Origin of the sequence: Bradyrhizobium sp. 1(2017), from assembly GCF_011602485.2 — a bacterium.
Taxonomy (GTDB): Bacteria; Pseudomonadota; Alphaproteobacteria; order Rhizobiales; family Xanthobacteraceae; genus Bradyrhizobium.
Window position 1 is genome coordinate 2,783,993 of sequence record NZ_CP050022.2, and the last position, 115,343, is coordinate 2,899,335.

The window sequence follows — 115,343 nt, forward strand, 5'->3', positions numbered from 1 at the left end:
GGCAGCCTGTTCGACGACGACAACCGCATCACCATCCCCGGCTTCTATGACGGCGTGAAGGACCTGCCGCCCGACATCCTGGAGCAATGGAAGAAGCTCAATCTCACGCCCGAGATGTTCCTGAAGCCGATCGGGTTGTCGATCCCTGCGGGCGAGAAGGGGCGGCTCTTGATCGAGCAGGCCTCCTCGCGCCCGACCTGCGATGTCAACGGCATCTGGGGCGGCTATATCGGCGAAGGCTCCAAGACGGTGATCCCGTCCCACGCTTCAGCCAAGGTCTCGTTCCGCCTGGTCGAGGGGCAGGACCCCGCGAGGATCCGCAAGGCCTTCCGCGACTATGTGACGGCGCGCATTCCCGCCGATTGCAAGGTCGAGTTCGGCGACCATTCCGCCGCGCCCGCGGTCGCGCTCGACTGGAACATGAAGCCGCTGGCCGCCGCCAGCAAGGCCCTGGCGGAGGAATGGGGCAAGGAGACCGTGCTGATGGGCTCGGGCGCCTCGATCCCGATCGTCGCCGACTTCAAGCGCACGCTTGGCCTCGATTCCCTGTTGGTCGGTTTCGGATTGGACGACGACAACATCCATTCGCCGAACGAGAAGTACGACCTGCGAAGCTTCCAGAAAGGCATCCGCTCCTGGGCCCGCATCCTCGCGGCACTGGCGGAGGTGAAATAGGCACCGCTGTGGGCAAAGCGCAGCGTGCCCACCACCTCCCAGGCGAGGTCTAGGATGGTGGGCACGGCGCTATGCGCCTTTGCCCACCCTACGAAATCTCTCAAATAAAAACGCCGCCCGGAATTGGGCGGCGTTTCATTCCAGAACGTGCAGAGGTAGTTCGACAATTACCCTACACGAAATCTCGAAAATCTCAAGACCGGTAACCCGGAAGCTCTCGGTCGAGCTTGCGCAGCAGCGGCGGCCACACGAGGTTGGTGGCGCGCAGCTCGGCACGGTCGCGGTTGGCAAGCAGCTCGGTGTTCTTGTCGATCGCAACGTCGTCGACCGGATAGACCGGCGTGCCCAGCGCGCGCGTGCGCACCTGCATCGAGCAGGCGCGCTCCAGGTGATACATGCGCTCGAAGGCGGAGGCGACCGAGCGGCCGACGGTCAGCGTCCCGTGGTTGCGCAGGAGCATGTGGTTGTGGTCGCCGAGGTCCTTCTGCAGGCGCGGGCGCTCGTCGTGGTCCAGCGCGATGCCCTCATAGTCGTGATAGGCGAGATCGTGGGTGACGAGCTGGGCGGTCTGGTTGAGCGGCAGCAGCCCTTCCGCGCTGCTCGACACCGCGGTGCCGTCGAGGGTGTGGAGATGCAGCACGCAGATCGCGTCCTCACGCACCTCGTGGATCGCCGAATGGATGGTGAAGCCGGCGGGGTTGATGCTGTATTCGCTCTCGGTGAGCTGGTTGCCGTGCAGATCGACCTTGACGAGGCTGGACGCCGTGATCTCGTCGAACATCAGCCCGTAGGGATTGATGAGGAAATGATGGTCGGGGCCGGGCACGCGCGCGGAGATGTGGGTGTCGACCAGATCGTCCCAGCCGTACAGGGCGACGAGGCGATAGCAGGCGGCGAGATTGACCCGTTGCTGCCACTCGGCCTCCGTCATGTTCGACGGCACTTCCTTCAGGCGCGCTTCCGCTGGCGACATGGCTGATCTCCGAACATCGTTGTTGCGGGGAGGGAGCGTAGTCTTGGTTGAAGTCTGCGGCAAGGCACGGGGAGCGTGGCTGTCGCGCGTAGCCTGTATGCTTGTCCGCCGTAGCTCGGAGCGCGAGGGCGGAAGCGAAAATAGCCCGGATGTCGCGGAGCCTGTCATCGAGCGGTGCTCTGCGCCGACCCGTTGGCTCATCCGGGCTACGGGAGAAGAATATTACGGCGCCGGGATCGACAGCAGGCTGGAAATGCCGCGGCCGCGGATGTCGTAGACGCGGGCGAACACCACGTCGTCGCGCTTGATCTCGACCATGACCGGTGCGGTGAGGCCCTTGCAGTAGAACTCGCCGAGTGTCATCGCGAAATCGGCCGCGTTGGAATCCCAGCCGATGGTGAAGTCGGGGCCGAGCGCGACCTGGGCGGGGCGCTGCGGACCGCACACCGCGACCTTCCATTTGCGATTGACGGGCGGCACTTCCTGGCGCTCGACGAGCTGCTCGCGCAATTCGTCCGAGGCCTGCTTCAGCGCCAGGCCCCAATAGTCCAGCATGAAGCGGTCATCGGCGCCGCGCACGGTGCCGGCGATGTGGTTGAAATGGGTGTACTGATAAGGATGCAGCCGGATCATCTCGGCGAGCGAGAGCGCGAGGCCGAAGCAAAAGGTCGCGAGCACGACCGGCTGCCAGGTGCGGTGATTGGTGCGCAGGCGCTCCATGGCCCAGGCGAAGGCGACGCCGCCGAGCGCCGCCATCGGCGGGATCACGAAGACGAAATGGCGGATGCCGTTGTACAGCGCCGGCCGCTTCACCATCGCGATCACGAGCGGGAGGGTCGCGGCGAGCGTCAGCATCAGGAGGATGGTCTTGCGGCGCGCCGGAACCTCGCGGCGCGGCAGCATGGCGAAAGTGCCGACCACGGCGCCCGCCATCAGCACCAGCATCACTTCGGGCAGCTGCAGCGCGAACAGCGTCGGCAGATAGGACCAGGGCATGTCGGGCACGGACACGATCGCACCGTCGAACATTTCCTTCCAGGGCTTCTCGAAGAAGTGCGAGAAGTAGGTCAGCGCCTCGAAGGGATTGCCGGGCTCCATGATCGACCACGGCCAGATCAATCCCATCACGAGATAGCCGAACACGAGGCCCGGCAGCAGCACATAGACGACATGGGCGAAGCGGCGGATCGCCTCGCGCCGCCCCTCGTTGCGCAGCTCCTCCAGGAACAGCGGGACGAAGCCGAGCATGGCATAAACCAGCGCGAGGCCACCGAGAACGCGGCAGCCGAGCGACAGGCCGGCTCCCAGGCCGACGATCAGGATCGTGCGCGGCGACGGCTGCGGATATTCCTCGGCGAGCCGGACGAGGCCGAGCATCAGGATGATCATGGCCACCGCGAAAGGCGCATCCTTCGGGTTCATGAACATGTGGCCGTAGAAGATCGGGCACAGCGCGAGCAGCAGAAGCGCGGCAAGGCCGGCGAGGGGGCCGCCGATGCGGCGGCCGAGCCGCCACGTCACCGCAAGCCCGATCACGCCGACGATGGCGCCGACCAGACGTCGCGTCTCGAACAGCTCGAGCGGGATGATCTTGTGCAGGAGAGCGGCGACCATGTCGAAGCCGCCGCCATACATGTAGAGATTGGCAAACGAGAGCGCCGCGGTGTCCTTGAAGCCGGAACCGAACATGCGCAGCAACAGATCGGCATATTCGGCGTGCGTGTAATCGTCCCAGCCGAGCCCGTAGTCGCGGAAGGTCAAGCCTGCAACGACCGCGACCGCGGCGAGCACCACCATGGCGAGATCGTCGCAAGTCCGTTCGATCGAGCGCCGCAGAGGCGTGTCGATCGCCGAAGTCGTGATGGATGTCATGACTATTGGCGCCCCGGAATCCCCTCTAGGCCCAGCTGGTGCGCGCGGGCCTGCTCCCGGAATCCCTATAGCGCAGTTCCATTACCAAGTAATTGGGCATTATGGCTAAATTCCTGATGCGACGCAGCAAATCCAGAAACTTGGAGCATCGTAGCTGTAGCGATCCGTAGCTGAAGGGAATGTGAATAAGTCCCTGATTTCCTTCCCTTTAGGAACGACGCCCACAATTGGCCGTTGGCGTGGAACATCGTAAGGCGGTATCGTGGCGTGACGAGTGTCGCGTGTGGATGCGCGGCCGGGGGTGAGTTCGATGACCTTGGCATTGTTGATCGTGGGGATTTTCGCCGTTCTGGCGGGCCTCCTGGCGATCCTGTTCGGCTATTCAGTCAGGGAATTCAGTGTCGGCAGCACCCTCATAATCTCCGGAACCGTCGGCGTCTGCACCGGACTGTTACTGGTCGGCCTGTATGCCCTGCTGCTCGAGCTGAGGGGCATTGCCCGCCGGCTGGCCGCAGGATCGGTTGCATCGTCCGAAGTTCGGGTCAGGCCGGTGCTGCCGGGCCTGGCGATGCAAGGCGCGCCTGCATCCGAGCCCGCGGTTGCCGCGCCTGCGAAGATCGAACCGGCGGCGCCGCCGCCGCCACCGGCTGCAGGTCCTCTGCCGTGGCAGGGCGAAGCCGCCGCGCGCGAGCGTCCGCGCATTGAGGCGCCGGAAGCCCCAACGCCGCCTGCGGCGCCGGAAGCGCCGCGTCGTCGCAACCTGATGTTCGCCTCGACCTCGCGCAAGGAGCGCGAACGGGCGGAGGCAAAGGGCACCGAGGGCCCGACGCCGCCTCCTGAAGAACCCGCAGCTTCCGCCGCGCAGGATGCCCCGTCCGCCAGCTTCGACGACGCCTGGCCGAAGCCGGAGCGCCTGCGCCAGCCGGAGCCGCCCGCGGCCGCGCGCCGCCCGCCGCCGCCTCAGCAGCGCTCGCCCTCGACCTTTGCGGAAGCCGCGCCTCCGGCGCCGCCTGCAGCTGAGCCCGTGGCTGCGCCCGAGGAGCCGCGCGTCACCGTGCTCAAGTCCGGCGTCGTCGACGGCATGGCCTATTCGCTCTATTCCGACGGCTCGATCGAAGCGCAGATGCCGGAGGGCATGATGCGCTTTGCCTCGATCGATGAGCTCCGCTCCCATCTCGACCAGCGCGGTTGAGTACCCAAGTAAAGAGCTACCGTTCGGCAGTAATCGTCAGTCGTCGTGTTCGGCCGAACGCGTTCTTGACAGGGAATACTTTGACGTCGTCAATCCCGTGGGACGCAAGGTGGAGAAAGGCGGGCGAATGTCGGATGTGGGAGGCAAGAATTTCATCGAGCTGACGGCGGGCATCGTGTCGGCCTATCTCAGCAACAATCCGACGCCCGCGGCCGAGATCCCGAACCTGATCAGCCAGGTGCATGGCGCCTTGGTGCGGGTCTCGTCGGGCCGGACCGAGGCTGCGCCGCTCGAGCCGGCAAAGCCCGCGGTCTCGCTGAAGAAGTCGATCGCGCCGGACTATCTGGTGTGTCTGGAAGACGGCAAGCGCTTCAAGTCGCTGAAGCGCCATCTGCGCACCCAGTACAACATGACGCCCGAGCAATATCGCGAGAAATGGGGCCTGCCGGCCGACTATCCCATGGTTGCGCCGAACTACGCGGTGGCGCGCTCGCAACTGGCCAAGCAGATGGGCCTCGGGCAGCAGCAGCGGAAGCGGAAGTAGTCCGGCCTAAGATCTCGTAGGATCGGCAGAGCGAAGCGTGCCCACCACCTCGAGCGCGAACTGAAGGAAGATGCGTGGGCAAGGCGCAACGGCGCCTTTGCCCAGCCTACGAGGCTGCGAAGCTTCTCACGACGCTTCCGCGAGCGCCTCTTTCGCGTCGGTCTTGATGCGCTCGACCATGGAGCGCAGCCCATTGGACCGCTGCGGCGTCAGATGATCGCGAAAGCCGAACTCGTTGAACACCGCGATCGCGTCGGTATCGAGAATTTCCTGCGGCGTGCGGCCCGAATAGAGCGAGAGCACGATCGCGACCAGCCCGCGCACGATATGCGCGTCGCTGTCGCCGCGATATTTCAGGATCGGCGCGCCATGGCTGCGGTCGACCAGCTTTTGGAGCCAGACCTGGCTGACGCAGCCATTCACCTTGTTCTCGGCGGAGTGCTCGGCCTCCGGCAGCGGTTCCAGGGTACGGCCGAGCTCGATGACGTACCGATAGCGGTCGTCCCACTCGTCCAGAAGCTCGAAATTGTCCCTGATTTCGTCGATTGTCGTCATGCTGGCCTACGGTTTCCGCTTCCCGCCAATATAGGGACGCGAAGCTGCGAAATCGATAGGGTTTGGGCTCGAATCGACGATCAGAATGCTGACAACCGGCCTTCTGGTCGCTCTCCCTGCGTGGGTGGAGCCATCGCCATCGCCAGCTACTTGGCGTAGAATGGAGCGGCCCAATCGAGCATGGAGTGCAATGATGCGTTCCGTCAAATTGCTGGCCGCCCTTGTCGTCCTCGTGATTCCGCTCGGATCTCCGCGAACGCTACAGGCGCAGGATCAGCCGGCATACGTCCGCATCACGCCAACCGATCTGAAGTGGAGTCCACTCGTTTCAATGCCGAAAGGCGCACAGATTGCTGTGCTGCACGGCAGTCTTGCCAAACCCGGCTTGTTTACGATCCGCGTGAAGCTGCCCGCGAACTTCAAATTGCCTGTCCATTCTCATCCCGACGAGCGGGTCCGCACGATCATTTCCGGAACCTACTATTCCGGCATCGGCGACAAGGCCGAGAGCTCGAAACTGATGGCTCTTCCCCCGGGCACGTTCTCGCATGTCCCACCCAAGGTGTGGCAGTTCGCGGAAACACGAGACGAAGAGGTCATCTTCCAGATCACCGGCGTCGGCCCCTCCGGTATCGATTACCTGAATGCAACCGACGATCCGCGGAAGGCTCAATAGGCGTCCGCCACTGCGGAGAGCGGCGAGCCACGCGCACATCGCCGAAGCTTGCGCGGACGCGCCCTAATTCGCCGCTTGAGGTCCGCGCCATTCCAGCGCGAGGTCGTCCTGGGTCAGGGTGTCGCGCACCGACTCGTTCGCGGCAATGTCGCCTTCGCCGGCCAGCGCGATCGAGCCGGTATGGTCGGGCGCCTTCTTGTCAGTCTTGTCGGTCTTCTCGTTCTTCTCGTTGGTGATCTGCTCTTTCTTGTCGTTGATGATCTGGTAGAGCTTGCGCGCGCCGTCCTGGGCCCGTTGGCCGATGATGGCCGCGGCCTGGCCGCCGACCTCGCAGGCTGCCGGCTGGCGCTTGCAGAACTGGCTCGCGTCGGAGACGGCCGCAGTCGCAGCCTGCACCGCGTCGGCAGCGCCGATTTGCGGCAGCTTCTCCGCCTCCGGAGTCTTGTCCCGCGGCAGGAGCACCAGCACCAGCCCGAGCCAGAATGTGATGCGGAGCAGAAAGCGCATCCTTGCGACCTGTATCCTAGATCCCGCCCGCGGCGATCTCCGCGGGATGTCGGACCTAGCAACCCTCGATAAATCGCAAGTGATTGCCTTGAGCTTAATTCGCGGAAAACTTACGCAAGATTCTTCGAGATCGACGCTCCGGTAAATTTTCGATTGACGCCCGCGCGCGTGATTCTGCCGACCGCCCCGCATCCACCAATTCGAAACCATGCGGAGCGAGGTGAAACCCTGTGTTCACCATTCGCAGCGAAGACGTCGCCAAATCGTCTAAAAAGCCCCGCGATGACGCGGTGGCCGGCCGCACCCGGCGCCGCCTTAGCACTCGTTTAAGGTCGCTCTGACACGGTGGCTCAACGACAAGGAGGCGTTCCGGCGCGCCTTCTCAAGACGATTGAGCCGAAGCGCGAGACCCGTGACAGTTTTGAGTATCATCCGCGATTGTCTCGATGCGCTGCTGCATCCCTCCGCGCGTTACGATGCGCTGACGCGAGCGCGCCATCGTGCCTTCATGGCGCCGCGGCTGCTCGGCAGCCTGGCCGCCTTTGCCGCATTCCCGATCTATCTCGTCCTGCGCGGCGCACCGAGCGCGATCGAGGTCGCCGCCTTCGCCTGGCTGATCGCGCCGATCCTGCTGTCCTGGTTCCTGTCGCGCACCGGCCGTTATGAAGGCGCGCATGTGCTGTCGTCGCTGTCGCTCGCCGGCCTGATCATGGCGGTCGCGGCCACCACCGGCGGCATCGAATCCTTTGCCGCGATCTGGCTGGTCGTGGTTCCGCTCGAAGCTGCGCTGTCGGCCTCGCGCCGCGTCACGGCCTTTGCTTCGCTGCTCGCGCTGTCCTGTGCCGGCATCCTGATCCTCATCAGCCAGCTCGGCTGGTTACCGGCCGGTGAGCCGACCGCCGCAGAACGCAGCGTTCTGATGGCGCTCGGCGTCGCGTCGGCGACGCTCTATGCGGCGGGCCTCGCCTTCGGCGCGGAATCGCTGGCGCGCACCAGCGTTGCGCTGCTCTCGCGCGAGGAAGAGCGCTATCGCCTGCTCGCGCGCAACATGAGCGACGTCATCTCGCGCCACCAGCGCAATGGCGCGGTGCAGTTCATTTCTCCGGCCGCGGAGGCCATGCTCGGCATTCCCGTCGCGCAACTGCTCGGCCACGGCCTGTTCGACCGTGTCCACGTCGCCGACCGGCCGGCCTATCTCACGGCTCTGTCGGATGCGGCGCGCGGCAATGTGCGCAGCGTCGAGTTCCGGCTGCGGCGCGAGCCTGGCGGCTCCGAGCGCGGCCATATCGACTTCATCTGGGTGGAGATGCGCTGTCGCCCGCTCGAACAGGAAAAAGCTCGCGACATCACGCAGGAGGCCGAAGTCGTCGCCGTGATGCGCGACGTCACCGACCGCAAGCTGTCCGAGCAGGCGCTGGATCAGGCGCGCAGCGCCGCCGAGGCGGCCGATGCCGCCAAGACGCGCTTCCTCGCCACGATGAGCCACGAGCTGCGCACGCCGCTCAATGCGATCATCGGCTTCTCCGAGATGATCGCGCAGGAGCAGACCTTGATGCTCGGCGTCGCCCAGCGCAAGGAATACGCCCAGCTCATCAACGATTCCGGCCAGCATCTGCTGTCGGTCGTCAACGGCATCCTGGACATGTCCAAGATGGAATCCGGCAATTTCGAGATCGCCTCGGAGCCGTTCGCGCCGCGCGCCTCGCTGATGCATTGCTGCAATCTGCTGGCGCTGAAGGCGCGGGAGAACGGCATCGACCTCGTCACCGATGCGCCGCAGGACCTGCCGGTCATGACCGGCGATCCCAGGGCCTTCAAGCAGATCGTGCTCAACCTCGTCGCCAACGCCATCAAGTTCACCGAGCGCGGCGGTCAGGTCAGCGTGACGGCGGCGGTGTCGGGTTCCCAACTGGCGTTGCGCATCAGCGACACGGGCGTCGGCATCGCACCCGACGATCTCAAGCGCATCGGCGCGCCATTCTTCCAGGCGGGCAAGACCTATCAGCGCCGCCACGAAGGCACCGGCCTCGGACTCTCGATCGTGAAGAGTCTCGTGGCGTTGCATCTCGGCGAATTGACGGTACAAAGCAGGTTGGGCGAGGGGACGGCCGTCACCGTCAAGCTGCCGCTCGTCTACACGCCGCCGCTGGCCAGAACGTCCGACAAAAAGACGTCTGACGAGAAGGCGAGCGAGAGCAAGATTGCGACCCTGACGCCGGTGCTGCGCCAGGAAACTCAGAACCAACCCGCTCTGGTGAAGAAAAGTGCCTAAGAAGTCTGCAAAGGACGAAGCCGCGCCGCGCCGTCGTGGCGCCAAGGCCGCGGTCATCGATGTCGAGACCGAGCGCAACCTCGTGATGCGCGTGCTGCTGCACAGCCCCAAGGATACGCTGGCCGGCCTCGTCGCGGTCGCCGCGGTCGGTGCGATCGTTGCCAATGCGCTGTTCCTCCAGACCGGCCGGCATCCCGCGCCGATGTTCGGCACGGTGATCAATTTTCCCGCGCCGTCGTCCGCGTCGCTGTCGAATCCCTTGCCGCGTCCGCGTCCCGTCGGCGCCGACACTTCGCCCCTCGAGCCGCGCGCGACGGAGTTTCGTGCCGAGTCCAAACCCGTCGAGCGCGCCGCCGAGAAGCCGCCCGAAAAGCCCGTCGAGGCGACCGCCTCTACGCGCTCGAGCGATCCGATGACCAACCTGGTCAAGGCCACGACCTCGGCGCCGCCCTCGGCCCTGCGTCCGCCGGCGCCGATCCCGACGCAAAGCCCGGCGGCGCGACGCATCGCCGGTGTGCAGCGCGCGCTGTCCGAATATGGCTACGGGAATCTGAAGATCTCGGGCACGATGAGCGGCGAGACCCAGGCCGCGATTCAGAAGTTCGAGCGCGAGCACAAGATGCAGGTCACCGGCCAGGTGTCCGACCGTCTGCTGCGCGAACTCGGTGCGGCGATAGGCCATCCCGTCGAATAATTTCCACGCGCGTGCGACGGCTGGCGCTGACTGCGCCACTGGCCTATCGTTCGATTCATGCGTTTGAAATCCAACATTTGGGTGGCGGCTTATCTGCGCCGCTGCCAGACCGAGGGTGTGTTCGGCGCCGTGCGCCGCCGCGGAGCCGAGGAGGCGGGTGCAGTGTTCGTCAAGGTGTCGCTGCTCGACGGCAATGCGATGCTGTATGCGCCTGCGCCGCAGACCGTCTATGACGACGGCCGCCCCGTCGATCGACTGTTCGTGCCGGTCGCGCCGCAGCCCTTGCCGGACCACACCATTGAGGAAAGGCTGACACGGGAAATCCGCTTCGATCCGGACGCCTGGATCGTCGAGACCGAGGATCGCTCGGGCCGGCATTTTCTGGATTTGGCGAAGACATAACTGCTTCTACCGCCATTGCGAGCGCGTTGTGCTCAACGTTAGCGCCGACGCGAGAAATCAGCGATCCGACGAGCCGGTGACGGTGCGCACGGCCGGGCTCGAGCCGGGCTGCACGCCCGGTCGCGTCTGGCTTGCGCCGGTACGTGCGCGCTGGCGTTCGCCGTCATGCAGCGAGGACTGATACTTCGCGCGGGTGACGGCGAGCGTCGAGCCGCGCCAGGCTGCCAGCATCACCAGTGCGGAACGATCGTCGAGGCGGTCATAGAGCCGTGACAGCCGGTACACGTCGTTCACGGAGGTGCCGATCTCCGGCTTGAAGAACAAGAGGATGCGCTGGAACACCGGACTCGGCATATCGAGCGTGCGCGCGGCGACCGCGAGTGCCTCGCCGCCGGCATCGTCGACGATCTGGGCCGCGACGCGCGAGGGGAGGATCAGGCTGTCGCCGAGCTCGAAGGTGAAGTTCTCGACATCGCGCGCGAGCGCCGCCATCTCCAGGATCTGGATCGCGCGCTTGGCGCGCACGGTCGGAATCTGCGGCGCGGCCTTCAGGGGTGTCTGCGCCAGATTGTGCAGGATCAGCGCGCGCTCGGAGGCACCGGCGCGGAAGAACATGTCGTGGATCTCGGCGGCGTCCTTCGGCTGCATCGCCATGTTCGCGGCCATGCGCTGCTCGGCCTCGGTGGGCGCGCGGGCCGGGGCGGGCGCGGGCGGCGGCGTTGGAATCTCGCGCGCCAGCGGCACCCTGCGGCCTTCCTGGGTCGCGACCAGCCCGAGCTTCTGGAGGATCGGGATGGGCGTCGACGGATAGGTCGCAAGCCGCGCCTTGACGGCGGCGCGCGTCGCGTCGTCGACCTGGTCGATCAATCGGGTGGCAAGCTCGACGAATTGCCGCTGTTCGTCGTCGTTGTGGACGCGGGTCTGGACGTAGAGGTCGGTCAGCACACGCAGCAGCGTGGGGCGAACATCGACGCCTTCGCGACGGGACAGGGTCATCAACCCGTCGAATCCGGGAAACAGCGACTTGGTCATGGAGAGATACGCGACCTGGAAGAGATACTCCCCGGCAACCTATCGCAGGGTCCTTTAAAGCCTCGTTAAGGAAAACGAGGCGTGAAGTTGATCCCTAAAATTAAGGTGTTGTCGTGCCGCAACGGGACACCGCGCCCGCGCCCGTGCGGCTACGGTCCGGAAGGGGCGTTTACATCCCGTTAACCATGAACTGATCTTAATGCATGCATGTTGCATGAATGCGTTCGGTCGCGCGGCAATTGATAGAGAGCTGATATGGGGACCATCATCGAATTTCCGGCCGGTCGCCGGGCAGGCTCGTCGGGGGATGCCACGCCGCGCACGGAAACGGGAACGATCGTGATTCTCCCGGTGATCCGTATCGAGCGCGAGGCGGATGAAACCAGCGGCGATCGGGGGCCGGAGCAGGGCACAGCGCCGGGGCGCCGTCGTCGCCGTCGTTAGCAACCGGCTTTTGCGATGCCGGAAAACCTCCGCCAGATCCGGCCTTTTATATCGGCCGTCCTGCTCGCGCTGATGGGTGCGACGCTCGGCGCCTGCAGCGGCGGCGATTTCGGCCGCACCCGCGCCGACATGCGCAGCGACGACATGCATCGCTGGCTGGGCGCGGAGGTCACCGCCAGCGTCGGCCTGAGGCCCTCGCAATTCCAGCTCACCGACGAAGAACGTCAGCTCCGCGACCTCGCCTATCCCATGATCGAGCCGCCGCTGTCGCGCCCCGCCTGGAAGAGCGTGTTCGGCGACTACAAGGCAATGCCATCGCCCTGGCGGCAGAAGATCGTGTTCGACCGCACCATGTACGGACGCACGCTGATCGACGAGCCACACCGCTCGCATTCCTCGCGCTATGCGCAGCTGATCGAGGACGTGCGCAACGACATCACCCGCTTCGAGCCGTTCTTCGCCTCTGCGATCCGCGTCATCGATCTCGACAGGAAGCGCGATGCCAGCATGACGCGCGTCTCTTCCCTCTCGCCGCGGGAGAGGGATGACGCGGTCGCGCGCATGCAGGAGAACTCGCTGATCGTGCAGTGGGTGCAGCAGTGCCTGGAGCAGCGCGTCTCGTCCTATCGCTGGGCGCTGGAGCGCCTGGTGATCCAGGCCCCCGACGGCATGGCCGCCGACGCCGATCGCCTGATCGGCGAGCTCGCCGCCCAGACCGCCAACCCGCCGGTCGCGGGGCAGCCGCCTTACGGCCGGGCGGTCATTTCGAAGGGCTGACCTGCGGCAACTGCTTCGGCATCGCGCGTTCGAGAAACGCGAACAGCCTGCGCTCGGAGTCCTCGGTGACGTCCTTGCGGAAATGATATTCGACGCGTCGGCCGCGAAAATCGATCTTGCTCAAGCCATCGAGCTGCTGGCAATCCCAGCAATGCGTCGCACCGGGATAGAGGTGCCACTCGACGGGCCGAGCGTCCCGTTTGAGAGCGTCGAGCTTGTCGATGCAGTCCGGCGCGGGCGTCTCGGTGTCCGCATCGCCCATCAGCACGAGAAGAGGTTGTGCGACATCCGAGTTGACGATGTCGAAGGGCGGTCGTCCGTTCGGCGGCGTCACACGGAAGCAGCCCGGATAGAAGCTGGCGACCGCGGCGAATCCCTTGTCGAACTTCAACGCGCTGACCGTGTGGGAGCTGGCCGCCATCAATCCGACCATCGCGCCCCAGGAAAAGCCGACCAGCGCGACGCGGTTCTTGTCGACATAGGCTTGCCGGCGCAGATGCACTGCGGCCTGCATTGCATCTTTTGCGCCGCGAAAAAAGTTCACGCCGTTCTTCGGACCGAAGCAGACGCTCTTGACGTCCCGTGGCCCAAGGCTGTCGAGGAGCAGGACGACGTAGCCGCGCGTGACGGCTCTGCGCGCCCAGGCCGCGACGGCGGGATTCAGTCCCGCGCACTGGTGCAGGAGCGCGATGGCCGGGAACGGGCCGGCGCCATCAGGCTTGAGCAGCGCCATGCGGGCTGCGGTAAATTGGTCGATGCTCTCGGCTACATCGGGAAGAACAAGGTCGGACGCAATTGTTGCTCCGCGGTAGATCGCCTCGGCCTCCCAGACCAGAGGAGTCCATTGCGGCCCGCCCTGCGCGGCGGCCCCGCCGGTACTCCAGTCTGCGAGCGATCCCGCAACGAGCGCCGCGAGCGCGCCAAAGCGCCATCGCTCCAGGGGCTTCAGGAAGCGGTGCTTGGCGCAGCGGCTAATCCTATTGGGCATATCCCCGACCCTGATTGGCGCTTGTTCTTCGCCGCTATATCGATAGGATCATCTGGTTGCACCAAGTCATTTTTTTTTAAGGAATTTTGGGATGAGCTCAGATTCCGGGACTCCATTTGAATCCGCTCCGATTTTTTCACCACCGCGAATGCTGCTGGCATTTGCCTTCCTGCTGGGATCGGCTAGCTCCGCTGCCGCGCTGACCAAGGAAGCGGCGATTGAAAATTGCCGAATGTCCGTCGGCAAGCCGATCGTACAGGCCTGCATGCGCGCTGGTGGAGGGCACGCCGGCGGCGCCAATCTGGAAGCTTGCCGCGCTCAAGCCTCTCCCAAGGTCAGGGCCTGCGTGATCGCGGCGCTCAATGCCGCCAACGGCCGCGCCAATGTCGCCGTCGAAATACCGAAGGAGGCGGCGCCAAAGCTCGATCCGGGCACCGCGCTGCCGAAGGATTTCGTCGCGCCGCCGCGCAACATCTCCGACATCACGGCCATTCTCGACGGCGAGAAGCCCGATGAGAAGCTGATTGCCGAGCTCAAGGCGGATGCCGATGCCGCACCGACGGGCAAGGAGTCGCGCCAGGATCTCGCTCGATTCTACTTCGATCGCGCCAATGCGCGCTCGCAGCTCGGCCGGCTCGCCGATTCGATCGCCGACGCCGACAAGGCGGTGGAGGTCGGCCGCGGAGCCGTCAGCCCGAACATGCTGGGGCGCCTGATGCAGCTGCAGTCGGTGCAGTATTCGCTGGCCGGCGATCCCAAGCGCGCGCTGGAGATCGTGCAAAGACTGTTGCGCGACGCGGCCAATACGCCGGGCGCGAAGGGCTACGTGTTCAATGCCAACCGTGCGATTGCGTCCATCCTGCTGCAGATGGGCGATGTCGCACAGGCCGAAGCCTATCTCCGTCGCAGCCTGACCGCGATCCAGGAGGCGCGCACCAGCGGGTTTCCGGGATGGCGCACCACCTATCCGAAGGTGGGCCAGAGCTGGGAAGGCGAGATCGAGATGTCCCGCGCTCAGATCTTCGAGGCGCGGGGCCAGTTCGCCGAAGCCGAGGCCGCCTATCGCGCCGCCGAGATGCGCAAGCGCGCCGGCAACAAGGGGGTTCTGGAGCTGCCTAATCCGCCTGCCGAGACGCTGCTGCTCCAGGTTGTCGACGGCAACATCCTGAGCCAGGCGCGCATGAAGGCGCGGCAGGGACGGCTCGCCGAAGCCGAGGTCGACGCGCGCCGGGCGCTGCTGGCGCGGCTGAGGGACACCGGCAAGTACAATCCGGTGACGCCGCGTTACGTGATGGGGCTGGCCGGTATTCTCGTCGATCAGGGTCGCTACGCGGAGGCCGAGCAGCTCGGTCGCGTCGCCCTCGACATCAGCAAGACCGTCGGCGTGCCCGACGACTCGCAGCCGACCGTGCAGTTGCTGTCGCAGCTCGCCGGAATTCTCAGCCTTCAGCGCAAGAATGCCGAAGCCAACGCCATGTTCGCGCGGATCGACCAGGCGATCGCGAAGTGGGAGCCGCAGCGCCGCCAGGTCTTCGAGCTCAATCCGTCGCGCATTCTTGCGCTCTACAACTCCGGACAGCTGGACGCCGGCATTGCGGCGGCCGAGCAGCTCGTCAAGAAGCAGGTCGGGCGCGTCGGCGAAAACCATTTCGATGCGGCCTCCGCGCGCGGCACGTTGGCCGTCGGTCTGATGCGGGCACGGCGCGATGCCGATGCGATCCGCGAGTTCAAGGCTGCCATCCCGGTCATGATGGCGAGCGCGAACGAGAACGCGGACGATGAGAACACCAGCGTGGTGGCCGCGCGCAGCCAGCGGCTGCAGACCATTGTCGAGAGCTATCTCGCGCTGCTGGCGCGGGCTGAGGGAACCGGCAGCGGCGTTGGCGAGGAGACCTTCGGCCTCGCCGATGCCGTCCGCGGCCGTTCGGTGCAGCAGGCGTTGGCCGCTTCGAGCGCGCGCGCGGCGGCAAAGGATCCGGCGCTCGCCGAGCTCGTGCGCAAGGCGCAGGATCTGACCAAGCAGGTCAACGCCCAGCTCGGCACGCTCAACAATGTGCTCGCGCTTCCGGCGGCGGAACGCGACGAGAAAGCCGTTGCACAAATCCAGGCCTCGATTGCCGCCTTGCGCGGCCAGAGCGACAAGGCGCGCCAGGAGATCAAGCAGAAATTCCCGATCTACGCCGATCTAGTCTCGCCCAAGCCGCCGAGCGTGGCCGAGATTCGCGCGACGCTGGCCGACGGCGAGGCCATGTTGTCGTTCTATTTCGGTCAGAACGGCAGCTTCGTCTGGGCCGTGCCGAAGTCGGGACCGGTGGCGTTCGCCGCCGTCCCGGCGAAGATCGGCGACCTCGAGACCAAGATCCGCAAGCTTCGCGAGGCGCTCGAGCCGCAGGCCGCGATGATTTCGGACATCCCGCCCTTCGACCTCAAGCTTGGCTACGAGCTCTATGAGCTGCTGCTCAAGCCGGTCGAGAGCGGCTGGAAGCCGGCCAAGAACCTGATCGTCGTGACCAACGGCGCGCTGGGACTGTTGCCGCTGTCGCTGTTGCCGACGGCGCCGGCAGAGGTGGCCGCGGACGAGGATCCGCTCTTCATCGGCTATCGCAACGTGCCGTGGCTGGCACGCACGCATGCCGTGTCGACGGTGCCGTCGGCGGCGGCGTTGCGGACGCTGCGGCAGTTGCCGCCGGGCAAGCCCGGCCGCGGCGACCTCGTCGCCTTCGGCGATCCCTATTTCAATACGGATCAGCAGGCGGAGGCTGAAACGGGCGACGCCAAGGTTGAGGTGGCCGATGCCGGTGGCGGCAACGTCACGCGCGGCATGCCGCTGAAGCGGCGCAACAGCCCGAAGCTGGAAGGCGTCGACAGCGCCGAGCTCGGCCTCTTGCCCCGCCTGCCCGATACCGCGGACGAGCTCAAATCGATCGCGCTGGCACTGCAGGCCGATCCCTCGAAAGTGTTGTTCCTCGGCAAGAGCGCGACGGAGAGCGCGGTGAAAACCATGAATCTCTCCGGCTTCAGGATTTTGGCCTTTGCCACCCATGGTCTTGTCCCCGGCGAGCTCAACGGGCTGACGCAGCCGGCGCTGGCGCTGTCGTCGCCGGCGGTGACGGGCGAGGGCGGTGACGGCCTCCTGACGATGGAAGAGATCCTGGGCCTCAAGCTGGACGCGGACTGGGTCATCCTGTCGGCCTGCAACACCGGTGCGGGTGCCGGCGCGGGGGCCGAGGCGGCATCCGGGCTCGGCCGCGCGTTCTTCTACGCCGGAACGCGCGCGCTGCTGGTGACGAACTGGTCGGTGCATTCGCAGTCGGCACGGCAGCTGGTGACCGACCTGTTCAAGCGGCAGGCCGACGATCCGAAGCTGTCGCGCGCCGAAGCGCTGCGCCAGGCGTCGATGGCCCTGGTTGATGGCCCCGGCTATCTCAACAGCGAAGGCAAGACCGAGTTCGCCTATGCGCATCCGCTGTTCTGGGCGCCATACACGATCATCGGCGATGGCGGCTTGCGCTGACGGACAGTCGAGGGGAAGGGGGGACGGAAAATGAAGCGGAATGTCTTGGTGGGTCTCGTGGCCGCAAGTTTGTGGTTCGCGGGACCATCGCGCGCCGTGCCATTGATCACGGAAGAGGAGGCCAGGCTGCCGCCTCCGAAGGGCGCGGTCGCCGTCGACCAGCGCGGCATCATGCGCGGCCCCAAGGTCGAGTTCGTCTCGCCGGGCGCCTCGGCGAGTTCGCCTCTGCCGCTGGTCCTGAAATTCCAGTCCTATGGCGGGGCGAAGATCGATCTGGACTCGGTCAGGATGATCTTCCTCCGGACGCCGAATGTCGACCTGACATCGCGCGTCAAACCCTTCGTGAAGGCCGATGGCATCAACATGCAGGACGCGGAGCTGCCGCCCGGCGAATACACGGTGCGCGTCGACATCAAGGACAGTGATGGCCGGTCGGGCACGGCCATCTTTACGCTGAAGGTCGCGCCCAAGTGACGTGCCCTTACTGCCGGTCCGGGACTGCTGAGGGTGCGCTGGTTTGTGCGTCTTGCGGGCGTGACATCGCCGTTCCCGCAACGCTGATTGCGGAGCGCGACGATCTCCTGCGCAAGCGTGAGGCGCTGCGGGATGAACTGCGGCGGGCCAGAGACGAGGTCGAAGCCATCATGATGCGAAGGAAGTCGCGCTAGCGATGGAATGTCCGTTCTGTGCCGAGACGATCAAGGACGAGGCCATCGCTTGCAAGCATTGCTCGCGGGATTTGCGCGTCGTGCGGCCGACACTTCTCGAGATTGACGAGATCGTCGCCGATCTGGACAAGCTCAGGCGCGATCTCGATCGCGTCAATGTCCGCCTCGAGCGCTACAACAATCCGCTGCGCTATTACGCAACGCATGCGGTGCTCTACGTTGCCATCCCATCCTTGTTGCTGGTGATCGCGCATGTGCTCGTGACCATCACCTTCAACGTGTCCTCGATTCCGCTTCGAATTGCATCGATCCTCATCCCGCTGCTGTTCGGGTTCTTGGCCTATCCGCTGCATCGGGTCTCCGCCCTGACGGCATTGGTGCTGGCGTTCCTGACGGCCAGCGTCAGCATCCTGGCGATGCTGACGGTGACCGGGATCCACGATCACGTGCCGATCCTGCCGACGGTCTGGATCGAATGGCGTGAGGTGCTCGAATTCGGCGCGAGCATCCTGCTCGCCTTCGTCTCCGGAAACATTTTCAGCGTCGTGATCTTCCAGATCCTGCCGCGGGTGCTGAGCCAGGGCGGCAAGCCAAATGCGTTCGCCTTCCGCGTGGCGCGCTTGCTGGGGCAGCATGTCGGCGACGAACAGCTGCGCCGCCGCGCCCGCTTGATCCAGGACTTGATGCAGACCGTCGGGCCGCTCGCAGGCGTCGCCGCAACCGCCGTCGGCTCGATCTACGCGGGATTGAAGGGGATGCTCGGGTAACGATGTCTGGCGCGGCCCCCGAGCGGGCAGGCACGCGCGCGTTTGCTATGGCTGCGGGGGATAGCGCTCGAACGTCGGCAGTTCATGCGCATGCTCCATCCAGCGCAGGCGCTCGGCGACCTGGATGTGCATCGTCGCAGGGACCGCCTCTGGATCGTCATAGGTCGCGCTCTGGATGTCGATGACTCCCGGCAGCAGGCTGTCATTGACGTAGAACAGGCCGGTTCCGCAATTGCTGCAAAACTGCCGCCTGCCGTGTTCGGAGGAGTTGTAGACCTTGGGTTCGCCCTTCGTCACCTTGAGGGCATCGCCGGGATACATCGTCCAGCCGACCACCGGTGCGCCGGCGTGAAGCCGGCAATCGCGGCAATGGCACAGCGCGTGCACGATCGCATCGCCCTCGACCTCGTAACGGATTGCGCCGCAGTGACAGCCGCCGGCGATGGTGCTCATGCGCTCCTCCCGATTGAAGGTCATCCTCGGCCGATCGATAGCGCCCGCGGCTTGCAGCATCAATGGCGCAATCGACTTGCGATTGCGTCCTACTGTCGCGTGACAGCTGCTGCCATCGCGGCCACGTCTACCGCGCTTCCACCACCTCGCCGTCCTCCTTGACGAAGCGGCCGACGGGACGATCGAGGAGATCGAGCACCGCTTCCGAGGGGCGGCACAAGCGTGTGCCCTTTGCTGTCACCACGATTGGGCGATTGATCAGGATGGGGTGCGCGAGCATCTGGTCGATCAGCTCGTCGTCGGACCATTTGGGGTCATCGAGGCCGAGGTCGCGAAACGGCGTGCCCTTCTCCCGCAGCAGGGCGCGAACGGAAATCCCCATGGCCGCGATGAGCTCGACCAGCTTTTCGCGGGACGGCGGCGTCTTCAGATATTCGATGACGTCAGGCTCGACGCCGCTCTGCCGGATCATCGCGAGCGTGTTGCGCGAGGTGCCGCAGGCTGGGTTGTGATAGATCGTGACGCTCATCGATGTGTCTCCGCGATTGGAACCGGGACGCGCGTCTCGGCGCGTCCCAACAGCCAGTTCATCAGCAACATGCCGGCAAACGCGCCAAGAAGCTCGGCAAGGATGAAGCCAGGCAGGTCAGTGGGGCGAATGCCGGCAAAGGTGTTCGTCAGCGACCTCGCAATCGCCACGGCCGGATTGGCGAACGAGGTCGATGCCGTAAACCAATAGGCCGCCGTGATGTAAAGGCCCACCAGCCAGGGCACCGCCGTTCGTTGGAAGCGGACGCCGGCCAGGATCGTCGCGATCAGCCCGAAGGCGGCGACGGCTTCAGCGAACCATTGCGGCCCACCCGTTCGAACCTTGGTCGAGAATTCGAGCAGGGGCGATCCGAACATCAGATGCGCCGCCATCGTTCCCGCGATGCCGCCGAGGATCTGCGCGACGACGTAGAGCGCAGCTTCGTTCACTGGCAGTTCGCGCCTGGCGGTGAAGACCAGAGTGACCGCCGGATTGAAGTGTGCGCGGGAGATCGGACCGAGCACCGTGATCAGGACGACCAGAATGGCTCCGGTCGGCAACGTATTGCAGAGCAGCGCAAGAGCGACGTCCCTGGTCAGCGTTTCCGCCATGATGCCGGAGCCGACCACGGTGGCGACGAGAATGCCCGTGCCGAGCGCTTCGGCCGCGACGCGCCGCGGGACGTCGAAATTGTCCATCAGCCGACCCTCCGAGCTGATAGCCGATCAGGCACGGCTTCGTTCCTTTCGCTTCGGCGCGCAGCAGGATTGCAGTGTCTCGACGACAGGTTCGCAGACCTCCGGCCGTCCGCCGCAGCAATCGCGCAGCAGGAAGACTGCAACGTCGCGAAATTCCGTGAGACCGGCGCGGTAGACGATCGAGCGGCCATGCCGCACGGAAGACACCAGCCCCGCGCGGCTCAGGATCGCGAGATGCGCCGAGAGCGTGTTCTGGGGCACTTCCAGCAGGCGGGCGAGGTCGCCTGCCGCAAGGCCGTCGGGCTCGTGCCGGACCAGCGTCCGGAAGGCCTCCAGACGGGTCGATTGCGACAGCGCCGCGAGCGCCAGGACGGCTTCATCGATTTCCATATATCCAGATTTATGGAATAATAAGCTGTGCGTCAACCCGAATTCGCTTCGCCAATATTTCGAATATTCTAGAAATATGGTTGACTGTCGGCGCGAACGAGAACATGGTTTCCAGCCATGAGGATCGATGACGCAGCGGCACGCTTGGAAGCTCTGGGCAACCGGACACGCCTCCAGATCTATCGCGCCCTGGTTCGCGCGGGGCGTTCGGGCATGCCCGTGGGCCGCTTGCAGGACAAGCTGAAGATCCCGGCCTCGACGCTGTCGCATCACATCAAGACGTTGGTCTCAGTCGGGCTCGTCAGCCAGGTCCGAGAATCCACGACGCTCGTCTGCCATGCGAACTACGACGCGATGCAGGGCCTGGTGGATTTCCTCGCTTCGGAGTGCTGTGCGGACGAAGTCGGATGCAAGGATACGCAAACGGCCGCCTGACTTTCCGGGCCATATTATTCGATGATTCTAGAAGGATGGGAGAAGTCGGATGGACAAGAAAAAGGTGGCGATCATCGGGGCAGGGCCCGTCGGTCTCGCGGCGGCCGCGCACGTTCTCGAACGCGGCATGTCTCCCATCGTGCTCGAGGCTGGACCCGAGCCAGCCCACGCGATCCGGCAGTGGCAGCACGTGCAGCTGTTCTCGCCGTGGGAATACAATGTCGACAAGGCAGCGGCGCGCCTGCTCGCGCCGACGGGGTGGAATTCGCCGGACCCGAGCTCCTACCCCACCGGCGACGAGCTGATCGAGCGCTACCTCGAGCCGCTCGCGACTCGAACGAAGCTGCGCGAGGTGATCCGGACGTCCAGTCGCGTCACCGCGATCAGCCGCGCCGGCTTCGACAAGGCGAAGACCAGGGGGCGGGAGCAGGCGCCATTCGAAATCCGCTACCAGAACGGTAAAGGCCCCGAGATGCTGCGTGCCGATGCAGTCATCGACGTGTCAGGCACGTGGTTCTCTCCCAATTCCGCGGGAGGCAATGGTCTGTCCGCAATCGGCGAGGGCGAACGCGCCGGCCATATCGCCTATGGCATGCCGGATGTGCGAGGTGCCGTCCGCGCCAGATATGCCGGGAAGACCGTTGCCGTGCTGGGCGCCGGCCATTCCGCCGTGGGCACGCTGATCGATCTCGTGCAACTCGCGGACGAGGCGCCCGGCACGCAACCCGTCTGGCTGCTGCGCGGCGCCGATCCTGCCAAGGCTTTCGGCGGCGGCCGCAACGACAAGCTCGCTGCCCGTGGTGAGCTGGGAAGTGCTTTCGCAGCGCTCGTTGCCGCCGGGAAGATCAAGGTCGAGACCCAATTCGTTGTCACTCACCTCTCGGACTCCGAAGGTCGCCTCAAGATCGCCGCCGGCGCCTGCTGCGGCGCGCGGAGCGTGATCGTGGACGAACTGATCGTGTCGACGGGCTTTCGTCCCGACCTCTCCTTCCTGTCCGAACTGCGCCTGCGGCTCGACCCTGCCATCGAGGCGCCCGTCGCGCTGGCGCCTCTGATCGATCCCAACGAGCACAGCTGCGGGACCGTGCGTCCGCACGGCGCCCGCGAGCTCGCGCATGATGAACCGGGCTTCTACGTGGCCGGCATGAAGTCGTATGGTCGCGCGCCGACCTTCCTCATGATGACCGGCTACGAGCAGGTCCGCTCGATCGCCGCCGACATCGCCGGCGACAAGGAGGCCGCGGCGAGGGTCGAGCTCGTGCTGCCGGAGACCGGCGTCTGCACGCGAGGCGGCCTCGAGACTGCTGCCACGTCGGGATGCTGCGGCGGTCCGGCCAAGGACGATTCATCCGCCTGCTGCGCGACCGACGAAGCGGCGAAGAGGTCGGGCGCCTCGGGGTGTGGTTGTTCATGAGGCAGGCTCTTCCGGGCCTAGCTGCCGGCTCTCTCGCCGTCATCGTTGGCCTTGGCACCGCGCAAACCATTGCGTGGGCGTCGAGTTATTATCTCCCCGCCGTCCTCGCCGCTCCGATTGCGCGGGATCTCGATCTCGCGCCGACTTACGTGTTCGCGGCGCTGTCGGGTGCGCTCGTTCTCTCCGGACTTCTCGGGCCGCGTGTCGGTCATGCGATCGACCGGTTTGGGGGGCGCTACCTGCTCGCGGCGTCGAATGCTGTCTTCGCCGCGGGCTTGCTGCTGCTGTCATGGGCCCATGGCGCGGGGCTGCTGGTCGCCGCGTGGATGATGCTCGGGCTCGCCATGGGCATGGGGCTCTATGAGGCGGCATTCGCGACGCTGACCCGGATCTATGGCACGGGCGCTCGAAAGCCGATCACCGGCATCACGCTGATCGCTGGCTTTGCAAGCACCGTCGGCTGGCCGCTCACGATGTGGCTCGATGCCGAGTATGGCTGGCGCGCCGCCTGCCAGATATGGTCGGTCATCCATGTCTGCCTCGCCTTGCCGCTCAATCTCTCGCTGCCGCGCGCGACGCCGCTGGATCAGGCCGCGCCGCCGGTTGCCGGCGCGAGCCCGCATTCCGAACGCCAGAGCGAGAGCTTTGCGATGGGCGTGTTGGCCTATATGTTTGCGGCAGCCGGCTTCGTCAGCTCGGGTGTTTCGGCGATTCTGCCGTCGATGCTGGTCGCGTTCGGAGCGACGCCGGCTCAAGCTTTGCTCGCAGGGACATTGGTCGGTCCTGCGCAGGTCGGGGCGCGTCTCCTCGAAGCGGGCTTCCTCGGTCGATTCCACCCGCTGTTGTCGGCGAGGCTCGCCATGCTCATGAACCCGATAGGCGTCGTCACGCTGATTGCGGGAGGATCATTCTTCGCGCCGGTTTTCGCTGTCCTCTACGGAGCCGGCAACGGGATCATCACGATCGCACGCGGAACGCTGCCGTTGGCATTGTTTGGACCGGTGGGGTTCGGGAAACGTGTCGGCATGATTTCGCTCCCGTCCCGGCTGACGGGGGCGGCCGCGCCATTGGTGCTGGGTCTGATGGTCGAGCACTTCGGCCGAGGCGCGCTGTGGATCTGCGCTCTTGCCTCGGTCTCCGCGTTCGTCGCGCTGCTGCTGCTTCATGCGGACCCTGCGCCGTCGACGCGCCTGCAGACGGGAGGTCAGAATTCGTAAGCTGAACGGCCGGTCGCTGATTGCGGTGATGTGCATCGGGCAGGTCGGCAATCTGCTGCCGCATGTGACGCTGTCGGCGAACCTGGCGCAGCATCTGATGCCGGCCTGGGGACTCTCGGCGGCCGAAGGCGGGCTGATGGCGAGCGGTTATGCGTTCGGCTACATGCTCGCGGTACCCGTGCTGACGACCTTGACCGACCGGATCGATGCGCGCGTCGTCCTGGTCTGGGGCTCGATCTTGAGCGGACTTGCCACCGTCGCATTCGGCGTGTTCGCGCAGGGATTCTGGTCGGGGATTGCGATCTGGTCCATTGCGGGACTCGGATTTGCCGGCGCCTACATGCCTGGCCTGAAGGCGCTGACGGACCGGCTTCCCGCCGGCGACACCTCGCGGGCCGTCACGCTGTACACATCGAGCTTTTCCGTGGGGGTGGGCATCTCGTTCCTGGTGGCGCAAGTGGTCGCCGATCGCTGGGGTTGGCCCGCCGCTTTCGTCGTGACCGGCCTCGGTCCGATCGCAATGGTCGTCGCGTGCCTCCTGATCGACGAGCGGCGGCCCGCGCCGAAGGCGGGGCGTCTCCTCGATTTCGCGCCGGTCTTCGCCAATCGCGAGGCGCTCGGATACATCCTCGGCTACGGCGCGCACTGCTTTGAGCTCTACGGTATCCGCACCTGGCTGGTCGGGTTCTGGACATTCGTGGTCGCGCATCAAGGCGCGCCGTCGTGGCTCAGCCCCGTCGTGCTGAGCTTCTGCTTCGCGGTGATCTCGATGCCCGCGAGCATCCTCGGCAACGAGGCCGCGCTGAAATTCGGCCGCCATCGTGCGATCACCGTCGTGATGATCGCCTCGGCTTGCGTCGCGCTTGTCATCGGACTGAACGCGACCGCGCCGGCATGGGTGCTCGCGCTGCTGTTGATCCTCTATGGCCTGACGGTGCCGGCGGATTCCGGCGCCTTGACCGCCGGCATGTCGGCCGCGGCCGTCTCGGAGCATCGCGGCGCAACACTGGCCTTGCATTCGACGGTCGGCTTCGGCCTCTCGGCGGTGGGAGCATGGGGGACCGGCGCCGCGCTCGATGCGGCGGGCGGCCCGCAAAGCGCGACGGGCTGGCTGCTGGCGTTCATCGTCCTTGCGGCGGGAATCGCGCTGGGACCGCTGGCGCTGCTTTGGGCGCGGTCGGCTCGATCGGGAAAGCAGCCGTGACCGCACTCGCTCCGTCGATCGGATTCCCTTGATCCACGGGCGGGCTGCGGCCCGTCCCTCGGGTGGTCCTGACGTCTTCAGCCGGTGCGCACCTTTCGAGTGCTGAGCAAACGCTGCTTCAATGTTCGCGCGATCGCTGCCGGCGCCTCGTCGGGGATGGCAAAGCAGGAGCTCGCGTTGATCTCGCACAGAACGTAGGTGTCGCCGCCGGCGGCATCCCTTGGCCCGTAGAGGAAGTCCGCGTCCCAGATAACGGGGAGCGAGGTTTCATCGATGTCGAGCGCCTGCATCATCTGCGGCACCCATTCGTTCTCCATCGACTTGCGCAGCGCCTGGAACGCCGGGGCCGAGGGTCCGTGCATGATGCGAGGTCCTGGCTGCGCCTCGGGCGCGTCGGGACCTTCCGGCGGTGGCGGAATCAGGGCCTTGATCAATTGATGCCCGAAGCCGGCAACCTTGGCTGCGCTCATGTAGCACCGGATCATGCCGTCGGGGAGGCGAGCTTGATAGGCCTGGTCGATGATGCAGCCGCCCCAGCCGAAATAGGGCTGGCATCGCGCGATGAGGTCCTCGACCGGCATCTCCTCGGGCAGGCAGCCGCGCTGCGCATGCAGCACGCGTACGATGCCGTCAGCATTCGGCAGTGCCTCCACCTTCCAGACTCCCTGGCCGCCATTGCCGCGATTCTGCTTCAGCACGCGCGGGCCGCTCGCCCGCAGGCGTGAGGGAAATTCGGCGCGGAATGCCACAGCGCTGTCGTAACGATGCGTGTCGGTGCCCCAGCCGAGATGACGGGTTTGGTAAAGCACCTCCTTGACGCCCATCTTCAGGATGACATCGGGATGCGCGCTGACTAAGGGTCCCCGGGCCGCAACTTCGCGGAGCATGGCATCGAGATCGGCGCGCGTCTTGCCTTGATGAATCGGATCGACCCAGACGAGCACGCCGTCGACGCCGAGCAGTTCATCGCGCACGGTTTCAGTGAAGCTCTCGTCGTAGATGGCCGGCCGGGCGTCGATGCCGACCGCGGCCAGCGCCTCGAAAACGCGGACGAAGCGGCTGTTTTGCGGCGTCGCGTTCGAGCGTGCGGCAGCATCTCCGCGCGAGAGGATGGCGACAGTATTGCGGGAAGAGGGATGTCGTTCGGTGTCCATGCGCAAGCTCCACGAATTGCGTGCTGCGCAGAGCTTGGACCGAAGTCTCACGGGGAGTCTGCCTGGTCCCCACGCGGACAATGTATGTGACATCGCCCCGTCGTTTCAAGATGGTGGTTGGGTGCGGTCAGGGCGCCGTTGGAAGGGATCGAAAGGCCGCGCATTCGCGCAACCTGCCTCAGGTGCCGCCGCTCGATATGAAAACACCCGCGGCGGATGGCTCCGCGCGGGTGTCAAATTCTCGATGATGCCATTCTGCCAGTGTTTTGCCCGACGTGTCAAAGGACGTTTGGACCGAGCGTCTATGGCCGATCGCGTTAATGGTCGCCGTGTCTTCGCTCGAGCAGCCGTCTTGCGCCGCAGGAGGGCAGGCGGCCGCCGCGTCGTCAAATTCCGAGAATGGAAACCGGATGCACTTCAGTAGCTTGGCTACTGTGCATGGGGTTGTTTTCGCACTTTTGTTTCGTGCTGCCGAAACGGCTGCGTTTACCGCCGGCCGCGCGGCGCCTCGGCCTTGGCGGGCGGCTCGGCCTGCGGGGCGCAGGTCGCGGCCTGAAGCGTCGCCTGCGCCTGCTGCATCAGGCCGGGCTCGGCGGCGAGCGCCTTCATCACGATCAGGCCCGTGGTAGAAGGGGAATCGATGATCAGCCGGTCGGCCGCGGTGACCTCCTCGTCCTCGGGCAGCTCGTTGTGCTGCGCCTCCGTCATGAGGTCGAGCTCGATCACCTTGCGGCCCGCCGAGCGGTCGTTGATGGCGTAATAGGCGATCTCGTTGTGGGTGTAGAACGACACCGAGGTATAGGCCTGGCTCACCGGCACCGTGAGCTTGATCGGTCCGTTCGTCAGATCATAGCGGCAGATCGCGAGCGCAAAGGCCGGGTCCATGAACGGCATCGGCGAGGTCTGCGGATCGGCGAGGGGCAGCTGGGTGACGCCGTTGAGCTTGGTCATCGGCGTCAGCCGCGAATAGGCATCCTGCGTCGCGATCCGCGGCAGCGCCAGCACGCTGACGAGATGGACCACGAGGCCCAGAACGATGCCGGCGACGATGGTGAACAGCAGGCGGATCATGAGCAGCCCGCCGTCCTGATGGTGGGCATCGGCGCATCGCGCTGGGTGCGGGTGGCAACGCCGACCGGGGTGTCGTAGAGGCGCAGCATCAATGCGTAGCGCTCGATGCCGCCGGTCGGCAGCCAGTTGCCGGCGCGCGAGCGCGAGGCGATGCGGATCTCGAACGAGCCGTCGGACTGGCGCACGATCTCCTGGCTGGTGAAGCCGTAGCGCTGCAGCGAATTGGCGACGAGATGGCCCTTGCGGTCATAGAGCGTCAGCGTCCAGAACCGCGCCGGCGGCGTCACGCCGGAGACGATCACGTCGCAGCGGCCGTCGAGCGCCTTCTTCTTGTCGTCGGTGGTCGCGGTGAAGGCGACGCCGTCGCCGGTGCCGATCGGCAGCTCGCCGTTGCGCACGATGGTGGCCCGCGAATAGGGGTCGACGTCGGCCGTGCCGGTGCGCGGGCGCGCGGTCCAGGGGCCGATGGTCAGCGCGCCGATCTCGGTGCCGCGCGTCGTCGTCATCCAGGTCGCGCCGAGGCCGACCACGGTCGCGAGCAGGAGGGCCGTCAATGTGATCAGGATCAGCCGCACGGGTTTCGATCAGTTCTTGCGCGGGGCGGAGGCGTTGGCGTTCTCTTCCGCATAGTTCTGCGGGAAGGCGAGCGCGTTCGTCGACGAGGACGGCTTGGTGTCGGCGGCCGTCGATTTGTTTGCGGTCTTGGCCGCGTCATCCAGCAGCTTCTCGACGCGCACAAGGATGTCGGCGCCGCGCTTGGTCAGAATGGGCGGCGGACCGGGCTTGGTCTCCAGCACCTTCGGCCCCGTATTGGCCTGCGCGTTGGAGACATGCTGCGGCGGCAGCTTCTGGCCCATGCCGATGCCGGGAATCTCCCGGACCTCGACGCCCTGATGCGCCACGAGCATGATGTCGTGCCAGGTCTGTGCCGGCAGCGAGCCGCCGGTCATGCGGTTGGTCGGCGAATAGTCGTCGTTGCCGTACCACACCGCGCAGGTGAAATTGCCGGTGTAGCCGACGAACCAGGCGTCGCGATACGCGTTGGTCGTGCCGGTCTTGCCCGCGGTCGGAATGCCGTCGAGCGCTGCGCGGCGCGCGGTGCCTTCGCTGACGACGTGGCTCATCATGCCCGCCATGTCGGCGGCGACGGAGGCGGGGATCGCCTGCCGCGGCTTCGGCCCGTCGCGGTCCCAGCGCCAGACGAGGTCACCGGCGCCGGTGCGCACCTCCAGCACGGCATGCGGCGTCACGGCCTTGCCGCGGTTGGGGAACGTTGCGTAGGCGACGGCGTGCTCGAGCACGGTGACTTCGTCCGAACCGATCGGCAGCGACGGCGTGTCGGGCAGCGGCGCCTTGATGCCGAAACGGCGGGCGACCTCGACGATCTTGCCGCGGCCGACCTTGGCCGGGTTCGGCGCCTTCGGCTGATCCCGCCGGCCGATCTCGATCGACAGCTTCACCGGCACGACGTTGATCGAGCGCGTGATCGCCTGGGTCAGCGTCACCGAGCCGGAATAGGAATGGCCATAATTCTGCGGGCACCAATTGCCGATGCAGACCGGGCCATCGACCACGATCGAATTCGGCGTGTAACCGTTCAGCAGCGCGGTGGTGTAGACGTAGGGCTTGAACGAGGAGCCGGGCTGGCGATAGGCGTCGGTGGCGCGATTGAACTGGCTCGCGCCATAGTCGCGGCCGCCGACCATGGCGCGGATGCCGCCGTCGAGATCGGCGACGACGGTCGCCGCCTGCGTTGCGTGATAATCGCGGCCGAACTGGCGCAGCTGGTTCTCGATCGCGTCCTCGGCGGCCTTCTGCACGTTGGCGTCCATGGCAAGGCGGACCACGAAGACGCGCTCGGTGTAGGATTTCGGGAAGGTGTCGACCAGCTTGCGCATCTCGTCGAAGGCGTAGTCGAGATAATAGTTCGGCGAGGCTTCGTCGCGGCGGTCGACCGCGAAGGCGGGGTTACGGCGGGCGCCGAACACCTGGCCCTCGGTCATGAAGCCGGCATCGACGAGATTGTCGAGCACGACGTTGGCGCGGGCGCGGGCGGCGGGCAGGTTGATGTGCGGGGCGTACTTGGTCGGGGCCTTGAACAGGCCGGCGAGCATCGCGGCTTCCGCCAGCGTCACGTCGCGCGCCGATTTGTTGAAGTAGAAATGCGCCGCGCCGTCGACGCCGAAGGTGCCGCCGCCCATATAGGCGCGGTCGAGATAGAGCTTGAGGATCTCGTTCTTGGTCAGGCGCCATTCCAGCCAGATCGCGAGGAAGGCCTCGTTGACCTTGCGCTCGATGGTGCGCTCGTTGCTCAGGAACAGGTTCTTGGCGAGCTGCTGGGTGATCGAGGAGCCGCCCTGGCGGACGCCGCCGGCCTGGGCGTTGGTGACGAGGGCGCGCGCGGTGCCGGCGATGTCGATGCCGAAATGGTCGTAGAAGCGGCGGTCCTCGGTCGCCAGCGTCGCCTTGATCAGCACGTCAGGAAAATCTTCCAGCGGGATCGAGTCGTTGTGCTTGATGCCGCGGCTGCCGATCGGGTTGCCGTAGCGGTCGAGGAAGCTCACGGCGAGATCGGACTTCTTCAGCCAGTCCTCGTCCGCGGTCTCGCGGAAGGCGGGGATGGCGAGCGTGAGCATCACGATCAGGCCGCCCAGGCCGAGGGTGGCGGCTTCCGACAGCGGCTCGATGAACACCCAGCGCTTCCAGCGTCCGACATAGAACCGGTCCATGAAGGTCGAGTAGCGCTCGTAGAGCTCGCGGATGCCCTTGGCCGAGGAGAACAGCGAGGAGTCGATGCGCGCATCGAGATCCAGAAAGAAATTCCGGATCTTCTGCTTCCAATGCGGTGGTATGATCTGGCGCACCTGGAACCCTTGCGGCTTGCTTCGAAAGCGTTCAAGCACCCGGCCGGGGCGGCATCGAGACGTCTTGCGGGAATGTTACGGCAAACCCAAGGCGCCCGGCTTAGCGTCCGAGGGGACTTGCTGTTCCTTCTAACCGAGCAGGGCCTATAAACCAATGGTCACGCTGGCGATTTTGAACAACAGGCCTAATTGACCCCGGGTCATTACGGGCCGTTCGGCGGCGTTGCTTGCACCGTGACGGCCGCACGCCCTAGATGGCGTTGCCGCAGCTCTTTCGAACTTGTGTTGAGACGCATGACCGCAGCTCCCAAACGACCCTCAGGCCAGGAAGGATTCTTCTGGAAAACCAAGACGTTGGAAGAGCTGTCGGCGGCCGAATGGGAAAGCCTGTGCGACGGCTGCGGCCGCTGCTGCCTGAACAAGCTCGAGGACGAGGACACCGGGGATATCTATTTCACCCATATCGGCTGCAAGCTGCTCGATGGGGCCAGCTGCGCCTGCAAGGACTACCCGAATCGCTCCGACAAGGTTCCGGACTGCGTCCGCCTGACCCCGGCCAATGTCCGCACCCTGAACTGGCTGCCGCCGAGCTGCGGCTACAAGCTCGTCGCCGAGGGACGCGACCTCTATTGGTGGCACCCGCTGGTGTCAGGCGATCCCAATACCGTGCATGAGGCCGGCGTCTCCGTGCGCGGCCGGGTTGAGGGCAGCGAGGAGGAGATCCCGGACGAGGAGCTCGAGGACCACATCGTGCAATGGCCGGCGACCTTGCCGAAACGGGCCCGCCTGAAGCGACGTCCGAAGGACTGATCCGCCTCGCTGGCCCGGATCAATTGTTCGGGATGACCCCGCGATGGGATGCACCCATGCGCCGCGGTGCCTGCCTGGGGAAGTCTTTGCTGTCTACATTGGACTGCATAGAACGAATCCTTCGCGGCGTTGTGCCGCCTCACGACGTCCGATCGAGATGAACAAGTTCGACCGGCAGAGCGGTTCTGCCGACATCCAGGCGTTGCCCGACGATATCGCCGAAGAGCTGTCCCGCCTTCCGAGCGAGATCATCAGCGTCGATGACGCGCCCTCCATCGCCTCTCCGGTGCCGCTGTCGCAGGACGAGGTCCGCACCATCGTCATCAGCCTGATGCTGACGATGTTCCTGGCCGCGCTCGACCAGACCATCGTGGCGACCGCGCTGCCGACCATCGGACGCCAGTTCCAGGACGTATCGAGCCTGTCCTGGGTCATCACCGCCTATCTGCTGGCTTCGACCGCCGTCGCGCCGGTGTTCGGCACGCTCAGCGACATTTACGGCCGCAAGGCCATGATCATCACCTCGCTCAGCCTGTTCGTCGTGGGCTCGGTGCTATGCGCCATCGCGCCGAACTTGCCGATGCTGATTCTGGCGCGCGGCCTTCAGGGCCTCGGCGGCGGCGGCATCATGCCGGTGGTGCAGACCGTGATCTCCGACGTCGTCTCACCGCGCGAGCGCGGGCAATACCAGGCCTATTTCTCCAGCGTCTGGATGGTCGGCGGCATTCTCGGTCCGGTCATCGGCGGCGTGTTCGCCGAACATCTGCACTGGTCGATGATCTTCTGGATCAATCTGCCGCTCGCGGCCGCCGCCATCGCGCTGCTGCTGCCGAAGATGAAGAAGATCCCGGTGTTCCACCGCAAGCGCAAGGTCGACTGGCTCGGCGGCGTGCTGCTAATGGCTTCTGCCGTCGTCTTCATGCTGGTGCTGAGCTGGGGCGGCACGCGCTATCCGTGGCTGTCGCCGACCGTGCTGGCGATGGTGGGCGGCGCGGTCGCGCTCGCCGTCAGCTTCGTCTGGCATGCGCGGCGCGCGGACGAACCGTTCCTGCCGCTGCCGCTGCTCGGCGGAAGTGTCGTACCGTTCGGGTTGATGGCGGGCGGTTGCGCGCTCGGCGCGATCACGGGCCTCACGGTCCAGCTCCCGCTCTATTACGAATCCGTCTATCACCTCAGCGCCAGCGAGGCGGGTCTTGCACTTATCCCGCTCGCCGCCGTCTCGACTTGCGGTGCAGCCATTGCCGGCCGCACGATGGCACGGGCCAAGCACTACAAGCGCGTCGCCATCATCGGCACGTCCTGGGCCGCGCTGTGCGGCCTCGGCCTCACGCTGACGACGCTGCCGCTATGGGGCCTGCTGACGTTGATGGCGGCGTTTGCGCTCGGCCTCGGCACGACCTTCCCGGTCTGCGTGGTCTCGGTGCAGAATTCGGTCGCGCGGCCGCAGGTCGGCACCATCACCGGCGCCCTGAACTTCTTCCGCTCACTGATGTCGTCGTTCACGGTCGCGGCTTTCGCGGCCATCCTGTTGATCGCGCTCGGTGCCGACATTCCGCTCGGCGAGCATCATGCCGCAGGCAGCGTCGCGATTCCCGCCGAGGACATGCGGCACGCGTTCCGTTACGTGTTCGGCGCCGCCACCGCGCTGATGACCGGGGCCGCGCTCTGTCTGATCGCGATGGAGGAGCGGCCGCTGGCCGGTCCGTCGACGCCGCAGCCGGTGGAGATGGCGGAGTAGGGGCTTTTAGCCGCCGCGATCACCGTAGGGGTCGGGGCCGGCGCTGTCCCCGGCGGCTTTCCGCGCCGCCGTCCCAAGATGGGTCTTGAGTCGCGCAACCGCATCGGGTGACCAATCTTGGACGTCGGTGACGGCGACCCAGGCATCGACGTAATGCTCGGGCGCGTAGACATGGCCGAAGCCCATCGGCGTATGGGTCGCAACCGCCATGTCGAGCGCGAGCTGCAGCATGGTGACGATGGGATACCATCGCAGCTCCGGTGACACGTCCGGTCCGCGCGGGGCCGCCATCCAGGCCGGCGCCTGATAGGCGTCGCGGTAGGCGAAGAACGTGATCGCATCGCTGGCATATTGCAGATAGACGACGCGCATCGGGCCCCAGGGCGCATCCGGCGGCACCGTCGGCCCGTCCTGGTTCATGAAACGGACGAAGCGGCTGTCGCGGAATTCTGGCAGCCAGGCCGGCGATCCCGGATTGCGGTTGTCGGTGATCGAGCGCCAGATGCGGCTTTCGAACGGCGCCCCGCTCCACAGCGCGCCCGCGATGGGATCGCCGATCGTCTCGAACAGTTCTGCGGATTTCTCCGAGTTCATGGCGCCGAGGCTGAGCCCGTGCAGGTACAGCTTTGGCCGCTTGTCCTTCGGGAGCGTCGTCCAGTAGCCGTAGATTTCCGCGAACAAAGCACGCGCCGCCTCGGCGCCGTATTCGGGCTGAAACAGCAGCGACAGCGGGCTGTTGAGATAGGAATATTGCATCGCGACGCTCGCGACATTGCCATGGTGGAGATATTCGACCGTATCCATCGCGGACGGATCGATCCAGCCGGTGCCCGTTGGCGTGATGACGATCAGCACTTTGCGTTCAAAGCCGTGCTGGCGCTTGAGCTCATCGAGCGCAAGCTTGGCGCGCGCCTGCGCCGTGTCGCGGCTGCCGAGCCCCACGTAGACGCGCACGGGGTCCTGCGCGGGCCGTCCCGTAACCGCGCTGATCTCGGCCGCGGTCGAGCCTGAGGCGATGAATCGGCGCCCCATCCGCCCGAGCTCTTGCCACTGCACCAGCGATGCCGCGCTTCCGGTCCGATTCGACGCGGTCGGCTGCGGCCGTTCGGGCTCGAACCGGACGTCGAGTTCGCGGAAGGAGGAATCGAGCGCGTTGAATGCCATGCGGACCAGGACATTGCTGGCGATCGACCAGAATAGCAGGCCTGCGGCGATCACGCCGATGACGTTCGCGACCTTCCGCGGGATGACGCGCCTCGTGTGCGCAGCGAGGAAGTGGGCGACGAGTGCGAACAGTCGCCCCAGCACCAGCAGCACTGCGAACGTGATCAGGGCGATCGTGCAGACCTTGAGCGGATGTGCGGTCTCGACCGGGGCCATCTTCATCACGGCGCGGATGGAGTTCTGCCAATCGGCGGTGCGCCCGAGAGCGACGATGACGACAAGCAGGCAGGCGGCTGCGGCCAGCGTATTCGCAATCGTTCGCGCGCGCGCGGAAGGCTCGGGCAACTCGAGATAATGCCACAGCCGCCGCCACAGGATTCCCGCAAAATAGCCGATCGCAAAGCAACCGCCGGCGAGGGCGCCTTGCGTGAGAAAGCTGCGCGGGATCAGCGTCGGAGTGAGCGCAGCCGCGAAGAACAGCGCGCCCAGCATGAGCCCGACCCCGGACAGCGAGAGGAGTTGTCGCCGAATGAACCACGCGAGACCCTTCAAGGCATCCTCCGGCTGATGCTATCCCTTGTCGCTCTCCGCAAAACTGCTCTTGCGCGGCAACCGGATCGTGAACTCGGTGAACACGCCCGGCTCCGTCGCGACGTCGATCGTGCCGCCGTGCTGCTTCACCACGATGTCGTGGCTCATCGACAGCCCGAGGCCGGTGCCTTCGCCGGCCGGCTTGGTCGTGAAGAACGGATTGAACATCTTCTCCCTGACCTCGTCGGCAATGCCGGTGCCGTTGTCGCGGATACGGATCTCGACGCTGTCGCTGCGGCCGCGCGTCGCAGCGGTCACGACCGGCTCGTAACCGGCGGCGCCCTCGGCCTTGCGCTTGGTGACCGCATGGAAGCCATTCGAGATCAGGTTCAGCAGCACGCGGGTGATTTCCTGCGGAAACACTTCGGCTTGCCCGGCCGCCGGATCAAGCTCGCGCTTCAGCGTCACGTCGAAACCCGGCTTCTCGGCGCGCGCACCGTGATAGGCGAGGTTGAGACCCTCCTCGACCAGCGCATTGATGTCGCTCAAACCGTGCTCGCCGCCGCCTTCGCGCGAGTGCAGCAGCATGTTCTTGACGATGGAATCGGCGCGCCTTCCGTGCTGCACGACCTTCTGCAGATTGTCCTTCAGAAGCCCTGTCAGCTCGTCGACTTCGCTGCGGACGTCGTCTGCGAGCGTGACGGGCGCGAGCACCTCGTTCAGCTCGTCCGTCAGCTCGGCGGAGAGCGAAGCAAAATTATTGACGAAGTTGAGTGGGTTCTTGATCTCGTGCGCGATGCCGGCGGTGAGCTGGCCGAGCGAGGCGAGCTTCTCGGTCTGGATCAGGCGGTCCTGCGCGGCGCGCAGATCGTCGAGCGATTTGGCGAGTTCCCTGGTGCGGTCCTGCACCTCGTTGAACAGGCGCGTGTTCTCGACCGCGATTACGGCCTGGTCGGCAAAGGTCTTGAGCAGGTTGATCGCCTTGTCGGGGAAATGACCGGGCTCCGGCCGCGTGACGGCAATGGTGCCGATCGCAATGCCGTCGCGCAGCATCGGCACCACGAGGATGCTGCGATAGCCTCGTGTCCGCGCCAGTTCCTTCATCGCCTCGGTGAGATCGGGTTCGTTCTGCATGTCGCTGCGGAAGGCATATTCCCCGCTCGTCGCCACCCGGCTGTGAATGCCTGACGAGGACAGCGGCGCCGGAAAGGAGCTCAGCAGATCCGCATTGCCGGCTTCGTTGTCGGTGGTGAAGGCGGCCAGATGCAGCATGCCGTCGATGACGCGGGTGACGGTGGAGGAATGCCCCCCGATCAGCGCCTTGGCGCTGTCGGAGATCGCCTGGAACACCGGCGTGACATCGGCGGGCGAAGCCGCGATCACCTTGAGGATGTCGGCGGTCGCGGTCTGCCGCTCCAGCGCTTCCCTGGTGGCGTTGAACAGGCTGACATTCTTGATCGCGATCACCGCCTGGTCCGCGAAAGTCTGCAGCAGCCGGACGTGATGTTCGGGGAACGCGCCGGTCGCGCGGCGTGTCGCGATGATGATGCCGATGGCCTCGCCCTCGCTCATCAAGGGCGTGAACAGCATGCTGCGATAGCCGCGGGCGCGTGCGATGTCGCGTGCGGCCGGCTCCAGCTCGGTGTCGGGCAACTGCGCCGCGACACCATCGGCCACGAGCGGGTAGGGCGGAAATCGCGCGAACGGCACCGGGAACGAGGCCTGGAGCACGCGGTCGCCGGCCGGATCGGTCGGCGTGAATGCCGCAAGATGTGCGGCGCCGTCGATATAGCGCAGCACCGCGGTGGAGAAGCCGCCGATCAGCCGGTTGGCGTTGGTGGCGATGGCCTCGAACACCGGTTGTACGTCGGACGGCGAGGCGGCCATCACCTTCAGGATGTCGGCCGTCGCGGTCTGGCGCTCGAGCGTCTCCTTGGTCTCGTTGAACAGGCGCGCATTCTCGATGGCGATCACGGCCTGGTCGGCAAAGGTCTGAAGCAGCTGCACGAGGTCGGGCGCGAAGGCGCCGGGCTCGGCGCGCGTGACGCTGATCATGCCGACCGGCGTGCCCCGGTTCATCAGCGGCATGAACAGCACGCTGCGGAAGCCGCGCAGCCGCGCCAGCTCCCGGTTCAGCGCGGGTACGCCGGCGGCCTCACTGTCGGGAAACTGGATCGTCTCGCCGTCGCGCACGAGGGCAAAAGTTGGAAAGTCCGCGATCTTGCGCGGGAACGAAGCCTTGAGCCCTTCGTCCGCCTCCGGGGTGGTCGGCGTGAACGCCACGAGGTGCAGCTCGTCGCCGATGAACTGAAGCACGGTGGCGGAGAAGCCGCCGAGGAGGCGCTTCGAGCTGGACGCGATCGCCGCGAAGACCGGCCGCGCATCGGAGGGCGAGGACGCGATGGTGCGCAAAATCTCGGCGCTGGCACTCTGGCGGTCCCGCGCGGTCGCAAGCTCGCCGCTCAGCCGTGCATTCTCGGCTGCGACCGCCTGCAAGCGGCGCTCGAGCTCCTCGATGTCGTTGGAAGGGGTAGTCATTCCTGATCCGGCTCGATGCCGCGAAATGGCGCGGCACCGGGCCGGATTATCACATCTTCTGCGGGGAGAGCCAGCGCTCGCGGCGTTGCCGAGAGCCCCGCTCACGTGCCGGGCCGCGACACCTCGGTCTCCTTGCTGGTGATGAACTCCAGCAGCACCGGAATGCCTTCCTGCGTCTTCTCGATGCCGCGCTTGATCGCGGGCACGATGTCCTCCGGCCTCGTCACCCGCTCGCCATGGCCGCCGAAGGCGCGGGCCATTGCGGCATAGTCGCCGGAGATGTCGGTCGAGCGATATTTTTCGGTCGAGACCGGCATCACTTTCAATTCGATCGCCATCGAGAAATTGTTGAGCAGGATCGACATGATTGGTATGCGCTCGCGCACCGCGGTCTCGAAATCCATGCCGGTGAAACCAATGGCCGCATCACCCCAGACATTGATGCAGAGCTTGTCCGGTTTTGCCAGTTTGGCGCCCATCGCAAGGCCCAGCCCGTAGCCGAGCTGCGTCGTCTTGCCCCAGCCGAGATAGGTGAGGGGATCGACCGACTTCCAGAACGGAGAGAGCTGGTCGCGCGGGCTGCCGGCATCATGCGTGATGATGGTGTTCTTGATGTCGACGGTGTGCTGAAGATCCCAGAGCACGCGATAGGGGCTGAGCGGCGCGTCATTGCTGGTGAGCTTCGGCATCCACTTCGCCAGCCACTCCTTGTGCGAGGCTGCGATCTCGGCCGCGACCGCGGAGGCATCACGATCGGATGTGACCGATTTTCCGATCTCCTCCAGCAGCGCGTCGAGCACGAGGCCGGCATCGCCGACCAGGCCGATCTTCGCTTCCACATCCTTGTTGAGATGGTTGGGGTCGAGCGTGGAGTGGATGACGGTCTTGCCCTTCGGCATCGCGACGCCGAAATTGGTCTCGGTGAAGGAGCAGCCGATGCCGAAGATGACGTCGGCCTCGCTCAGAAACTTCGGCACCGCGCGCGGCACGGCGAGCCCGCCCGAGCCGAGCGAGAGCGGATGGGTTTCGGGAAACGACGATTTGCCCCCCAAGCTGGTGGTGACGGGGATCGCCAGCCGCTCGGCGAGCCGCTTCAGCTGTGGCCACGCCTGCGCGTAATGCACGCCCTGGCCGGCATAGATCACCGGCCGTTTTGCATTCACGAGCAGGGCGGCTGCTTCCTTGACGTGAACCGGATCGGCGCCGTAGCGCGTGCGCAGCACTGGCGTGTAGTTCAGCGGCTCCGGCACGTCCTCGTTCCACATGTCCGCGGGGATCTCGACGATCACGGGTCCGCCGCGGCCGTTCTTCAGCTTCGTGAAGGCGCGGCGGAAGATGTTGGCGACCTCGGCCGCGAGGATGATCGGTTCGGACGATTTCGCGAACGGCTTCATCGCCTCGCTGGAGTTGAAGTTCGGCTCGATATGCGCAAGCCGGCGCTGATAGCCCATCGGCAGCACCAGCACGGGCACGGATTCGCCAAAGCACTGTGCGACGCCGCCCATCGCGTTCTCCGCGCCGGGGCCATGCTGCATGCAGAACGCTCCGATGCTGCGGCCCGACGTCACCCGCGAGATCGCGTCCGCCATGTGGATGCCGACGCGCTCCTGCCGCACCATCACCGGCCGGATATCCGCTTTCGCAGCGTGCTCAATCAAATGATTGACCGGATAGCCGCAGAGGATCTCAATCCCTTCGCGCCGCATGATTTCCGCAATGGCAGTGCCGAGCTTCATGGCGTCTCTCTCCCTGGCAGGCCGGTTGATCCGGCTGGTTGATGGAGAGAGGATCAGGAAATCCGGGAAGCGTAAAGCGCGCGCGGTGAGCGCGGCGGTAGGCCAGCTATGCACCGCGAGCGTGCACCGGCTCCGATTGGCGTGAGTGGCCGCAGTCGTCCGCCGTTGGCCGCACGCGCCGCAGCAGGCGCCTGGCAGCAACGAGATCCGGCGTTTCGAAGCCCTCGGTGAACTCGTCATGAATCGGGGCGAGCAGCCGGATGGCCTTGGTCTTTCGGCCGGTCGCGATCCAGTGTGCTGCGAGATCGGTGGCAATCCGCAACTGGAATGTCATCGCGCCTATGGCGTGCGCTTCGGCGAGCGCCCGCTGTAGTCGCTTTTCGGCGCGCTGCGGCTCGCCGGCATGGAGAAGGACCAATGCGTCGACCCGCTGGAGCTCCGACCGGCACCACCGCTCGCCCTGACGTTCCTGATGGTCGATCGCCCGCGTGATGGCTTGGCGCGCCTCAGCGATCCGCCCCTGCCGCAGATAGGTGCGGGCGAGAACCGCGAGATAGCTGCCGATCCGCATCAAGAAGCGACATTCGATCAGTTCGTCGATCGCGGCGCGAATATCCTCGACCGCGCGCGGATCGCCACGCAGGTCGCGAAGACAGGCGGAGAAATAGCGCTCGACCGGAACCCAGCGCGAGATGCGCTCACGTTCCAGGTTGCGACGCAGTCGCATCGTGAAGCTCTCGAGCGCATCCAGATTGCCGGTTTCGAGCGCAACGGGAAGTGCGGCAAGCCCAAGTGCGTTCGATTGCGACACCCAATGGCCGCTGCGGTCCGCGGCGTCGACGGCGTCGCGGGCCAGCCTTGCCGCGTAGTCGGCTTGCCCTTGCATCCACGCCACGAAGGGCAGGTTGAAGCGGACCGTGATGAACCGGTAGACCTCATTCGCATCCTTGCGCGAACGGCCCTCGGCCAGCGAATAGGTTGCCGCGAGACGATCCAGAACCGGGCGGCTCCTGCTCAGTTCGCCGGCAAAGGCGCGGGCCCAGGCGAGTGCCCGATCGGCTTCGGACGTCGCCGTCAGGTCGCGGCCGCGGTCGGCCACCGCGGTGGCCTCCTCGAGATAGGTTATGGCGCGCGGGACCTCACCGATCTGCAGCAGGTAAAAGGCAAAACCCACCAGCGCTCGCTGCTGATACTCGACGTTGCCGGCTCGCCTTGCAAAGGCGATCGCGTCGAGCCAGGCGACCTCGTTCTCATTCGACATCTTGCGGGCGTAGAACAGGCTCCATCCAAGGGCGCAGGCGAGCTTTGCCTTCGACAGGTCGTCGCATACGACGGTCTTGGCCAAGGCGAGCGCGTCTTCCAGCCGCGCCTGCGCTTCCGACAGGATGGAAGTTTCCGACCATAAGGTGATCGCTGCAACCGCGAGCCTGATTCCGAGGACGGGATCGCCTTCCTCGCCAACCGCCCATGAAAGAGCTGCGCGCAAATCGGCGATGCGAGCAAGGTAGCGCTGTGTCCAATCGGCCGGCTCGCGCCAGTTCCACTCCTCCTCGGACCGTTCGAAGAGCACGAGAACGCGCTGCGCATGGCGGCACAGCGCCTGGCCGCAGGCGGGATCGGCCTGGCGCCGCTCGGCCGCATAGCGGCGTGTGCTGTCGAGCAGCCGGTAGCGAAGCTGCGCTCCGTGCGCCTGCGCGCTCAGGAGCGATTTGGCGACGAGACTGCCGAGGCCGGTGACGACGTCGATCAGGGTGAGCCCTGCCGCCTCCGCGACGAAAACCGCATCCTCGACCTCGAATGCGTCGCTGAAGACCGACAGCGAGCCGAACAGTCTGGCTTCTTTCTGCGACAGGAGTCGGAAGCTCCAGTCGATCGTTGCCATCAGGGTCTCATGGCGCGGCGGCGCACCCTCGGCGGTGGGAGCGCGAAAGCAAAGTTTCTGGTCGAGCTGCGCCACCAATTCGCGAGGATTGAACCTGCCGATCTGGGCTGCTGCCAGCTCGATGGCCAGCGGAAGGCCGTCAAGCGAGTGGCAGATCGAGGCAACTGCCTCGCAATCACCATCGACGAACCGGTAGTCCGACCATTCGGCGGCGCGGCGAACGAACAGCTGTACCGCTGGAAACCTGACGGCCTGATCGACCGACAGGTCGAGGCCAGACTTCGGCGAGGCAAGCGATCCAAGCCGCACGACGTGCTCGGTGCCGGTGCCGAGCGGCTCGCGGCTCGTCGCAAGCAGTCTAGACGGCGATGTGTCCGTGATGAACTTGCCGGCAAAGATCGTGGCGGCCGGCAGCACATGCTCGCAATTGTCCAGAATGAGCAGCATCTGCCGCGGCCTCAGATAATCGAGCGCCGCAACCAGACCGTTGTCGGTATTGCCTCTGATGCCCAGTGCCGTCACCAGCGCCGCGCCGAACAGCGTCGGATCGGAGATCGTGGCGAGATCGACGAAACAGACGCCGTCGCGGCACCGCGGCGCAAACGCCTGGGCGACCGCTACGGCAACCGTCGTCTTGCCGATCCCTCCCGCGCCGGCCAGGGTCACGTGCCTGTTGTCGGACAGCAGATCCGCGATATCGACGATGTCCGCTTCGCGACCGACGATGCCGCGCAACAATGGCGGATTGGAAAGGGGTAGCGGATCGGCGAGCGCAAGGTCGTCCTCGACCTCGCCGATGCTGATTTGCACATCCGCGATGAACTTGTACCCGCGGCGCGCCACGGTCGCGATGTAAACGGGCTCGATCTGGGTATCCCCCAGCGAGCGCCGCAGGCTCCACATGTTGACCTTGAGATTGCTGTCGTGGAGCAAGGTGCCCGGCCAGCCCGCTGCCATCAGCTCATTCTTGCTGACCAGATCGCCGCAGCGCTGCACCAGCACCTGCAGGAGCTCGAACGCGCGTCCGCCAAGCTTGACGGGGCGTCCCTCAAGCAGGAGCAGCTGGCGGCGCGGAACCAGTCGAAATGGGCCGAAGCAGTATGTGAGTTCCTGTCGGCGTGCGCCCCGTTGTTGTGTCTCCGTGGCAGCCCGCATTGACCATTGCCAATCGATCGAAAAGATCGCTTGCAATTATCATGCGCTGCAAACCTGTTGAAGTGAGCGGTTCTGAATTCGCACGATTGCTGCCGGCATTGGCCGCCAGAATGGCTGCGACAAAACGCCCGCGCGGTGCCGGCTATTTCTTGGGCACGCCAAGAACCGCCATGCGCATGACTTCGACGCCGCCATCCGCAAGTTCCGGAAGCTTGGCGAACCATGCCTGTACATAAGGCATGGCATTATGCGCGTCGAAATCGGCCTGGCTGGCGAACACCTCGTAGAAGATGAAATGACCGGGTTTGGCGCGGTCTTCCTGGAGAAAATAGACCAGGTTCTTGGGATCGCCCCGAACCAGGTCGATCAGCGGAAGCGTGGCCGCACGCAACGCATCTTCCTTTCCGGGCTTGGCTCGCACCTGCGCCACCACCGAATATGCGCCTTCCGGAATCTCCTGATAGCGCACGCGCGGGGCTTCCTGGGCGACGAGCGACGGCGTTGTCATGGCCATCGCGGCGGCGAACAGCAGGAGGCAAAGCGAATTGCGGATGATAGTTCGCATGATGAAGTCCTTCATATCGTGATCGTGGCGCTTTATCAGGCGACCAGCAGAGCTGGTCGCCCGGTGTTTGTCAGTCAGCGCACGATTGTCTGCTGGCGCTTTGCCAAGGCCTCGCTGAAGCGCTTCTTGACAGGGCCGAGCGCCTTGACGAATTCGAGCTGCTCGCCCTCCGGTCCCTTGCAATAGATCAGCTCCCAGCCGTTCGAGGGTTCCGCGGTCACCCGGTTCGTGTTGGTGCTGCGGGGCGCGGCCTTGCGATCCGCCTCCGTCATGACGCGGATGGTGCGATTCGCGCGCACTTGCGTCATGCCGCGGCGTGCGGATTCCGCTTCGAGGTCGGCGATGAACTTGTTGAAGTCGACATCGTCGCGAACATAGAAGCAGATGTGCATCATGCGCGGAAAGGCCGGGCTCATGTGCTCCACCGGCTCGGCAAAGCTCTTCGCACCGCCCATCGGCTGGTCGGCCTCGCGATATTGCAGCAGTTCGATCACCACGTTGTCGAACTGGATGAAGCGGACATCCAGCCTCTGCGCTCCGCTTCTGAGGTCGGGGACGCCGATCGTCCGCGGATTGACCCCGCGTGCATTCGCCTCGATCTCCTGGTCGGCGAGCAGCGTGTTCTGCACCTCGTCGCCCTGGAAGTCGCCGTGACGGAACACTTCGGTGCCGCCGAGCACTTCCGTGTAAAATTGATAGGCTCGCTCCATGTTCTGGACCGTCAGCCCGAAATGCTGGACGCCCTGCAGCCGCGCGCCGAGCGGCGCCTCGTTGCGTTCGGCCGCCGACATGCTGTTGGCGCCCTGTGTCGCGGTCTGCGCGTCGGCTGCCGTACCGGCGACGAGGCCGGTGACGACGGCTGCGCCGGCTGTCTGGAGCAGGGTGCGGCGGCCCATGTCGGTGGCGTTGTCGGCTTTGTCTGTCATGTTGCTTTCCTCAGTGGTTCGGTAGTGGTTCGGTGGATTTTGCGTGGGTTGTCCTGCCGGCCGGAGCGATGCCCGACCGGGACGAGCCCGCTGCGCACGCCGACGGTTCAAGCGGCTGCGGGAAGCGGAGCGGCGGTGTTGACGAGCCCCTCCGAACGGAGCTCGCGCCAGAAGTCGGCGGGGATGGCTTCCTCCAGCGCAGCGCGATCCTCGGCGATGCGGTTCGGGCGGCTCGCGCCGGGAATTACGGCCGCCACCACCGGGTTGGCGAGCGCGAACTGCAGACCTGCCGCCTTCATGCTGATGCCGTAGCGGTCGGCGATGGCCTTGATCCGCGCCACCTTGTTGAGGATTTCCGGGGGGGCCGGTGCATATTCGAAATTCGGGCCGCCGACGAGGGCGCCCGAACTGTAGGGGCCGCCGACGACGATCGCGAGCTCATGTTCCGCAACCATCGGCATCACCCGCTGAAGCGCCCTTGCATGGTCGAGCAGCGTGTAGCGGCCCGCGAGCAGGAAGCCGTCGGGGCGCGGCTCTTCGAGCGCGAGCAGCAGCTCGATCGGCTCGACCCGGTTGACCCCGAGTCCCCACGCCTTGATCATGCCTTCGTCGCGCAGCCGGTCGAGCGCCTTGAACGCGCCTTTGCGCGCACTTTCGAAGACCGTCAGCCACTCGTCGCCGTAAAAATCCTGCGCGACGTCATGCACGAAGGCGATATCGATGTGATCGGTGCCGAGCCGCTTCAGACTGTCTTCGATCGAGCGCAGCGTCGCGTCCCGGGAATAGTCATTCACGATCCTGTTCGGACGGCCGTATCTGAAGACACCGCCTTTTTCGCCGAGGTCGCGGGTCCCGACATCCTCGATCTCATCCAGGATCAGGCGGCCGACCTTGGTGCTGACGACATAGTCGCGCCGCGGTCGGCCGGCGAGCGCAGCGCCCATGCGGATCTCGGCGAGACCTGCGCCGTAGAAGGGCGCCGTGTCGAAATAGCGGATGCCGTCATCCCAGGCCGCATTCACCGTCGCGAGCGCTTCCTGCTCCGGGATGTCGCGGAACATGTTGCCGAGCGGCGCCGCACCGAAACCCAGTCTTCCCGGCAGGATATCCTTGAGGGCCATGTTGCGTATCCTTCTGCTGACGGCCGCCGTCTCGATCCGGCTGCATTGCCGATCGACGACCGTCACTAGCTCGCTCGAGCATTGCGGTATTTCCGGTTCCTGCGCGATGGCGCACGCATCTTGCTCATTCACGGAGAGGTCAGCTTTTCGCAGCCAGGCGCGCTCGTATCCAAGCCTTTGCTTTGTCTGCCTTTTACCTCTTTTAACCGCGCCGCCTCTGGACTTCGCCATCGCCGCTTGTGAGAAATTCGGAGATCGGCGTGGCAGCGGCCGGGGGCTGCAACTCATCACCGGATGGAATGTTCGCTCGCTCGCGATACGGAGCCGGGATTCGCCGCAACGAAGCGGAGGTCATGATGGCGCTCGTGACGCATGGAGATCAGAAATACAAGAACAGCGAGAAGCTCGCGGCCGCCAACGACTGGCCGGGGCTGAGCATCGAACATCGCAGGTTCGAGGCGGGGCGTCAGGCAACGCCCGTTCCCATCTGCAACGAAATCGTCATGGTGCTGTCAGGCGGCGGCATGGTGTGCCGGGTCGGCAACGGCGAAGTCCAGAAGAGCTTCGCCCGGCCGGGCATGAGCTACCTCGTGCCCGTGGGGACGCAGGAGAGTCACCTCGAGCTTTCGGACCGGATGGAATGTCTTCATCTCTATCTTCCGCCGGCGCTGCTGGACCAAAGCGCGCTTGCGGATTTCGATATCGATCCGGCAAGGGTCGAGATCGCCTACGCCCACGGTCTGGCGGACCAGGTGCTCTTCCATATCTGCTCGCCGCTTCGCGATCTGCTCCATCGTCCGCGCCAGCCGACCGACGCGCTGTTCGTGGGGGGCATCCAGGTTGCGCTCGCAGCGCATCTTCTGGGAAATTATAGGGTCGACCGCTGGCGCGCGCCCGACAGGTCGCCATCGCTCGATCCGCGGCGCCTCCAGCGCGTGCTGGATTATATCGAGGCGTCTCTCGGCAGCGATATCAGGCTCGAGGATCTGGCGGCCCAGGCCTGCCTCAGCCCTTATCATTTCTCCCGGCTGTTTCGCGAAGCGACGGGATTGTCGCCGCACCGCTATGTGACCGATCGCCGCGTCCAGGCAGCGCGGCACGAGCTCGCGCGCAATCGTCTGTCCCTGGTCGAAATCGCGCTGGAGTTCGGTTTCGGCTCCCAGGCCAATTTCACGCGCGTGTTCCGCAAGGCGGCAAGTCTCACGCCAGGGCAGTATCGCGAATTGTGCTGCGGCCAGGCTGAGGTGAAAGCCGATCGCTCCGATGGGGCATTCCGCAGGGATTGCGCATGATCCCGCAGGAATCGGAAATACGGCTCAACATCCATCAGGCAGTGCTGTTGTGCCGACCAGATCCGCAAGGGGATGTACCGACATGATCGAGCTTACGGTGAACGGGACCAAGCGCCAGATCGACGTCGTTGTCGAGATGCCTCTGCTTTGGGTGCTGCGCGACGAACTCGGCATCACCAGTCCCAAATACGGCTGCGGGGTCGCGCAATGCGGCGCCTGCACCGTCCAGATCGACGGAGTGGCGGTCCGATCCTGTCAGGCGCACATCGGCGAAGTCGCCGGCAAGTCGGTCGTCACCCTCGAAGGGCTGGAGAAGAGGGAGCAACATCCGGTTCTCCAGGCCTGGATCGAGCATCAGGTGCCGCAATGCGGCTACTGCCAGACCGGACAGATCATGCAGGCCATCTCGCTGCTCGATCTGATCTCCAATCCGACGGACGACGAGATCAACCAGGTGATGTCCGGAAATCTCTGCCGCTGCGGCACCTATCCGCGCATCCGTGCGGCGATCCATGCGGCTGCGGCCAAGAAGATGGCGGAGAAGTGAGATGGGCCACATGCAGACCCTTTCGCGCCGCGCTTTCGTTTTCGGCTCCGCTGCAGTCGCCGGCGGCATCGCTTTCGGTGCCTATGGCAACGCTGAGGCGGCCGCGCCGGGCGCCGATGGCAATCCGCTGGCGGCCGGCCTCGGCGCGAATTCAGTGACCTTCAATCCCTGGGTCGAGATCAGCCCGGACAAGATCACGCTGATCGCGCAGCACGCCGACATCGGCCAGGGCGTCGGCTCGGTGCAGCCGATCATGATCGCCGAAGAGATGGACCTCGATCCCGGTCAGTTCGAAGTCCGGTTTGCAGGCCCTAGTCCCGCCTATTTCAACACCGGCTTCGCCGACGAGTTCGCGCCGTTCGTGGCCGCGGACCAAAGCCCGGCCGCGGAGGAGGCGCGCGCCAAGACGCTCGAATGGCTGCGACAGGCCGGCCTGCAGATGACGGGCGGATCGAGCACCGTGCCGGATACCTATGAAAAGCTGCGCGTTGCCGGCGCGGTCGCGCGCGAGACGCTGAAGGCGGCGGCCGCCAAGCGTTCGGGCGTCGCCGTGGCTGACCTGCGCACCCAGTCGGGCCATGTGATCCTGCCCAACGGGACCAAGATCGCTTACGTCGATCTTTCCGCAGATGCCGCGAAGATTCCGCCGGTGCTCGATGCCAAGCCGCGCGATCCCTCGAAATGGCGCATGCTCGGCAAGCCGATGATGCGCCTCGACATTCGCGAGAAGGTCATGGGCGAGCTGAAGTTCGGCATCGACATGAAGATGGACGGCATGCTTTACGCCTCCGTCAAGCTGAACCCCGCCAAGGGGCAGCCGCTGAAATCTTACGATGCCAGCAAGGCGCGGGCGATGCCGGGGGTCAAGAAGATCCTCGAAATCAAGAACGGCGTCGCGGTGATCGCCACCAACAGCTGGTACGCGATGAAGGCGGTCGACGCCGTCGCCTGCGAGTGGGCGCCCTCGGCCTATCCCGCCGAGCAGGCCGACCATTGGAAGGTTCTGGAATCCTCGTTCAAGCCCGAGTTCCGGGGCAAGGAGTGGCGGAAGATCGGCGACATCGAAGGCGGGCTGAAGACCGGCAAGCTGGTTGAGGCCGAATATCGCGCGCCTTACGTGGCGCATCAGCCGCTCGAGCCGCTGAACGGAATCGGCCTCGTCACCGACAAGGGCATGGAGATCTGGGTAGGTCACCAGAGCCCACGCTTCGTGCAATGGGTCGCGGCGACGGCGATCGGCCTCAAGCCGGAACAGGTCACCTTCCACAATCAGTGGACCGGTGGAAGCTTTGGCCACCGTCTCGAATACGAGAATGTCCGCGTTCTCGCCGAGATTGCCAACCAGATGAAGGGAACGCCGATCAAGCTCGTGTTCTCGCGCGAGGAGGATTTCCTCCAGGACATTCCGCGGCAGATTGCGATCGCCCGGCACCGGGGCAGTGTCGACAACAGCAAGATCGTCGCCGCCGACCTGCAACTGGCCTCGACGACCCCGCTCAAGGGGCTGCTCGAACGCTCGGGCACGCCCTCCAAGGATCCCGACGGGCAATTGGCCGCCGGCCTGTGGAACGTCTATTACGACATCCCCAATTTCCGGGCCACGAGCTACGAGGCGCAGGGATTGTCACCGAGCACCACGTGGCGGTCGGTCGGCGCCTCGACATCCGGCTTCTTCACCGAAAGCTTCATCGACGAGCTGATCCATGCGGCGGGCCTCGATCCCATGAAGGCGCGCATCGCGATGTGCACCGTGCCGCACTATCGCAAAGTGCTGGAGACGGTCGCGGAGATGTCTGACTGGAAGGGACCGCTCGGCAACGGCAGGGGGCGCGGCGTCGCGTTCGTCGAGTCTTTCGGGACGCCGACGGCCGAAGTCGTCGAAGTCTCGGTGACGGACAGAGGTGTCCGCATCGACAAGGTCTGGGTCGCGGTCGATGTCGGCAAGGTCGTCGATCCCGTCAATTTCGAGAACCAGGTGCAGGGCGGCGTCATCTGGGGACTCGGCCACGCCATCAACTGCGAACTCACCTACGCCAAGGGCGCGGTGCAGCAGACCAACTACAATCACCACGAAGCGATGCGGATCTACCAGTGTCCCGTCATCGAGGTTCGCGGGCTCGAGAACGATCCGAAGGTGAGGGGTGTCGGAGAGCCGCCCGTGCCTCCCGCTGCGCCTGCGCTCGCCAACGCGATCTTCGCGGCCACTGGAAAACGCATCCGCGAGATGCCTTTCAACAAGTTCATCGATTTCGTGTGAGGGTGGATGATGAAGGGATTCTCGATCGCGGTGGTGCTCGCCGCTTCGTCAGTTGCAGCCTTCACGGGACTCGTCGCGGCCAAGGACGAAGCCAGGAAAGATGTCTTGCCGCCAGGCAGCGTCAGCCGGGTGGAAGGCTTGGAAGCCTGGAAGCGGATTGAGGCGGTGGTGACACATCCGCGTTGTGCCAATTGCCATGTCGATGCCAAGGCCATTCCGATCTGGACGCCGGCCGGCGAAACCAAGCCTCGTGCGCATGGCATGAACATCCACGGCGGCGAGAGCCGCATCGGCGCGGAGGCGATCCCGTGCTCGACCTGTCACATGACCTCGACACAGGCGAACGAGCCGGCACCGGCGCCGCCGCGCGCGGGCATCGACTGGCAGCTCGCGCCGGTGGCTTTCATCTGGTTCGGCAAGAGCGGCGCGGAGATCTGCGCGCAGATGAAGGATCCCAAGCGCAATGGCGGTCGCGACGCTGCCGGCCTCGTCGAGCATCTCAGGCATGATGCCTCGCTGAACGGATTCATTCCGCGCGGCTGGGCTCCCGGAGCAGGCCGCTCGACGCCGCCGGGGACCTTCGAGGATCACGTCAAGGACATGGCGATGTGGGGCGCCGCCGGGCAACCCTGTCCGAACTGACGCGTTCCGCAGCCCCGGCAAGGTCACTTTGGCCGGATCGGGCCAACGGGTCAGCGCAAGGCTCCGCCGATGGCAACGCTTGACACAGGTCAAGCCGGGAGCCCGTTGCGGCATGCCATGATGGCGGTGAGGGGCGAGATAGTCCCCATCGTTGTTCAATCTGCCTCCAGGGCCCATGGACTACAGGGATCTGTTGCTCCTTACACGGAAGGCTGCCTCGCGCCTCCACGCGTTCCGCCGCGCAATGCGCAGCACGGTTGCCGGTGCGCGCTTCCTGCGCGGTTCTTACCCTGGTGGGCCACGATGCGGGGCCTGACGGCGTCCGAAGCGCAGGCCCGGCTGAAGGCCGAAGGCTTCAATGAGCTGCCGCGTACCGAGCGGCGCACGATTGTGGGCCTCGTCATCGAGGTGTTGCGCGAGCCCATGCTGCTGTTGCTGCTGGCGGGCGGGCTGATCTATTTCGCCCTCGGCGATCTCGGCGAGGCGCTGCTGCTCCTCGTGTTTGCATCGATCTCGATCGTCATCACCATCGTGCAGGAGGCGCGCACCGAGCGCGTGCTCGACTCGTTGCGCGATCTGACCAGCCCCCGCGCACTCGTGATCCGCGGCGGCGAACACATCCGCATTCCCGGCCGCGAGGTCGTTCGCGGCGACCTGATCATCCTCTCCGAGGGAGACCGCGTGGCGGCGGACGCCACGGTCGTCAAATGCGACGATCTCCTGCTGGATGAATCTCTGTTGACGGGGGAGTCCGTTCCGGTCCGCAAGCTGGCCCGTCCGACGCCCGAGCAGCCGGGGTTGCCGCATGCCGGTGGCGACGACCATCCATTCGTGTTCTCCGGCACGCTGGTGGTGCGCGGAAGCGGCATGGCTGAAGTCACCTCGACTGGAGTCAGAAGCGAGATCGGCAAGATCGGACAGTCGCTGCATTCGCTGGCGACGGAAGCGCCGCGCCTGAAACAGCAGACGACGCGTCTTGTGGCGATGTTCGCGATCGCCAGCGCCTTCGTCATCGCGACGACCGTACTTCTGTATGGGCTCTATCGCGGCGGCTGGCTGGAGGGCGTGCTGGCCGGCATTGCGCTCGGCATGTCGATGCTTCCCGAGGAGTTTCCGGTCGTTCTGACGGTGTTTCTCGCCATGGGCGCCTGGCGCATCTCGCAGGCGCGCGTGCTGACCCGGCGGGCTTCCGCCATCGAATCGCTGGGGGCGGCAACCGTGCTCTGCACCGACAAGACGGGCACGCTGACCGAAAACCGCATGACTGTCGCGCGTCTGGTACTGCCCGATGGCTCGCAATACACGCCGGAAGGCTCGGCGTGCGCCGAGCCTTCATGGCGTCCATTGATCGAAACCAGCGTCCTGGCCTGCGTGCCGGAGCCGTTCGATCCCATGGAGAAGGCGCTGCATGCGCTCGGTCCGGGGACCGGCACCGGCCGACGGCTCGTGCAGAGCTACGGCCTGCGTCCCGACCTGCTCGCCATGTCGAACGTGTGGCGTGGAAGCGATGAGAAATGCGTCGTTGCGGCAAAGGGCGCGCCCGAGACGATCGGCATGCTTTGCGGAATGAGCGCGGAGGAGCTGGCTGCATTGCGGGCGCGTGTGGACGCCCTCGCGCAGGAGGGGCTTCGCGTGCTGGGCGTTGCACGGGCGAATTGCGCGGAGGCGCAGCTTCCAGAGACGCAGCGCGGCTTTTCTCTCGGCTTCTGCGGCCTGATCGGCTTTGTCGATCCGCTGCGGCCCGAAGTGAGGAGCGCCCTTGCCGAATGCCGTTCCGCCGGGATCCGCGTGATCATGATCACCGGCGACTATCCCGCGACCGCATCCGCGATCGCGACGCAAGCAGGCCTCGAGCCCGAACGCATCCTGACGGGGGTGGAGGCCGAAGGCACGGCCGCTGCCGAGCTTGCCCGGGCGGCGCGGGGGCAAACCGTCTTCGCGCGAATTGCACCGGCCCAGAAGCTGCGCATCGTCGGCGCGCTCAAGGGCGCCGGCGAGATCGTTGCCATGACGGGCGACGGCGTCAACGACGCGCCCTCGCTGAAGGCCGCCCATATCGGCATTGCCATGGGCGGCCGCGGCACCGATGTGGCGCGCGAGGCGTCCTCGATCGTTCTGCTCGACGACGATTTCGGCTCGATCGTGAAGGCGATCCGCCTCGGCCGCCGGATCTATGACAATCTTCGCAAAGCGATGAGCTTCATCCTCGCGGTCCACGTTCCCATAGCCGGGCTCGCGCTGCTGCCGCTGGTGACCGGGCTGCCGCTGCTGTTCGGCCCGGTCCACATCGCGTTCCTCGAAATGATCATCGATCCCGTCTGCTCACTGGTGTTCGAGGCGGAGACCGAGGAGCGCGACGTGATGCAGAGACCGCCGCGCTCGCCGGACGAGCCGCTGCTGCCACCGTCCCTGCTGGTCTGGTCGGCGCTGCAAGGTGCGCTCGCGCTGGGCCTGACCGGCGGCGTGATGGTGATGGCGAATGCCTACGGCATGCCGGCAAATGAGGTCCGGACCCTGACGTTCTTCTCGCTGGTGCTGGTGATCGTGAGCCTGATCTTCGTCAACCGCTCGTTCTCGACGTCGCTCGTCGAAGCCTTCATACGGCCGAACCGGACGCTGGTCATCATCGTGCTGTTCGTGACGAGCGTGCTTTTCATGAGCCTTGCGTGGCCGGCCGCGGCCGATCTATTCCGTTTCGGGCCCCTGCACGCCGACGATCTCGCGATCACGGTCGCGGCCGCGCTGGTCTGTCTGGTGGTATTGGAACTGTCGAAATACCCGCTGCGTCGTCGCCGGTCTGCGTCAGGGAAAGTTTGACAGCTACTACTTGCAGTTCTTGCAGATTGTCAGCTTTCGCTTCAACGCATCGTCTTCCTGATCCACCGACGCGGGATCGGCGGCATCCGCACCGGATTTGGAGCTCCTGGCTGCGCGCGACCTTGCAGGGGCCGCCTGACTTGCGGTCTCATTGTCGCCGTTGACGCTTGCGCTGAAGCCATCGTAGTCGGCGGCCGGATTCGGCACCGGCAACGCATTGGGCGGAGCAATCGAAACAGGCGGCTTGGTCGACGTCTGCGCTCTCACGCCGTCCTGCGGCCAGATGCCGGCCAACATGATGCCGAGAGCCAGGAGCGTCGCGCGTCTCATCTACATCCTTCAAGCAGGCCGGGTTCGTCGGCGATATGGCTGGTCGAGCAACGATCGTGCTGAAGACTATCAGGACTCACCTAGCCGTCAAAGCGGGTGCAGCGAGGCAATCCAGAAATCTTTCCCGCGGAAAGCCCCTGGATTGCGTCGCTACGCTTGCAATGACGAGAACGGGGAGACGGTGTGTCCCGGCGCGACCGCCGCATGTCGTGCCAGCGCCGGCGCGCACTGGGCGTCACCTTCAGGCCCTTTGGGCCGCTACTTCAGCGACGAACTGATCGAGTTGAACTTGTTGTTGAGGAGCTGGCTGCCCGTGTTGTTCACGACGGTGACGATGGCCAGTGCAATGCCGGCGGCGATCAGGCCGTACTCGATGGCGGTGGCGCCAGTCTCATCGGCAAGGAAAGACCTAAGCAAACTCATTGCCAACTCCTCTTCATCCAATCCAATGTCTCGTCGCGTCGTTTTCAAACCCGAAAATCGATCGAATAGATTTTCTGCGCGCCAATAGAATTAAGCCCGGGCGGTCGCGCTCCCGTCACATACGACGGCATTCATTAAATTAAGGTTCCATCGTTCCATCCAAATGGATGCAAATCGACAGTTGCTCGGAGGACGGGCCAGCCGCAGCGTCCGCTAGGACGTGATCGTCGAGCCGGGGAGGCGGCGTTTCAGCACGGCCGTGAGGCGGCCGACGAAGTCCTTCATCTTGCCCGGCTGCGAACGCGCTGCCGTGCCCGCGGCCCGCTCGCTCTCGGGCGCGTCGTTCACGATGCTGATGTAGTTCTTTCTGACGTCCTGCTGCTGCACGGCATGCGAACCTTGGCTCGATCGGTGCTGGGACCATGCTGCGCGCAAGGACAACCAGTGCTTAATTTTGTGTCCCGTAGAACTACGCTGGTTCACGCAGAGCTTCGCCGTATCGGGAAACCGGCGTTGCGCTTAACGGATTATTGAGACTGTTCGTCAACGGCTCGGCAAGCATGCCGACAAAGGGCGCCGGCCATCGCCCTCATTCGCGCCGGCCGTCCGCATTCAGCGCCCGCAACATCGCGATGCGTGCGAACATCATCCAGCCACCGCCGGTCTCGGCCGCATTGATCAAGGTCTCGATGGCGGTCTGCCAGTGCGCCTCGTGCTGGACGTCCTCGGGCAGCTGCATGATGTAGTCGGCCGCCTGTTGAAGCGTGAGCAGCTTGCGCTTGTTGCTCACGCGAACCGGATCGTCGAATGCCGCCGACCAGGGCATGTCAGTCCGGCCGAGCGGCGAGGAGGGACATCACGGCGCGGTGCAGGTGCGATGACGTCTAGCCGGCCTTCTTCGCCCGCGCCGGCGCGCGCACCGGCTTGTCGGCCTTCTTCGGGGCTTCCTTCGGCGCCGTCTTCGCAGCAGCGTCCTTGCCGCCCTTGCCGGATATCGGCAGCAGCATCTCGCGCTGGCCCTCGACGCGCTTCTTCGGCTTCTTGCCCTTGACGCTCTCCTTGACGCTCTCCTTGGCGACCCTCGTCGCGGGCCCGGCGTCCTTCTCGTTGGCGATGCTCTTCTTCAGCGCGTCCATCAGGTTGATGACGTTGCCGCCGGTCTTCGGCGCGGCCTTGGCTGCGATCGGCATGCCGCTGCGCTTCTTGTTGATGAGATCGATCAGCGCGGTCTCGTAATGATCCTCGAACAGCTCGGGCTCGAATGCGCCGGATTTTTTCTCGACGATGTGCTTGGCGAGGTCGAGCATGTCCCTGGTCAGCTTCACGTCCTGGATGTCGTCGAAATACTCCGTCTCGCTGCGGACCTCGTAGGGGTAGCGCAGCAGCGTGCCCATCAGCCCGCTCTCGAGCGGCTCCAGCGCGATGATGTGCTCGCGGTTGGTCAGTACCACGCGGCCGATCGCGACCTTGTCCATGCTGCGGATGGTCTCGCGGATCACCGCATAGGCGTCGTGGCCGACCTTGCCGTCGGGCACGAGGTAATAGGGGCGGATCAGATAGCGGTTGTCGATGTCGGCCTTCGGTACGAACTCGTCGATCTCGATCGTGTGCGTGGAGTCGAGCGCGATGTCGTCGAGCTCGTCCTTGGTGACCTCGATATAGGTGTCGGTGTCGACCTTGTAGCCCTTGACGATGTCCTCGGACGTCACCTCGTCACCGGTCTCGGCGTCGACCTTGAGGTACTTGATCCGGTGGCCGGTCTTGCGGTTGATCTGGTTGAAGGAGACCTTCTCGGTATCCGAAGTGGCCGGATAGAGCGCGACCGGACAGGTCACGAGCGACAGACGCAAAAAACCCTTCCAATTGGCGCGGGGGGCCATGGGCTACTCCAAACGCAACGGGGACAGATGACGAGGATACCATCGGGGAACAACGAATCATAGCAAGCCGGGTTGCTGAATCTGGCAACTGCGTTAACCGCCCGCTGGGCCGGCCATTGTCGGCTGATCGGAGCGCAAATGCCGGAACATCATATTCATCCACGCGTTGGCTCGGGACACGGCTGCGAGGAGGTCGCGGCTATCCAAGCGACATCCAGAGATTGAGGGCATCATGGCAACCACGCGAGAGCAGCATCAGATCGTCGAAACTCCGACTGAGGCCCGTCAGGGCGAGCCCGGGCCGTCGGTGGCAGCGCTGCTCGCCATCTCGACCGGCCTTGCGATCCTGATCCTCGCCGTCATCTGGTTCGTGTTCTTCCGGACCTGACGGGTAGACCCGGACGCGCCAGATCTTCCTATTCGCCGCGTGACGCGGCACATTGCGCCCGCCATGCCGCCGGTTCGTCCGGCTGGAGTGGCGGGCGCAGTCGTACCGGCGGGTCGTATCCTATATGACCAAAAAGTAACGTCGGTGGGTTCCCTGCGTTCATATTCAGTTCACGCCGGAATTGCTCATCTCTGGCGCAAGATGCAGCCAATCTTTGGAGAGACGCGTGCGCCTGCTCGTTGTTGAGGACGACCCCGATCTCAATCGCCAGCTTACCAAGGCGCTGACCGACGCCGGTTATGTCGTCGATCGCGCCTTCGACGGCGAGGAGGGGCATTATCTTGGCGACAACGAACCTTACGACGCCGTGGTGCTCGACATCGGCCTGCCGAAGAAGGACGGCATCTCCGTGCTGGAGGCCTGGCGCCGCAACGGTCGCACGATGCCGGTGCTGATCCTCACCGCGCGCGATCGCTGGAGCGACAAGGTGCAGGGGTTCGATGCCGGCGCCGACGACTATGTCGCAAAGCCGTTCCATCTGGAGGAGGTGCTGGCACGCATCCGCGCGCTGCTGCGCCGCTCGACCGGCCACGCCCAGAGCGAGCTCAGCTGCGGTCCCGTCACCCTCGACACCAGGACCGGCCGGGTCAGCGTGTCAGGCAATCCCGTGAAGATGACCTCGCACGAATATCGGCTTCTGGCCTACCTGATGCACCATTCCGGGCGCGTGGTCTCCCGCACCGAGCTGGTCGAGCATCTCTACGACCAGGATTTCGACCGCGACTCCAACACCATCGAGGTCTTCGTCGGCCGCATCCGCAAGAAGCTCGACGTCGACATCATCCAGACCGTCCGCGGCCTCGGCTATCTCCTGACCCCGCCGGCGCCCGGCGGCTAAAGCGTCTTGACGGACGGCGCGACAGGGGCCTTGGTCCGGTCATGACCGACGTCCTGCCATTCCGCGCCTCCCGGGTTCATTCCGATGGCCGCTAGCTCGCTTGCGAACCGCCTGTTCCTGTCGGCGACCGCCTGGCTCGTGGTGATCCTGGCCATTACCGGTGTGGTGCTGTCGTCGGTCTACAAGGACGCCACCGAGCGTGCCTTCGACCGCCGGCTCAATCTCTATCTCCGCACGCTGATCGCCGAGGTCGCGACCCCAGACGAGCCGCCCGACCGCCAATTCCAGTCGCTCGGCGAGCCGCTGTTCGAGTTGCCGCTCTCTGGCTGGTACTGGCAGATCACGCGCACCGACACCGAGAAGCCGGAGGTGCGCTCCTCGCGCTCGCTATGGGACAAGAAGCTGCCGAAGCTGGAGGAGCAAGGGGCCGAACTCACCGCCGCCGGCATCCGGCTCGCCTACGTCGACGGTCCGGAAGGGCAGAACCTGCGCATGGTGGAGCGGCCGGTCGATCTCGGCGCCGACGGCAAGTTTCTCGTCAGCGTCGCCGGCGACGACACCGAGATTTTCGACGAGACGCGGAGCTTCGATTACTATCTCGGCGGCACGTTCACGGCGCTCGGCATCGTGCTGCTGCTGACGACCGTGTTCCAGGTCCGCTTTGGCCTCGCGCCGCTCAAGCGCATTTCGGAATCCATTGCCGATATCCGTTCCGGGCGGGCAGAGCGGCTCGAGGGCGAATTCCCGGTCGAGATCGCACCTCTGGCGCGTGAGACCAATGCGCTGATCGACGCCAATCGCGAGATCGTCGAACGGGCGCGCACCCATGTCGGCAATCTCGCCCATGCCATCAAGACGCCGCTCTCGGTCATCGTCAATGAGGCCGGCACCCATGCGGCCGATCCATTCGCCGCGAAGGTGATGGAGCAGGCCGACGTGATGCGCGACCAGGTCGCGCACCATCTGGAGCGCGCCCGCATTGCGGCGCGGGTCTCGGTGGTCGCGACGGTGACGGAGGTGGCACCCGCGATCGAGGCGTTGCGGCGTACGATGGAGAAGATCCATCGCGACCGCGGCATCGTGGTCGAGGCCAAGGCCGACCCGGCCGCGAAGTTCCGGGGCGAACGGCAGGACCTCGAAGAGATGGTTGGCAATCTTGTCGACAATGCCTGCAAATGGGCGGCCTCGCGGGTCTTCATCGAGGTCCGGGTCGAGGCGCCACACCAGACCGGCGCCGGCCCGCGTCTGCGGATCATCGTCGACGACGACGGCCGTGGCCTGTCGGAGGCCGAGCGCGCCCAGGTCTCGCGGCGTGGCCAGCGGCTGGACGAATCCAAGCCGGGCTCCGGGCTGGGGCTGTCGATCGTGACCGACCTTGCCGCCCTCTATGGCGGCAGCCTCTCGCTCGGCGGGGCGCCGACCGGGGGCCTGCGGGCCGAACTGGTTCTTCCCGGACTATAATCCCTTGGTTCCACTGGATTTTTCGTCGCGCCCAAGACCCATCCAGGGGAAGCCGGCGGCATTCGTGGGCACTTCCTAAACGGCTTCTTAAGTGGGGAGCTCCTATGATCGCGCCCGGACGCATCCCATGTCCGCCATTTTACCGTGCATTACCCGGGCGCATGAGCCAGACATCGATCGAGCGGCTGAGGGAATATCTCGCGCAGCTCCCGCCGCAGGCGCAGGCCCTGCTGATGCGGGAGTTCGAGCGCGCGCTGGAGCGCGGCCAGGACACGGCTGTCGCGACCCTCGTGCTCGAGCAGCTGCGCAAGATCGTCCGCAACACCGAAGCCGAGGAGGCCCCGCCGCCGCGCACGGACGATCTGTCGCGGCTGCTGTTCCACGTGCTGGAACCGTTCCTGGTCGAGGCAGGCGCCCCTGTCAGGGTCGGACAGATCCGTCGCACCTCGCTGCATCCGATCTGGCAATGGCTTGGTCGTGACGGCGCCCCGGACAAGGTAAGCGAATTCGAGGCGGCGCTGGCCCGCATGCCGGCAGACAGTGCAGGGCAGGTCGAGGCGTTGGCCTCGAAGCTCCAGGCGGTGGCTGCCGACGCCATCTTCGAGCTGACGGGACCTGGCGGCGGCGACAAGTCGCGCGCGCTGGCCCGTGTCGGCCCGCCCAACGTGATCGAGGATCTTTATGCGATCGGTGCGGTGCTCCAGGTCCGCGACGCGATCGCGACCGTGAGCGAGAAGCTGCCGCGCTTCCTGCGCGCCTTCGGCGATTCCCAGATCGCTGCGGTGACGTCGGCGCTCAACATTCCCGCGCTTCAAACGCCCCAGATGCTGCCCTTCGCACTCTCGATGGTCGTGCAGCGGATGACCGCGCCGTGGCAGATCATCCGCCTCGCCATCAAGATTGCGGCGTCGGACGATGAGATCCGCGTCGCGGCAACGCCCTACGGTGCCGCCGTCACGATCGCCCTGCACGATTTGTCCCGCATTGCCGCGATCCTGCGCATGGACATCAAGCGCGGCCATTTCGACAATGTCGCCGACAACCTCAAGACACTGCATGACGGCGTGCGGGGCCTGCGCACCGAGCTGGACCTGCGCAACGATTCCGCCTGGGGCAAGCAATTGACCTCGATTCGGGCCGACATCTCCAATGCGCTGCAATCCGAGATCGACAGCGTTCCCGGCCGCGTTCGCCGCATCCTGCGCCAGCGCCCCGAGAAGGACATTCCGCCCGGCGCGCGGATCGACAGCACCGAGGTCGAGGAAACCGTGGCGCTGATCGATTTCGTCGCGACGTGCCGCAACTACGCGAGCGAGCTTGCGATCAACGAGGTGACGCTGCGCACTTATTCCGATCTCCAGCAATATGTCGAACGCTCGACCGAGCAGCTGGTGCAGTCGCTGCGCGCCGCCGATCACAAGGTCCGCACCTATCGGCAGCAGCAGGTGCAGGCCGCGATCCGATTCTGTCAGGTGCTGTTCGGCGACGATTATGCCTCTTTGATGAGCCGCGCGGCAGAAAACGCGCTGACGGGCGAACGCAAATCGTCGCGCGCAAGCTGATGCAGGCGCATCTTTTCGTCATCACAATTTGAGGTTGACGCTGCCGGGAGCGGGCCCTACGGTCCCGTGCAAGTCCGGGGAACTTCAATTTGTGGGCGCATGAAACCCGTTATCAGCTCCATCGAAATCGAGAACCGCGTCATTACTGCCAAATATCAACGATTGATGGTCGGCGCGCAGGTGGTGCTGGTCGAGAAGGCAAGCGGTCGGCACCTGCCGGAGACCGTCACCAGGGTCGCCTCGCCGGTTCCGGTCGGGGCATTGCGTATCCGCTTGCCCGCGACAATCAGGCCGGGAACGTACTTCCTCAAGGCCTTCAACGGCCACGGCGAGGATGCCGCGCGTAGTAGGGACTTCGAGATCGGCTAAGCCGTTGGAGTTTCACCGTTTCGGGGCCATGCGCGGTCGCGCCGAATTGACAATTGTCAATTGCCGCCTCGTCCGGCCGTGGTGTAAAGCCACCTATGGGCGCGGATCGTGCGCCGTCGGAAGCTTGCCAGATGACGCTATGGTTCGTGTTCGCGCTGATGACGGTCGCGGCGATTTTCGCCGTGCTGCTTCCGCTCGGCCGCAGCGGACCCGCGCAAAACCAGGGCAGCGAAGTCGCGGTCTACAAGGACCAGCTGGCTGAGATCGAGCGGGATCTCGGCGCGGGCCTGATCGCTGCCCCTGAAGCCGAGGCCGCGCGCGTCGAGATCAGCCGCAGGCTTCTCGCCGCGGCCGGCAGCGAGGCGGCATTGGAGCCGAAGTCGAGCCTGAAATGGCGCCGTGCGGCAGCCTTGCTGGCTCTGATCGGCCTGCCTCTGGTCGCGATCGGCGTCTACGTGCCGCTCGGCTCGCCCAGGCTTCAGGATTTCCCACTGGCGCAGCGCGAGCGCGGGCCGGGGTCTAACACACTCGAGAACCTCGTCGTGCAGGTTGAGCAGCATCTGGAGAAGAATCCGACCGACGGCCGCGGCTGGAACGTGCTTGGGCCGGTGCTGCAGCGGCTCGGCCGCTTCGACGATGCGGTACGCGCCTATCGCAACTCGCTCACCTATAACGGCGAGACTTCGGAGCGCCGGGCCGACCTGGGCGAGGCGCTCTCGGCGGCCGCGGGCGGTGTCGTGACTGCCGAAGCCAAGACGGAGTTCGAACGCGCGCACGCGCTCGATGCCGACGATCCCAAGGCGAATTACTTTCTGGGGGTTGCGGCCGAGCAGGACGGACGCAAGGACGATGCGGCCAATATCTGGCGCGCGCTGCTTGCGAAGGCGCCGGCGGATGCGCCCTGGCGTCCCCTGGTGCAGTCGTCGCTGGCGCGGGTCGGCGGCGGCACGATGCCGGCGCTGTCGGACGAGACGATCGCAGCTTCCAAGGATATGGCCGAGGGCGATCGCAACGCGATGGTGCGCGGCATGGTCGATCGCCTGGCCACGCGGCTGAAGCAGAACGGCGACGATGTCGATGGCTGGCTGCGCCTGGTGCGCGCCTATCTCGTGATGGGGGACCGCGACAAGGCGGTCGGGGCATCGACCGATGCCCGGCAGGCGGTCGCCGGCAACGCCGAACGGCTGCGCCAGCTCAACGAAGGCCTGAAGACTCTCGGGCTCGACGGATGACGAAATCGGGACGAGGCGAGCGGAGAACGGGTACGCCATGACGCGCAAGCAGCGACGTATGACCATCATCGGAGGCTCGCTCGCCGTGCTCGCGCTCGCGGCCGCGCTGGTGCTCAACGCATTGCGCGACTCCATCGTGTTCTTCTCGACGCCGAGCATGGTCGCCGAGAAGCACGTCGAGGCCGGCAAGCGGTTTCGCCTCGGCGGGCTGGTGCAGCCCGGCTCGCTCCAGCGCGGCGACAATCTCGCGGTGACTTTCGAGGTTGCCGACGGCAGCGCCAAGCTGCCGGTCGCCTACAAGGGCATCCTGCCCGACCTGTTCCGCGAAGGGCAGGGAGTCGTCGCGGAAGGAGCGCTCGACGCCAACGGCGTGTTCAAGGCCGACACCGTGCTCGCCAAGCACGACGAAACCTACATGCCCAAGGACGTCGCCGACGCCCTGAAGAAGCAGGGGCACTGGAAGGACGATTACGATCCCAAAGCTTCGGGCGGCAGCAAGCCCGCGGCCACCACGGCGCAGGGCAATCCGCAGGGAGCGGTGCGGTGATCGCGGAATCAGGACATTACGCGCTGGTGCTGGCGCTCGCCCTTGCATTGATCCAGTCGATCGTGCCGCTGATCGGTACGCGCCTGCGCGATGCCGCGTTGATGAACGTCGCGCGCTCCACCGCGCTGGCGCAGCTCTTGTTCGTCGGCGCTTCGTTCACGGCGCTGGTGATGCTGCACGTGAACTCGGATTTCTCCGTTGCCAACGTCTACGAGAATTCCCACTCGATGAAGCCGCTGCTCTACAAGATCACCGGCGTGTGGGGCAATCATGAAGGCTCGATGCTGCTGTGGGTGTCGATCCTCGCCCTGTTCGGCGCGCTCGTTGCGGCTTTCGGCAACAATCTGCCGCTGTCGCTGCGCGCGCATGTGCTCGCCGTGCAGGCCTGGGTCGCCAGCGCCTTCTATCTGTTCATTCTGGCGACGTCGAACCCGTTCCTGCGGATCGCCAATCCGCCGATCGAGGGACGGGATCTCAATCCGGTGCTCCAGGACATCGGCCTCGCCGTGCATCCGCCGATGCTCTATCTCGGCTATGTCGGCTTCTCGATCTCGTTCTCCTTCGCCATCGCCGCGCTGATGGAGGGACGGATCGACGCGGCCTGGGCGCGCTGGGTGCGCCCGTGGACGCTGGTCGCCTGGATCTTCCTGACGCTCGGCATCGCCATGGGCTCGTACTGGGCCTATTACGAACTCGGCTGGGGCGGCTGGTGGTTCTGGGATCCGGTCGAGAACGCCTCGCTGATGCCCTGGCTCGCCGGCACCGCGCTGCTGCATTCGGCGCTGGTAATGGAGAAGCGCAACGCGCTGAAGGTCTGGACCATCCTGTTGTCGATCCTGACCTTCTCGCTGTCGCTGCTCGGCACATTCCTGGTGCGTTCGGGCGTCATCACCTCGGTGCATGCCTTCGCCACCGATCCGACCCGCGGCGTGTTCATCCTGCTGATCCTCTGCGTGTTCATCGGCGGCAGCCTGTCGCTGTTCGCGGGTCGCGCGACCTCGTTGAAGCAAGGCGGCCTGTTCGCGCCGATCTCGCGCGAGGGCGCATTGGTGCTGAACAATCTCTTGCTCACGGTCGCCTGTGCGGTCGTGCTGTTCGGTACGCTCTATCCGCTGGCGATGGAGATGCTGGCCGACTTCAAGATGTCGGTCGGTGCGCCCTTCTACAATCTCACCTTCGCTCCGCTGTTTGCCCTTCTGCTGCTCGCCGTGCCGTTCGGGCCGATGCTGGCATGGAAGCGCGGCGATCTGCTCGGCGTGACGCAGCGCCTGCTCGCAGCCGGCGTTGCCGGGCTCGTCGCAGTCGCCATCACCTGGGCCTGGGTGCGGGGCGGCAGCGCGCTGGCGCCGCTCGCGATCGGGCTTGGCGTCTTCGTTATTGCCGGCGCGGTCACCGATCTGGCCGAACGGACGGGCCTGGTTCGCCTGCCATTCGCAACGGTGCTGCACCGGGCGCGCGGCCTGCCGCGCTCGGCCTGGGGCTCCGCTTTCGCACATGCCGGCCTCGGCGTCGCGCTGATCGGCATCGTCTGCGAGACCACCTGGAACAGCGAATATATCGCGACGATGAAGCAGAACGACGTCGCCCATGTCGCCGGTTACGACGTGAAGCTCGATGGGCTCTTGCAACGCCAGGGCCCGAACTACCGCGAGATGATCGCCGAGTTCAACGTCAGCCGCGACGGCGAGAAGCTCAGCGTCATGGCGCCGTCCAAGCGAAACTTCACCACCCGCGGCTCCTCGACCACCGAGGCGGCGCTGCTGACCCGCGGCGCGAGCCAGCTCTACATCTCGCTCGGTGATGCCACCGCCGAAGGTGCCATTGCCGTGCGCATCTATCACAAGCCGATGGTGCTCCTGATCTGGTGGGGGCCGGTGCTGATGGCGTTCGGCGGCATGCTGTCGCTCTCCGACCGGCGCCTGCGGGTCGGCGCGCCGAAGCCGGCGCGGGCCAAACAGCGCCTGCAGCCGGCGGAGTGAATCCGATGCGTCGGATCTGGTTCGCGTTCGTTGCGCTGATGCTGCTGGCCTCGACGGCTCACGCGGTACAGCCCGACGAGATCATGTCGGACCCTGCGAAGGAGGGACGCGCGCGCGAATTGTCGCGCGAGCTCCGTTGCATGGTCTGCCAGAACCAGTCGATCGACGATTCCGACGCGCCGTTGGCGCGCGATCTGCGGCTGCTGGTGCGCGAGCGCATCGCCGCCGGCGATACCAATTCGCAGGTGCTCGATTTCCTGGTCGCGCGCTATGGCGAGTTCGTGCTGCTGAAGCCGCGCTTCGAGCGGCAGACCATGTTGCTGTGGTTGCTCGGGCCGGTGCTGTTGATCGGCGGTGGCCTGGCACTATGGCTGCAAATCCGGCGGCGTACGCGAAGTGGCGCCGACCTGCCGGCTCCGCTCACCGCGGATGAACGAGCGCGGCTCGCCGCGTTGATGTCGGACGATCCAAAGTCATCCTAGTCGCGCATGTTGCCGGCGGGTGAGGGCAGCTTTTTCGCCACTCACCGGAACCCGATTAAGTTCCTGTAGAAATTCGCTTTTTGATCTGCGCTGAACTGCCGCATCCGTGCACGGCTTCATTACAAAAGTTTAACCCCGCCGCCAGCGCACGGTAAGGCGGGAGCCCCCATGTTCAGGTCCGTAAGGTGCCGCCGGCGCCAAATGAATTTCAAGGCCTTGGAGATCTCTGCATGACCGACCGTCCCGACCTCTCGAACCTTCCGTCCTACCGGCAGCCGCGCCGGTCGGTCTTCTCCGCGCGCAAGGTCGCGCTGATGGCCTCGGTCGTCGCCGGTCTCGGCGCGGCCGTTTACGGCTTCAGCCCCTCGACCTCGCCGGCCGACCTGTTCTCGAGCCCGGCGCATGCGCAGGTCAACAACGAAGTCCGCAAGGTCGAGCGTCCGGTCGGATTCGCCGACATCGTCGAGCGCGTGAAGCCGTCGGTGATCTCGGTGAAGGTCAACATCAAGGAGAAGACCGCGAGCAACGACGATGGCGATGACTCGTCCTCGCCGTTCCAGCCCGGCTCGCCGATGGAGCGCTTCTTCCGCCGCTTCGGCGGTCCGGACGGTTTCCCGGGCATGAAGGGCGGTCGTGGCCGCGTCGTGCAGGGCCAGGGCTCCGGCTTCTTCATCTCGGCCGACGGCTATGCCGTGACCAACAATCACGTGGTCGACGGCGCCGACAAGGTCGAGGTCACCACCGACGACGGCAAGTCCTATACCGCCAAGGTGATTGGCACCGACCAGCGCACCGACCTCGCCTTGATCAAGGTCGAGGGCAGCTCGAATTTCCCGTTCGCCAAGCTTGCCGACAGCAAGCCGCGGATCGGCGACTGGGTGCTCGCGGTCGGCAATCCCTTCGGCCTCGGCGGCACCGTGACTGCCGGCATCGTCTCGGCCAGCGGCCGCGATATCGGCAATGGCCCCTATGACGATTTCATCCAGATCGACGCGCCCGTGAACAAGGGCAATTCCGGCGGTCCGGCCTTCGACACCAATGGCGAGGTGATGGGCGTCAACACCGCGATCTACTCGCCCTCGGGCGGCAGCGTCGGCATCGCTTTCTCGATTCCCGCGAGCACCGTGAAGAGCGTCGTGGCCCAGCTCAAGGACAAGGGTTCGGTCAGCCGCGGCTGGATCGGCGTGCAGATCCAGCCGGTGACGTCCGACATCGCTGACAGCCTCGGCATGAAGAAGGCCGAAGGCGCGCTGGTGGCGGAGCCGCAGGCGAACGGTCCGGCGGCCAAGGCCGGCATCGAGTCCGGCGACGTCATCACGTCGGTCAACGGCGAATCCGTCAAGGACGCCCGCGAGCTTGCGCGCACGATCGGCGGCATGGCGCCCGGCGCCACCGTGAAGCTCAACGTGCTGCACAAGGGCCAGGACAAGGTGGTGAACCTCACGCTCGGCCAGCTGCCGAACACGGTCGAGGCCAAGGCCGACAACGACAATGACAGCGGCAAGGGTGCGAACCGTGGCACCGACGTGCCCAAGCTCGGCATGACCGTTGCGCCCGCCAATTCCGTTGCCGGCGCCGGCAAGGAAGGCGTCGTGGTCACCCAGGTCGATCCGAAGAGCGCCGCGGCCGAACGCGGCTTCAAGGAAGGCGACGTGATCCTCGAAGTCGGCGGCAAGAGCGTCGCCACCGCCGGTGAGGTCCGCGATGCCATCAACACGGCGCGGACCGACAACAAGAACAGCATCCTGATGCGGGTGAAGAGCGGCGGCCAGTCGCGCTTCGTCGCCGTGCCCATCGCCAAGAGCTGAGAGGGCCGAGGCGTCAGGAGGCCTACGAGATGAAGGGTGTCGTCGGCATCAGTCGCCCCCGCCGGCGGCGCCCTTCGGGGGAGCAGCGCAACGCTCGCTTCCCCTGTCTACCTTCCGGTGGAATTACGCCCCCCTCCGTCGGAAGGCCTAGGGCGGTGAGGTCCCCCCAGCTTCACCGCCCGCCTTTTTCTCGATCCGAGATTGGTCCGCTCGGCTTGCATGCGATTGCCGCTCGCGCCATGTTTAGAGAAGGTTCACGCCCTTGACCGCCGCCGAACGCACGATGCGCCTCCTCATCATTGAAGACGACCGCGAATCCGCCGACTATCTCGTGAAGGCGTTTCGCGAGGTCGGACACATTGCCGACCACGCCGCCGACGGCGAGGAGGGCCTCGCCATGGCCGAGAGCGGCGACTACGACGTGCTGGTGGTCGACCGCATGCTGCCCAAGCGCGACGGCCTGTCGCTGATCGGCGCGCTGCGCGACAAGGACAACACCGCGCCGGTGCTGATCCTCTCCGCGCTCGGGCAGGTCGACGACCGCATCAAGGGCCTGCGTGCCGGCGGCGACGACTACCTGCCGAAGCCCTATTCCTTCGCCGAGCTCCTGGCCCGCGTCGAGGTGCTGTCGCGTCGCCGCGGCGGCCCCGCCGAGGACACGCTCTACCGCGTCGGCGACCTCGAGCTCGACCGGCTGTCGCACCGCGTCGCCCGCGGCAAGGACGAGCTGACGCTCCAGCCGCGCGAATTTCGCCTGCTCGAATACCTCATGAAGCATGCTGGCCAGGTGGTGACGCGCACCATGCTGCTCGAGAACGTCTGGGACTATCATTTCGATCCGCAGACCAACGTGATCGACGTGCACATTTCGCGGCTGCGCTCCAAGATCGACAAGGGTTTCGAGCGCCCGCTGCTGCACACGATCCGCGGCGCCGGGTACATGATCCGTGACGGCATTCGGTAAACTCGTCCGCACCACGGCGTTCCGGCTGACGCTGGTCTATTTGCTGCTGTTCGCGATGTTCGCGGCCTCGCTGCTGGCCTATTTCGCCTGGAATACGCGGCGGCTGATCACCGAGGAAATCACGCAGACGGTCAATGCCGAGACCTCGGAGATCAGCGAGATCTACGACCGCCGCGGCATGTACGGCCTCGTGCGCACGATCGAGTATCGGGCGCTGCGTCCGGGCGCCAACCTCTATCTCGTGACCACGCCGACCGGGCAGGCGGTTGCCGGCAATGTCGGCTCGCTGGCGCCGGGCGTGATGGCGACGCGCGGCTGGACGGAGACGGCCTACCGCCGGATCGAGGACGCCGACGAGCGCGATCATCGCGCGCTGGTGCGCGTCACCGAATTGGAGAACGGCTTTCGCCTGCTGATCGGCCGAGATCTCGACGAACGGCGGCGTCTGTTCGGCATCGTCGCCAAGGCGGCGCAATGGTCGGTCTTGATCGTGGTCGTGCTCGGTCTCGGCGGCGGCATCTTCGTGGCGCGCCGTGTCCTGAGGCGCATCGACGCCATGACCGGCACCACGCAGCGGATCATGACCGGTGATCTCAGCGAGCGCCTGCCGGTAGGGCGCAGCGGCGACGAGCTCGACCGTCTCGCCGAGAACCTCAACGCCATGCTGGAGCGGATCGAGGCGCTGATGGCGGGGCTGAAGGAAGTCTCCGACAACATCGCGCACGACCTCAAGACGCCGCTGACGCGCCTGCGCAACCGCGCCGAGGAGGCGCTGGCCAGATCGGGCTGCGAGGCCGACTACCGCGCCGCGCTGGAGCGCACCATCGAAGAGTCCGACGGGCTGATCCGCACCTTCAACGCGCTTCTGATGATCGCGCGCGCCGAGTCCGGACAGGCGCGCGGCAACATGGACGATTTCGACGCCGCGGACGTCGCCGGCGGCATCCACGAGCTCTACGAGCCGCTGGCCGAAGACGACGGCATGACCCTGAAGGTCAGGGCAGAGCCGACGCCGGTTCACGCCAATCGTGAGCTGATCAGCCAGGCTCTCGCCAATCTCGTCGAGAATGCGATCAAATACGGCAAGCCGGAGGCCCAGGCCGCGGGAACTGTGGTCAGCATGGACGCCCGGCAGATCACGATCGAGGCGAAGCGCGATGGCGACCAGGTGCTGCTCAGCGTCACCGATCGTGGTCCGGGGATCCCGGAGGCGGATCGCAAGCACGTCGTCGAGCGATTCGTGCGGCTGGAGGCCAGCCGCACGCTGCCGGGCTCCGGCCTCGGCCTCAGCCTCGCTGCGGCGGTTGCGACACTGCACGGCGGCGAATTGCGCCTGGGCGATGCCCATCCCGGCCTGGTCGCCACGCTGGTGCTGCCGGCGCGGGTGGGCGCCGGCGACAGGGTTGCTCCGCCAATACCGGATGTGCCACAGAAGGTGGCATGATCCACTCCGCGCCGGGAAACGCGGACAAGCATGGTGAGGGCCTCGCCGCACGCTTCGCGGAGGCCCCCTGTGTTGCCGCTTCCGCAACCGACGAACAGCGCTTCGCGAATTGGCTGGCCGAGCTCGAGCCCGCGCAATCGTCCCGTCTCGAATCGGCGCTGGTTCATCCCTTCGCGCGGGATATTCTGGCCGGCATTGCGGAATTCTCGCCCTATCTGTTCGATCTGGTGCGCGCCGATCCCCCGCGCCTGATCCGGTTGCTCGAATGCGATCCGGATCTGCATCTGGCGGGGCTGATGGCGGAGGCGCGGGACGCCGTGCTTGCGGCGCCTGACGAAGCCGAGGTGATGCGCCTGCTTCGCCGCATGAAGGCGGAAGCGGCGCTGCTGACCGCGTTGTGCGATATCGGCGGCGTCTGGCCGGTGATGCGGGTGACGGCGGCGCTGACCGATGTCGCGGTGTTTTCGGTCCAGGCGGCGCTTCAGTACCTGCTGCGGCAGGAAGCCGCACGCGGCAAGCTCACACCCCCCGATCCCGAAGCGCCCGAAGTCGGCTGCGGGCTGATCGTGCTCGCGATGGGCAAGATGGGCGCGGGCGAGCTGAACTATTCCAGCGACATCGATCTCATCGTGTTCTTCGATCCCGATGCGACCACGCTCGCGCCCGATATCGAGCCGCAGCCGTTCTTCGTGCGCGTGACCCAGGGGATGGCGCGCATCCTCCAGCAGCGCACCTATGACGGTTACGTGTTCCGCGTCGATCTGCGCCTGCGGCCCGATCCGTCCTCGACCCAGGTTGCGATCTCGCGGGATGCCGCGCTGAACTATTACGAGCGGGAAGGGCGCACCTGGGAGCGCGCCGCGATGATCAAGGCGCGGGCCTGCGCCGGTGATTCCCGGGCGGGCGAGGCGCTTCTCGCCGAGATCGCGCCCTTCGTCTGGCGCAAGCATCTCGATTTCGCCGCGCTCGCCGACGTGCACGACATGAAGCGGCAGATGCAGACCTATCGCGGCCAGAGCGAGGTCGCCGTCGAGGGCCACAACGTCAAGGTCGGGCGCGGCGGCATCCGCGAGATCGAGTTCTTCGCCCAGACGCAGCAGCTGATCGCCGGCGGCCGCCATCCGCAATTGCGGGTGCGGCCGACGCTCAAGGCGCTCGACGTGCTCGCCTCCAGCAACTGGATCACCTTTGTCGCGCGCGACGAGCTGACCGCGGCCTACGAATTCCTGCGCCGCGTCGAGCATCGTCTTCAGATGATCGCCGACGAGCAGACCCATACGCTGCCCGAGGACAAGGAAGCGGTCGAGCGTTTCGCCTGGTTCTTCGGCTATCGGGATCGCGACGCCTTTGCGCGCGAGTTGCTGCGCCAGCTCGAGATCGTGCAGGGCCACTACGAAAAGCTGTTCGAGGGCGACGATCCGACCGGCACGGCCAAGCTGCCGGCGCTCGACTACAGTGCAGGTCCCGAGGATCCGCGGCTGTTCCAGCATTTGGCGGCACTCGGCTTCAAGAAACCTGCGGCCGTTGCGCAGACCGTGCGCGACTGGATCACCGGCGATTATCGCGTGTTTCGCGTTGAGGCGACGCGAAGCGCCTTCGTCGAGTTCGTGCCGGCCCTGATCGATGGTCTCGCCCATGCCGAGGAGCCGGATCGCGCCGTCGTGGCGTTCGATCATTTCCTCGGGGCGCTGCAGCGCGGCGGCCGGCTGATCACGCTGCTCGGCCAGAACCGCGATCTCGTCGCGCTGGTGGCGTTGGTGCTGGGCGCAGCCCCCAGGCTCGGCGAAATGCTGGCGCGCAAGCCGCAGCTGATGGACGGCCTGATCGATCCGCGCTTCTTCGGCGCCATGCCCGACCGGCAGGAGTTGTCGGGACGGTTGGCTGCGACCGTGCAGGATGCCGACTCATACGAGGAGTTCCTCGACCGCCTGCGCCTGTTCGGGCAGGAGAGCCTGTTCCTGATCGGCACGCGCATCCTGTCCGGCACGGTCTCGGCACAGCAGGCCAGCACGGCCTTTGCCGATGTCGCCGAAGGCATCGTCCACACCGTGCACGGCCTCGTCGCCGATCGCTTCGCCGCCCAGCACGGCCGCATCAAGGGGCAGGAGACCGCGATCATTGCGATGGGCCGGCTCGGCAGCCGCGAGATGACGGCCTCGTCCGATCTCGACCTCATCCTGCTCTACGATTTCGACAGGGACAATCCGGACTCCGATGGTGAAAAATCGCTGCAGGGTGCCCACTATTTCGCGCGCTTCACCCAACGCCTGATCAGCGCCTTCACGACGCGCACCAATTACGGCGTGCTCTACGAGATCGACATGCGGCTGCGTCCCTCGGGGCGCGCCGGTCCCGTGGCCTCGAGCCTCGTCTCGTTCGCGGACTACCAGGCCAACGAGGCCTGGACCTGGGAGCACATGGCACTGACGCGCGCCCGCGTGGTGTCGGCGTCGCCCGAATTCCGGGAGCGCATCGAGCGCGTCATCCGCGATGTCCTGACCCGCCGCCGCGACCCCGCCATCACCGCCAACGACGTCGCCGACATGCGGCGCGCCATCGCCCAGGAGAAGGGCGAGGCGGATTGCTGGGACCTCAAACATGCCGCCGGCGGCATGGTCGATATCGACTTCATCGCGCAATATCTCCAGCTCGTGCATGCCCACGACAAGCCGGAGATCCTCGACGTCAGCACCATGCAGGTGCTGGAGAACGCATGCAGGCTCGGCGTGCTCCCGCAATCGGAGACCGAGATATTGCGAGCCGCAGCCCGGCTCTATCACGACCTGACGCAGATTCTGCGGCTGTGCGTCAGCGACCGTTTCAAGCCGGAGACCGCGGGCACCGATCTTCAGCGCGTGATGGCGCGGGCCGGCGACGCGCCGGATTTCTCCTCGCTCGAGGCGCGGGTGAAAGAGACGCAGAGCGAGGTGCGGCGCGTCTTCACGGCGCTGCTGGAAGGGACGTCGTCTGCCTGAGCGCGGTGATCGCCTCGCGGACATCGGGCGCAAGGCCGGCGCCGCCCGCATCGAGATGGGCGAAGATCGCGCGCTTCATCCGGGGGTCCCAGAATTTCTTGATGTGCTCGGCAATTCCCGGCACGGCCTTGTCGTGGCCCTGGCTCTGGAAGAACTTGCCGATCTGGTTGGCCATGTAGATCAGGCGGTCAGGCGACATCGGCAACCTCCGTGGCATGGCGGGCGACAATTCGGCCGCCATGCGAAAACACTTCGAACCCGTCCTGGCGGGCAATGGCGATCAGCGTGATGCCGGCGGCTTCCGCCGTGCGCACTGCGAGCGCCGTCGGCGCGGAGACGGCGACCATCACGGGAGCCCCGATCGCGGCCGTCTTCTGCACCATCTCCACCGAGACGCGGCTCGTCAGCAGCACTATGCCGCCGGACGTCTCCGTGCGGCTGCGCGCAATCGCCCCGGCGAGCTTGTCGAGCGCGTTGTGGCGGCCGACATCCTCACGCAGCGCGCCGATCCCGCCGGCAGGGGACCAGAACGCGGCGGCGTGAACGGCGCGGGTTTGCAGGTTGATGGATTGCAGGGGCGCGATGGCCTGCATCGCCGCCATGATCTCTTCCGGCGTGAAGGTCTGCCCTTGCGGCACGACCGAAGCCGGCCGCACCGCTTCGGCAATGGATTCGATGCCGCAGATACCGCAGCCGGTCGGGCCGGCGATATGGCGGCGACGCTCGCTGATGCGCGCGGCTTCCTCCGACGCCAGCCACATGCGCAGCTCGATGCCGTCGTCGAGGCGCACCATTTCGAGCGACCGGATGTCGTCGACGGATTTGACGATGCCTTCACTCACGCTGAAGCCGACCGCAAAATCTTCCAGGTTTTGCGGTGTCCCCATCATGACCGCGTAGGTGCCCCCATTGTAGGTCAGCGCCAGCGGTGTCTCCTCGGGGACCAGCCGTGCGCCCTCGGACGCAACGCCGTCGCGCCAGATCTCGCGGTCGATGGCCTGGACCGGGACGTGCATGCGGCTACTCCGCAGCCTCGGCCGGTACGATGCGGCGGGACTGCCGCGCCTGCGCATCATAGGCCTTCTGCCAGTCGGACGGGCCGTTCGAGGGCGAGACCTGGACCGCCGTGACCTTGTATTCGGGGCAGTTCGTGGCCCAGTCCGAATAGTCGGTCGTGATGACGTTGGCCTGCGTGTCCGGATGATGGAAGGTGGTGTAGACGACGCCGGGCGCAACGCGGTCGGTGATCTCGGCACGCAGCGTGGTCTCGCCGGCGCGGCTCTTCAGGCGGACCCAGTCGCCGTCGCGCACGCCGCGCTGCTCCGCATCGTGCGGATGGATCTCCAGCCGGTCCTCGGCATGCCAGACCACGTTCTCGGTGCGCCGGGTCTGTGCGCCGACATTGTACTGGCTGAGGATGCGGCCGGTGGTGAGCAGCAGGGGATAGCGCGGGCCGGTGCGCTCGTCGGTCGCGACATATTCGGTGACGACGAACTTGCCCTTGCCGCGGACGAAGCCGTCGATATGCATCACCGGCGTCCCCTCGGGCGCTTTGTCGTTGCAGGGCCATTGCACCGAGCCGAGCTCGTCGAGCTTGGCATAGGAGACGCCGGCGAAGGTCGGCGTCAGCGCCGCGATCTCGTCCATGATCTCGGAGGGGTGGCTGTAGTTCATCTCGAAGCCCATGGCCTTGGCAAGGCCGATGGTGACCTCCCAGTCGGCCATGCCGTTCTTCGGCGTCATCACCTTGCGCACGCGCTGGATACGGCGCTCGGCGTTGGTGAAGGTGCCGTCCTTCTCGAGGAAGCTCGAGCCGGGCAGGAAGACGTGGGCGTAGTTGGCAGTCTCGTTCAGGAAGAGATCGTGGACGATGACGCATTCCATCGCCGACAGCGCCGCCACGACGTGCGACGTGTTGGGATCGGACTGCAGGATGTCCTCGCCCTGCACGTAGATGCCCATGAAGGTGCCTTCGACCGCGGCATCGAACATGTTGGGGATGCGCAGGCCCGGCTCGGGGTTGAGCTTGACGTTCCACAGTGCCTCGAACTGGTCGCGCACGGCATCGCCGGAGATGTGGCGATAGCCGGGCAGCTCGTGCGGGAACGAGCCCATGTCGCAGGAGCCCTGCACGTTGTTCTGGCCGCGCAGCGGGTTCACGCCGACGCCGGGGCGGCCGATATTGCCTGTTGCCATCGCGAGGTTGGCGATCGCGATCACGGTGGTCGAGCCCTGGCTGTGCTCCGTGACCCCGAGGCCGTAATAGATCGCGCCGTTGCCGCCGGTGGCGTAGGTGCGGGCCGCCTCGCGCAGATCCTTCGGATTGACGCCGGTGAGAATGGCGGTGGCTTCCGGGCTGTTGTTGTGCTGAGCGACGAAGGCGGCCCATTCCTCGAACTCGCTCCAGTCGCAGCGCTCGCGCACGAAGGCTTCGTTGACGAGGCCCTCGGTGACGATGACATGTGCGATCGCCGTCATGACCGCGACGTTGGTACCGGGCATCAAGGGCAGGTGCAGCGCCTTCACATGCGGCGATTCCACCATCTCGGTGCGGCGCGGATCGATCACGATCAGCCTGGCGCCCTGGCGCAGCCGCTTCTTCAGGCGGGAAGCGAACACGGGATGCGCCGAGGCCGGGTTGGCGCCGATCACGACCACGACGTCGGTGTCCTCGACCGAGTCGAAATCCTGCGTGCCGGCGGAGGTGCCGAAGGTTGTGGCGAGGCCATAGCCGGTCGGCGAGTGGCAGACGCGGGCGCAGGTGTCGACGTTGTTGTTGCCGAAGCCGGCGCGGATCAGCTTCTGCACCAGATAGGTTTCCTCGTTGGTGCAGCGGGAGGAGGTGATGCCGCCGATGGCGTCGCGGCCGTATGCCTTCTGGATGCCGCGCATCCTGGCGGCGGCAAACGAGAACGCCTCGTCCCACGAGACTTCGCGCCAGGGATCCTCGATCCGGTCGCGGATCATGGGGTTAAGGATGCGTTCCTTGTGGTTGGTGTAACCCCAGGCGAAGCGGCCCTTGACGCAGGAATGGCCGCGATTGGCCTTGCCGTCCTTGTAGGGCACCATACGCACCACTTCCTCGCCACGCATCTCGGCCTTGAAGGCGCAGCCGACGCCGCAATAGGCGCAGGTGGTGACGACCGAGTGCTCGGGCTGGCCGATCTCGATCACGGACTTTTCCGTCAGCGTCGCGGTCGGGCAGGCCTGCACGCAGGCGCCGCAGGAGATGCATTCGGAGCCGAGGAAGCTCTCGCTCATGCCCGGCGAGACGCGGCTGTCGAAGCCGCGGCCGGAGATCGTCAGTGCGAAGGTGCCTTGCACTTCCTCGCAGGCGCGGACGCAGCGCGAGCAGACGATGCACTTGGAGGGATCGTAGGTGAAGTAGGGGTTCGACTCGTCCTTCGGCATCCAATTGTCGTTGGTGCAGCCGTCGGTCTTGCCAGGTGTCTTGGCGAAGACGTGGTTCTCGCCCTCATAGCCGTAGCGCACGTCGCGCAGGCCCACGGCGCCGGCCATGTCCTGCAATTCGCAATCGCCGTTGGCGCCGCAGGTGAGGCAGTCGAGCGGATGGTCGGAGATGTAGAGCTCCATCACGCCCTTGCGCAGCTTCTTGAGCCGCTCGGTCTGGGTGTGGACGACGAGCCCGTTCATGACCGGCGTGGTGCAGGAGGCCGGCGTACCGGCGCGGCCCTCGATCTCGACCAGGCAGAGCCGGCAGGAGCCGAACGCGTCGACCATGTCGGTGGCGCAGAGTTTTGGGATCTGGTGGCCGGCGTCCATCGCGGCGCGCATGATCGAGGTGCCCTCGGGCACCGTGACCTCATTGCCGTCGATGGTCAGCGTCACCATCGTTTCCGATTTCGAACGCGGCGTGCCGAAGTCGATTTCTTCGATCAGAGACATTGTCGTTCTCCTATTCCGCGGCCTGAAGCGTGGTCGGCGCGGGGAGGAAATCCTCCCGGAAGTGCTTCAACGCACTGAGCACGGGGTAGGGCGTGAAGCCGCCGAGTGCGCAGAGCGAGCCGAATTTCATGGTGTTGCAGAGGTCTTCGACAAGCGCGAGGTTTTCATGCACGCGCTCGCCGTTGATGATCTTCTCGATGGTCTCGACGCCGCGGGTCGAGCCGATCCGGCACGGCGTGCATTTGCCGCAGGATTCGACGGCGCAGAACTCCATGGCGAAGCGCGCCTGCCTGCGCATGTCGACGCTGTCGTCGAACACGACGATGCCGCCATGGCCGATCAGGCCGTCACGCGCGGCGAAGGCTTCGTAGTCGAACGGCGTGTCGAACAGCGCGCGTGGGAAATAGGCCCCGAGCGGGCCGCCGACCTGCACTGCGCGGACCGGGCGGCCCGTGAACGTGCCACCGCCGATGTCGTCGACGAGCTCGCCGAGCGTCACGCCGAACGCGGTCTCATACAAGCCGCCGTAGCGGATGTTGCCGGCGAGCTGGATCGGCATCGTGCCGCGCGAGCGGCCCATGCCGAAATCGGCGTAGGCCTTGGCGCCTTCGGCGAGGATGAAGGGGATCGCGGCGAAGGACAGCACGTTGTTGATCACGGTCGGCTTGCCGAACAGGCCGTGATGAGCGGGCAGCGGCGGCTTGGCGCGCACGATGCCGCGGCGGCCTTCGAGGCTCTCCAGCAGCGAGGTCTCCTCGCCGCAGACATAGGCGCCGGCGCCGACGCGCACCTCGAGATCGAACGTTTGCTTCGAGCCACCGATGTTCGCGCCGAGATAGCCGCCGCGCTTCGCCGCCACGATGGCGGTGTTCATCGCCTCGACCGCGTGCGGATACTCGCTGCGGATATAGATGTAGCCCTTGGTCGCGCCGACGGTGAGGCCGGCGGTCGTCATGCCCTCGATCACCAGGAAGGGATCGCCCTCCATGATCATGCGGTCGGCGAAGGTGCCGCTGTCGCCTTCGTCGGCGTTGCAGACGATGAATTTGCGGTCGGCCTTGGCTTGCGCGACGGTCTTCCATTTGATGCCGGTCGGAAAGCCCGCGCCGCCGCGACCGCGCAGGCCGGATGCGGTGACCTCGCTCAGGATCGCATCCGAGCCGAGCGAGAGAGCCCGTTCGAGGCCCTTGTAGCCGCCATGGGCGCGGTAGTCGTCGAGCGAGCGCGGATCGATCACGCCGCAGCGGGCGAAGGTGAGGCGGGTCTGGCGCTTCAGCCACGGGATCTCGTCCGTCGCGCCGAGCCGCAAGAGATGCGGCGTGTTGCTGGCGAGCGCATCGAGCAGGGAGGGCACGTCGGTCTCGCTGACCGGGCCGAATGCGATCCGGCCCTGCGGTGTCGCAACCTCCACCAGCGGCTCCAGCCAGTACAGGCCACGCGAGCCGGTCCTGACGATCTCGATCGCAACGCCGCGCTTGGCGGCGGCCTGCTCCAGCGCCAGCGCGACCTCGTCGGCGCCGACGGCCACCGCCCCGGCATCACGAGAGACGTAGAGACGCATGCTCATCGTTGTGCCTCCGCGACCAGGGCATCGAGCCGCTTCTGATCGAGCCGGCCGATCAGGCGGCCGTCGAGCATCGCCGACGGCGCGGTCGCGCACAGGCCGAGGCAGTAGATCGGCTCCAGCGTGACGCGATCGTCGGCCGTGGTGCTGCCGAGCGACACGCCGAGCTTCGCCTCGGCGCGCGCCGCCAGCGCATCGCCGCCTGCGGCCTGACAGGCCTCCGCGCGGCAGAGCTTCAGCACATGGCGGCCGGCCGGCTTGTGGCGGAAATCATGGTAGAACGTGAAGACACCGTGCACCTCGGCACGCGACAGATTCAGCGCCTGCGCCACCATGGGAATGGCGGCCTCCGGCACGTAGCCGAACGCCTCCTGAAGCGCATGCAGGATGACGAGCGTCGCGCCTTCCTGCTGAGCGTGTTCGGCGATGATCTCGGCGCCGCGCGTCTCGTTCCAAGGCTCGTAACAAGGCTCGTAAACCGCTGTCATTCTTCGTTCTCGTTCTGAGCGTTCCTTCGGCACAAACTATTTGGAATCATTCGAAGATCAATAAAGCTGTCCCGTGCTGCGATTGCGAATTCGGATCGATTTGAAATCGCAATCGAGCGATTTTTGATTGCCATCAAAGCGCTTGCACCGGGCGTTTTCGCGTGTTGGGAAGGGGACGGGCGTGCTAACTTGCATGCCGGGACACAAGTTGAAGGGACGACCGGTTGATCGATAAGCTCGAGCTGTTGCTGGCACTGGCGAAGGAGCGGCATTTCGGACGCGCGGCGGAGGTCTGCGGCGTGACGCAACCGACGATGTCGACCGGGCTCAAGCAGCTCGAGGAGATCCTCGGCGTGATGCTGGTCCAGCGTGGGTCCCGCTTCCAGGGCTTTACGCCGGAAGGCGAGCGCGCACTGGACTGGGCGCGGCGGATCGTGGGCGACGCGCGGGCTATGCGCGACGAGATCAACGGACTCAAGCACCAGCTCTCCGGCGAGATCCGCATCGCGGCGATCCCGACCGCGCTCGGCATGGTCGCCACGCTGACGACGCCGTTCCGCGCCAGGCATCCGGAGGTGCGCTTCCGCATCCAGTCCACCACCTCGTCCGAGGTGCTGGGGCTGCTCGAAAATCTCGAGGTCGATGCGGGGCTGACCTATATCGAGAACGAGCCGATCGGCAAGGTTCGCACCATCCCGCTCTACAACGAGAGCTACCGCCTGCTGACCGCGCCCGACGCGATGTTCGGCGACCGCGAGACCGTAACCTGGACCGAGGTCGGGCAGGTGCCGCTGTGCCTCCTTACGCCCGACATGCAGAACCGGCGCATCATCGACCGCGCGCTGCGCTCGGTGGGTGCCGAGGCGACGCCGACGCTGACCTCGAACTCGCTGCTGGTGCTGTTCACGCACGTCAAGACCGGGCGCTGGGCCAGCGTGATGCCGGCCAAGCTCGCCGAGACCCTCGGCCTGTCCGATACCGTGCGCTCGATCCCGATCGTCGACCCCGAGGTCAATTACAGCATCGGCCTCGTGATCCCGCAGCGCGATCCGATGACGCCGCAGATCGCGGCGCTGGTGAATGTCGCGCGCGAGGTCGCGCCGACGCTGCAATTGTAGGGATCAAGCGTGTTCGAGCGACGTGGGGGTGCGGCAGAGCCCGAGCAAGCCTCGTCCTGAGGGCCCCGCCGGAGGCGGCGTCTCGAAGGTGGCCGCAGGCGAGCTTCCCGCCAGACGCTAGGCCGCGGCCGATATCCCGGCCGCTGCCTTGACCGCGTCGCGCGGCAAGGTCACGCGCACAACGGTGCCGACTTCGAGCTTCGAGCGCAGGCGCATCGAGCCACCGTGGAGCTGCGCCAGCGAGCGCGCGATGGCGAGCCCGAGGCCGGAGCCGTGATAGGTCTTGGTGAGCTGGCTTTCGACCTGCTCGAAGGGCCGGCCGAGCCGCGCCAGCGAATGCGGCGCGATGCCGATGCCGGTGTCGGCGATCATCAGTACGATCTTGTCGTCGAGCTGCCGGCTGCGCACCACGACGCGTCCGCCGTCGGGCGTGAACTTTACCGCGTTGGAGAGCAGGTTGACGATGATCTGCTTGGTGGCGCGGCGGTCGGCGACGACGGAGATGGATTTTGCGATATCGGCGTCGAGCGTCAGGTGCTTGTCCTGCGCCCGGCCGGTGACGACCCGCAACGACTCGGCGAGCGTGCGCGACAGGTCGAGCTCCTCCATGTCGAGCTTCATGCGGCCGGCCTCGATCTTGGACATGTCGAGGATGTCGTTGATGACCTCGAGCAGATAATGGCCGCTGGTCAGGATGTCCTGGCAGTATTCCTGGTATTTTTCGCTGCCGAGCTCGCCGAACATGCCCGAGCCCATGATCTCGGAGAAGCCGATGATGGCGTTGAGCGGCGTGCGCAGCTCGTGGCTCATATTGGCGAGGAACTTCGACTTGGTCTGGTTGGCTTCCTCGGCGCGAGTCTTCTCGCGCTGGTACTTTTCGGCGAGGTCGGCGAGCTCGACCGCCTGGCGCTCCAGCGCGGCCTGCGAGCGCTTGAGGTCAATGACGGTGGCGCGCAGGCGCAGGTCGTTGTCGACCAGCTTCTGTTCGTGCTCCTTGATGCGCGTGATGTCGGTGCCGACCGAGACGTAGCCGCCGTCCTTGGTGCGGCGCTCGCTGATGTGCAGCCAGCTGCCGTCGTCGAGCTGCGCCTCGAAGGTGCGCGCGCCCGGGCCTTGGGCGGCGGTGTCGTTGTGGCGGGTGCGCACCTCCGGCATGCGGCCGACCTCGAGCACGGTCTCGTAGGAGGTGCCGGGGATCACGGCGGTGTCGGGCAGCTTGTGCAGCCGCTGGAAGTGCGAATTGCAGAGTACCAGGCGGTCGCTGGCGTCCCACAGCACGAAGGCTTCGGGAATGGTCTCGATCGCGTCGCGCAGGCGAAGGTCGGCTTCCACCGTCTTCTCGGCGAGGCTCTTCTGCTCGGTGATGTCGACCGCGATCCCGATCAGGTGCACGCTGGAATCGGTCGCCCCGCGCGTCTTCTCGCAGCGGACGCGCAGCCAGATCCAGTGGCCGTCGACATGCTGCATGCGGAAGGTCTGGTCGATGTGGTCGATCTTCTCGGAGATGAGCTGGTCGGCGATCTCGAACAGGTCGATGTCGTCGGACTTCACCAGCGCGTTGACCTCGCCGAAGGTGAGGAGTTCGTTGCGGCCGTCGAGGCCGAGCATCGAGAACATCGACTGTGACCAGAAGATCCGGCCGCGGGACAGGTCCCAGTCCCACAGGCCGCAGCGGCCGCGGTTGAGCGCGGTGTCGATGCGACCGCGCACGGCGTCGTTGATGAGGTCGCCTTCGCGGGCGCGGGTCGACTGCCAGTGGAAGGCGAAGCCCAGGATCAGGACGACGAAGCCGGTGGTCGCCGACAGCGTCACCGAGAGCGCGGCGTCCGAGCCCCAGATCGGCTCGTTGCGTTCCTGGATCACGGTGACGAAGCCGGGCATCGACTTGATCTGCCGCGAGGTCGCCATCGCGGCATTGCCGTTCGGCAGCGTCATGTCGGAGGCGTTGGCGTCGCGCGGCGGCGCCGCGACCAGTTGCGCCGTGGTGATCGCATCGAGCAGGCGGTCGTTGCCGGAGGGATCGCTGTCGACCGGGATGCGGGCGAGGATGCGGCGGTCGATTCCGGCGGACGTGACGATGACGTGGCGGCCCGAGGCGGTGCCCCAGGACGGAATGAGATCGGGCAGCAGCGTCGGCAGGCTCTCGATGTTCTTGAGCCGCTCCTGTCGCACGGAGGTGAGGCGGTCGATCCGTTCGGCGAGCAGGTCGGCGAGCGCCGAGATGTCGTGCCGGATCACCATCCGCTTCTGGCGCGTCTGGTCGACGACCTGCACGAACGCGCCGAGGCAGATGGTGATCAGGAAGGCGATGATGAGCGTCGGCACGGCGCGGCGCAGCGCCGGCTCCGCGATCAGGAGCCGATGATAGGCAGGTTTCGCGATCGATTGCGCCAATCCCTTGATCGAGTCGGATTGGACACACGCGTTCGCGGCGTCTGCGCGCGCCATGCCTTCGGCCCCCTGGAAAACCTGCTTGCAACTTGAGTTTCGGAAGCAGCCCCACGTCGCTTCCGAATCACACCGATTTGAATCCAGTTTTCGCAGGCTGTCGAGAGTCAACGAATCGTTAACGCGAAATTATTCTTATCCAACACGCAGTTTGTGCATCGGGTCTCCGCAAATCGACGTGCGCGAGGAGTCCGAAACGAGAACGTTGGCTCCAGGTCGCGCGCGGTCACACACGCGGCGGTTCGGCGTGACTGATGACGCGCTTCACGCTCGGGAATGCGCGCCGCAATGCGCGCTCGATCGCGTCGACATGCTCGTGTACCTTGATCACGCTCATCGCCGGTGCGGCGCGGCAGTGGAAGTTGACGATCTCGCCGGCGTCGGTGTTGCGGACGCGCACATTGTGGATGTCGTGGATCTCGCCTTCGCCGGCAAACTCGGCGAGCGCTGCGGCAATCGCCTGCACGCGTTCCGGCGGGGCGTCGACGCCGAACGGCAGTTCCGGTTCCAGCGGCTCGATATGGACGTCGACCTCGACGTCCTCGCCGAATTCTACCTGGATATTGCGCTCCAGCGTGTTGGCGACGTCGTGGGCTGAATCGAGCCGCATCTCGCCGTCGACCTCGAGGTCGATGCTGACGATCAGCTTGGCGCCGAGATCGTGCACCGTGACGTGGTGGATCGCGAGGCCGGAATTGCGCGCGATCACCATGATGCGGTCGCGCACCGTCTCGTTGTTGCGCGCGACCGGGACGGCCGTGAAGGTGAGGTCGGCGTCGCCGAACGCCTTGCTGACGGCCAGCTCGGCATTGTGCTTGATGTCCTCGACGCGGTCGATCGGATAGGTCCGCGGCACCTTTGCGATGGTGTCGATGAAGGTGGTCGCTCCGACCATGCGCACGCGCAGCCGCTCGACGTCGATCACCCCGGGCACGCTGCGGATCGCGGCCTTGGCCTTCTCCTGGGCGCCCTCCGGCGCGCGGTCGACCAGGGTCTGCACGGTCGAGCCGGCCATGCGCAGGCCGAGAGCCGCGATCATCACCGCGACTGCGGCGGCCGCGGCCGCATCGCCCCACCAGAAGCCGAGCCCCGCGAGGATCAGGCCACCGATCACGGCAAATGAGCCCATCACGTCGGAGGCGAAATGCAGAGCATCCGCTGCCAGCGCCTGGCTCCTGGTCGCGCGCGCGGCGCGGTGCAGCGCGCGGGCGCGCCAGAGGTTCACCGCGATGTCGATCACCAGCACGACGAACGGCACGGCCGAAATCGTTGGCGGCGGGGTTCCCTCGCGCAGCCGGCTATAGGCCTCGACCAGGATGCCGCCGGCGAGCACGTAGAGCAGGGCGGTGACGCCGAGCGCGGAGATGCTCTCCAGCTTGCCATGGCCGTAATGGTGCTCCTCGTCCGCCGGCTTGTCGGACACCCGCACCACCGCCCAGGTGATGATGGTGGCGATCAGGTCGATCGCGGAGTGCAGCGCCTCCGAGATCAGCGCCAGCGAGCCGATCGCGATCCCGACCATGAACTTGGCTACCGCCATGCCGCCGCTGGCGAAGATCGAGATCGCTGCGACCGAGGTCTTGTTGTGCTGGGAGGTCATGGCGGGGATTTAGCAGCCTAAGGCTGAACATCAAGCGACGATCCACAGCTATAGTCGCAAGTGAGTTGCAGGAGCGAAGCTATTGCGAATACTTCCGAATTGAATGGCGGCTACTAGCTCCGTCATGCCCGGGCTTGTCCCGGGCATCCACGTATTGCCTCAGAGCTCGTAGGACGGGCAAAGGCGCGTAGCGCCGTGCCCACCAACAGGTATCTCTTGATCAAAGGCTGATGGTGGGCACGCTTCGCTTTGCCCACCCTACGAGACCGGGGTCGTTAGCGCCCGGCCAGGGATCACACCGTCACCACGATCTTCCCCAGATGCTTGTTCGCTTCCATGTGCTCGAACGCCTGATCGATCTGGTCGAACGGATAAACCCTGTCGATCGGCAGCTGCAGTTTTCGCGACTCGACCGCACCCCAGATGTCCTTGCGGACCTCCTCGAAGATCTCGCGGACCTCCTCGATGGTGCGGGTGCGGAAGGTGACGCCGACATAGTCGATGCGGCGCGCGGCGTGCAGGTCGAAGTTGAAGTCGGCATGGGTGCCGCCCAGCCGGCCGACATTGACGATGCGGCCCTTCACCTTGGTCGCTGCGAGGTTCTGGCTCGCGACCTTGCCGGAGACCTGGTCGACGATGAGATCGACGCCTTCGCCGTTGGTTGCCTTCAGGACCTCGTCGACCCATTTCGGATCCGAGCTGTCGACGGCGAGATCGGCGCCATAGTCCTTCAGTCGGCCGCGGCGAGTGGCGTCGGTCGACGAGCCGATCACCAGCTTTGCGCCCTTGAGCCTGGCAATCTGCATCGCCATCAGCCCGACGCCGGAGCTGGCACCCTGGATCAGCACGCTCTGGCCCGCCTGCACGCCGCCTACGGTGACGACGGCGTTGTGCATGGTCGCGAGCGCGACGGGCAGGGTGGCGGCCTCCTCGAAGTTCATGTTCGAAGGTGCGCGGAACAGCCGGCCGTGATCGGCGAGCGTGTATTCGGCGAAGGCGGCGCCGCCCGAGCCCATGATGCGATCGCCGACCTTCACGCCTTTTGCGTCGGGCCCGAGCTCGGCGACTTCGCCGGCCCATTCCATGCCGAGCACGGTGCCGGCGCCGCCGGCCGCGCCATGGGCGTGGCCCTTGCGCATGCCGGTATCGGCGCGATTGAGGCCACAGGCGCGGACGCGCACCAGCACCTGCGTGCCCTTGGGCTTCGGTTGAGCGACGTCGGAAATCTGAGCGCCATCAGTACCGTAGACATAAGCCTTCATAAATTACTCTCGCGTCTTGAAGTGATTATTCCGCGGCTTGCGCGGTCGGATGAACGATCATGCCTTCCAGCCGGCCGCGGATGATGGCCTCCGCCTCGCGCACGATGCGGGAGACGAGGTCGGCGCAGCTCGGGATGTCCTGGATCAGGCCCTGCACCTGGCCGGCCGACCAGATGCCTTCGTCGGAATTGCCCGTCGCGTAGACCATCTTGCCGCGGGCACCCGCAACGAGCTCGCGGATGTCCTCGAACCTGGCGCCTTCCTTTTCCATCGCGACGACCTTGGTCGAGATCTCGTTCCTGGCGACGCGCGAGGTGTTGCGCATGGTGCGGAAGATCAGCTCGGTCTCGCGCTCGTCATTGGCGACGATTTTCTCCTTGATGAGCTGGTGGATCGGGCTTTCCCTGGTCGCCATGAAGCGGGTGCCCATGTTGATGCCGTCGGCCCCCAGTGCCAACGCCGCGACGAGGCCGCGGGCATCGGCGAAGCCGCCCGAGGCGATCATCGGGAGCTTGATCTTGTTGGCGGCGGCCGGGATCAGGATCAGGCCGGGGGTGTCGTCCTCGCCGGGGTGGCCGGCGCATTCGAAGCCGTCGATCGAGATGGCGTCGACGCCCATCCGCTCGGCCGAGAGCGCGTGGCGGACACTGGTGCATTTGTGCACGACCTTGACGCCGTGCTTCTTGAACTCGTCGACATGCTCCTGCGGCTTGTTGCCGGCGGTCTCGACCACCGTGATGCCGCTCTCGATGATGGCGGCGCGGTATTCGGCATAAGGCGGCGGCTTGATCGCGGGCAGGATGGTGAGGTTGACGCCAAACGGCTTGTCGGTGAGGTCGCGGCAGCGCGCGATCTCCTTGGAGAGATCCTCCGGCGTCGGCTGGGTCAGCGCGGTGATGAAGCCGAGCGCGCCTGCATTGGCGACCGCCGCGACCAGCTCGGCCCGCCCGACCCATTGCATGCCGCCCTGGACGATCGGGTGCTCGACACCGACGAGCTTGGTGAACCGTGTCTGCAACATGACGTTTTCCCCCTGGGCGGCCCGCAGGCTCTGTTGTCGGTTGATGCCGGAAGGATGCCGCCGGGGGTGGCAAAAGTCTATTGCGCAGGCGTGCGGGCCTTCATGCGAGCGGGAGGGGGTGTTTCCGTAGGGCGGATAATTGGAATGGTTACGCTTGCCACATCCACCGCCGTCGTCCGGCGAAAGCCAAGACGGAATGCTGGCCACGGCGTGCCCGATGGCGCCGACCGGGGCGATGGTTCCTGGCTTCAGGACGACGTTGGAGGGATATGCGGACGTGGTCCGGCCAGCTACTCCGCCGACAGCCGCACCATCTGGCGGCCGCCGTTCATTTCCTTGAGGCGGTTGACGAAGTTTTCCGGGCGCTGCCAGCGGTTGGGGACCTGCAAGCCCATGAACTCGGCGATGTCGCCGATGAAGCCGGTGCAGTTGGCGGTCTCGGCGTTCCACACCGGCGAGCTCGCCTGCAGCTCCTTGATGTAGGCGAAGACGCGCTTGGCGTCGGCCTCGTTCAGATAGACGCGATAGCTCGCGGTCAGATATTCCGGGTCGAGATCGCCGTAGCTTGCGCCGGTCTCGGAGGGCACGAAGGTGATGTGGCCGAGCACGTAAGCGAGCGTGTCGCCCGCGGGCGTGAGGCCTGCGACCTCGACCGCCTTCTCGCTGGTCTTGCCGTACCAGACGAAGGCGTGGCCCCAGCTCGCGGCCGTGCGGGCGCGAAAATCGACGTAGTAGGGACCCTTCTCCGCACGTGCGAGCGGACGCCGCGTCGCTTGCGGCGCCGGTCGTGATGCGGTGTCGGTCGTGGCAAGCGCATTCGCGTCGGCAACGCGCTTGTTCGCTTCGTGGGCTGAATCTTTGGCCGAGGCCGAGGGCATCGTGCATGCGATCATGGCCGCGAGCGCGAAGCCCGCGAGGATGCAGGATCCCGATCGGTCAGGTTTGTACGTCACGTTGTGCCCCTCTGGTCTCGGCCGCTTACGCAGATTCGTATTGCGCGTCAGTAGCGCGCTGCGACCGGGCCGGGCGCCTTGCCGATCGGGGCCTTTCCAACCGGGCTCTTGCCAATCGGCATCTTTCCGATCGGCGCCTGCTCGGCCGGATAGGCCGGCACAGGCTGGCGGCGCGGCAGATCCGCAGCGTTGGCAGCCGTCACGAGAGCAAGCGTGGCACCCAGAGCAATTACAATCTTCTTCACAGTGATACCCCTAGAAGGTTAGTCCAAACGCGGCAGTGCCGTGCCCCCAGACACGCCTCACAGAAGGGCGGCCGAATGCGTCCAAGTTGCGGCACGAGCGGGACATGTTGGCGGCACATGTCTGGCGCGCGGAGATGTGATGTGTCCGGATGTTTCGGGCGGCGCAATGAGCGCGCACAGCTTTTGTAGCCCGCATGAGCGAAGCGATATGCGGGATCTCTACGGAAGCATGGGCCCGGATATCGCTTCACCCATCCCGTGCCACGACAGCGCTTGTCTCACCCGATCGGTCTATCGCTTTCCGAGGAAGTTCGAGCGCAGCTTGTCGGCGTACCAGACCACGAAAATCGCAACGAACGAGAGAGCGAAGTACAGAACCGTCCACAAGAGTGCATTGCCGGCATTCGACATGGCGTCCTCCCTGGCATCAGATGTCTTGCGGGAATGTTAGTCTTGGCCGCGACCGCGCGATTTGCGCTGGATCAATTTTGCTGCGCTGCGGAGCAAATAGCCGACGAGCCTTCATTCCAGGGGCACGACTCGTCGCGCTCCGGCATGTTGGAGAGCACCAGGGCGTGCACCCATAAATGATGATGTCGGCTTCTGATGGCTGAGCGGAAATGGTCTGATCGGTTAGGGTATGACCACTTGTGACCCGAGCCGACGTAGGGCAGGAAAGCACTGAAGTCGGCCCGAAGCGCTCATCACCCTTCCGGCACGCCGGCGAGGCGCCAGCCTTCACACAAGCGCTGCAGCCCGGCAAGGTAAATTGGATTGTCGCTTTGTTGAGCTGCGAGCAAGCGACGGACGGTGAAACCTGAGTTGAGCGCAAGTCCCGTTCTCGCAGCATTTCGCGCCTCATCGAGCGCGCCGGTCAAGGCCAAGGCAGCGGCGAGCGATAGATGAGCGAGATGAAAGTTACGGTTCGCCTCGGTGCTTCGTCGTAGCCAACTGACGGCTTCGACGTCTGAACCAAGCAGCAGCTTGGCCACGCCCGCAAAACACGCCCACTGGTAGACGAAAACGTCGCGAGGAGAGAGCCGCAAAGCTTCGAGTATATGGCCTTCGGTCTCGGTAGCGCGACCTATGTAGGATTTGGCGAAACCAAGGGCAGCATGAGCGAGGACCAAATTCGGAGCCAGCGCCAACGCATGTTCGAACTCACGGATGCCTTGGGCGGCCCGGTTCGTAAAGGTCTGGACCCAACCCCGAGCCATGTGGGCTGAGGCACTGTTCGGCCTGATCGACAATACCTTGTTCACCATCGCCTCGGCCGCCGCAAGCCGCGCGGGCCCATCATCCGTCGTAAAGCTACCTCCAACTACCGTATCAACATTTGCCAGACCAATCATTGCTTCGACGTTGCCGGGATCGAACTGCAGCGAGCGTTCGAAGAAGCCCCGCGCTTGCGTCACGCATTCAAGGCTAATCCCCTTCATCAACCAGGCCCGGCCCTGGAAGCACAAGTCCACCGCATCGGGATGCGGCGTACACTCGGCTCGTCGCGCCTCAGCCTCGACGAGCTGGGCACCTAATGTACTGGCGAGCCTCGACACGATTTCGTCCTGCATGTCGAACAGGTCGACGACAGGCTTTTCGAAGCGCTCGGCCCAAAGATGCTGGCCGCTCCTGGCATCGATCAACTGCACGTTCATCCGAAGCCGCCTGCCGCTGCGTTGCACTGAGCCTTCGAGCACGTAGCGAACATTCAATTCGCGGCCGACTTGCCGGACATCGACTGCTCTACCCTTGTATGAGACGGCGCTGTTCCGTGCGATCACGAACGAACCGCTGATGCGCGACAAGTCCGTGGTCAAGCTCTCGGTTACACCATCCGCGAAATAGTCCTGCTCACGATCACCGCTCAGGTTCGCGAAGGGTAGCACGACGATGGATAGGCGCGGTGGCGTGTCGCCGGCTGGCTCAATTAGGCCAACCGTCTCATTTGCGGGCCTGCGGGCTTCCTGCACTGCACCAACGAAGCGGAAACCTTTGCGCGGCAATGTTTTGATCAACTGCTGTTTCTCGCCCGTGTCGCCGATCGCGCTCCGGGCGGCATTGAGGCGGGTCGTCAGCGCAGCATCCGAGACGATGCGTCCCTTCCAGACGGCGTTGATGAGGTCGTCCTTGCTGACGACGCGCTCCCTGTTTCGGATCAGGTATTCAATTAGGTCGAATACTTGGGGTGTGACAACGACCTCTTCCCTTGCGCGCTGCAGTTCGCGCCTGTCGGTATCCAATGCGTAATCCTCAAAAAGAAAACGCAAGCTGCATTCCCTCTCGCGGCCACCTCTGAAACCCCAAGAATAAGCCGTCGGTAACGGAAATGTAAGCCAACCGTTGAGCGCGCCAGGGGATTTGCCGGCAATCTCGCTTGGCAGAAATAGACCCACCTGGGCACTCCGATGAGCGCCATCCACGGAAACAGTGAGTTTGAACTGGCAACGGCGAGGCGGCAGTCTTACGGTCCCCTCGAAGGCATATTGGAATGCATTTCGTGAGTTGCGCAACGCGAGAGGCTGCGTGCTGGACGATCTGAGCGACAGAGAGTTGATGGATATCGGGATTGCACGGAGCGAACTCGACTACGTCGCCCGATCGGCGCTCTCAGCCGATCCGCGTTTTACACTATAGCTGCCCTAGTTTAGCCGGACGGCGCGATGCTGGCTTGAATCTGCCGGGGAAAGTCGATGAAGTCGGTTTCTGGCCCATCGGCGACCTTCAACGATGTCCGTTTTTGTGCCGCTGTTGAATGATGAGCGGACATCAGGCGCGACCGGGATCAAGCGTCTCACTCATGAGTACACGTCCTAGAGCCGAAACTCGTTGGTGAGCTCGCCGATGCCGTCGATCGCGACGGTCACGGTGTTCACCGGCTCCTTCATCACGCCGACGCCGACCGAGGTACCGACGGCGATGAGGTCGCCGGGAAGCAGGGTCATGTCGTGGGAGATCCTGCTGACCAGCTCCTGCGCGCTGAAGATCATGTCGGAGATCGGATAGTTCTGCCGCTCCGCGCCGTTGAGGATGGTGCGGACCACGAGCCTCGCCGGATCGAGGCTGGTCGCAATGACGGGGCCGAACGGGCCGTAATCGTCGATGCCCTTGGCGCGGGCCCATTGCGGGAAGGTCGGATCGCGGGTCAGGATGTCGTTGGCGGTGATGTCGTTGACGCAGGTGTAGCCGAAGATGAAGCCGTCGGCCTCGCCAGGCGAGACGCGAGCGCAGGTCCTGCCGATGACGATGCCGAGCTCGCCCTCATAAGTGGTCTTGCCGTCGTAATAAGAGGGCCGGCGGATCACGGCGCCCGGCGTCGTGATGCTGGTGGTGGCCTTGAGGAGGTAGAGCGGCTCCGGCGGCTCGGGCTGGTTCAGCTTGGCCGCGAGCGCGTGGAAATTATTCCAGAGCGCGACGATCTTGCTGGGCACGCAGGGCGCGAGCAGCTCGACGTCCGACAGCGCCAGCGCTTTACCGGTCGGTGCATTGCGGCCGAACATCTCGCCTTCGTGCACACTGATGCCTGAGGACGTCAGCGTGCCGAAACCGGCCGTGCCGGCATGGCGGAAGCGGAGCCACTTCTTCATCTCGCCCGCCATCATGCCACCGCCAGGGCGCGCGGATCGGCCGGCGTCGAGACGCCGTCATAGAGGCCGGCGATGCGGGCGCGCTGGGTGACCATCGCCAGCACCGAGTCGAGCGCGGGCGTGGCGACGCCGGTGAGGCGGCCCATCTCCTGCACGACGGTGACGAGCGGGTCGATCTCCATGGGACGACCGCGTTCGAGATCCTGGAGCATCGAGGTCTTGTGCGCGCCGACCTTGCGGGCGCCCTCGATGCGGCGCTCGACGTCGACGCGGAATTTGACGCCGAACGACTCGGCGATGGCTTGCGTCTCGACCATGATCGCCCGCGACAAGGCGCGTGTCGCCGGATCGGTGCAGATCACGTCGAGCGTTGCGTGGGTCAATGCGCTGATCGGGTTGAAGCAGACATTGCCCCAGAGCTTGAGCCAGATCTCGTCACGGATGCGGTTGAGCACGGGAGCTTTCAGGCCGGCCGCGACGAACAGGTCGGCGAGGCGCTGCACGTCCGGCGTGATCTCGCCCGAGGGCTCGCCGAGCGGGAAATTGTTGCCGTAGACGTGGCGGATCACGCCAGGCGCCTCGATCTCGGTGGCGGGATAGACGATGCAGCCGATGGCGCGCTCGGCGCCGATCTCGCGCCATTGCCGGCCGCCAGGATCGATGCTCTCCAGCGTCGAATTCTCGTATTGGCCGCCGTGCTTGTAGAAATACCAATAGGGGATGCCGTTGACGGCGGTGACGATCCGGGTGTGAGGGCCGAGCAGCGGCTGCATCTTCTCGATCACGCCGGTGATCGAATGCGCCTTCAGCGTGACGATGATGGTGTCCTGCACGCCGAGCTCGGTGGGATCGTCGGTGCAGCGCGGATGCACCGTGTGCTTTTCCTCGCCTGCGAGCAGTGTCAGGCCTCGCTCGCGCATCGCGGCGAGATGTGCGCCGCGTGCGACCAGGCTGACGTCGGCGCCCGCGCGGGCGAGCTGAACCCCGAGATATCCGCCGATCGCGCCGGCGCCATAGATGCAGATCTTCATGAAATCCTCGCGAGGGGAGCAGAAGCCGGATTTTGGGACGAAAGATCCGGTCCGGCTCGGAGAGATCCGAGCCGGGGTCGGCAGTCACAGGGGAAGGGGGCCGCTTTAGGCTGCTTGCGGCGTCGAGTTGGTGGCTTCGTCGACGGCAGCGGCGATGTCGCGCATGCTGATGACGGAGACGAGGCTGTACTCGTCGATCACGGGCAGGTGCCGGATGTGATGCCGGTTCATCAGATGCCGGACATGCTCGATCGTATCGCTCGAGGTGCAGGAGACGAGCTGCTGCACCGAGACCAGCTGCGAGACCTTGACGCTGACGGCATTGGCGCCGTGCTCGGCAACGGCGCGCACGACGTCGCGCTCGGTGAACATCCCGACCGCGGTGTTTCCTTCCGAGCGGACCACGTCCTTGACCACCAGCGCGCTGATGTTGTTGGCGCGCATCAGCTTGGCGGCGATACCCACCGTTTCGTTCATTCGCACCGTAACAACGCGCGGCGTCTTCTTGCGCAGAATGTCTCCGACCAGCATTGCAACCTCCCTGGGTGAATGACAGGGGAAGTGTGGTATACATAATGCCAATCGTCAAGCGCTGGATTTGGCGGATCCGAAAAATCTTGCGGCAGTAATGCTGACGTTTGCCGTGTACCAAAGAGAAAGGGGCGCATCGCTGCGCCCCTTCTCGATTGCAAAGCGTGCGGTGGCTTACACCGTCTCGGTCTTGGCGTTGCCGGTCGCCGTGTCCGTGCTCTCGGCTTCCTTGCCGAGGATGAAGGAGCGGCGCAGCGGCTTGATCACGAACAGCGCCATCAGTGCCGCGGTCGCGTTCAGCGCCACCGCCACCACGAACACGGCTTTCCAGCCATAGGCGGTCGAGATCACGCTCGCGAGCGGGACGAGCAGGGACGCCGTGCCCTTCGCGGTGTAGAGCATGCCGTTGTTGGTGGTCGCGAACTTCGAGCCGAAGGTATCGCCGCAGGTGGCCGGGAACAGCGAGTAGATCTCGCCGAACACGCCGAAATACACCGCTGTCGCGAGCACGAACACGACAGGGATGTGGCCGTAAGCCGACAGGGTCAGGAGCATCACCGCCGCGGTGCCGAAGGCGATGAACATGGTGGGCTCGCGGCCAATCGTGTCGGAGACAAAGCCGAAGAAGGGCCGTCCGAAGCCGTCGAAGATGCGGTCGAGCGAGATCGCGAACGTCAAGGCCGCCATCTGGAAGCCGGCGAGCGCGACCGGCGTATCGGCGATCTTGAAGTCGTGGGCGATCGGGGCGATCTGCGCCGCGGTCATCAGCCCGCCCGAGGCGACCATGACGAAGACGAGGTACATCACCCAGAAAACAGGGGTTCGCAGCACTTGCGGGGGGGTGAAGTCGATCTTGGTCTGCGGCAGATTGAGCTGCTTCTTCTTCGGCGGGATCGAGATCCGCGGCGGCTGGATGAAGAAGGCGAGCACGAACACGATCAGGCCCTGGCCGATGCCGAAGGTGAGGAATGCGTGCTGGTAGCCGCTCGCTGCGATCATGTTCGCGATCGGCACCACGGTGAGCGCGGCGCCCGCGCCGAAGCCGGCGGCGGTCGCGCCTGCCGCGAGGCCGCGGCGATCGGGAAACCACTTCAGCGCGTTGCCGACGCAGGTGCCGTATACCGCGCCCGCGCCCATGCCGCCGATGATCGCGGCGGCGTAGAGCAGGGTGAGGCTGGCGGCATAAGAGTTCAGAATCCAGGACAGCGCGATCATCACGCCGCCGAACATGATCACGATGCGCGGGCCGTATTTGTCGACGAACCAGGCTTCGACCGGCACCAGCCAGGTCTCGGTGACCACGAAGATGGTGAAAGCGAGCTGGATCGCTGCGCGGCCCCAGTGGTGGGCCGCATCGATCGGATCGACGAACAACGTCCAGCCGTATTGCAGATTGGCGATCATCGCCATGCAGACGATGCCCATCACGAGCTGAAGCCAGCGGAAACCTGTGCGAAGCGGCGCGGCGGTGACGGCGCCATCCTGGCTGGAAATCATCAAAACCTCCCAACGCGCCTGATTGACTACGGCGTCAGATCACAAGATGACCTGATGTCGCAAATATTGTGTCTTATCGTCGCAGGCGCTAGTGGGAGAGTGGTATACGATATTCCAGATTGCAAGCCCTAACTTGGCGTCCTCTCCACCAATGCGCGGGGGTCTGCCCGGACCGGGCGGAATGGCGGAAACCCTCCGCGGCAAACGAAAACGCCCGGCCGTGAGGCCGGGCGTCGCTCTTGGAGTGCTGGTGGAGCGGGTCAGAGGGTCGAGTTTGCGACCACGACCTTGCGCCAGGGCTTCAGCACCGCGATCGCCAGCAGCGAAGCCAGGATGTTGGCGCCGGCTGCGATGATGAACACGCTGTCCCAGGTGCCCGACGTTTGCTGCATGTAGTTGGCGATCGGCACCAGCAGCGCGGCGGTGCCCTTCGCGGTGTAGAGCAGGCCGGCATTGGTAGTCGCGAACTTGGCGCCGAACGTGTCGGTGCAGGTCGAAGGGAACAACGAGTAGATCTCACCCCAGGCGAAGAACACGAAGCCGGAGAGCAGCACGAACCAGATCGGGTCGTGGCCCCAGAGGTAGAGCATCCAGATGCCGAACCCTTCCATGCCGAAGGCGATGAACATCGTGTTCTCGCGGCCGATCATGTCGGAGATCCAGCCGAAGAACGGACGTGTCAGGCCGTTGAGCACGCGGTCGATCGTCGCGGCGAAGGTCACCGCCGTCATCGTCACCGCCATCAGCGTCACCGGAACGCTGTCGACCTTCCAGTCGACCGCGATGGGCTTCAGGTTCGCCGTCACCATCAGGCCGCCGGCACCGACGATCACGAACATGAAGTACATCAGCCAGAAGATCGGCTGGCGCAGAACCTCGGTCGGCTGGTAGTTGCGGCGTGTTTGCACCAGATGGGCGTTCGCCACCACGGCCGGCACCTGGCCCGCTTTTGGTGCCAGCAGGAAGAAGGCGAGGATGCAGATGATGATGCCTTGTCCGAGGCCGAAATAGAGGAAGGTGGTCTGGAAGCCGCTGTCCTTGATCATGGCCTGGATCGGCGCGACGGTCAGCGCGGAGCCGGCACCGAAGCCGGCGGCCGTGATGCCCGCGGCAAGACCGCGCTTGTCCGGAAACCACTTCAGCGCGTTGCCGACGCAGGTGCCGTAGACGCCACCGGCGCCGATGCCCGCGATGATCATGCCGAGATAGAAGCCGTTGAGCGTGGTGGCCTGCGCGTTGATCGCCCAGCCGATGGCGCAGAGCACGCCGCCGACCAGCACCACGATGCGCGGGCCGTACTTGTCGACGAACCAGCCTTCGACCGGCACGAGCCAGGTCTCGAACAGCACGAACAGCGTAAAGGCCCACTGGATCGACGCGCGATCCCAGCCGAACGTCTTCTGGATGTCAGGGACGAAGAACGTCCAGCCATATTGATAGTTGGCGATCATCACCATCGCGCCTACGCCGATGGCCAATTGCGCCCAGCGATAAGTATCGCTCACACGTGCGACACTAGGGGCCGCTGCCGACTGCACCATGTCCGTCATTAAGAACCCTCCCGAACGCGCTGATCATTGTTATGCATGCGCCGGCGGGCATACTGGTATGCAATATGCCAAGATTCAACCGAGGGACGGGGAGGTGCGGCGAAATAACGCGGGCCTGTTCACATGCGCTATAAGCGCGCGATTGTAAAGCCCCAACTGCTGCAGGCGCGCCGGCGGCAAGGGCGGTTCATTCAATACAAGATATTGATTTATCGAATGTTTTTCGTAGCGCGGTGCGGTCGCAAGCACGCTGTAGAAAAGCTGTCCACTCCGAGATTTTCCACGCTTGGGCTGCTCGCGCCCGCCGGCGCGCGGTCGGCCAGTGACCGCGCAATTCCTGGAATTCTATATTCCAGAAGTTCAGCCTGCGGCAATCTGGCGTTGGCAGCAGTGCAATTTGCGCAGGTCGCGCCGCTCACGCCATCGACGTGCGCAGCCGGCTATAGCCTTCCTGGATGGCCGACCAGAACAGGGCGATGAGGCCGAGCGCCATGATCGTGCTGACGAGGCCGTTGGAGAAGAACACGCCGAGCGAGCCCTGCGATCCCAGCAGCGACTGGCGGAAGGCTTCCTCCGCCTTGTCGCCGAGCACGATGGCGAGCACCAGCGGTGCGAGCGGGTAATTGCACTTCTTCAGGAGATAGCCGAGCACGCCGAACACCAGCATCAGCATCACGTCGAAGGTGCTGTTGTGCACCGAATAGGCGCCGATCGCGCAGAGCACCAGGATGAGCGGCGCGATGATGCCGAAGGGCACGCGGAGGATCGCGGCGAAGATCGGCACGCAGGTGAGCACGACGATGAGGCCGGCGAGATTGCCGAGATACATCGAGGCGATCAGGCCCCAGACGAATTCCTTCTGCTCCACGAACAGCATCGGGCCGGGCTGCAGGCCCCAGATCAACAGTCCGCCGAGCAGCACGGCGGCGGTCGGCGAGCCGGGCACGCCGAGCGAGAGCATCGGCAGCAGCGCCGAGGTGCCCGCGGCATGCGCGGCCGTTTCCGGCGCGATCACGCCTTCGATCTCGCCCTTGCCAAAGTTGTTGCCGCGTCGCGCCAGGCGCTTGGCGATGCCGTAGCTCATGAAGGATGCCGGCGTCGCGCCTGCGGGCGTGACGCCCATCCAGCATCCGATCAGGCAGGAGCGCAGCGAGGTCATCCAATAGGCGGGCAGCTCCCGCCAGGTCTGGAGCACGACGCGAAGGTTGATGCTCGCTTTGCCGCCGCGGAAGGCCAGCCCTTCCTCCATGGTCAGCAGGATCTCGCCGATGCCGAACAGGCCGATCACGGCGATCAGGAAGTCGAAGCCGTTGAGCAGCTCGGTGACGCCGAAGGTCAGCCGCAACTGTCCCGTGATCGAATCCAGGCCAACCGCCGCGAGCGCAAAGCCCATCATCATCGCCGCGATGGTCTTGAACGGCGGCTCCTTGCTGAGGCCGACGAAGCTGCAGAAGGCGAGGAAGTACACCGCGAACTTTTCCGCTGGCCCAAATCGCAGCGCGAAGCCCGCGACGAGGGGGGCAACGAGCGTGATCATGACGACGGCAAACAGCGCGCCGACGAAGGAGGAGGTGAAGGCGGCGGTCAGGGCCTCGCCGGGCTTGCCCTGCTGCGCCATCGGATAGCCGTCGAAGGTGGTCGCGACCGACCATGGCTCACCGGGTATGTTGAACAGGATCGACGTGATGGCGCCGCCGAACAACGCGCCCCAATAGATGCAGGACAGCATGATGATCGCCGATGTCGGCGGCATGCTGAAGGTCAGGGGAAGCAGGATCGCAACGCCGTTGGCGCCGCCTAACCCCGGAAGCACGCCGATGATGACCCCGAGCGTGATGCCGATGACCATCAGCATGATGTTGTAGGGCTGCAGGGCGACCGCGAAGCCGTGAAACAGATTGGCCAACTCTTCCATATCGATATCCTGCAGCAATAGCGGAAATGACGGCGTAGCTCTGACGGGCCGAGCCCTTTGCGGATCGAGCCCTTTACAGGCCGAGCCATTCCTCGAGCGGGCCCTTGGGAAGCGGGACCAGGAACCAGCGCTCGAAAACCAGATAGGTCACGACCGGCATTCCGACCGCGATTGCGAGGGTCGTCAGCCAGCGATAGTTGCCGAGCCAGCGCATGAACCAGGCGATGAAAACCATCGAGGCCACGTAGAGGCCGATGAACGGCATCGAGCCGACATAGATCGCGGTGGGCACGACGACGCTCATGACCTGGCGAAGCTGTCCCCATTCTGCGAACAGCCGGCCGTCGTCGTCGCGTTGCGCGTTCCAGAGGTTGATGGCGCTCGCGCCGACGATGGCGGCGCCGATATAGAAGGGGAAGAAGCCGGCACGCGGACCCTCCGCGCCCCAATTGATGCCGGCCTTCAGGCTGCCGAAGATCACGATGAGGCCGAAGACGGCGATCAGCAGCGCCATGCCGATTTCGAGCGTCTTGTGCGCCGGGCCAGATGCGGAGCCGGATCGTTGAGACATGGGACCTCCAGGCAGAACTGCAGTCTTTCGCGGCCGCGGCAGACGGGAGGACGACCAGCGTCCTCAGCCGTCGTCGATGTCGCGGGTCAATTCGCCGAGGCGAGGAAGCCGGCTTCCTTCATCAGGCCCTCGTGGCGCTTCTCCTCCGCCTCGATCCATTTGGCGTAGTCGGCGCCAGCCATGAAGGTGGTGTTGAAGGCGCCGCTCTTCATGAAGTCCTGCCATTCCGGCGTGGCTCGGATCTTCTTGAACAGCTCGACGTAATATTCGATCTGATCCTTCGTGGCCTTGGGCGACATGAAGATGCCGCGCAGCATCAGATATTCCATCGCGAGGCCCTGCGACTTGCAGGTCGGAATGTCCTTCCAGGCCTTGCCGTCGGCGATCGGCTCGTCATAGGCCATCGGCTGGGCGTCGAAGACGCAGAGCGGACGGAGCTTGCCGCCGCGCCATTGCGCGACCGCCTCGATCGGATTGTTGACGGTCGAATCGACGTGATTGCCGACGAGCTGAACGGCGACTTCGCCGCCGCCCTTGTAGGGGATGTAGGTGAACTTCGCCTCGATCGCCTTCTCGATCCCGACCGTGATGATCTGGTCTTCCTGCTTGGAGCCGGTGCCGCCCATCTTGAACGTGCCGCTGGGCGCCTTCTTCGCCGCGTCGACGTAGTCCTTGACGGTGGTGTACGGCTTCTCGGCGTTCACCCAGAGCACGAATTCGTCGAGCGCCAGCATCGCCACCGGCGTCAGATCCTTCCAGTTGAAGGGAATCCCCGTTGCCAGCGGCGTCGTGAACAGGTTCGACAGCGTGATGATGATCTTGTGAGGGTTGTTCGTCGACGTCTTCACATCGAGGAAGCCCTCGCCGCCCGCGCCGCCGGCCTTGTTGATGACGACCAGCGGCTGCTTCATCAGATTGTGCTTGGTGACGATGCCCTGGATGGTGCGCGCCATCTGATCGGCGCCGCCGCCGGTGCCTGCGGGCACGATGAACTCGACCGGACGAACCGGCTCCCAGCCGGCAAAGCTGGCGGTGCTGCTGGCGCACGACAACGCGATTGCCGTCAAAGCGGCATTCAGAACGAATGGCTTCATCTGTTTCTCTCCCTGTCGAACCCTCAGCGCAGCCGCTCTTTGTCGGCTTGCGTTAGCCCATCTCGAGTCACATGCCCTGGGTTACCCTTCGGTCTATCACCCATGGCAGTCCCGATCGAAACTCTATGAGCGGGGACAACGCGCGGCATCCGCTTCTTTCGGCTAAGGTTCCGCCAAGGCCCGCAGCAAATGTGCCGCTCTCGGCCGTTCCCGTCCTGCGTTACGTTTCCCCGTCCTTACACTTTTAATCGTGCAATCGTTCTTGGTTGCATGAATGGTATGCGAAATGCCAGTAGACAAACAATCGGATCGGCGGGTCGGCGCAGCGGACGAATCGTCGCAGTCTCGGTCGCGCAGGAGGGAGGGCCGCAAACAGAAAATGGCACCGCCATGCGGAGCCATTTGATCGAACGGAGCGTCTTTGGCGCCCGTCCGGCGGGACGCCCGAGGCCGTTTACAGGCCGAAACGCGGCAGGTCGCCGTTGTGGTTCGAAATCTCGGCGCTCGCCATCAGGAAGCGGTCGATCGCGGCCATCAGCCGGGCGAACAGCGAAGCGGAGGGGGCGAGAGCAACGGCTGCGGTCTTGGACATCGGAGATCCCTTTCTTGAGAACAGTCAGTCTTGCTGTCTCATTTCGAAAGGCAAACTATGTATACCAGATGCCACTGTCCATGCACTTGTTTGCATGGCAGCATGCGACCTTTCGCATTGCAGCATAATGCCGGGTTAACGCGACCGTTTCGGACATAAAGTTGTTGGTGGATGGGGACAGAGGGTCGTTTTCCCCCACCGAGGAGACGATAGCGGGCCGAATCGCCCAACCGGACGTCCACCGTCTGACGCGGATGGGCGCCAGGTTCCGGCCGCACTGCAATAGGCAGGCTCTTGGCAGGCTCTTGGCAGGCCCATGCAAAGCGGCTAGTGGTCCGCCCCCTTATCCAATCAACTGTCAGAGTGGTTCATGTCGAGCGCCTCGCCCGCCGTCTCGATCGGCATCGATTTTGGGACCAGCAATACGGTCGTCGCCCTCGCGGCGGACGACCGCCGGGTCGAGGCGATCCGCTTCGACCATGGCGGACAGCGCCACAGCGTCTACGTGTCGGCGCTGTGTTTCTGGGAGGACCGGCCGGGAGCGGGCGCCCAGGCCGAGGGCGGTCCATGGGCGATCGAGCAGTTTCTCGAAGGGCGCCACGTCTACCGCTTCCTCCAGTCGTTCAAGACCTTCGCGGCGAGCAGCAGCTTCAACACCACGCAGGTGTTCCGCCAACGCTTCAAGTTCGAGGACATCCTGGCGGCGTTCCTGCGAACGCTAGCGCGCCATGGCGGAGACAGGTTCGGCTTCGAGGCCGCGCACATCACGGTCGGCCGTCCCGTCCGCTTCGCCGGCGGCAATCCCGACGAGGCGCTGGCGATGCAGCGCTACCGCGCCGCGTTCGAGCGCCTGGGTGCCACGCACGCCCGCTACGTCTACGAACCCGTGGGCGCGGCGTTCTCCTTCGCCCGAAGGCTCGAGCGCGACGCCACCGTGCTGGTTGCCGATTTCGGCGGCGGCACCAGCGATTTCTCGGTGATGCGCTTCTCGCGCGCGGGAGGTCACCTGCGCGCCGAGCCGCTCGGACACGCCGGCATCGGCATTGCAGGCGACACGTTCGACTATCGCATCGTCGACCACATCGTCTCGCCGCGGCTCGGCAAGGGCTCCAGCTTCCGCTCGTTCGACAAGGTGCTGCCGATCCCCAGCGGTCACTACACCAATCTGGCGCGCTGGCATCAGCTCGCGATGATGAAGAGCAACGGCGATTTGCGCGAGCTCAGGGAGCTCGCGCGCACCGCGCTGAAGCCGGAACTGCTCGAGGATTTCATCACCATCGTCGATCTCGACCTCGGCTTTTCGCTGTATCGCGCGGTGTCCGACGCCAAGGTCGCGCTGTCGGCGCAGGACGAGGTCGACTTCCGCTTTCGGGGCGGCGGCGTCGACATCGGCGCGGCCGTCACACGGAAGAAATTCGAATCCTGGATTGCCGACGACATCGCACGGCTGGGAGCCACGGTCGACAAGGTGCTGGGCGAAGCCAAAATTACCGCGCGCGAGGTGGAGAAGGTGTTCCTGACCGGCGGCACGTCCTTCGTGCCCGCCGTCCGCAAGCTGTTCGCCGAACGGTTCGGCAACGAGCGGCTGATGTCGGGCGACCAGTTCGAGTCGATCGCCTATGGCCTCGCGCTGATCGGCCACAGTCCGGATCCGGACCGCTGGACGGCCGATGGCGGGCTCGAGGCGAGGGGCGCGTAGGGCTGCGCTCGCGCAGCACCAGCCGTCATTGCTGCGCTGCGCTCACGAAGACGGAGAATGCGGAACTCTTTGAGAGGACAGCTCACATCGAGTCTTCGGTGCCGTAGGGTGGGCAAAGGTGCGGAGCGCCGTGCCCACCATCTTTCCGAGATTGCGAGAGCGGTGCGGCGCTGCAATGTCTGTTTCCGAGAGGCAGGCGGAACTAGGTTGATTGGGGCCATAGGGCAACGAGCAACCCAACACGGACCTTTGAATCCCAGGAATTCCGGTACCGCGTATGATCTCGACAAACGAGGTAAGTCGATGGGCCGCCCGACAGCGTGGATGATATTCCTGGGATTCCTCGCTTTGGTTGGAGTGGGCGCCGCTCTGGGAGTCGAAACCCGCGCGGTGCGGCGCTGGCTGTTCGATGAGTGATAATAGCCAAGGGGTGCTCATCCGATCTTGCCGAGCAGAGAGCACCATCGATCGATAACAGCTAAGATAACGGGGGGATCATGGCCTTCAGAATAGCGGCTTTCATCGTGTGCTTGGCGCTTGCCATTCCGCGTAACTCGATTGCGGGAGAGACGCTTGATGATGCTGCCATGGACGAGATGCACAGGCACTTTTCAGAGGCGTACAATCGCGGTGATCTGGATGCCATCGCCGCGACATTTGCAGAGAACGCTGTGCGCGTGACGCCCAGCGGCATTTTTCAGGGGCGGGACGCCATTCGCCGGAGCTTCGGCGATGCTCTCAAGCTCGGATTGCATGACTATGCGGTTCGAAGAACCATTTCGCGTCCCGAAGGTGCCTTCGTGCTCAACGCGGGAACGTGGCAGGCCAAGTTGGGAGATCGGCCGTTTCACGGTTATTACTCGTCCATCCTTACGAACGAAGGTGGGCAGCCTAAGATAATCGAAGAAACGGTTGCAGTTGCCGTCCCCTGATCCCGCAGAATATGAAAATTCGGCAGGGGACTTGAGCCGGTCGGCCTGAAATCGAAGAGGCCGCCGAAGCAGGCGGCCCTTTGATTTGAGATGCAGCCTGCCGTGGCTGCGCGCGCTATTGATTGATCTCCGGCTCGACGAGCTTCGCCAGATTGCGCAGCGAGTCCTGCCAGCCGAGATAGCAGGCCTCCGGCGGGATGACGTCGGGGATACCCGCCTGCGTGATGTCCAGCTCGGTGCCGACCGAGACCTTCTTCAGGATCACGGTGACCTGGATCTCGCCGGGCAGGTTGGGATCGTCGAACTTGTCGGTGTAGCGGAGCCGTTCGTTCGGGACGAGCTCGACATATTCGCCACCGAACGAATGGCTGTTGCCCGTGGTGAAATTCCGGAACGACATCTTGAACGTGCCCCCGACCTTGGGCTCGAAATGATGCACCGTGCAGGTGAAGCCGTTGGGCGGCAGCCATTTCGCCATCGCATCGGCCTCCAGGAAGGCGCGATAGACCTTCTCCGGGCTGGTGGCGAGAACGCGGTGCAGGCGGACGGTGCTGGGCATGATTGTTATCCTCAGTGATTGATGGGCCCGAGTTTGGCGTCTATGGCCCATTCATGTCACGAGGACGACGGAGAAGCCGCCGATCCGACACGAGGTCGCAAATTTTCTTCTCGGCTCTGAGAAGCGCGTAGCGCGCCGCGAATGTCGGCTCGACCCGTTGTCGAGCCGACGGCGCCATGCTCACTTCCGCATGGCTGCGGCGATCTGGCCGACGAGAGTGGCCCAGGGCATGTCGAGCGCTGCGTAAACGGCGGCTGCTTCCGGGGCCGCGTTGTCCTTGAGGATTTCGACCATCAGCGTCGCGTAGTCGGAAACGATGACGCCGGCCTGCTGCATGCGCGCCAGGCCCGACTGGTGCTTGGTCTCGCTGAAGGTGCCGGAGGCATCGACTGCGACATAAGCGTCGAGGCCGCGCGTCACGGCGGTCATGGCAGGGAAGGCCGCGCAGACCTCGAGAGAGATGCCCGCAAATATCAGCTTCTTGCGGCCCGTCGCCTCGATTGCCCTGGCGACGCGCGCGTCGTCATAGGCATTCACCGTCGACCGATCGATGATCTCGATTCCGGGCAGGGCTTCGACGAGCTCTGGAAATGTCGGACCCCACATGCTGTCACGCGCCGTCGTCGTCACGACGATCGGAAGCTTGAGCGCTTTCGCCGCCTTCGCCAGCGCCACCACGTTGTGCTTGAGCTCGCCGGTCGAGTAGTCGCGCACGCCGCTCATGAGGCCGATCTGGTGATCGACGAGAATGACGGCGGCGTTGTCGCGGGTGAGGGGTTCGTATCTGGTCATCTCGGGCTCCTGGTCCGTTTCGCCGATCCGGCTGGCTCCGGATGCGGGCCACGACCATTCGCCGTGACGGGGCGACAACTACCCACTGGACCATCGGCCTAGAAGTCGCCAAAATCCGAACCAAGCGTCCAATTGATTGGACGATGGGGTACGCATGCTGGATCTCAACGATTTCTATTTGTTCGTGCAGGTGGTCGATCGGGGCGGCTTCACGGCCGCGAGCCGAACGTTGCGGACGCCGAAGTCGACTCTCAGCCATCGCATGCAGCAGCTGGAAGCCAGTCTCGGCGTGCGACTGCTCAACCGCACCTCGCGCAAGTTCGGTATGACGGATGCGGGCGAGGAGTTTTACCGGCACGCGGTCGGAATGCTGCGCGAAGCGGAAACCGCCGAGGCTGCGATCAGGGGGCGGCTTGCGGAGCCGAGCGGCACGATCCGCTGCACCGGCGGCGTGGCCACGATGCAGTTCGCGATGTCGGATATCATCGCGGACTTCCTGGTCCAGTATCCGAAGGTCAACGTCGTCGTGCACGCCGTCGATCGCACCGTCGACATTGTCGGCGAAAACTTCGACGTCGCGGTCCGCGCGCACACCGATCCCTTGCCGGATTCCAATCTGGTGCAGCGGACGCTGGCGCCGGCGCCGTGGTTTCTGTTCGCCGGCGCGGACTATCTGAAGGAGCATGGCGAGCCGGAGAAGCCGCAGGACCTCGCCGGTCATCCCTCACTGTTCATGATGCGGATGGGCGTCGATCCGGTCTGGCGGCTGCGCCATGCGCGCCAGGCCAAGAACGTGGCCGTCGTGCCGCTGATGCCGCGGCTGCTCAGCGACGACATGGTCGGGCTCCAGCGAGCCGCCATCAGGGGGCTCGGGATCGTGGCGTTGCCGGGCTACATCTGCAGACCGGCCGTCAAATCCGGCGCGCTGCGGCGCGTGCTGCCGAACTGGATCGCCGGCGACTCCACGATCACCGCGCTCATTCCCTATCGGCAGGGGCTCCTGCCGTCGGTCCGGGCCTTCCTCGATCATCTGGCAGCGGAATTCCCGAAGACGGTGCTGATGTAGATCGTCCAAGCTGTTGGACGCTATGTTCTGGATTTGGCGTCTTTTCGGCTGACGCGCCGCGGTCCAGGGTGTCGCCAGAAGATGCGATCTGGAGCCGAACGATGACCGACATGATCACTGCAGAGAAGCCACGCACGCAGGCGTTACGGCTGGGCCAGATCGTCGCCGCGAGCCCGCACGGGATCGGCGACGGGTTCACGGCGCACCATTTCTCCGAGGAGATGTTCGGCGGCCGGATGGATCCGCTGTTGATGGTGGACGATTTCGTGATGACCGCCCCGACCTTCGACCCGCATCTGCATGCGGGCATTTCGGCGGTGACCGCGATGTTCGAGGACTCCGCGGGCGAATTCATCAACCGCGATACGCTCGGCCATAACGTCGCGCTGAAGGCTGGCGATCTCTACTGGCTGGTGGCGGCGAGCGGTGCCGCTCACGAGGAGCGGCCGGCGGATGGCGCCAGGACCCACGCACTTCAGATCTTCGTCAATCTGCCGCGCCATTTGAAGGGCGAGCCGGCGCGCTCGCTGCACGTTCTCGCCGAAGACGTGCCGGTGCTGGCTGGTCCCGGACATCGCGTGCGTGTGCTGCTCGGGCGGACGGGCACGGCCGTTGGCGCCGAGGATACGCCCGAGGAGATGACGATGCTGGACGGCTTTCTCGACAAGGGCGGCCGCTTTGCTCACCGACTGCCGGCGGGACGCCAGGCCTGGATCTACGTGGTCTCGGGCAGCCTGACGGTTCGCCATGAAGAAGAGCAACGCACGCTCGGCGCGACACATGCGACGACGGTCGAGACGGGGCCGGAGACCGATATTGTCATGGAAGCCGCAGCCCCAGCGCACTTCATGTTGATGGCGGCGAAGCCGATCCGCGAAGCCTTCGTCAAGCACGGGCCGCTCGTGATGTCGACCGAAGCCGACATCCGCCGGACGCTGGCGTGCTACGCCGAAGGCAAGTTCGGCCGCATCACGACATAGCGATAACTGACAGATCGAAACAAGGCCACGCGCGACGATGCCCCGTCGCGCGATCGGCGAAGCCATGTCCAAAGGAAGGAGACCAACGATGTCGATGATGGAAGCTGATTTCGAGACCGAGGGCGAGTTCATCCGGATCTCAGCGGAAGAGTTGGAACGCGAGAGCGCGCTGCGCGACCGATTTTCTGCATTCTGGAGCGCTGCAAGCGGCGATCAGCGCGCCGCCTACGATGCATTCATCTCCGGCGCCCCGCTGGCGAGCGACGCCGCAGTCGATGACGTCAACGACGCGGCCCTAGACGCCTGTTTCGTCCGCCCGCAGCAAGCAAGGCCGGGGCAGGCGATTCTGTTCCTGCACGGCGGCGGCTACGTGCTGGGATCGGCGCGCGCCTATCGCGGTTTTGTCAGCCAGATCGTCAGCCGTACGCAGATTCCCGCGCTGGTCATCGACTATCCGCTGGCGCCGGAAGCCACGCTGCCGGCGGCCCCCGATGCGGCACGCTTCGCCTGGGAATGGCTTGTCGCGCACGGGTTCGAAAGGATCGCAATCGTCGGCGATTCCGCCGGTGGCGGTCTGACGCTGGTGACCTTGCAGGGATTGGCCAGCAAGCCTCACGGGCCGGCACCGATCGCTGGCGTGGTGTTCTCGCCGTGGACCGACCTGTCGCTGTCGGGCGCATCGATGCTGGATCCCGATGTCGTCGATCCCCTGATCGGCTCCGACTACCTCAGGGACTGCGCCGGCAAATATGTCGGCAGGTTTGGGGTGACCGATCCGCTGGCCTCGCCGCTGTTTGGAGACATGAAGGGCCTGCCGCCGCTGCTGGTCCAGGTCGGCACTGACGAGCGCCTGCTCGATGACTCCCGCCGATTTGCCGGGCGCGCCGCGCAGGCGGGGGTGCCTGTCGAATTACAGATCTTCGAGGGCATGCATCACGTCTTCCAGCTCGACGTCGCTCATCTCGAAACCAGCAGGACCGCGCTCGACCGCGCCGCCGATTTCCTGCGCAACGCCTTCGAACGCCGCTGAGACGGCACAGCTTCAGGGACCGAGATCATGACCAACGACATTCAATCGTTCGACACCATCATCGTCGGCGGCGGATCGGCGGGCGCCGTGCTCGCGAACCGCCTGAGTGAGGATCGCGCCCGGCGCGTGCTGTTGCTGGAAGGCGGCAGGGCTTACGCTCCCGCGAATTATCCCGACATCATCGCCAATGCGAACCGCGTGGGCGGCGACAGAGATCACGACTGGGGTTACCACACCCAGGATCATCTCGGTCTCGGCCACGACGTGACGGCGCTCCGCGGCAAAGTGCTCGGCGGAAGCTCTGGCATCAATGCGGCGGTGGCGATGCGTGCGCGCCCGTCCGACTTCGTGCGTTGGGCAATGCACGGCGTCGAGGGATGGTCCTTCGAAGACGTGCTGCCCATCTTCAAGGCGATGGAGAACACGCCTGATGGCGACGACGCCTGGCACGGGCGCTCGGGGCCGTTTCCGATCCGCCAGCGCACGATGGAGGAGAACACGCCCTCGATGCGCGCGTTCGTGCACGCCGCGGAAGCCTGCGGTCTGGCGCGGGTGACGGATTTCAATGGTGCCGAGCAACATGGCGTCTCGCCGTATACGCTGAACGTCGTCGATGGCCGCCGTATCAACACCGGCATGGCCTACCTGACCGAGGACGTGCGCTGTCGGCCGAATTTGACGATCATGGGCGAGTGCGAGGTGGACCGCGTCCTGTTCGATGGCCGCCGGGCGGCCGGCGTGCGTCTTGCCAACGGCCGAACGATCGCGGCGGGACAGGTGGTCCTGTCGGCCGGAGCCTATGGCAGTCCGGCCATCCTGATGCGGTCCGGCATCGGTCCGTGCTCGCATCTGGGAGAGCTCGACATTCCCGTCGTCGTGGATGCGCCGGTCGGCGAGCGGTTGAAGGAGCATCCGTTCTACTACAATGTCTACGCGCTCAAGCCGGAAGCCAGGTCCATGACACCCGTCGCAGGCGCGATCATCTGGACCCGCTCGAGCGAAGCTGCCGCCGATGAACTCGACCTGCACATCTCCGGCACGCACATTTTCGATGCCGCACAGAGTCCGACCGGCGGCGCCATTGTTCTGGCCTGTTCGGTGACGCTGCCGAAGTCGAAAGGCACTGTTCGCCTTGCGAGCCGCGACCCGCGCGCGATGCCGCTCATCCGTTTCAACTTCTTTCAGGACCCAAGCGACCTCAGGCGGATGATGGAGGCGGTGAAACTGTCGCGCCGGATCGGGCGGACTGCCCCGTTCAGCGATGTGATCGCAACCGAGATGACGCCGGGCAGGAACGTCGTGGACGACAGGGCGCTCGAGGATGCCATCGTCGCGTCGGTCGACGGCTATTCCCACCCGACCTCGTCGGTACCGATGGGCGGTGCAAACGATCCGGGTGCCGTTGTCGATGAGAAGGGGACTGTCCGCGGCGTCGATGCCCTCCACGTCGTCGATGCCTCGATCATGCCCGATATCGTCTCGGCACCGACGAATGTGACGACGATCATGATGGCGGAGGCCATCAGCAGGAAGCTCTGACCGACGAAACCAGGGCGATCCATGCCGCGTTGATCGACGCGGCTGGATCGCTCCGCCGCTCGGGCTGGGCGTTTCGTGTCCGCGCTGATTCTGGGCGTGAAAATCTGGAAGACGTCAACGCCAACACTGACGGCAAGACGTCCATGCTTGCGCGAACTGAAGCCATAATTCCGCTGTCCTTTCACGTGCCAACTCCAGCGCGAAACCGGGGGACTTCCATTGCGCAGCACTCTTTGGGCCTTCGCCGCCTTCGCCTGCTGTCTCGGCTCGACCGCCAAGGCTGCGGGCATTCAGCTTCTCGAATCGAGCGGCCAAAAGTCTGCAAACGCCGATGCCGCCGTCAGTCTCTTCGCCGCTTCAAATCGAATCGCCACACTCCAGTCCGATTCCGCTGACAGTTCCACTGCTGCGGCGAGGTTCACAATGGTCCCGCCGCATTGTGGAGATGTAGGAATGCTCGGTGCGAACGAAGGGGAAACCAAGCCAATCCCCGCACAGGAAAAATCCCGCGGGACTCAAGTCGGAAGCCAACAATGGACCAGTCAGGACGCCTGGGCGGTCTACCAGCTTCCCTTCAACGACCTGCTGTTCCGTTCACAATCCGTGCATCGCGAGCATTTTGACCCCAATCGCGTGCAGTTGAGCCGGCTGCTGAACATCAAGACTGGCGGTTGCCCGGAGGACTGCGGCTATTGCAGCCAGTCGTCGCATCATTCAACCTCTGTTGCGGCCTCCAAGCTGATGGAGGTCGAGACGATTGTTGCCGAGGCGCGCAAGGCCAAGGCGAGCGGCGCGACGCGCTACTGCATGGGGGCGGCTTGGCGTAACCCGAAGCCGCGCGACATGGATGCCATCGTCGAGGTTGTCGGTGCGGTGAAGCAGCTTGGGCTCGAGACCTGCATGACGCTCGGCATGCTCGACCGCGGGCAGGCCGACCGGCTGAGCGCGGCCGGGCTCGATTACTACAATCACAATATCGATACTTCGGAGCGCTACTATCCGAGCGTCATCTCAACCCGCACGTTTGCCGATCGTCTCGATACGCTTTCGCATGTCCGCGAAGCCGGCATGAAAGTGTGCTGCGGCGGCATCCTCGGCATGGGCGAGAGCGAACAGGACCGCGTCGACATGCTGGTCACGCTGGCCAATCTCCCGGAAGCGCCGGAAAGCGTGCCGATCAACATGCTGATCCCGATCCCGGGAACGCCGATGGCGAAAGCGCCGCCGGTCGGCCCGATCGAGTTCGTGCGCATCGTCGCGCTGGCGCGCATCATGATGCCGGCCTCCTTCGTACGGCTCTCGGCAGGGCGCTCGGCCATGACCGACGAGATGCAGGCTCTGTGCTTCTTTGCCGGCGCAAACTCGATCTTCGTCGGCGACACGCTGCTGACGGCGGGCAATCCGCAGGACGAGGCCGACCGCAAGCTGTTCCGCCGGCTCGGGCTGGAAGCTCTTTGAGGCATGGGCCTCTTGGAAAGGCGCTGAGCGCCTTTCCCGATTGGGCGTGGCCGTCGTTCGTTCGTCGACGCCAGACAAAGGAACGACCGCCGCACCCGGCGGCGTTTCGAAGTGCGATTTGCTTTTTTCGGATGATGCCACACTACCCCTGTTTTGCCCGACGCGTCAAGGGGGATTTCGCTTAATCGGAAATACGTTCGCAGCCAAAGGGTTGGCTACTGTGCATGGGGTTGTTTTTCCATTGTTTGTTGGAGTCTGCGATCGCACTGCCTTCCCAAGCAAAAAGGGCCGCCCCTTCGGGCGGCCCTTTCGTGTCGTTCAAGGCGGGGTCGCTTACTCCGCGGCCTGCTTCTGCGGCGGATCGAGCGCGCCGGACTTGTGGATCTCGGCGACCTGGTGGTCCGAGAAGCCGAGCACCGAGCGCAGGATCTCGTCGGTGTGCTCGCCGAGCAGCGGGGAGCGCTCGACGTCGCTCGGAGAGTCCGACAGCTTGATCGGGTTGCCGACGGAGATGTACTTGCCGCGGGTGGGGTGATCGACCTCGACCACGGTGCCGGTGGCGCGCAGCGACTGGTCCTCGGCGATCTCCTTCATCGACAGGATCGGGCCGCAGGGGATGTCGTCCTTGTTGAGGATCTCCATCGCCTCGAACTTGGTCTTGGTCATCGTCCACTGTTCGATGCGGGCGAAGATCTCGTTGAGGCGCGGCAGGCGCACGGCCGGCTTGGCGTAGTTCGGATCGGTCTTCCAGGTCGGCTCGCCGATCACGTCGCAGATCTTCTCCCAGACCGGGGCCTGGGTGATGAAGTAGATGTAGGCGTTGGGATCGGTCTCCCAGCCCTTGCACTTCAGGATGCGGCCGGGCTGGCCGCCGCCCGAGTCGTTGCCGGCGCGCGGCACGGCATCGCCGAACGGAATGCCTTCGCCGAACTGGCTGTATTCCTTGAGCGGGCCGTGGGCGAGGCGCTGCTGGTCGCGCAGCTTGACGCGGGCGAGGTTGAGCACGCCGTCCTGCATCGCGGCGGTGACGCGCTGGCCCTTGCCCGAATGCGTGCGCTGGTAGAGCGCGGTGACGATGCCGAGCGCGAGGTGCAGGCCGGTGCCGGAATCGCCGATCTGCGCGCCGGTGACGAGCGGCAGGCCGTCGCGGAAGCCGGTGGTGGAGGCGGCGCCGCCGGTGCACTGCGCGACGTTCTCATAGACCTTGCAGTCTTCGTAGGGGCCGGGGCCAAAGCCCTTGATCGAGGCGACGATCATCTTCGGGTTGATCGCCTGTATCTTCTCCCAGGGGAAGCCCATGCGGTCGAGCACGCCGGGGCCGAAGTTTTCCACCAGCACGTCGCACTTCTTGATCAGCTCGGTGAGCACTTCCTTGCCCTTGGGGTTCTTGGTGTCGAGCGTGATCGAGCGCTTGTTGTGGTTGAGCATGGTGAAATACAGGCTGTCCACGTTCGGGATGTCCTGCAGCTGGCCGCGGGTGATGTCACCCACGCCCGGACGTTCCACCTTGATCACGTCGGCGCCGAACCAGGCCAAAAGCTGCGTGCAGGTCGGTCCGGACTGGACGTGGGTGAAGTCGAGAATGCGAACGCCCGTGAGCGCTTTGGTCATCGTGTTGCTCCGTACTCTGTCTGCCCCTGCGCCCGGCAGGGAGTAAAGGGTTGAGGGGGAGGCTGAAGCGCGCTTGGCGCTTCAGCTCTTTTGTTTGGGCATGATCTGTCCGGAAAACCGCTGCGTGCCTTTCCGGGTCATGCCTTACTTCTTCTTCTGCAAAACGCTCTGCGGATTGAGGTTGCCGATGCGGCCGCTCTCCGAGCCCGCGGCCGGATCGATCACCGCGTTGATCAGCGTCGGCTTGCCGGACTTCATGGCGTCGTTGACGGCGCGCTTCAGCTCGTCCGGCGAAGTCGCGTTCACGCCGACGCCGCCGAAGGCTTCCATCATCTTGTCGTAGCGCGCGCCCTTGACGAATACCGTCGTCGCCGGATCGGCGTTGGCGCCGTTGACGTCGGTGCCGCGATAGATGCCGTCATTGTTGAAGATGACGACGCAGATCGGCAGGTTGTAGCGGCAGATGGTCTCGACCTCCATGCCGGAGAAGCCGAAGGCGCTGTCGCCTTCCACCGCGAGCACGGGATGGCCGGTCTCGAGCGCGGCGGCGATCGCCTGGCCCATGCCGATGCCCATCACGCCCCAGGTGCCGACGTCGAGACGCTTGCGGGGCTTGTACATGTCGATGACGCCGCGGGCGAGGTCGAGCGTGTTGGCGCCCTCGTTGACGAGGATCGCCTCGGGGTACTCCTTGATGACGTTCTTCAGCACGCCGAGCGCGCCGTGGTAGTCCATCGGCGACTTGTTGTTCATGAGCTTCGGCGCCATCTTGGCGACGTTCTCTTCGCGCTTGGACGAGATCGCCTTGGTCCATTCGGCCGGCGGGGCGGTCCAGCCCGTTCCCATCGCCTGGTTGAAGGCGGAGACCACCGAGCCGATGTCGCCGACGACGGGCGCGACGATCTCGACGTTGGAGTCCATCTCCTTCGGCTCGATGTCGACCTGGATGAACTTCTTGGGCGCTTCGCCCCAGCTCTTGCCCTTGCCGTGCGAGAGCAGCCAGTTCAGCCGCGCGCCGATCAGCATGACGACGTCGGATTCCTTCAGCACGGTCGAGCGGGCGGCGCCGGCGCATTGCGGATGGGTGTCGGCCAGCAGGCCCTTGGCCATGCTCATCGGGAGGAACGGCACGCCGCTCTTCTCGACGAAGCTCTTGATCTCCTCATCGGCCTGCGCGTAGGCCGCGCCCTTGCCGAGGATGATGAGCGGACGCTTGGCGCTCTTGAGCACGTCGAGCGCGCGCTTGATCGAAGCCGGCGAGGGGAGCTGCGCGGGCGCCGCATCGATCACCTTGACCAGCGACTTCTGGCCGGCATCGGCGTTCATCACCTGGCCGAACAGCTTTGCCGGCAGGTCGAGATAGACGCCGCCCGGACGGCCCGAGACCGCAGCGCGGATGGCGCGGGCGAAGCCGATACCGATATCCTGGGCGTGCAGCACGCGATAGGCCGCCTTGCACAGCGGCTTGGCGATCGCGAGCTGGTCCATCTCCTCGTAGTCGCCCTGCTGGAGGTCGACGATCTCGCGCTCGGACGAGCCCGAGACCAGGATCATCGGGTAGCAGTTGGTGGTGGCGTGCGCGAGCGCGGTGAGGCCGTTGAGGAAGCCGGGCGCCGAGACGGTGAGGCAGACGCCGGGCTTCTTGGTGAGATAGCCGGCGATGCCTGCGGCGTAACCGGCGTTCTGCTCGTGACGGAAGGAGATCACGCGAATACCGGCGGCCTGCGCCATGCGGCCCAAATCCGTGATCGGGATGCCCGGCACATTATAGATGGTGTTGATGCCGTTCAGCTTGAGCGCGTCGATGACGAGATGAAAGCCATCCGTCAGTTCCTGCTCGGTGCCCGGTGCTTCGGACTTGGTCGCGGTATTCAGCATGGGCCTTGTCTCCCTGGTCTCAAGATGCGGGGCGAATTGTTCGCCCTTCTGGTGAAGTTGCTAGGTAAAGAGTTCCTGACCATGCGCTTCGACGTAAGCGGCAAGGCCAAGGGTATGGTCGCGGGCGCGCTTCTCGGCGAGCTCGGTGTCGCGCGCTTCCAGTGCTTCGATCATGCCGAGATGCTCGGGCAGGGAGGTCGCAGTGCGGTCCTTGCGCCCGATGGTCAGCTGGCGGTAGCCGCGAACGTGCAGCAGGAGGTCGTTGGTGAGATCGACCAGCACGGGGGATTCCGACAGCGAGATCAGCGCCTGGTGGAAGGCGATGTTGGCGCGCGAATATTCCTCGACGTGATCCTCGGGCAGGCGGTCCTTGCCGAAGTCCTTGAAGTAGTCGCGCAGCGCGGTGATGTCCTTCTTGCGCGCGGTGGTGGTGATGAGGCGCGCGGCCATGCTCTCCAGCGCCGCCCAGGCGCGGATCATGTCGACGATCTCGCTCTTGGTCCTGCGCACCACCATGATGCCGCGGCGCGGCACCGTCTTCACGAAACCGTCCTGCTCGAGCATCGCGATCGCTTCGCGGATCGGCGTGCGGCTGACGCCGAGACGTTCGGACAACGCGCGCTCGTCGAGCATCACCGGCTCGGGCGTCGAGTAGATGTCCATCTTGAGGATGGCTTCCTTCAAGGCGTCATACGCCTTGTTCTTGAAGCTGCTCTCCGGGGCAATACGAACGATTGCGATGTCTGCCTCGGCCATGTTCGGCAACGCCTTGGTTGGTTTCCGTAGTGACACGACGAATCTCCTCCAGTGGGAGTCGTCTTTTACAGGAATATTAACGGGAAAGTTTTTGGCATACCACATGCCAGAATGTCAAGCTGGCTATTTTTTGCGGCGTTCTAAGGTGCGCTCTGGCTTGACAAGTTGGCTTCTGGCATACCAAATGCCATCGCCAGCCATTTTTGATCCAAGCCGGCGGAGTAGTCTTGGCTTTATGCCACTCCGCGCCGCCGCATGGAACAGAGCGCGGCGAATGGCAAGCATCACGGGCAGCCGCAAACCACGCGCGCGCTTTGAAAAGAACGAACTGAGGTCAAGGGAGAAGCCACATGTCCAATTCCAAAGATGCCGTCCGCAAGGTGCTTGACCAGGTCAAGGCGGACAACCGCACCAGCCTGACGGCGCCGGAAGGCAAGCTGGTCTGCGACGCCTATGGCATTCCGGTGCCGAAGGAAGGCGTGGCGAAGTCGGCCGGCGAGGCCGGCAAGATGGCCTCGTCGATGGGCTTCCCGGTCGTGATGAAGATCGTCTCGCCGGACATTCTCCACAAGACCGAAGCCGGCGGCGTCATCGTCGGCCTCAAGACGGCCGAGGAGGCCGAGAAGGCCTATGAGACCATTCTTGGCAACGCCAAGAAATACAAGTCCGACGCCAAGATCGAGGGCGTCCAGGTGCAGCAGATGCTGGCCGGCGGCACCGAAGTCATCGTCGGCTCGATCACCGACGGCTCGTTCGGCAAGCTGGTCGCCTTCGGCCTCGGCGGCGTGCTGGTCGAAGTCCTCAAGGATATCACCTTCCGCCTCGCGCCCGCGACCAAGGAGGATGCGCTTTCGATGCTCGACGGCATCCAGGCGCATGAGATCCTGAAGGGCGTTCGCGGCGGGGAACCCGTGAACCGTACCGCGCTCGCCGACGTCATCGTCAAGGTCTCGCAGCTCGTCACCGATTTCCCCGAAATCGTCGAGCTCGACCTCAACCCGGTGTTCGCGACGCCGAAGGGCGCGACCGCCGCCGACGTCCGCATCGTCGTCGACTTCGCCTATGTTCCCAAGCCGAAGCCGCGCCCGACCGAAGAGATCGTGGCGGCGATGAACCGCATCATGCAGCCGAAGGCCGTCGCCGTGGTCGGCGCCTCCGCCGAGGACGGCAAGATCGGCAACTCCGTGATGAAGAACCTGATCAACGGCGGCTACAAGGGCGATATCTATCCGATCCATCCCAAGGCTGCCGAGATCCTCGGCTACAAGGCCTATAAGAGCGTCAAGGACGTGCCGGGTGTGATCGACGTCGCGGTGTTCGCGATCCCCGCGAAATTCGTGGCCGCAGCGCTCACCGAATGCGGCGAGAAGAAGATCCCGGGCGCGGTGCTGATCCCGTCGGGCTTCGCGGAAGCCGGCGCACCGGAACTGCAGGCCGAGATCGTCGAGGTCGGCAAGAAGTACGACATCCGCCTGATGGGACCCAACATCTACGGCTTCTACTATACGCCCGCCAACCTCTGTGCGACCTTCTGCACCGCCTACGACGTCAAGGGCCACGCGGCGCTGTCGTCGCAGTCGGGCGGCATCGGCATGGCCATCATCGGCTTCTCGCGCTCGGCCAAGATGGGCGTCTCCGCGATCGTCGGTCTCGGCAACAAGTCCGACATCGACGAGGACGATCTCCTCGCCTTCTTCGAGCAAGATCCCAACACCAATCTGATCGCGCAGCACTGCGAAGACCTCAAGGACGGCCGCGCCTTCGCGGAAGCGGCCAAGCGCGTCTCCAAGAAGAAGCCTGTCGTCGTGCTCAAGGCCGGCCGCACCTCGGCCGGCGCCAAGGCGGCCTCGTCGCACACCGGCGCGCTCGCCGGTAACGACAAGATCTACGAGGATGTCCTGGCGCAGTCGGGCGTGATCCGCGCCCGCTCGCTGCGGCAGCTGCTCGAATTCGCCCGCGGCGTGCCGGTGCTGCCGACGCCGAAGGGCGAGAACGTGCTGATCATCACCGGCGCCGGCGGCTCGGGCGTGCTGCTGTCGGACTCCTGCGTCGACAACGGCCTGTCGCTGATGTCGATGCCGCCGGACCTCGACGCGGCCTTCCGCAAGTTCATCCCGCCGTTTGGTGCGGCTGGAAATCCTGTGGATATCACCGGCGGCGAGCCGCCGATCACCTACGTCAACACGGTGAAGCTCGGCCTCTCGGATGAGCGTATCCATTCGCTGATCCTCGGTTACTGGCACACCATCGTCACCCCGCCGATGGTGTTCGCCCGCAACATGGTCGAGGTGAAGAAGGAGATGGAGGCCAAGGGTTTCGTGAAGCCCATGGTCGCCTCGCTCGCCGGCGACGTCGAGGTCGAGGAAGCCGCCGAATATCTCTACCAGAACGGCATCCCGGCCTACGCCTATTCGACCGAGCTCCCGGTCGAGGTGCTGGGCGCCAAGTACAAGTGGGCGCGCGGGGCAGGGTTGCTCTGAGACGAAATTGCCGCTTCACTTGATCCGGAGCGGCATTTCTTCAGGTACGTCGTTCCGGGGCGATGCACAGCATCGAACTATGGTGCGCAATTGCGCACCTGAGAACCTCGAGATTCCGGGTCTGGTCCTTCGGACCATCCCGGAATGACGAACCTCCAAGGCGGCAGGTCGCGATGAGCAAGAACGTGATCCGGCGCAAATCACCTGAGCCCCGATCTTCATCGGAGGCCGACCACGACGCGCGCGATGGCGGCGTGCAGTCGGTCGACCGCGCGCTGTCGATCATCGAAACGCTGGCCGAGGACGACGAAGGCTATCGCCTCAGCGATCTTGCCGTCCGCACCGGCCTGTCAGCCTCCACCGTGCACCGCCTGCTGGCGACGCTGGAAAGCCGCCGCTTTGTGCAGTTCGACCGTGCCGAATCCAAATGGCATGTCGGCGTGCGCAGCTTCACGGTCGGTGCGAGCTTCGCGCGGCGGCGTAATTTCTCCGCGCAGGCGATCCCCTACTTGCGCAAGCTGCGTGATCTCACCCGCGAGACCGCCAATCTCGCCGTGGTCGACGACGAGTTCATCATCGTGCTGACCCGCATGGAAAGCCGCGAGATCATGCGCTCGCTGACCCAGGTCGGCGGCCGCGTCGCCATGGTGACGTCGGGGGTCGGCAAGGCGGTGCTCGCGACCTATTCGGACGAGGACGTCGGCGCGGTTATCCGCCATCACGGCATGCCCCGCCTGACCGAGAAGTCGATCGTGCGGCCGAGCGACCTGTTCAAGGAGCTCGAAAAGATCCGCAAGCAGGGCTTTGCAATCGACGACGAGGAGGCGCAGATCGGCCTGCGCTGTGTGGCTGCCGTGGTATACAACGCTCTTGCCGAACCGCTTGCCGCGATCTCCGTATCCGGCATGACCAGCCGCGTCACCGACGAACGATTGCCGGAAATCGGGCAAATCGTGCGCGATGTCGCCGCCGAGCTGACGGTTGCGCTTGGCGGGGTGATCCCGACGCCCCGCTAACCACGAGCCCCCGGGGGCATGTCTCTGGACAGCATCGGCCGTTTTGGCTGATATGCGACCAAACGACACAATGCGGCAAACGTCCGCATGAGCCCGGAGAGCGTCCTCATGTTTCAATTTCCCGCGCGTCTTG

General features: G+C 65.1%; 99 protein-coding genes (2 of these 99 running past the window's edge). 47 read left to right on the top strand and 52 right to left on the bottom strand.

Annotation, left to right across the window (positions count from 1 at the left end; genetic code table 11):
* Window positions 1–675, top strand: the 3' portion of a protein-coding gene (locus HAP40_RS13155) for a M20/M25/M40 family metallo-hydrolase (protein WP_166817395.1). It extends 720 nt beyond the left edge of the window; only the last 675 of its 1,395 coding nucleotides appear in the window; its start codon lies beyond the left edge, outside the window; it ends in the stop codon at window positions 673–675.
* A 193-nt stretch (window positions 676–868) separates the two neighbouring features.
* Here the strand turns inward: HAP40_RS13155 and HAP40_RS13160 are convergent, their stop codons facing one another.
* Window positions 869–1,648, bottom strand: a complete 780-nt coding sequence (locus tag HAP40_RS13160; protein WP_166817394.1) for a class II aldolase/adducin family protein — start codon at window positions 1,646–1,648, stop codon at window positions 869–871.
* 222 nt (window positions 1,649–1,870) lie between these two features.
* Window positions 1,871–3,520, bottom strand: a complete 1,650-nt coding sequence (locus tag HAP40_RS13165; RefSeq protein ID WP_166817393.1) for a glycosyltransferase family 39 protein — start codon at window positions 3,518–3,520, stop codon at window positions 1,871–1,873.
* Window positions 3,521–3,830: 310 nt separating this feature from the next.
* On the opposite strand from HAP40_RS13165, the gene HAP40_RS13170 reads away from it, so the two are divergent.
* Together HAP40_RS13170 and HAP40_RS13175 are read left to right on the top strand one after the other, a co-directional pair.
* Window positions 3,831–4,712 (top strand): DUF308 domain-containing protein, encoded by an 882-nt coding sequence (locus tag HAP40_RS13170; protein ID WP_166817392.1) that lies wholly within the window; start codon window positions 3,831–3,833, stop codon window positions 4,710–4,712.
* 127 nt (window positions 4,713–4,839) lie between these two features.
* Window positions 4,840–5,256 (top strand): MucR family transcriptional regulator, encoded by a 417-nt coding sequence (locus HAP40_RS13175; RefSeq protein WP_166817391.1) that lies wholly within the window; start codon window positions 4,840–4,842, stop codon window positions 5,254–5,256.
* A gap of 126 nt (window positions 5,257–5,382) precedes the next feature.
* Here the strand turns inward: HAP40_RS13175 and HAP40_RS13180 are convergent, their stop codons facing one another.
* Window positions 5,383–5,811, bottom strand: coding sequence for a SufE family protein (locus HAP40_RS13180; protein ID WP_166817390.1), 429 nt, complete (start codon window positions 5,809–5,811; stop codon window positions 5,383–5,385).
* A gap of 193 nt (window positions 5,812–6,004) precedes the next feature.
* Between HAP40_RS13180 and HAP40_RS13185 the strand changes: the two genes are divergently transcribed.
* Entirely contained in the window at window positions 6,005–6,487 is a 483-nt protein-coding gene (locus HAP40_RS13185) for a cupin domain-containing protein (protein WP_166817389.1), read from the top strand.
* A 63-nt stretch (window positions 6,488–6,550) separates the two neighbouring features.
* Here the strand turns inward: HAP40_RS13185 and HAP40_RS13190 are convergent, their stop codons facing one another.
* The gene (locus HAP40_RS13190) at window positions 6,551–6,994 is read right to left on the bottom strand and encodes a DUF5330 domain-containing protein (RefSeq protein ID WP_166817388.1); all 444 of its coding nucleotides are present in this window, start codon (window positions 6,992–6,994) and stop codon (window positions 6,551–6,553) included.
* A gap of 412 nt (window positions 6,995–7,406) precedes the next feature.
* On the opposite strand from HAP40_RS13190, the gene HAP40_RS13195 reads away from it, so the two are divergent.
* From HAP40_RS13195 to HAP40_RS13205, 3 genes are read left to right on the top strand one after another with little or no spacing between them, the layout of a single operon-like run.
* Window positions 7,407–9,266 carry a PAS domain-containing sensor histidine kinase gene (locus HAP40_RS13195; RefSeq protein ID WP_166817387.1) on the top strand — a complete coding sequence of 620 codons (1,860 nt, stop codon included), beginning with the start codon at window positions 7,407–7,409 and terminating at the stop codon, window positions 9,264–9,266.
* A complete protein-coding gene (locus tag HAP40_RS13200; RefSeq protein ID WP_166817386.1) occupies window positions 9,259–9,960 on the top strand; it encodes a peptidoglycan-binding domain-containing protein in 702 nt (233 codons plus the stop codon). The genes HAP40_RS13195 and HAP40_RS13200 overlap by 8 nt, the downstream gene beginning before the upstream one ends.
* Window positions 9,961–10,017: 57 nt before the next feature.
* The gene (locus HAP40_RS13205; RefSeq protein WP_166817385.1) at window positions 10,018–10,362 is read left to right on the top strand and encodes a DUF1491 family protein; all 345 of its coding nucleotides are present in this window, start codon (window positions 10,018–10,020) and stop codon (window positions 10,360–10,362) included.
* A gap of 57 nt (window positions 10,363–10,419) precedes the next feature.
* Here the strand turns inward: HAP40_RS13205 and HAP40_RS13210 are convergent, their stop codons facing one another.
* Complete coding sequence (locus tag HAP40_RS13210) at window positions 10,420–11,394, bottom strand: DUF2336 domain-containing protein (protein ID WP_166817384.1); 975 nt, start codon at window positions 11,392–11,394, stop codon at window positions 10,420–10,422.
* Window positions 11,395–11,649: 255 nt separating this feature from the next.
* Here HAP40_RS13210 and HAP40_RS13215 point away from each other — a divergent pair, with 255 nt between their 5' ends.
* Entirely contained in the window at window positions 11,650–11,838 is a 189-nt protein-coding gene (locus tag HAP40_RS13215; protein WP_166817383.1) for a hypothetical protein, read from the top strand.
* A gap of 15 nt (window positions 11,839–11,853) precedes the next feature.
* Window positions 11,854–12,615 carry a hypothetical protein gene (locus HAP40_RS13220; protein WP_166817382.1) on the top strand — a complete coding sequence of 254 codons (762 nt, stop codon included), beginning with the start codon at window positions 11,854–11,856 and terminating at the stop codon, window positions 12,613–12,615.
* Here the strand turns inward: HAP40_RS13220 and HAP40_RS13225 are convergent.
* Window positions 12,599–13,603 (bottom strand): dienelactone hydrolase family protein, encoded by a 1,005-nt coding sequence (locus tag HAP40_RS13225; RefSeq protein ID WP_166817381.1) that lies wholly within the window; start codon window positions 13,601–13,603, stop codon window positions 12,599–12,601. The two genes, HAP40_RS13220 and HAP40_RS13225, sit on opposite strands and share 17 nt — an antisense overlap.
* A 232-nt stretch (window positions 13,604–13,835) precedes the next feature.
* On the opposite strand from HAP40_RS13225, the gene HAP40_RS13230 reads away from it, so the two are divergent.
* From HAP40_RS13230 to HAP40_RS13240, 3 genes are all read left to right on the top strand, one after another.
* Window positions 13,836–17,117 carry a CHAT domain-containing tetratricopeptide repeat protein gene (locus HAP40_RS13230; protein ID WP_334270983.1) on the top strand — a complete coding sequence of 1,094 codons (3,282 nt, stop codon included), beginning with the start codon at window positions 13,836–13,838 and terminating at the stop codon, window positions 17,115–17,117.
* A 30-nt stretch (window positions 17,118–17,147) separates the two neighbouring features.
* On the top strand, window positions 17,148–17,591 hold the full coding sequence (locus HAP40_RS13235; protein WP_166817379.1) for an Ig domain-containing protein: 444 nt from the start codon (window positions 17,148–17,150) through the stop codon (window positions 17,589–17,591).
* A gap of 196 nt (window positions 17,592–17,787) precedes the next feature.
* The gene (locus tag HAP40_RS13240; RefSeq protein WP_166817378.1) at window positions 17,788–18,552 is read left to right on the top strand and encodes a hypothetical protein; all 765 of its coding nucleotides are present in this window, start codon (window positions 17,788–17,790) and stop codon (window positions 18,550–18,552) included.
* A gap of 45 nt (window positions 18,553–18,597) precedes the next feature.
* On the opposite strand, the gene HAP40_RS13245 is transcribed toward HAP40_RS13240, so the two are convergent.
* The 4 genes from HAP40_RS13245 to HAP40_RS13260 form a co-directional block, all read right to left on the bottom strand.
* Window positions 18,598–19,005, bottom strand: a complete 408-nt coding sequence (locus tag HAP40_RS13245) for a GFA family protein (RefSeq protein WP_166817377.1) — start codon at window positions 19,003–19,005, stop codon at window positions 18,598–18,600.
* Between the two features lie 127 nt (window positions 19,006–19,132).
* Window positions 19,133–19,534 carry an arsenate reductase (glutaredoxin) gene (gene arsC / locus HAP40_RS13250; RefSeq protein WP_166817376.1) on the bottom strand — a complete coding sequence of 134 codons (402 nt, stop codon included), beginning with the start codon at window positions 19,532–19,534 and terminating at the stop codon, window positions 19,133–19,135.
* Entirely contained in the window at window positions 19,531–20,232 is a 702-nt protein-coding gene (locus HAP40_RS13255) for an aquaporin (RefSeq protein WP_166817375.1), read from the bottom strand. Before HAP40_RS13255 ends, arsC begins: the two co-directional genes overlap by 4 nt.
* 27 nt (window positions 20,233–20,259) lie before the next feature.
* Window positions 20,260–20,622: an ArsR/SmtB family transcription factor gene (locus HAP40_RS13260; protein ID WP_166817374.1), complete on the bottom strand. Its 363-nt coding sequence runs from the start codon at window positions 20,620–20,622 to the stop codon at window positions 20,260–20,262.
* A 117-nt stretch (window positions 20,623–20,739) separates the two neighbouring features.
* On the opposite strand from HAP40_RS13260, the gene HAP40_RS13265 reads away from it, so the two are divergent.
* The 4 genes from HAP40_RS13265 to HAP40_RS13280 are packed head-to-tail and all read left to right on the top strand — an operon-like array spanning window position 20,740 to window position 24,892.
* Window positions 20,740–21,057: an ArsR/SmtB family transcription factor gene (locus tag HAP40_RS13265; RefSeq protein WP_166817373.1), complete on the top strand. Its 318-nt coding sequence runs from the start codon at window positions 20,740–20,742 to the stop codon at window positions 21,055–21,057.
* Window positions 21,058–21,106: 49 nt separating this feature from the next.
* A complete protein-coding gene (locus HAP40_RS13270; RefSeq protein WP_166817372.1) occupies window positions 21,107–22,471 on the top strand; it encodes an NAD(P)-binding domain-containing protein in 1,365 nt (454 codons plus the stop codon).
* Window positions 22,468–23,688: an MFS transporter gene (locus tag HAP40_RS13275; protein ID WP_166817371.1), complete on the top strand. Its 1,221-nt coding sequence runs from the start codon at window positions 22,468–22,470 to the stop codon at window positions 23,686–23,688. Before HAP40_RS13270 ends, HAP40_RS13275 begins: the two co-directional genes overlap by 4 nt.
* A gap of 28 nt (window positions 23,689–23,716) precedes the next feature.
* Window positions 23,717–24,892: an MFS transporter gene (locus HAP40_RS13280; RefSeq protein ID WP_166817370.1), complete on the top strand. Its 1,176-nt coding sequence runs from the start codon at window positions 23,717–23,719 to the stop codon at window positions 24,890–24,892.
* Between the two features lie 77 nt (window positions 24,893–24,969).
* Here the strand turns inward: HAP40_RS13280 and HAP40_RS13285 are convergent, their stop codons facing one another.
* The 4 genes from HAP40_RS13285 to HAP40_RS13300 all read right to left on the bottom strand — a co-directional run bounded on the left by HAP40_RS13285 (window position 24,970) and on the right by HAP40_RS13300 (window position 29,981).
* Complete coding sequence (locus tag HAP40_RS13285) at window positions 24,970–26,046, bottom strand: Cj0069 family protein (protein ID WP_166817369.1); 1,077 nt, start codon at window positions 26,044–26,046, stop codon at window positions 24,970–24,972.
* A 486-nt stretch (window positions 26,047–26,532) separates the two neighbouring features.
* Entirely contained in the window at window positions 26,533–27,117 is a 585-nt protein-coding gene (locus tag HAP40_RS13290; protein ID WP_166817368.1) for a DUF1254 domain-containing protein, read from the bottom strand.
* Window positions 27,114–27,692, bottom strand: a complete 579-nt coding sequence (locus HAP40_RS13295; protein ID WP_166817367.1) for a DUF1214 domain-containing protein — start codon at window positions 27,690–27,692, stop codon at window positions 27,114–27,116. Before HAP40_RS13295 ends, HAP40_RS13290 begins: the two co-directional genes overlap by 4 nt.
* Window positions 27,693–27,701: 9 nt before the next feature.
* Entirely contained in the window at window positions 27,702–29,981 is a 2,280-nt protein-coding gene (locus tag HAP40_RS13300) for a transglycosylase domain-containing protein (protein ID WP_166817366.1), read from the bottom strand.
* A 294-nt stretch (window positions 29,982–30,275) separates the two neighbouring features.
* On the opposite strand from HAP40_RS13300, the gene HAP40_RS13305 reads away from it, so the two are divergent.
* Window positions 30,276–30,791, top strand: a complete 516-nt coding sequence (locus HAP40_RS13305) for a YcgN family cysteine cluster protein (protein ID WP_166817365.1) — start codon at window positions 30,276–30,278, stop codon at window positions 30,789–30,791.
* A gap of 157 nt (window positions 30,792–30,948) precedes the next feature.
* Window positions 30,949–32,529, top strand: coding sequence for an MDR family MFS transporter (locus tag HAP40_RS13310; RefSeq protein WP_166817364.1), 1,581 nt, complete (start codon window positions 30,949–30,951; stop codon window positions 32,527–32,529).
* 6 nt (window positions 32,530–32,535) lie between these two features.
* On the opposite strand, the gene HAP40_RS13315 is transcribed toward HAP40_RS13310, so the two are convergent.
* From HAP40_RS13315 to HAP40_RS13345, 7 genes are all read right to left on the bottom strand, one after another.
* Window positions 32,536–34,185: an alpha/beta hydrolase gene (locus HAP40_RS13315; protein ID WP_166819524.1), complete on the bottom strand. Its 1,650-nt coding sequence runs from the start codon at window positions 34,183–34,185 to the stop codon at window positions 32,536–32,538.
* A gap of 78 nt (window positions 34,186–34,263) precedes the next feature.
* Window positions 34,264–36,762, bottom strand: a complete 2,499-nt coding sequence (locus HAP40_RS13320) for a GAF domain-containing sensor histidine kinase (RefSeq protein ID WP_166817363.1) — start codon at window positions 36,760–36,762, stop codon at window positions 34,264–34,266.
* Window positions 36,763–36,863: 101 nt separating this feature from the next.
* A complete protein-coding gene (locus HAP40_RS13325; RefSeq protein ID WP_166817362.1) occupies window positions 36,864–38,498 on the bottom strand; it encodes a thiamine pyrophosphate-requiring protein in 1,635 nt (544 codons plus the stop codon).
* A gap of 106 nt (window positions 38,499–38,604) precedes the next feature.
* Entirely contained in the window at window positions 38,605–41,535 is a 2,931-nt protein-coding gene (locus HAP40_RS13330; RefSeq protein WP_166817361.1) for an ATP-binding protein, read from the bottom strand.
* A gap of 142 nt (window positions 41,536–41,677) precedes the next feature.
* Window positions 41,678–42,115: a putative quinol monooxygenase gene (locus HAP40_RS13335; RefSeq protein ID WP_208024782.1), complete on the bottom strand. Its 438-nt coding sequence runs from the start codon at window positions 42,113–42,115 to the stop codon at window positions 41,678–41,680.
* Window positions 42,116–42,174: 59 nt separating this feature from the next.
* Entirely contained in the window at window positions 42,175–43,026 is an 852-nt protein-coding gene (locus HAP40_RS13340; protein ID WP_166817360.1) for a VOC family protein, read from the bottom strand.
* A 107-nt stretch (window positions 43,027–43,133) separates the two neighbouring features.
* Window positions 43,134–44,147, bottom strand: a complete 1,014-nt coding sequence (locus HAP40_RS13345) for an aldo/keto reductase (RefSeq protein WP_334270984.1) — start codon at window positions 44,145–44,147, stop codon at window positions 43,134–43,136.
* A gap of 356 nt (window positions 44,148–44,503) precedes the next feature.
* On the opposite strand from HAP40_RS13345, the gene HAP40_RS13350 reads away from it, so the two are divergent.
* The 5 genes from HAP40_RS13350 to HAP40_RS13370 all read left to right on the top strand — a co-directional run bounded on the left by HAP40_RS13350 (window position 44,504) and on the right by HAP40_RS13370 (window position 51,702).
* Window positions 44,504–45,439 (top strand): helix-turn-helix domain-containing protein, encoded by a 936-nt coding sequence (locus HAP40_RS13350; RefSeq protein ID WP_166819522.1) that lies wholly within the window; start codon window positions 44,504–44,506, stop codon window positions 45,437–45,439.
* A gap of 82 nt (window positions 45,440–45,521) precedes the next feature.
* Window positions 45,522–45,986: a (2Fe-2S)-binding protein gene (locus tag HAP40_RS13355; protein WP_166817359.1), complete on the top strand. Its 465-nt coding sequence runs from the start codon at window positions 45,522–45,524 to the stop codon at window positions 45,984–45,986.
* A gap of 1 nt (window position 45,987) precedes the next feature.
* Window positions 45,988–48,243 carry a xanthine dehydrogenase family protein molybdopterin-binding subunit gene (locus HAP40_RS13360; protein WP_166817358.1) on the top strand — a complete coding sequence of 752 codons (2,256 nt, stop codon included), beginning with the start codon at window positions 45,988–45,990 and terminating at the stop codon, window positions 48,241–48,243.
* Between the two features lie 6 nt (window positions 48,244–48,249).
* The gene (locus HAP40_RS13365; RefSeq protein ID WP_246741113.1) at window positions 48,250–48,885 is read left to right on the top strand and encodes a hypothetical protein; all 636 of its coding nucleotides are present in this window, start codon (window positions 48,250–48,252) and stop codon (window positions 48,883–48,885) included.
* Window positions 48,886–49,188: 303 nt separating this feature from the next.
* A complete protein-coding gene (locus HAP40_RS13370; protein ID WP_166817357.1) occupies window positions 49,189–51,702 on the top strand; it encodes a cation-translocating P-type ATPase in 2,514 nt (837 codons plus the stop codon).
* A gap of 6 nt (window positions 51,703–51,708) precedes the next feature.
* Here HAP40_RS13370 and HAP40_RS13375 read toward each other — a convergent pair whose 3' ends face one another.
* The 5 genes from HAP40_RS13375 to HAP40_RS13395 form a co-directional block, all read right to left on the bottom strand.
* Entirely contained in the window at window positions 51,709–52,032 is a 324-nt protein-coding gene (locus HAP40_RS13375) for a hypothetical protein (RefSeq protein ID WP_166817356.1), read from the bottom strand.
* Window positions 52,033–52,290: 258 nt separating this feature from the next.
* Window positions 52,291–52,455 carry a Flp family type IVb pilin gene (locus tag HAP40_RS13380; RefSeq protein WP_091890949.1) on the bottom strand — a complete coding sequence of 55 codons (165 nt, stop codon included), beginning with the start codon at window positions 52,453–52,455 and terminating at the stop codon, window positions 52,291–52,293.
* A gap of 213 nt (window positions 52,456–52,668) precedes the next feature.
* Entirely contained in the window at window positions 52,669–52,842 is a 174-nt protein-coding gene (locus HAP40_RS13385) for a hypothetical protein (protein ID WP_166817355.1), read from the bottom strand.
* Window positions 52,843–53,044: 202 nt separating this feature from the next.
* Window positions 53,045–53,281, bottom strand: a complete 237-nt coding sequence (locus tag HAP40_RS13390; RefSeq protein ID WP_166817354.1) for a hypothetical protein — start codon at window positions 53,279–53,281, stop codon at window positions 53,045–53,047.
* A gap of 58 nt (window positions 53,282–53,339) precedes the next feature.
* Complete coding sequence (locus tag HAP40_RS13395) at window positions 53,340–54,335, bottom strand: Ku protein (protein WP_166817353.1); 996 nt, start codon at window positions 54,333–54,335, stop codon at window positions 53,340–53,342.
* A 232-nt stretch (window positions 54,336–54,567) separates the two neighbouring features.
* Here HAP40_RS13395 and HAP40_RS13400 point away from each other — a divergent pair, with 232 nt between their 5' ends.
* The 13 genes from HAP40_RS13400 to HAP40_RS13460 all read left to right on the top strand — a co-directional run bounded on the left by HAP40_RS13400 (window position 54,568) and on the right by HAP40_RS13460 (window position 70,444).
* On the top strand, window positions 54,568–54,723 hold the full coding sequence (locus tag HAP40_RS13400) for a hypothetical protein (protein ID WP_164936196.1): 156 nt from the start codon (window positions 54,568–54,570) through the stop codon (window positions 54,721–54,723).
* Window positions 54,724–54,949: 226 nt separating this feature from the next.
* The gene (locus HAP40_RS13405; protein ID WP_166817352.1) at window positions 54,950–55,621 is read left to right on the top strand and encodes a response regulator transcription factor; all 672 of its coding nucleotides are present in this window, start codon (window positions 54,950–54,952) and stop codon (window positions 55,619–55,621) included.
* Between the two features lie 84 nt (window positions 55,622–55,705).
* Window positions 55,706–57,082 carry a sensor histidine kinase gene (locus HAP40_RS13410; RefSeq protein ID WP_166817351.1) on the top strand — a complete coding sequence of 459 codons (1,377 nt, stop codon included), beginning with the start codon at window positions 55,706–55,708 and terminating at the stop codon, window positions 57,080–57,082.
* Between the two features lie 161 nt (window positions 57,083–57,243).
* Window positions 57,244–58,644 (top strand): hypothetical protein, encoded by a 1,401-nt coding sequence (locus tag HAP40_RS13415; RefSeq protein ID WP_166817350.1) that lies wholly within the window; start codon window positions 57,244–57,246, stop codon window positions 58,642–58,644.
* Between the two features lie 99 nt (window positions 58,645–58,743).
* Window positions 58,744–59,013 carry a hypothetical protein gene (locus tag HAP40_RS13420; RefSeq protein WP_166817349.1) on the top strand — a complete coding sequence of 90 codons (270 nt, stop codon included), beginning with the start codon at window positions 58,744–58,746 and terminating at the stop codon, window positions 59,011–59,013.
* 131 nt (window positions 59,014–59,144) lie between these two features.
* Window positions 59,145–60,245, top strand: a complete 1,101-nt coding sequence (gene ccmI, locus HAP40_RS13425; RefSeq protein WP_166817348.1) for a c-type cytochrome biogenesis protein CcmI — start codon at window positions 59,145–59,147, stop codon at window positions 60,243–60,245.
* A 37-nt stretch (window positions 60,246–60,282) separates the two neighbouring features.
* A complete protein-coding gene (gene ccmE / locus HAP40_RS13430; protein ID WP_166817347.1) occupies window positions 60,283–60,792 on the top strand; it encodes a cytochrome c maturation protein CcmE in 510 nt (169 codons plus the stop codon).
* Window positions 60,789–62,771 carry a heme lyase CcmF/NrfE family subunit gene (locus HAP40_RS13435; protein ID WP_166817346.1) on the top strand — a complete coding sequence of 661 codons (1,983 nt, stop codon included), beginning with the start codon at window positions 60,789–60,791 and terminating at the stop codon, window positions 62,769–62,771. The genes ccmE and HAP40_RS13435 overlap by 4 nt, the downstream gene beginning before the upstream one ends.
* 5 nt (window positions 62,772–62,776) lie before the next feature.
* Window positions 62,777–63,253 carry a cytochrome c-type biogenesis protein gene (locus HAP40_RS13440; RefSeq protein WP_166817345.1) on the top strand — a complete coding sequence of 159 codons (477 nt, stop codon included), beginning with the start codon at window positions 62,777–62,779 and terminating at the stop codon, window positions 63,251–63,253.
* A 230-nt stretch (window positions 63,254–63,483) separates the two neighbouring features.
* Complete coding sequence (locus HAP40_RS13445; RefSeq protein WP_166817344.1) at window positions 63,484–65,061, top strand: Do family serine endopeptidase; 1,578 nt, start codon at window positions 63,484–63,486, stop codon at window positions 65,059–65,061.
* Window positions 65,062–65,344: 283 nt separating this feature from the next.
* Window positions 65,345–66,025 (top strand): response regulator transcription factor, encoded by a 681-nt coding sequence (locus HAP40_RS13450; protein ID WP_166817343.1) that lies wholly within the window; start codon window positions 65,345–65,347, stop codon window positions 66,023–66,025.
* Window positions 66,009–67,469, top strand: a complete 1,461-nt coding sequence (locus tag HAP40_RS13455; RefSeq protein WP_166817342.1) for a sensor histidine kinase — start codon at window positions 66,009–66,011, stop codon at window positions 67,467–67,469. The genes HAP40_RS13450 and HAP40_RS13455 overlap by 17 nt, the downstream gene beginning before the upstream one ends.
* Complete coding sequence (locus HAP40_RS13460) at window positions 67,466–70,444, top strand: bifunctional [glutamine synthetase] adenylyltransferase/[glutamine synthetase]-adenylyl-L-tyrosine phosphorylase (protein ID WP_166817341.1); 2,979 nt, start codon at window positions 67,466–67,468, stop codon at window positions 70,442–70,444. The genes HAP40_RS13455 and HAP40_RS13460 overlap by 4 nt, the downstream gene beginning before the upstream one ends.
* Here HAP40_RS13460 and HAP40_RS13465 read toward each other — a convergent pair.
* From HAP40_RS13465 to HAP40_RS13485, 5 genes are read right to left on the bottom strand one after another with little or no spacing between them, the layout of a single operon-like run.
* Window positions 70,410–70,643 carry a formate dehydrogenase subunit delta gene (locus tag HAP40_RS13465; protein WP_166817340.1) on the bottom strand — a complete coding sequence of 78 codons (234 nt, stop codon included), beginning with the start codon at window positions 70,641–70,643 and terminating at the stop codon, window positions 70,410–70,412. The genes HAP40_RS13460 and HAP40_RS13465 overlap by 35 nt on opposite strands.
* Entirely contained in the window at window positions 70,633–71,460 is an 828-nt protein-coding gene (fdhD, locus tag HAP40_RS13470; protein WP_166817339.1) for a formate dehydrogenase accessory sulfurtransferase FdhD, read from the bottom strand. Before fdhD ends, HAP40_RS13465 begins: the two co-directional genes overlap by 11 nt.
* A 4-nt stretch (window positions 71,461–71,464) precedes the next feature.
* Window positions 71,465–74,350, bottom strand: a complete 2,886-nt coding sequence (fdhF, locus tag HAP40_RS13475) for a formate dehydrogenase subunit alpha (RefSeq protein ID WP_166817338.1) — start codon at window positions 74,348–74,350, stop codon at window positions 71,465–71,467.
* A 10-nt stretch (window positions 74,351–74,360) separates the two neighbouring features.
* Window positions 74,361–75,917 carry a formate dehydrogenase beta subunit gene (locus tag HAP40_RS13480; RefSeq protein WP_166817337.1) on the bottom strand — a complete coding sequence of 519 codons (1,557 nt, stop codon included), beginning with the start codon at window positions 75,915–75,917 and terminating at the stop codon, window positions 74,361–74,363.
* The gene (locus tag HAP40_RS13485) at window positions 75,914–76,402 is read right to left on the bottom strand and encodes a formate dehydrogenase subunit gamma (RefSeq protein WP_166817336.1); all 489 of its coding nucleotides are present in this window, start codon (window positions 76,400–76,402) and stop codon (window positions 75,914–75,916) included. Before HAP40_RS13485 ends, HAP40_RS13480 begins: the two co-directional genes overlap by 4 nt.
* A 224-nt stretch (window positions 76,403–76,626) precedes the next feature.
* Here HAP40_RS13485 and HAP40_RS13490 point away from each other — a divergent pair, with 224 nt between their 5' ends.
* A complete protein-coding gene (locus HAP40_RS13490; RefSeq protein WP_166817335.1) occupies window positions 76,627–77,520 on the top strand; it encodes a LysR family transcriptional regulator in 894 nt (297 codons plus the stop codon).
* A gap of 117 nt (window positions 77,521–77,637) precedes the next feature.
* Here HAP40_RS13490 and HAP40_RS13495 read toward each other — a convergent pair whose 3' ends face one another.
* The 16 genes from HAP40_RS13495 to HAP40_RS13570 form a co-directional block, all read right to left on the bottom strand.
* The gene (locus tag HAP40_RS13495) at window positions 77,638–79,968 is read right to left on the bottom strand and encodes a PAS domain-containing sensor histidine kinase (RefSeq protein ID WP_166817334.1); all 2,331 of its coding nucleotides are present in this window, start codon (window positions 79,966–79,968) and stop codon (window positions 77,638–77,640) included.
* Between the two features lie 226 nt (window positions 79,969–80,194).
* Window positions 80,195–81,568 (bottom strand): cation-efflux pump, encoded by a 1,374-nt coding sequence (locus HAP40_RS13500; RefSeq protein WP_166817333.1) that lies wholly within the window; start codon window positions 81,566–81,568, stop codon window positions 80,195–80,197.
* 293 nt (window positions 81,569–81,861) lie between these two features.
* A complete protein-coding gene (locus HAP40_RS13505) occupies window positions 81,862–82,830 on the bottom strand; it encodes a quinone oxidoreductase family protein (RefSeq protein WP_166817332.1) in 969 nt (322 codons plus the stop codon).
* Between the two features lie 25 nt (window positions 82,831–82,855).
* Window positions 82,856–83,851, bottom strand: coding sequence for an NAD(P)H-dependent flavin oxidoreductase (locus tag HAP40_RS13510; protein WP_166817331.1), 996 nt, complete (start codon window positions 83,849–83,851; stop codon window positions 82,856–82,858).
* A gap of 290 nt (window positions 83,852–84,141) precedes the next feature.
* Window positions 84,142–84,804 carry a hypothetical protein gene (locus HAP40_RS13515; protein WP_166817330.1) on the bottom strand — a complete coding sequence of 221 codons (663 nt, stop codon included), beginning with the start codon at window positions 84,802–84,804 and terminating at the stop codon, window positions 84,142–84,144.
* Between the two features lie 47 nt (window positions 84,805–84,851).
* Window positions 84,852–85,049, bottom strand: coding sequence for a hypothetical protein (locus HAP40_RS13520; protein WP_246926536.1), 198 nt, complete (start codon window positions 85,047–85,049; stop codon window positions 84,852–84,854).
* Window positions 85,050–85,753: 704 nt separating this feature from the next.
* Window positions 85,754–87,316, bottom strand: coding sequence for a winged helix-turn-helix domain-containing tetratricopeptide repeat protein (locus HAP40_RS13525; RefSeq protein WP_166817329.1), 1,563 nt, complete (start codon window positions 87,314–87,316; stop codon window positions 85,754–85,756).
* A 543-nt stretch (window positions 87,317–87,859) separates the two neighbouring features.
* Window positions 87,860–88,648 carry a fumarylacetoacetate hydrolase family protein gene (locus HAP40_RS13530; RefSeq protein WP_208024781.1) on the bottom strand — a complete coding sequence of 263 codons (789 nt, stop codon included), beginning with the start codon at window positions 88,646–88,648 and terminating at the stop codon, window positions 87,860–87,862.
* Complete coding sequence (locus HAP40_RS13535) at window positions 88,645–89,664, bottom strand: 2-dehydropantoate 2-reductase (protein WP_166817327.1); 1,020 nt, start codon at window positions 89,662–89,664, stop codon at window positions 88,645–88,647. Before HAP40_RS13535 ends, HAP40_RS13530 begins: the two co-directional genes overlap by 4 nt.
* Before the next feature lie 105 nt (window positions 89,665–89,769).
* On the bottom strand, window positions 89,770–90,195 hold the full coding sequence (locus HAP40_RS13540) for a CBS domain-containing protein (protein WP_166817326.1): 426 nt from the start codon (window positions 90,193–90,195) through the stop codon (window positions 89,770–89,772).
* Window positions 90,196–90,369: 174 nt separating this feature from the next.
* Window positions 90,370–91,692, bottom strand: coding sequence for an oxalate/formate MFS antiporter (oxlT, locus tag HAP40_RS13545; protein ID WP_166817325.1), 1,323 nt, complete (start codon window positions 91,690–91,692; stop codon window positions 90,370–90,372).
* 260 nt (window positions 91,693–91,952) lie between these two features.
* Window positions 91,953–93,242, bottom strand: coding sequence for an oxalate/formate MFS antiporter (oxlT, locus tag HAP40_RS13550; protein WP_166817324.1), 1,290 nt, complete (start codon window positions 93,240–93,242; stop codon window positions 91,953–91,955).
* A 415-nt stretch (window positions 93,243–93,657) separates the two neighbouring features.
* Window positions 93,658–95,157 (bottom strand): tripartite tricarboxylate transporter permease, encoded by a 1,500-nt coding sequence (locus HAP40_RS13555; RefSeq protein WP_166817323.1) that lies wholly within the window; start codon window positions 95,155–95,157, stop codon window positions 93,658–93,660.
* Window positions 95,158–95,230: 73 nt separating this feature from the next.
* Entirely contained in the window at window positions 95,231–95,728 is a 498-nt protein-coding gene (locus HAP40_RS13560) for a tripartite tricarboxylate transporter TctB family protein (protein WP_166817322.1), read from the bottom strand.
* A gap of 86 nt (window positions 95,729–95,814) precedes the next feature.
* Complete coding sequence (locus HAP40_RS13565; protein ID WP_166817321.1) at window positions 95,815–96,822, bottom strand: Bug family tripartite tricarboxylate transporter substrate binding protein; 1,008 nt, start codon at window positions 96,820–96,822, stop codon at window positions 95,815–95,817.
* 454 nt (window positions 96,823–97,276) lie between these two features.
* On the bottom strand, window positions 97,277–97,414 hold the full coding sequence (locus HAP40_RS13570; protein ID WP_166817320.1) for a hypothetical protein: 138 nt from the start codon (window positions 97,412–97,414) through the stop codon (window positions 97,277–97,279).
* A gap of 370 nt (window positions 97,415–97,784) precedes the next feature.
* On the opposite strand from HAP40_RS13570, the gene HAP40_RS13575 reads away from it, so the two are divergent.
* On the top strand, window positions 97,785–99,113 hold the full coding sequence (locus HAP40_RS13575) for an Hsp70 family protein (RefSeq protein ID WP_166817319.1): 1,329 nt from the start codon (window positions 97,785–97,787) through the stop codon (window positions 99,111–99,113).
* A gap of 497 nt (window positions 99,114–99,610) precedes the next feature.
* Entirely contained in the window at window positions 99,611–100,045 is a 435-nt protein-coding gene (locus HAP40_RS13580) for a YybH family protein (protein WP_166817318.1), read from the top strand.
* Between the two features lie 115 nt (window positions 100,046–100,160).
* On the opposite strand, the gene HAP40_RS13585 is transcribed toward HAP40_RS13580, so the two are convergent.
* Together HAP40_RS13585 and HAP40_RS13590 are read right to left on the bottom strand one after the other, a co-directional pair.
* Window positions 100,161–100,604 carry an SRPBCC family protein gene (locus tag HAP40_RS13585; RefSeq protein WP_166817317.1) on the bottom strand — a complete coding sequence of 148 codons (444 nt, stop codon included), beginning with the start codon at window positions 100,602–100,604 and terminating at the stop codon, window positions 100,161–100,163.
* Window positions 100,605–100,784: 180 nt separating this feature from the next.
* The gene (locus tag HAP40_RS13590; RefSeq protein ID WP_166817316.1) at window positions 100,785–101,396 is read right to left on the bottom strand and encodes an isochorismatase family protein; all 612 of its coding nucleotides are present in this window, start codon (window positions 101,394–101,396) and stop codon (window positions 100,785–100,787) included.
* Window positions 101,397–101,550: 154 nt separating this feature from the next.
* Here HAP40_RS13590 and HAP40_RS13595 point away from each other — a divergent pair, with 154 nt between their 5' ends.
* The 5 genes from HAP40_RS13595 (at window position 101,551) to bioB (ending at window position 107,469) form a co-directional block, all read left to right on the top strand.
* On the top strand, window positions 101,551–102,462 hold the full coding sequence (locus HAP40_RS13595; RefSeq protein ID WP_166817315.1) for a LysR substrate-binding domain-containing protein: 912 nt from the start codon (window positions 101,551–101,553) through the stop codon (window positions 102,460–102,462).
* Between the two features lie 101 nt (window positions 102,463–102,563).
* Entirely contained in the window at window positions 102,564–103,442 is an 879-nt protein-coding gene (locus HAP40_RS13600; protein WP_166817314.1) for a pirin family protein, read from the top strand.
* Window positions 103,443–103,530: 88 nt separating this feature from the next.
* Complete coding sequence (locus HAP40_RS13605) at window positions 103,531–104,472, top strand: alpha/beta hydrolase (RefSeq protein ID WP_166817313.1); 942 nt, start codon at window positions 103,531–103,533, stop codon at window positions 104,470–104,472.
* 27 nt (window positions 104,473–104,499) lie between these two features.
* Window positions 104,500–106,011 (top strand): GMC family oxidoreductase, encoded by a 1,512-nt coding sequence (locus tag HAP40_RS13610; protein ID WP_166817312.1) that lies wholly within the window; start codon window positions 104,500–104,502, stop codon window positions 106,009–106,011.
* Window positions 106,012–106,464: 453 nt separating this feature from the next.
* A complete protein-coding gene (gene bioB / locus HAP40_RS13615; RefSeq protein ID WP_246741112.1) occupies window positions 106,465–107,469 on the top strand; it encodes a biotin synthase BioB in 1,005 nt (334 codons plus the stop codon).
* 333 nt (window positions 107,470–107,802) lie between these two features.
* On the opposite strand, the gene frc is transcribed toward bioB, so the two are convergent.
* The 3 genes from frc to HAP40_RS13630 form a co-directional block, all read right to left on the bottom strand.
* Window positions 107,803–109,080, bottom strand: coding sequence for a formyl-CoA transferase (gene frc, locus HAP40_RS13620; RefSeq protein WP_166817311.1), 1,278 nt, complete (start codon window positions 109,078–109,080; stop codon window positions 107,803–107,805).
* A gap of 144 nt (window positions 109,081–109,224) precedes the next feature.
* A complete protein-coding gene (oxc, locus tag HAP40_RS13625; protein WP_166817310.1) occupies window positions 109,225–110,958 on the bottom strand; it encodes an oxalyl-CoA decarboxylase in 1,734 nt (577 codons plus the stop codon).
* Between the two features lie 60 nt (window positions 110,959–111,018).
* Window positions 111,019–111,714, bottom strand: coding sequence for a GntR family transcriptional regulator (locus HAP40_RS13630; RefSeq protein WP_166819518.1), 696 nt, complete (start codon window positions 111,712–111,714; stop codon window positions 111,019–111,021).
* A gap of 350 nt (window positions 111,715–112,064) precedes the next feature.
* On the opposite strand from HAP40_RS13630, the gene HAP40_RS13635 reads away from it, so the two are divergent.
* The 3 genes from HAP40_RS13635 to HAP40_RS13645 form a co-directional block, all read left to right on the top strand.
* The gene (locus tag HAP40_RS13635) at window positions 112,065–114,194 is read left to right on the top strand and encodes an acetate--CoA ligase family protein (RefSeq protein WP_166817309.1); all 2,130 of its coding nucleotides are present in this window, start codon (window positions 112,065–112,067) and stop codon (window positions 114,192–114,194) included.
* A gap of 173 nt (window positions 114,195–114,367) precedes the next feature.
* Complete coding sequence (locus HAP40_RS13640; RefSeq protein WP_166817308.1) at window positions 114,368–115,210, top strand: IclR family transcriptional regulator; 843 nt, start codon at window positions 114,368–114,370, stop codon at window positions 115,208–115,210.
* 108 nt (window positions 115,211–115,318) lie between these two features.
* On the top strand, window positions 115,319–115,343 hold the start of the coding sequence (locus HAP40_RS13645; RefSeq protein WP_166817307.1) for a Bug family tripartite tricarboxylate transporter substrate binding protein. It continues 944 nt past the right edge of the window; only the first 25 of its 969 coding nucleotides appear in the window; the start codon lies at window positions 115,319–115,321; its stop codon lies off the right edge, out of view.

Bases quoted from the DNA above. Each gene is read 5' to 3' on its own strand.
- HAP40_RS13390 (WP_166817354.1), bottom strand. From the start codon at position 53,281: ATGCCCTGGTCGGCGGCATTCGACGATCCGGTTCGCGTGAGCAACAAG.
- HAP40_RS13610 (WP_166817312.1), top strand. From the start codon at position 104,500: ATGACCAACGACATTCAATCGTTCGACACCATCATCGTCGGCGGCGGA.
- HAP40_RS13560 (WP_166817322.1), bottom strand. From the start codon at position 95,728: ATGTCTCAACGATCCGGCTCCGCATCTGGCCCGGCGCACAAGACGCTC.
- HAP40_RS13205 (WP_166817385.1), top strand. From the start codon at position 10,018: ATGCGTTTGAAATCCAACATTTGGGTGGCGGCTTATCTGCGCCGCTGC.
- oxc (WP_166817310.1), bottom strand. From the start codon at position 110,958: ATGCTGAATACCGCGACCAAGTCCGAAGCACCGGGCACCGAGCAGGAA.
- HAP40_RS13315 (WP_166819524.1), bottom strand. From the start codon at position 34,185: ATGCTGGGCGCGCTGTTCTTCGCGGCTGCGCTCACTCCGACGCTGATC.
- HAP40_RS13350 (WP_166819522.1), top strand. From the start codon at position 44,504: ATGGCGCTCGTGACGCATGGAGATCAGAAATACAAGAACAGCGAGAAG.
- HAP40_RS13570 (WP_166817320.1), bottom strand. From the start codon at position 97,414: ATGTCCAAGACCGCAGCCGTTGCTCTCGCCCCCTCCGCTTCGCTGTTC.
- HAP40_RS13255 (WP_166817375.1), bottom strand. From the start codon at position 20,232: ATGGACAATTTCGACGTCCCGCGGCGCGTCGCGGCCGAAGCGCTCGGC.
- HAP40_RS13530 (WP_208024781.1), bottom strand. From the start codon at position 88,648: ATGATGGCGGGCGAGATGAAGAAGTGGCTCCGCTTCCGCCATGCCGGC.
- HAP40_RS13215 (WP_166817383.1), top strand. From the start codon at position 11,650: ATGGGGACCATCATCGAATTTCCGGCCGGTCGCCGGGCAGGCTCGTCG.
- HAP40_RS13460 (WP_166817341.1), top strand. From the start codon at position 67,466: ATGATCCACTCCGCGCCGGGAAACGCGGACAAGCATGGTGAGGGCCTC.
- HAP40_RS13275 (WP_166817371.1), top strand. From the start codon at position 22,468: ATGAGGCAGGCTCTTCCGGGCCTAGCTGCCGGCTCTCTCGCCGTCATC.
- HAP40_RS13175 (WP_166817391.1), top strand. From the start codon at position 4,840: ATGTCGGATGTGGGAGGCAAGAATTTCATCGAGCTGACGGCGGGCATC.
- HAP40_RS13640 (WP_166817308.1), top strand. From the start codon at position 114,368: ATGAGCAAGAACGTGATCCGGCGCAAATCACCTGAGCCCCGATCTTCA.
- HAP40_RS13180 (WP_166817390.1), bottom strand. From the start codon at position 5,811: ATGACGACAATCGACGAAATCAGGGACAATTTCGAGCTTCTGGACGAG.
- HAP40_RS13540 (WP_166817326.1), bottom strand. From the start codon at position 90,195: ATGCTGGTCGGAGACATTCTGCGCAAGAAGACGCCGCGCGTTGTTACG.
- HAP40_RS13240 (WP_166817378.1), top strand. From the start codon at position 17,788: ATGGAATGTCCGTTCTGTGCCGAGACGATCAAGGACGAGGCCATCGCT.
- HAP40_RS13305 (WP_166817365.1), top strand. From the start codon at position 30,276: ATGACCGCAGCTCCCAAACGACCCTCAGGCCAGGAAGGATTCTTCTGG.
- HAP40_RS13580 (WP_166817318.1), top strand. From the start codon at position 99,611: ATGGCCTTCAGAATAGCGGCTTTCATCGTGTGCTTGGCGCTTGCCATT.
- arsC (WP_166817376.1), bottom strand. From the start codon at position 19,534: ATGAGCGTCACGATCTATCACAACCCAGCCTGCGGCACCTCGCGCAAC.
- HAP40_RS13170 (WP_166817392.1), top strand. From the start codon at position 3,831: ATGACCTTGGCATTGTTGATCGTGGGGATTTTCGCCGTTCTGGCGGGC.
- HAP40_RS13380 (WP_091890949.1), bottom strand. From the start codon at position 52,455: ATGAGTTTGCTTAGGTCTTTCCTTGCCGATGAGACTGGCGCCACCGCC.
- HAP40_RS13555 (WP_166817323.1), bottom strand. From the start codon at position 95,157: ATGGAAGAGTTGGCCAATCTGTTTCACGGCTTCGCGGTCGCCCTGCAG.
- ccmE (WP_166817347.1), top strand. From the start codon at position 60,283: ATGACGCGCAAGCAGCGACGTATGACCATCATCGGAGGCTCGCTCGCC.
- oxlT (WP_166817325.1), bottom strand. From the start codon at position 91,692: ATGATTTCCAGCCAGGATGGCGCCGTCACCGCCGCGCCGCTTCGCACA.
- HAP40_RS13165 (WP_166817393.1), bottom strand. From the start codon at position 3,520: ATGACATCCATCACGACTTCGGCGATCGACACGCCTCTGCGGCGCTCG.
- ccmI (WP_166817348.1), top strand. From the start codon at position 59,145: ATGACGCTATGGTTCGTGTTCGCGCTGATGACGGTCGCGGCGATTTTC.
- HAP40_RS13420 (WP_166817349.1), top strand. From the start codon at position 58,744: ATGAAACCCGTTATCAGCTCCATCGAAATCGAGAACCGCGTCATTACT.
- HAP40_RS13395 (WP_166817353.1), bottom strand. From the start codon at position 54,335: ATGGCCCCCCGCGCCAATTGGAAGGGTTTTTTGCGTCTGTCGCTCGTG.
- HAP40_RS13325 (WP_166817362.1), bottom strand. From the start codon at position 38,498: ATGAAGCTCGGCACTGCCATTGCGGAAATCATGCGGCGCGAAGGGATT.
- HAP40_RS13375 (WP_166817356.1), bottom strand. From the start codon at position 52,032: ATGAGACGCGCGACGCTCCTGGCTCTCGGCATCATGTTGGCCGGCATC.
- frc (WP_166817311.1), bottom strand. From the start codon at position 109,080: ATGACCAAAGCGCTCACGGGCGTTCGCATTCTCGACTTCACCCACGTC.
- HAP40_RS13310 (WP_166817364.1), top strand. From the start codon at position 30,949: ATGAACAAGTTCGACCGGCAGAGCGGTTCTGCCGACATCCAGGCGTTG.
- HAP40_RS13450 (WP_166817343.1), top strand. From the start codon at position 65,345: ATGCGCCTCCTCATCATTGAAGACGACCGCGAATCCGCCGACTATCTC.
- HAP40_RS13335 (WP_208024782.1), bottom strand. From the start codon at position 42,115: ATGAAGGACTTCATCATGCGAACTATCATCCGCAATTCGCTTTGCCTC.
- HAP40_RS13355 (WP_166817359.1), top strand. From the start codon at position 45,522: ATGATCGAGCTTACGGTGAACGGGACCAAGCGCCAGATCGACGTCGTT.
- HAP40_RS13220 (WP_166817382.1), top strand. From the start codon at position 11,854: ATGCCGGAAAACCTCCGCCAGATCCGGCCTTTTATATCGGCCGTCCTG.
- HAP40_RS13320 (WP_166817363.1), bottom strand. From the start codon at position 36,762: ATGACTACCCCTTCCAACGACATCGAGGAGCTCGAGCGCCGCTTGCAG.
- HAP40_RS13160 (WP_166817394.1), bottom strand. From the start codon at position 1,648: ATGTCGCCAGCGGAAGCGCGCCTGAAGGAAGTGCCGTCGAACATGACG.
- HAP40_RS13370 (WP_166817357.1), top strand. From the start codon at position 49,189: ATGCGGGGCCTGACGGCGTCCGAAGCGCAGGCCCGGCTGAAGGCCGAA.
- HAP40_RS13445 (WP_166817344.1), top strand. From the start codon at position 63,484: ATGACCGACCGTCCCGACCTCTCGAACCTTCCGTCCTACCGGCAGCCG.
- HAP40_RS13290 (WP_166817368.1), bottom strand. From the start codon at position 27,117: ATGATCCGCCTGCTGTTCACCATCGTCGCCGGCATCGTTCTGGGCCTC.
- HAP40_RS13280 (WP_166817370.1), top strand. From the start codon at position 23,717: ATGTGCATCGGGCAGGTCGGCAATCTGCTGCCGCATGTGACGCTGTCG.
- HAP40_RS13595 (WP_166817315.1), top strand. From the start codon at position 101,551: ATGCTGGATCTCAACGATTTCTATTTGTTCGTGCAGGTGGTCGATCGG.
- fdhD (WP_166817339.1), bottom strand. From the start codon at position 71,460: ATGCACGTCCCGGTCCAGGCCATCGACCGCGAGATCTGGCGCGACGGC.
- HAP40_RS13410 (WP_166817351.1), top strand. From the start codon at position 55,706: ATGGCCGCTAGCTCGCTTGCGAACCGCCTGTTCCTGTCGGCGACCGCC.
- HAP40_RS13510 (WP_166817331.1), bottom strand. From the start codon at position 83,851: ATGTTGCAGACACGGTTCACCAAGCTCGTCGGTGTCGAGCACCCGATC.
- HAP40_RS13585 (WP_166817317.1), bottom strand. From the start codon at position 100,604: ATGCCCAGCACCGTCCGCCTGCACCGCGTTCTCGCCACCAGCCCGGAG.
- HAP40_RS13535 (WP_166817327.1), bottom strand. From the start codon at position 89,664: ATGAAGATCTGCATCTATGGCGCCGGCGCGATCGGCGGATATCTCGGG.
- HAP40_RS13340 (WP_166817360.1), bottom strand. From the start codon at position 43,026: ATGACAGACAAAGCCGACAACGCCACCGACATGGGCCGCCGCACCCTG.
- HAP40_RS13485 (WP_166817336.1), bottom strand. From the start codon at position 76,402: ATGACAGCGGTTTACGAGCCTTGTTACGAGCCTTGGAACGAGACGCGC.
- HAP40_RS13365 (WP_246741113.1), top strand. From the start codon at position 48,250: ATGATGAAGGGATTCTCGATCGCGGTGGTGCTCGCCGCTTCGTCAGTT.
- oxlT (WP_166817324.1), bottom strand. From the start codon at position 93,242: ATGACGGACATGGTGCAGTCGGCAGCGGCCCCTAGTGTCGCACGTGTG.
- HAP40_RS13330 (WP_166817361.1), bottom strand. From the start codon at position 41,535: ATGCGGGCTGCCACGGAGACACAACAACGGGGCGCACGCCGACAGGAA.
- HAP40_RS13190 (WP_166817388.1), bottom strand. From the start codon at position 6,994: ATGCGCTTTCTGCTCCGCATCACATTCTGGCTCGGGCTGGTGCTGGTG.
- HAP40_RS13345 (WP_334270984.1), bottom strand. From the start codon at position 44,147: ATGGCCCTCAAGGATATCCTGCCGGGAAGACTGGGTTTCGGTGCGGCG.
- HAP40_RS13210 (WP_166817384.1), bottom strand. From the start codon at position 11,394: ATGACCAAGTCGCTGTTTCCCGGATTCGACGGGTTGATGACCCTGTCC.
- HAP40_RS13600 (WP_166817314.1), top strand. From the start codon at position 102,564: ATGACCGACATGATCACTGCAGAGAAGCCACGCACGCAGGCGTTACGG.
- HAP40_RS13225 (WP_166817381.1), bottom strand. From the start codon at position 13,603: ATGCCCAATAGGATTAGCCGCTGCGCCAAGCACCGCTTCCTGAAGCCC.
- HAP40_RS13575 (WP_166817319.1), top strand. From the start codon at position 97,785: ATGTCGAGCGCCTCGCCCGCCGTCTCGATCGGCATCGATTTTGGGACC.
- HAP40_RS13630 (WP_166819518.1), bottom strand. From the start codon at position 111,714: ATGGCCGAGGCAGACATCGCAATCGTTCGTATTGCCCCGGAGAGCAGC.
- HAP40_RS13480 (WP_166817337.1), bottom strand. From the start codon at position 75,917: ATGAGCATGCGTCTCTACGTCTCTCGTGATGCCGGGGCGGTGGCCGTC.
- HAP40_RS13185 (WP_166817389.1), top strand. From the start codon at position 6,005: ATGCGTTCCGTCAAATTGCTGGCCGCCCTTGTCGTCCTCGTGATTCCG.
- HAP40_RS13465 (WP_166817340.1), bottom strand. From the start codon at position 70,643: ATGTCGCCTGACCGCCTGATCTACATGGCCAACCAGATCGGCAAGTTC.
- HAP40_RS13270 (WP_166817372.1), top strand. From the start codon at position 21,107: ATGGACAAGAAAAAGGTGGCGATCATCGGGGCAGGGCCCGTCGGTCTC.
- HAP40_RS13440 (WP_166817345.1), top strand. From the start codon at position 62,777: ATGCGTCGGATCTGGTTCGCGTTCGTTGCGCTGATGCTGCTGGCCTCG.
- HAP40_RS13605 (WP_166817313.1), top strand. From the start codon at position 103,531: ATGTCGATGATGGAAGCTGATTTCGAGACCGAGGGCGAGTTCATCCGG.
- HAP40_RS13245 (WP_166817377.1), bottom strand. From the start codon at position 19,005: ATGAGCACCATCGCCGGCGGCTGTCACTGCGGCGCAATCCGTTACGAG.
- HAP40_RS13590 (WP_166817316.1), bottom strand. From the start codon at position 101,396: ATGACCAGATACGAACCCCTCACCCGCGACAACGCCGCCGTCATTCTC.
- HAP40_RS13565 (WP_166817321.1), bottom strand. From the start codon at position 96,822: ATGAAGCCATTCGTTCTGAATGCCGCTTTGACGGCAATCGCGTTGTCG.
- bioB (WP_246741112.1), top strand. From the start codon at position 106,465: ATGCTCGGTGCGAACGAAGGGGAAACCAAGCCAATCCCCGCACAGGAA.
- HAP40_RS13230 (WP_334270983.1), top strand. From the start codon at position 13,836: ATGTCCGTCGGCAAGCCGATCGTACAGGCCTGCATGCGCGCTGGTGGA.
- HAP40_RS13505 (WP_166817332.1), bottom strand. From the start codon at position 82,830: ATGAAGGCTTATGTCTACGGTACTGATGGCGCTCAGATTTCCGACGTC.
- HAP40_RS13635 (WP_166817309.1), top strand. From the start codon at position 112,065: ATGTCCAATTCCAAAGATGCCGTCCGCAAGGTGCTTGACCAGGTCAAG.
- HAP40_RS13235 (WP_166817379.1), top strand. From the start codon at position 17,148: ATGAAGCGGAATGTCTTGGTGGGTCTCGTGGCCGCAAGTTTGTGGTTC.
- HAP40_RS13360 (WP_166817358.1), top strand. From the start codon at position 45,988: ATGGGCCACATGCAGACCCTTTCGCGCCGCGCTTTCGTTTTCGGCTCC.
- HAP40_RS13400 (WP_164936196.1), top strand. From the start codon at position 54,568: ATGGCAACCACGCGAGAGCAGCATCAGATCGTCGAAACTCCGACTGAG.
- HAP40_RS13500 (WP_166817333.1), bottom strand. From the start codon at position 81,568: ATGACCTCCCAGCACAACAAGACCTCGGTCGCAGCGATCTCGATCTTC.
- HAP40_RS13495 (WP_166817334.1), bottom strand. From the start codon at position 79,968: ATGGCGCGCGCAGACGCCGCGAACGCGTGTGTCCAATCCGACTCGATC.
- HAP40_RS13285 (WP_166817369.1), bottom strand. From the start codon at position 26,046: ATGGACACCGAACGACATCCCTCTTCCCGCAATACTGTCGCCATCCTC.
- HAP40_RS13265 (WP_166817373.1), top strand. From the start codon at position 20,740: ATGAGGATCGATGACGCAGCGGCACGCTTGGAAGCTCTGGGCAACCGG.
- HAP40_RS13415 (WP_166817350.1), top strand. From the start codon at position 57,244: ATGAGCCAGACATCGATCGAGCGGCTGAGGGAATATCTCGCGCAGCTC.
- fdhF (WP_166817338.1), bottom strand. From the start codon at position 74,350: ATGTCTCTGATCGAAGAAATCGACTTCGGCACGCCGCGTTCGAAATCG.
- HAP40_RS13260 (WP_166817374.1), bottom strand. From the start codon at position 20,622: ATGGAAATCGATGAAGCCGTCCTGGCGCTCGCGGCGCTGTCGCAATCG.